Source organism: Streptomyces sp. NPDC053493 (assembly GCF_044544825.1).
GTDB lineage: Bacteria > Actinomycetota > Actinomycetes > Streptomycetales > Streptomycetaceae > Streptomyces.
On record NZ_JBITXS010000014.1, the window covers coordinates 1 to 111,468 of the forward strand.

The 111,468-nt window shown below is 73.5% G+C and carries 98 protein-coding genes and 2 pseudogenes (1 of these 100 only partly in view); 25 read left to right on the forward strand and 75 right to left on the reverse strand.

From position 1 onward, the window contains the following. Window positions 1-182 precede the first annotated feature (182 nt). From ACIGO8_RS29915 to ACIGO8_RS29940, 6 genes and pseudogenes are all read right to left on the reverse strand, one after another. Window positions 183-407, reverse strand: a pseudogene (locus ACIGO8_RS29915) (galactose-1-epimerase); the annotation flags it as partial. Between the two features lie 55 nt (window positions 408-462). Then, window positions 463-675 (reverse strand): annotated as a pseudogene (locus ACIGO8_RS29920) (galactose-1-epimerase); the annotation flags it as partial. Between the two features lie 100 nt (window positions 676-775). Further along, window positions 776-1,783, reverse strand: a complete 1,008-nt coding sequence (gene yjfF, locus ACIGO8_RS29925) for a galactofuranose ABC transporter, permease protein YjfF (RefSeq protein ID WP_399737156.1) — start codon at window positions 1,781-1,783, stop codon at window positions 776-778. Continuing rightward, a complete protein-coding gene (locus tag ACIGO8_RS29930) occupies window positions 1,780-2,904 on the reverse strand; it encodes an ABC transporter permease (RefSeq protein WP_399737158.1) in 1,125 nt (374 codons plus the stop codon). Before ACIGO8_RS29930 ends, yjfF begins: the two co-directional genes overlap by 4 nt. Then, window positions 2,901-4,463, reverse strand: coding sequence for a sugar ABC transporter ATP-binding protein (locus ACIGO8_RS29935; RefSeq protein WP_399737160.1), 1,563 nt, complete (start codon window positions 4,461-4,463; stop codon window positions 2,901-2,903). Before ACIGO8_RS29935 ends, ACIGO8_RS29930 begins: the two co-directional genes overlap by 4 nt. 67 nt (window positions 4,464-4,530) lie before the next feature. Next, window positions 4,531-5,532: an ABC transporter substrate-binding protein gene (locus ACIGO8_RS29940; RefSeq protein ID WP_399737162.1), complete on the reverse strand. Its 1,002-nt coding sequence runs from the start codon at window positions 5,530-5,532 to the stop codon at window positions 4,531-4,533. Between the two features lie 345 nt (window positions 5,533-5,877). Here ACIGO8_RS29940 and ACIGO8_RS29945 point away from each other — a divergent pair, with 345 nt between their 5' ends. After that, entirely contained in the window at window positions 5,878-6,843 is a 966-nt protein-coding gene (locus ACIGO8_RS29945) for a glycoside hydrolase family 6 protein (RefSeq protein WP_399737164.1), read from the forward strand. Between the two features lie 35 nt (window positions 6,844-6,878). Here ACIGO8_RS29945 and ACIGO8_RS29950 read toward each other — a convergent pair whose 3' ends face one another. The 4 genes from ACIGO8_RS29950 to ACIGO8_RS29965 form a co-directional block, all read right to left on the reverse strand. After that, on the reverse strand, window positions 6,879-7,400 hold the full coding sequence (locus ACIGO8_RS29950) for a universal stress protein (RefSeq protein WP_399737166.1): 522 nt from the start codon (window positions 7,398-7,400) through the stop codon (window positions 6,879-6,881). Window positions 7,401-7,404: 4 nt separating this feature from the next. Then, a complete protein-coding gene (locus tag ACIGO8_RS29955) occupies window positions 7,405-8,667 on the reverse strand; it encodes an SLC13 family permease (RefSeq protein ID WP_399737168.1) in 1,263 nt (420 codons plus the stop codon). A gap of 273 nt (window positions 8,668-8,940) precedes the next feature. Continuing rightward, complete coding sequence (locus ACIGO8_RS29960) at window positions 8,941-9,237, reverse strand: SHOCT domain-containing protein (protein ID WP_399737170.1); 297 nt, start codon at window positions 9,235-9,237, stop codon at window positions 8,941-8,943. Between the two features lie 52 nt (window positions 9,238-9,289). After that, window positions 9,290-9,736, reverse strand: a complete 447-nt coding sequence (locus tag ACIGO8_RS29965) for a DUF6325 family protein (RefSeq protein WP_399737172.1) — start codon at window positions 9,734-9,736, stop codon at window positions 9,290-9,292. 376 nt (window positions 9,737-10,112) lie between these two features. Here ACIGO8_RS29965 and ACIGO8_RS29970 point away from each other — a divergent pair, with 376 nt between their 5' ends. Further along, window positions 10,113-10,364 carry a DUF6400 family protein gene (locus tag ACIGO8_RS29970; RefSeq protein ID WP_399737174.1) on the forward strand — a complete coding sequence of 84 codons (252 nt, stop codon included), beginning with the start codon at window positions 10,113-10,115 and terminating at the stop codon, window positions 10,362-10,364. Then, window positions 10,348-10,581 carry a hypothetical protein gene (locus ACIGO8_RS29975; RefSeq protein WP_399737176.1) on the forward strand — a complete coding sequence of 78 codons (234 nt, stop codon included), beginning with the start codon at window positions 10,348-10,350 and terminating at the stop codon, window positions 10,579-10,581. The genes ACIGO8_RS29970 and ACIGO8_RS29975 overlap by 17 nt, the downstream gene beginning before the upstream one ends. Before the next feature lie 3 nt (window positions 10,582-10,584). Here the strand turns inward: ACIGO8_RS29975 and hypE are convergent, their stop codons facing one another. From hypE to ACIGO8_RS30050, 15 genes are all read right to left on the reverse strand, one after another. Next, window positions 10,585-11,676, reverse strand: a complete 1,092-nt coding sequence (gene hypE / locus ACIGO8_RS29980) for a hydrogenase expression/formation protein HypE (protein WP_399737178.1) — start codon at window positions 11,674-11,676, stop codon at window positions 10,585-10,587. Window positions 11,677-11,680: 4 nt separating this feature from the next. Continuing rightward, window positions 11,681-12,835 carry a hydrogenase formation protein HypD gene (gene hypD, locus ACIGO8_RS29985; protein ID WP_399737180.1) on the reverse strand — a complete coding sequence of 385 codons (1,155 nt, stop codon included), beginning with the start codon at window positions 12,833-12,835 and terminating at the stop codon, window positions 11,681-11,683. Then, window positions 12,832-13,152, reverse strand: a complete 321-nt coding sequence (locus ACIGO8_RS29990) for a HypC/HybG/HupF family hydrogenase formation chaperone (protein ID WP_399737182.1) — start codon at window positions 13,150-13,152, stop codon at window positions 12,832-12,834. Before ACIGO8_RS29990 ends, hypD begins: the two co-directional genes overlap by 4 nt. Before the next feature lie 13 nt (window positions 13,153-13,165). Beyond that, window positions 13,166-15,760 (reverse strand): carbamoyltransferase HypF, encoded by a 2,595-nt coding sequence (hypF, locus tag ACIGO8_RS29995; protein ID WP_399737184.1) that lies wholly within the window; start codon window positions 15,758-15,760, stop codon window positions 13,166-13,168. Continuing rightward, window positions 15,757-16,452 (reverse strand): hydrogenase nickel incorporation protein HypB, encoded by a 696-nt coding sequence (gene hypB, locus ACIGO8_RS30000; RefSeq protein WP_399737186.1) that lies wholly within the window; start codon window positions 16,450-16,452, stop codon window positions 15,757-15,759. The genes hypF and hypB overlap by 4 nt, the downstream gene beginning before the upstream one ends. A gap of 2 nt (window positions 16,453-16,454) precedes the next feature. After that, window positions 16,455-16,850 (reverse strand): hydrogenase maturation nickel metallochaperone HypA, encoded by a 396-nt coding sequence (locus tag ACIGO8_RS30005; protein WP_399737188.1) that lies wholly within the window; start codon window positions 16,848-16,850, stop codon window positions 16,455-16,457. A gap of 150 nt (window positions 16,851-17,000) precedes the next feature. Then, a complete protein-coding gene (locus tag ACIGO8_RS30010; protein WP_399737190.1) occupies window positions 17,001-17,141 on the reverse strand; it encodes a DUF6893 family small protein in 141 nt (46 codons plus the stop codon). Beyond that, the gene (locus ACIGO8_RS30015; protein WP_399737192.1) at window positions 17,138-17,668 is read right to left on the reverse strand and encodes a hydrogenase maturation protease; all 531 of its coding nucleotides are present in this window, start codon (window positions 17,666-17,668) and stop codon (window positions 17,138-17,140) included. The genes ACIGO8_RS30010 and ACIGO8_RS30015 overlap by 4 nt, the downstream gene beginning before the upstream one ends. After that, window positions 17,665-19,065, reverse strand: coding sequence for a hypothetical protein (locus tag ACIGO8_RS30020; RefSeq protein WP_399737194.1), 1,401 nt, complete (start codon window positions 19,063-19,065; stop codon window positions 17,665-17,667). The genes ACIGO8_RS30015 and ACIGO8_RS30020 overlap by 4 nt, the downstream gene beginning before the upstream one ends. Beyond that, window positions 19,062-19,700, reverse strand: a complete 639-nt coding sequence (locus ACIGO8_RS30025; protein WP_399737196.1) for a DUF6084 family protein — start codon at window positions 19,698-19,700, stop codon at window positions 19,062-19,064. Before ACIGO8_RS30025 ends, ACIGO8_RS30020 begins: the two co-directional genes overlap by 4 nt. Further along, window positions 19,697-20,356 (reverse strand): DUF5947 family protein, encoded by a 660-nt coding sequence (locus tag ACIGO8_RS30030; protein WP_399737198.1) that lies wholly within the window; start codon window positions 20,354-20,356, stop codon window positions 19,697-19,699. Before ACIGO8_RS30030 ends, ACIGO8_RS30025 begins: the two co-directional genes overlap by 4 nt. Continuing rightward, entirely contained in the window at window positions 20,353-20,910 is a 558-nt protein-coding gene (locus ACIGO8_RS30035; RefSeq protein ID WP_399737200.1) for a hypothetical protein, read from the reverse strand. Before ACIGO8_RS30035 ends, ACIGO8_RS30030 begins: the two co-directional genes overlap by 4 nt. Continuing rightward, the gene (locus ACIGO8_RS30040; RefSeq protein ID WP_399737202.1) at window positions 20,907-22,691 is read right to left on the reverse strand and encodes a nickel-dependent hydrogenase large subunit; all 1,785 of its coding nucleotides are present in this window, start codon (window positions 22,689-22,691) and stop codon (window positions 20,907-20,909) included. Before ACIGO8_RS30040 ends, ACIGO8_RS30035 begins: the two co-directional genes overlap by 4 nt. A gap of 89 nt (window positions 22,692-22,780) precedes the next feature. Further along, window positions 22,781-23,863: a hydrogenase expression protein HypE gene (locus ACIGO8_RS30045; protein ID WP_399737204.1), complete on the reverse strand. Its 1,083-nt coding sequence runs from the start codon at window positions 23,861-23,863 to the stop codon at window positions 22,781-22,783. A 34-nt stretch (window positions 23,864-23,897) separates the two neighbouring features. Next, complete coding sequence (locus ACIGO8_RS30050; protein ID WP_399737206.1) at window positions 23,898-25,619, reverse strand: hydrogenase maturation protein; 1,722 nt, start codon at window positions 25,617-25,619, stop codon at window positions 23,898-23,900. A gap of 274 nt (window positions 25,620-25,893) precedes the next feature. Here ACIGO8_RS30050 and ACIGO8_RS30055 point away from each other — a divergent pair, with 274 nt between their 5' ends. Continuing rightward, window positions 25,894-26,277, forward strand: coding sequence for a hypothetical protein (locus ACIGO8_RS30055; RefSeq protein ID WP_399737208.1), 384 nt, complete (start codon window positions 25,894-25,896; stop codon window positions 26,275-26,277). A 124-nt stretch (window positions 26,278-26,401) separates the two neighbouring features. On the opposite strand, the gene ACIGO8_RS30060 is transcribed toward ACIGO8_RS30055, so the two are convergent. From ACIGO8_RS30060 to ACIGO8_RS30075, 4 genes are all read right to left on the reverse strand, one after another. Then, the gene (locus ACIGO8_RS30060; RefSeq protein WP_399737210.1) at window positions 26,402-27,307 is read right to left on the reverse strand and encodes a carbohydrate ABC transporter permease; all 906 of its coding nucleotides are present in this window, start codon (window positions 27,305-27,307) and stop codon (window positions 26,402-26,404) included. Beyond that, the gene (locus ACIGO8_RS30065) at window positions 27,307-28,218 is read right to left on the reverse strand and encodes a carbohydrate ABC transporter permease (protein ID WP_399737212.1); all 912 of its coding nucleotides are present in this window, start codon (window positions 28,216-28,218) and stop codon (window positions 27,307-27,309) included. The genes ACIGO8_RS30060 and ACIGO8_RS30065 overlap by 1 nt, the downstream gene beginning before the upstream one ends. A gap of 36 nt (window positions 28,219-28,254) precedes the next feature. After that, window positions 28,255-29,517 carry an extracellular solute-binding protein gene (locus tag ACIGO8_RS30070; RefSeq protein ID WP_399737214.1) on the reverse strand — a complete coding sequence of 421 codons (1,263 nt, stop codon included), beginning with the start codon at window positions 29,515-29,517 and terminating at the stop codon, window positions 28,255-28,257. 367 nt (window positions 29,518-29,884) lie between these two features. Continuing rightward, a complete protein-coding gene (locus tag ACIGO8_RS30075) occupies window positions 29,885-30,685 on the reverse strand; it encodes a DeoR/GlpR family DNA-binding transcription regulator (RefSeq protein WP_399737216.1) in 801 nt (266 codons plus the stop codon). 282 nt (window positions 30,686-30,967) lie between these two features. On the opposite strand from ACIGO8_RS30075, the gene ACIGO8_RS30080 reads away from it, so the two are divergent. Together ACIGO8_RS30080 and ACIGO8_RS30085 are read left to right on the forward strand one after the other, a co-directional pair. After that, entirely contained in the window at window positions 30,968-31,918 is a 951-nt protein-coding gene (locus ACIGO8_RS30080) for an SIS domain-containing protein (RefSeq protein WP_399737218.1), read from the forward strand. Window positions 31,919-31,988: 70 nt separating this feature from the next. Continuing rightward, on the forward strand, window positions 31,989-32,825 hold the full coding sequence (locus ACIGO8_RS30085) for a ketose-bisphosphate aldolase (RefSeq protein ID WP_399737220.1): 837 nt from the start codon (window positions 31,989-31,991) through the stop codon (window positions 32,823-32,825). Window positions 32,826-32,896: 71 nt separating this feature from the next. Here the strand turns inward: ACIGO8_RS30085 and ACIGO8_RS30090 are convergent, their stop codons facing one another. The 6 genes from ACIGO8_RS30090 to ACIGO8_RS30115 all read right to left on the reverse strand — a co-directional run bounded on the left by ACIGO8_RS30090 (window position 32,897) and on the right by ACIGO8_RS30115 (window position 39,901). Then, a complete protein-coding gene (locus ACIGO8_RS30090) occupies window positions 32,897-33,793 on the reverse strand; it encodes an AraC family transcriptional regulator N-terminal domain-containing protein (protein WP_399737222.1) in 897 nt (298 codons plus the stop codon). Between the two features lie 77 nt (window positions 33,794-33,870). Continuing rightward, a complete protein-coding gene (locus ACIGO8_RS30095; RefSeq protein WP_399737437.1) occupies window positions 33,871-34,410 on the reverse strand; it encodes a YbhB/YbcL family Raf kinase inhibitor-like protein in 540 nt (179 codons plus the stop codon). Window positions 34,411-34,613: 203 nt separating this feature from the next. Then, complete coding sequence (locus ACIGO8_RS30100) at window positions 34,614-36,398, reverse strand: FAD-dependent oxidoreductase (RefSeq protein WP_399737224.1); 1,785 nt, start codon at window positions 36,396-36,398, stop codon at window positions 34,614-34,616. Between the two features lie 177 nt (window positions 36,399-36,575). Beyond that, on the reverse strand, window positions 36,576-38,000 hold the full coding sequence (locus tag ACIGO8_RS30105; RefSeq protein WP_399737226.1) for a tetratricopeptide repeat protein: 1,425 nt from the start codon (window positions 37,998-38,000) through the stop codon (window positions 36,576-36,578). Between the two features lie 153 nt (window positions 38,001-38,153). Continuing rightward, window positions 38,154-38,648 carry a GyrI-like domain-containing protein gene (locus ACIGO8_RS30110; RefSeq protein ID WP_399737228.1) on the reverse strand — a complete coding sequence of 165 codons (495 nt, stop codon included), beginning with the start codon at window positions 38,646-38,648 and terminating at the stop codon, window positions 38,154-38,156. 53 nt (window positions 38,649-38,701) lie between these two features. Further along, a complete protein-coding gene (locus tag ACIGO8_RS30115) occupies window positions 38,702-39,901 on the reverse strand; it encodes a low temperature requirement protein A (RefSeq protein ID WP_399737230.1) in 1,200 nt (399 codons plus the stop codon). Between the two features lie 252 nt (window positions 39,902-40,153). On the opposite strand from ACIGO8_RS30115, the gene puuE reads away from it, so the two are divergent. Continuing rightward, window positions 40,154-41,071: an allantoinase PuuE gene (gene puuE, locus ACIGO8_RS30120; RefSeq protein WP_399737232.1), complete on the forward strand. Its 918-nt coding sequence runs from the start codon at window positions 40,154-40,156 to the stop codon at window positions 41,069-41,071. A 76-nt stretch (window positions 41,072-41,147) separates the two neighbouring features. Here puuE and ACIGO8_RS30125 read toward each other — a convergent pair whose 3' ends face one another. Continuing rightward, window positions 41,148-42,749: a M4 family metallopeptidase gene (locus ACIGO8_RS30125; RefSeq protein WP_399737234.1), complete on the reverse strand. Its 1,602-nt coding sequence runs from the start codon at window positions 42,747-42,749 to the stop codon at window positions 41,148-41,150. A 147-nt stretch (window positions 42,750-42,896) separates the two neighbouring features. Continuing rightward, complete coding sequence (locus ACIGO8_RS30130; protein WP_399737236.1) at window positions 42,897-43,877, reverse strand: LysR family transcriptional regulator; 981 nt, start codon at window positions 43,875-43,877, stop codon at window positions 42,897-42,899. A gap of 552 nt (window positions 43,878-44,429) precedes the next feature. On the opposite strand from ACIGO8_RS30130, the gene ACIGO8_RS30135 reads away from it, so the two are divergent. Beyond that, on the forward strand, window positions 44,430-47,750 hold the full coding sequence (locus ACIGO8_RS30135) for a S8 family peptidase (RefSeq protein ID WP_399737237.1): 3,321 nt from the start codon (window positions 44,430-44,432) through the stop codon (window positions 47,748-47,750). A 158-nt stretch (window positions 47,751-47,908) separates the two neighbouring features. On the opposite strand, the gene ACIGO8_RS30140 is transcribed toward ACIGO8_RS30135, so the two are convergent. From ACIGO8_RS30140 to ACIGO8_RS30150, 3 genes are all read right to left on the reverse strand, one after another. Further along, window positions 47,909-49,099: a cytochrome P450 gene (locus tag ACIGO8_RS30140; protein ID WP_399737239.1), complete on the reverse strand. Its 1,191-nt coding sequence runs from the start codon at window positions 49,097-49,099 to the stop codon at window positions 47,909-47,911. A gap of 197 nt (window positions 49,100-49,296) precedes the next feature. Beyond that, a complete protein-coding gene (locus ACIGO8_RS30145) occupies window positions 49,297-50,235 on the reverse strand; it encodes a nucleoside hydrolase (protein ID WP_399737241.1) in 939 nt (312 codons plus the stop codon). A 119-nt stretch (window positions 50,236-50,354) separates the two neighbouring features. Continuing rightward, window positions 50,355-51,971, reverse strand: a complete 1,617-nt coding sequence (locus ACIGO8_RS30150; RefSeq protein WP_399737243.1) for an FAD-binding oxidoreductase — start codon at window positions 51,969-51,971, stop codon at window positions 50,355-50,357. Window positions 51,972-52,036: 65 nt separating this feature from the next. Between ACIGO8_RS30150 and ACIGO8_RS30155 the strand changes: the two genes are divergently transcribed. Continuing rightward, window positions 52,037-52,756: a TetR/AcrR family transcriptional regulator gene (locus ACIGO8_RS30155; RefSeq protein ID WP_399737245.1), complete on the forward strand. Its 720-nt coding sequence runs from the start codon at window positions 52,037-52,039 to the stop codon at window positions 52,754-52,756. On the opposite strand, the gene ACIGO8_RS30160 is transcribed toward ACIGO8_RS30155, so the two are convergent. Next, window positions 52,740-53,621, reverse strand: a complete 882-nt coding sequence (locus tag ACIGO8_RS30160) for a diacylglycerol/lipid kinase family protein (protein ID WP_399737247.1) — start codon at window positions 53,619-53,621, stop codon at window positions 52,740-52,742. The genes ACIGO8_RS30155 and ACIGO8_RS30160 overlap by 17 nt on opposite strands. A 32-nt stretch (window positions 53,622-53,653) precedes the next feature. Further along, window positions 53,654-55,249: an FAD-binding oxidoreductase gene (locus ACIGO8_RS30165; RefSeq protein WP_399737249.1), complete on the reverse strand. Its 1,596-nt coding sequence runs from the start codon at window positions 55,247-55,249 to the stop codon at window positions 53,654-53,656. Window positions 55,250-55,323: 74 nt separating this feature from the next. On the opposite strand from ACIGO8_RS30165, the gene ACIGO8_RS30170 reads away from it, so the two are divergent. Genes ACIGO8_RS30170 through ACIGO8_RS30180 form a run of 3 tightly spaced genes read left to right on the forward strand, consistent with a single transcriptional unit; the run spans window position 55,324 to window position 58,344 of the window. Continuing rightward, window positions 55,324-55,923 (forward strand): TetR/AcrR family transcriptional regulator, encoded by a 600-nt coding sequence (locus ACIGO8_RS30170; protein ID WP_399737251.1) that lies wholly within the window; start codon window positions 55,324-55,326, stop codon window positions 55,921-55,923. After that, complete coding sequence (locus ACIGO8_RS30175; RefSeq protein WP_399737253.1) at window positions 55,920-57,500, forward strand: glycerol-3-phosphate dehydrogenase/oxidase; 1,581 nt, start codon at window positions 55,920-55,922, stop codon at window positions 57,498-57,500. The genes ACIGO8_RS30170 and ACIGO8_RS30175 overlap by 4 nt, the downstream gene beginning before the upstream one ends. 43 nt (window positions 57,501-57,543) lie before the next feature. Further along, window positions 57,544-58,344 (forward strand): TIGR01458 family HAD-type hydrolase, encoded by an 801-nt coding sequence (locus ACIGO8_RS30180; protein WP_399737255.1) that lies wholly within the window; start codon window positions 57,544-57,546, stop codon window positions 58,342-58,344. On the opposite strand, the gene ACIGO8_RS30185 is transcribed toward ACIGO8_RS30180, so the two are convergent. From ACIGO8_RS30185 to ACIGO8_RS30195, 3 genes are all read right to left on the reverse strand, one after another. After that, entirely contained in the window at window positions 58,335-58,787 is a 453-nt protein-coding gene (locus ACIGO8_RS30185; RefSeq protein WP_399737257.1) for a YbhB/YbcL family Raf kinase inhibitor-like protein, read from the reverse strand. The two genes, ACIGO8_RS30180 and ACIGO8_RS30185, sit on opposite strands and share 10 nt — an antisense overlap. Before the next feature lie 7 nt (window positions 58,788-58,794). Further along, entirely contained in the window at window positions 58,795-59,466 is a 672-nt protein-coding gene (locus ACIGO8_RS30190; protein WP_399737259.1) for a class F sortase, read from the reverse strand. Window positions 59,467-59,596: 130 nt separating this feature from the next. Beyond that, window positions 59,597-60,136 (reverse strand): sortase, encoded by a 540-nt coding sequence (locus tag ACIGO8_RS30195; RefSeq protein ID WP_399737261.1) that lies wholly within the window; start codon window positions 60,134-60,136, stop codon window positions 59,597-59,599. 267 nt (window positions 60,137-60,403) lie between these two features. On the opposite strand from ACIGO8_RS30195, the gene ACIGO8_RS30200 reads away from it, so the two are divergent. Further along, window positions 60,404-61,474 (forward strand): nitrous oxide reductase family maturation protein NosD, encoded by a 1,071-nt coding sequence (locus ACIGO8_RS30200; RefSeq protein WP_399737263.1) that lies wholly within the window; start codon window positions 60,404-60,406, stop codon window positions 61,472-61,474. 154 nt (window positions 61,475-61,628) lie between these two features. Continuing rightward, a complete protein-coding gene (locus ACIGO8_RS30205) occupies window positions 61,629-62,660 on the forward strand; it encodes a methyltransferase (protein ID WP_399737265.1) in 1,032 nt (343 codons plus the stop codon). 84 nt (window positions 62,661-62,744) lie between these two features. Here ACIGO8_RS30205 and ACIGO8_RS30210 read toward each other — a convergent pair whose 3' ends face one another. The 7 genes from ACIGO8_RS30210 to ACIGO8_RS30240 all read right to left on the reverse strand — a co-directional run bounded on the left by ACIGO8_RS30210 (window position 62,745) and on the right by ACIGO8_RS30240 (window position 68,058). Further along, window positions 62,745-63,077, reverse strand: coding sequence for a TcmI family type II polyketide cyclase (locus ACIGO8_RS30210; protein ID WP_399737267.1), 333 nt, complete (start codon window positions 63,075-63,077; stop codon window positions 62,745-62,747). 25 nt (window positions 63,078-63,102) lie between these two features. Then, window positions 63,103-63,582 (reverse strand): SRPBCC family protein, encoded by a 480-nt coding sequence (locus tag ACIGO8_RS30215; RefSeq protein WP_399737269.1) that lies wholly within the window; start codon window positions 63,580-63,582, stop codon window positions 63,103-63,105. Between the two features lies 1 nt (window position 63,583). Beyond that, window positions 63,584-63,844 (reverse strand): acyl carrier protein, encoded by a 261-nt coding sequence (locus ACIGO8_RS30220; RefSeq protein WP_399737271.1) that lies wholly within the window; start codon window positions 63,842-63,844, stop codon window positions 63,584-63,586. 26 nt (window positions 63,845-63,870) lie between these two features. Further along, a complete protein-coding gene (locus tag ACIGO8_RS30225; protein ID WP_399737273.1) occupies window positions 63,871-65,121 on the reverse strand; it encodes a ketosynthase chain-length factor in 1,251 nt (416 codons plus the stop codon). Further along, window positions 65,118-66,386: a beta-ketoacyl-[acyl-carrier-protein] synthase family protein gene (locus ACIGO8_RS30230; RefSeq protein ID WP_399737275.1), complete on the reverse strand. Its 1,269-nt coding sequence runs from the start codon at window positions 66,384-66,386 to the stop codon at window positions 65,118-65,120. The genes ACIGO8_RS30225 and ACIGO8_RS30230 overlap by 4 nt, the downstream gene beginning before the upstream one ends. Continuing rightward, window positions 66,383-66,853, reverse strand: a complete 471-nt coding sequence (locus tag ACIGO8_RS30235) for a cupin domain-containing protein (RefSeq protein ID WP_399737277.1) — start codon at window positions 66,851-66,853, stop codon at window positions 66,383-66,385. Before ACIGO8_RS30235 ends, ACIGO8_RS30230 begins: the two co-directional genes overlap by 4 nt. 80 nt (window positions 66,854-66,933) lie before the next feature. Further along, a complete protein-coding gene (locus tag ACIGO8_RS30240; RefSeq protein WP_399737279.1) occupies window positions 66,934-68,058 on the reverse strand; it encodes a SchA/CurD-like domain-containing protein in 1,125 nt (374 codons plus the stop codon). Window positions 68,059-68,293: 235 nt separating this feature from the next. Between ACIGO8_RS30240 and ACIGO8_RS30245 the strand changes: the two genes are divergently transcribed. Beyond that, window positions 68,294-69,952, forward strand: coding sequence for an FAD-dependent oxidoreductase (locus ACIGO8_RS30245; protein ID WP_399737281.1), 1,659 nt, complete (start codon window positions 68,294-68,296; stop codon window positions 69,950-69,952). Window positions 69,953-70,038: 86 nt separating this feature from the next. On the opposite strand, the gene ACIGO8_RS30250 is transcribed toward ACIGO8_RS30245, so the two are convergent. Then, window positions 70,039-71,433, reverse strand: a complete 1,395-nt coding sequence (locus ACIGO8_RS30250; RefSeq protein WP_399737283.1) for a uracil-xanthine permease family protein — start codon at window positions 71,431-71,433, stop codon at window positions 70,039-70,041. After that, window positions 71,430-72,554 carry an aryl-sulfate sulfotransferase gene (locus tag ACIGO8_RS30255; RefSeq protein ID WP_399737285.1) on the reverse strand — a complete coding sequence of 375 codons (1,125 nt, stop codon included), beginning with the start codon at window positions 72,552-72,554 and terminating at the stop codon, window positions 71,430-71,432. The genes ACIGO8_RS30250 and ACIGO8_RS30255 overlap by 4 nt, the downstream gene beginning before the upstream one ends. A 189-nt stretch (window positions 72,555-72,743) precedes the next feature. Here ACIGO8_RS30255 and ACIGO8_RS30260 point away from each other — a divergent pair, with 189 nt between their 5' ends. Continuing rightward, the gene (locus tag ACIGO8_RS30260) at window positions 72,744-73,298 is read left to right on the forward strand and encodes a helix-turn-helix domain-containing protein (protein WP_399737287.1); all 555 of its coding nucleotides are present in this window, start codon (window positions 72,744-72,746) and stop codon (window positions 73,296-73,298) included. A gap of 150 nt (window positions 73,299-73,448) precedes the next feature. Beyond that, a complete protein-coding gene (locus ACIGO8_RS30265; protein ID WP_399737289.1) occupies window positions 73,449-74,945 on the forward strand; it encodes a right-handed parallel beta-helix repeat-containing protein in 1,497 nt (498 codons plus the stop codon). A gap of 16 nt (window positions 74,946-74,961) precedes the next feature. Here the strand turns inward: ACIGO8_RS30265 and ACIGO8_RS30270 are convergent, their stop codons facing one another. From ACIGO8_RS30270 to ACIGO8_RS30345, 16 genes are all read right to left on the reverse strand, one after another. Further along, the gene (locus tag ACIGO8_RS30270) at window positions 74,962-75,801 is read right to left on the reverse strand and encodes an AraC family transcriptional regulator (RefSeq protein ID WP_399737291.1); all 840 of its coding nucleotides are present in this window, start codon (window positions 75,799-75,801) and stop codon (window positions 74,962-74,964) included. After that, window positions 75,798-76,661 (reverse strand): alpha/beta fold hydrolase, encoded by an 864-nt coding sequence (locus ACIGO8_RS30275; protein WP_399737293.1) that lies wholly within the window; start codon window positions 76,659-76,661, stop codon window positions 75,798-75,800. Before ACIGO8_RS30275 ends, ACIGO8_RS30270 begins: the two co-directional genes overlap by 4 nt. 109 nt (window positions 76,662-76,770) lie before the next feature. Further along, the gene (locus tag ACIGO8_RS30280; RefSeq protein ID WP_399737295.1) at window positions 76,771-78,012 is read right to left on the reverse strand and encodes a PucR family transcriptional regulator; all 1,242 of its coding nucleotides are present in this window, start codon (window positions 78,010-78,012) and stop codon (window positions 76,771-76,773) included. Window positions 78,013-78,164: 152 nt separating this feature from the next. After that, window positions 78,165-81,032, reverse strand: a complete 2,868-nt coding sequence (locus ACIGO8_RS30285; protein WP_399737297.1) for an AAA family ATPase — start codon at window positions 81,030-81,032, stop codon at window positions 78,165-78,167. Window positions 81,033-81,073: 41 nt separating this feature from the next. Beyond that, window positions 81,074-81,910 carry an alpha/beta fold hydrolase gene (locus ACIGO8_RS30290; RefSeq protein WP_399737299.1) on the reverse strand — a complete coding sequence of 279 codons (837 nt, stop codon included), beginning with the start codon at window positions 81,908-81,910 and terminating at the stop codon, window positions 81,074-81,076. 167 nt (window positions 81,911-82,077) lie between these two features. After that, window positions 82,078-84,858, reverse strand: a complete 2,781-nt coding sequence (locus ACIGO8_RS30295) for an AAA family ATPase (RefSeq protein ID WP_399737301.1) — start codon at window positions 84,856-84,858, stop codon at window positions 82,078-82,080. After that, entirely contained in the window at window positions 84,855-85,712 is an 858-nt protein-coding gene (locus ACIGO8_RS30300) for a carbohydrate ABC transporter permease (protein WP_399737303.1), read from the reverse strand. The genes ACIGO8_RS30295 and ACIGO8_RS30300 overlap by 4 nt, the downstream gene beginning before the upstream one ends. After that, window positions 85,709-86,674: a carbohydrate ABC transporter permease gene (locus ACIGO8_RS30305; RefSeq protein WP_399737305.1), complete on the reverse strand. Its 966-nt coding sequence runs from the start codon at window positions 86,672-86,674 to the stop codon at window positions 85,709-85,711. The genes ACIGO8_RS30300 and ACIGO8_RS30305 overlap by 4 nt, the downstream gene beginning before the upstream one ends. Further along, entirely contained in the window at window positions 86,674-88,002 is a 1,329-nt protein-coding gene (locus ACIGO8_RS30310) for an ABC transporter substrate-binding protein (RefSeq protein ID WP_399737307.1), read from the reverse strand. The genes ACIGO8_RS30305 and ACIGO8_RS30310 overlap by 1 nt, the downstream gene beginning before the upstream one ends. 247 nt (window positions 88,003-88,249) lie before the next feature. Then, window positions 88,250-88,564, reverse strand: coding sequence for a GNAT family N-acetyltransferase (locus tag ACIGO8_RS30315; protein ID WP_399737309.1), 315 nt, complete (start codon window positions 88,562-88,564; stop codon window positions 88,250-88,252). 109 nt (window positions 88,565-88,673) lie between these two features. Further along, window positions 88,674-89,315, reverse strand: a complete 642-nt coding sequence (locus ACIGO8_RS30320) for a GPR1/FUN34/YaaH family transporter (protein ID WP_399737311.1) — start codon at window positions 89,313-89,315, stop codon at window positions 88,674-88,676. A 97-nt stretch (window positions 89,316-89,412) separates the two neighbouring features. After that, window positions 89,413-91,299, reverse strand: coding sequence for an amidohydrolase (locus ACIGO8_RS30325; RefSeq protein WP_399737313.1), 1,887 nt, complete (start codon window positions 91,297-91,299; stop codon window positions 89,413-89,415). Then, entirely contained in the window at window positions 91,296-92,249 is a 954-nt protein-coding gene (locus ACIGO8_RS30330) for an alpha/beta hydrolase (protein WP_399737315.1), read from the reverse strand. The genes ACIGO8_RS30325 and ACIGO8_RS30330 overlap by 4 nt, the downstream gene beginning before the upstream one ends. 113 nt (window positions 92,250-92,362) lie before the next feature. Beyond that, complete coding sequence (locus ACIGO8_RS30335) at window positions 92,363-92,953, reverse strand: Dps family protein (protein WP_399737317.1); 591 nt, start codon at window positions 92,951-92,953, stop codon at window positions 92,363-92,365. An 85-nt stretch (window positions 92,954-93,038) separates the two neighbouring features. After that, window positions 93,039-93,593 (reverse strand): DoxX family membrane protein, encoded by a 555-nt coding sequence (locus tag ACIGO8_RS30340; protein WP_399737319.1) that lies wholly within the window; start codon window positions 93,591-93,593, stop codon window positions 93,039-93,041. A gap of 6 nt (window positions 93,594-93,599) precedes the next feature. Beyond that, complete coding sequence (locus ACIGO8_RS30345; protein ID WP_399737321.1) at window positions 93,600-94,262, reverse strand: hydrolase; 663 nt, start codon at window positions 94,260-94,262, stop codon at window positions 93,600-93,602. A 220-nt stretch (window positions 94,263-94,482) separates the two neighbouring features. On the opposite strand from ACIGO8_RS30345, the gene htpX reads away from it, so the two are divergent. The 4 genes from htpX to ACIGO8_RS30365 all read left to right on the forward strand — a co-directional run bounded on the left by htpX (window position 94,483) and on the right by ACIGO8_RS30365 (window position 100,756). Beyond that, the gene (htpX, locus tag ACIGO8_RS30350; RefSeq protein WP_399737323.1) at window positions 94,483-95,394 is read left to right on the forward strand and encodes a zinc metalloprotease HtpX; all 912 of its coding nucleotides are present in this window, start codon (window positions 94,483-94,485) and stop codon (window positions 95,392-95,394) included. 39 nt (window positions 95,395-95,433) lie between these two features. Continuing rightward, window positions 95,434-96,045 (forward strand): hypothetical protein, encoded by a 612-nt coding sequence (locus ACIGO8_RS30355; RefSeq protein WP_399737325.1) that lies wholly within the window; start codon window positions 95,434-95,436, stop codon window positions 96,043-96,045. 137 nt (window positions 96,046-96,182) lie between these two features. After that, window positions 96,183-98,306, forward strand: coding sequence for a SpoIIE family protein phosphatase (locus tag ACIGO8_RS30360; protein ID WP_399737327.1), 2,124 nt, complete (start codon window positions 96,183-96,185; stop codon window positions 98,304-98,306). After that, complete coding sequence (locus ACIGO8_RS30365) at window positions 98,303-100,756, forward strand: SpoIIE family protein phosphatase (RefSeq protein ID WP_399737329.1); 2,454 nt, start codon at window positions 98,303-98,305, stop codon at window positions 100,754-100,756. The genes ACIGO8_RS30360 and ACIGO8_RS30365 overlap by 4 nt, the downstream gene beginning before the upstream one ends. A 70-nt stretch (window positions 100,757-100,826) precedes the next feature. Here the strand turns inward: ACIGO8_RS30365 and ACIGO8_RS30370 are convergent, their stop codons facing one another. Beyond that, window positions 100,827-101,267 carry a MarR family winged helix-turn-helix transcriptional regulator gene (locus ACIGO8_RS30370; RefSeq protein WP_399737331.1) on the reverse strand — a complete coding sequence of 147 codons (441 nt, stop codon included), beginning with the start codon at window positions 101,265-101,267 and terminating at the stop codon, window positions 100,827-100,829. Between the two features lie 135 nt (window positions 101,268-101,402). Here ACIGO8_RS30370 and ACIGO8_RS30375 point away from each other — a divergent pair, with 135 nt between their 5' ends. Next, on the forward strand, window positions 101,403-102,950 hold the full coding sequence (locus ACIGO8_RS30375) for an MFS transporter (RefSeq protein WP_399737333.1): 1,548 nt from the start codon (window positions 101,403-101,405) through the stop codon (window positions 102,948-102,950). Window positions 102,951-103,045: 95 nt separating this feature from the next. On the opposite strand, the gene ACIGO8_RS30380 is transcribed toward ACIGO8_RS30375, so the two are convergent. The 3 genes from ACIGO8_RS30380 to ACIGO8_RS30390 all read right to left on the reverse strand — a co-directional run bounded on the left by ACIGO8_RS30380 (window position 103,046) and on the right by ACIGO8_RS30390 (window position 107,522). Then, window positions 103,046-104,443, reverse strand: coding sequence for an APC family permease (locus tag ACIGO8_RS30380; RefSeq protein ID WP_399737335.1), 1,398 nt, complete (start codon window positions 104,441-104,443; stop codon window positions 103,046-103,048). Window positions 104,444-104,771: 328 nt separating this feature from the next. After that, window positions 104,772-105,191 carry a molybdopterin-binding protein gene (locus ACIGO8_RS30385; protein ID WP_399737337.1) on the reverse strand — a complete coding sequence of 140 codons (420 nt, stop codon included), beginning with the start codon at window positions 105,189-105,191 and terminating at the stop codon, window positions 104,772-104,774. 165 nt (window positions 105,192-105,356) lie between these two features. Then, complete coding sequence (locus tag ACIGO8_RS30390) at window positions 105,357-107,522, reverse strand: SpoIIE family protein phosphatase (RefSeq protein ID WP_399737339.1); 2,166 nt, start codon at window positions 107,520-107,522, stop codon at window positions 105,357-105,359. A 200-nt stretch (window positions 107,523-107,722) separates the two neighbouring features. On the opposite strand from ACIGO8_RS30390, the gene ACIGO8_RS30395 reads away from it, so the two are divergent. Together ACIGO8_RS30395 and ACIGO8_RS30400 are read left to right on the forward strand one after the other, a co-directional pair. Then, window positions 107,723-108,130, forward strand: a complete 408-nt coding sequence (locus tag ACIGO8_RS30395; protein ID WP_399737341.1) for a YciI family protein — start codon at window positions 107,723-107,725, stop codon at window positions 108,128-108,130. Window positions 108,131-108,138: 8 nt separating this feature from the next. After that, window positions 108,139-109,281 (forward strand): RNA polymerase sigma factor, encoded by a 1,143-nt coding sequence (locus tag ACIGO8_RS30400; protein ID WP_399737439.1) that lies wholly within the window; start codon window positions 108,139-108,141, stop codon window positions 109,279-109,281. A 28-nt stretch (window positions 109,282-109,309) separates the two neighbouring features. Here the strand turns inward: ACIGO8_RS30400 and ACIGO8_RS30405 are convergent, their stop codons facing one another. Next, window positions 109,310-111,313, reverse strand: coding sequence for a heavy metal translocating P-type ATPase (locus tag ACIGO8_RS30405; RefSeq protein WP_399737343.1), 2,004 nt, complete (start codon window positions 111,311-111,313; stop codon window positions 109,310-109,312). 93 nt (window positions 111,314-111,406) lie between these two features. Here ACIGO8_RS30405 and ACIGO8_RS30410 point away from each other — a divergent pair, with 93 nt between their 5' ends. Further along, window positions 111,407-111,468 carry the 5' portion of an ArsR/SmtB family transcription factor gene (locus tag ACIGO8_RS30410; RefSeq protein ID WP_399737345.1) on the forward strand. 331 nt of this gene lie beyond the right edge of the window, so the window shows 62 of its 393 coding nt (coding positions 1-62); it begins with the start codon at window positions 111,407-111,409; its stop codon lies beyond the right edge, outside the window.

Consider the following 111,468-nt stretch of genomic DNA (forward strand, 5'->3'; position numbering starts at 1 on the left):
CCTCGGGCGTGGTGCCGCGCGCGGGGTAGTTTTCGTCGCGGCGAAACACGGCCGGGCGCGCCCCCCCCCCCCCCGGCCCGCCCCCCCCGCCCCCCCCCCCCCCCCCCCCGCCCCCCACGGCCGTGTCGACGTGTTCGTCCGCGGTCAGCGTTGGGTTCCGCGGTCAGCGTTGGGTTCCGCGGTCAGCCTCGGGTGCGGAACCGCAGGACCGTCCTCGACCGGTACTCCTCGCCGGGGCGCAGCACCACGGACGGATCGCCGGGGCGGTTCGGGGAGTCGGGGAAGTGCTGGGTCTCCAGCGCGATGCCGGCGCCCGCCCGGTAGGGCGTACCGCTCTTGCCGAGGACCGTTCCGTCGAACTGGCCCGCGGTGTAGACCTGGAGGCCGGGCTCCGTGGTCAGCACCTCGGGCGATGCGGTTGGCGTAGCGGCCCACGGTGGCGCCGAAGTAGCGGGCGGCGGTGGCCGGCCGAGCCGGGTCGCGGGGAGCGAGGACGACGTCGGCCGGGGTGCCGTGCCGGTCCGGCGCCCGCAGCGCGTGGAGCCGGGCGCCGCGGGTGTCCACCTCCGCCGTGAGGCCGTCGGGAAAGCCGAAGGTCCATCGTTGCCCGGAGTCCGTGCCGGGGCGGCGGACGGGTGGGCCTCCGGTGAAGGGAGAGCGGGAGGACGGGGTCATGGGAGTTCCTTGTCCGGGGTGGGGTACGGCCCGGAAAGGGGGCAGGGAGTCCCTGCCCCCTTTCCGGGCGCGTTCGTTCGCGGGCGGTCGCACCGGGAGGTCATCCCGCCGGGCGGGCTCCGCCGAAGAGCCGCTGGAGGAGGATGAAGACCAGCAGCAGGCCGCCGATGACGATGCGCGTCCACCACGAGCTGAGCGTGCCCTGGAAGCTGATGACGGTCTGGATCAGTCCGAGGACCGCCACGCCCAGCGCGGTGCCCAGGACGAAACCGGAGCCTCCGGTGAGCAGGGTCCCTCCGATGACGGCGGCCGCGATGGCGTCGAGTTCCATGCCGACGGCGTGCAGGGCGTAGCCCGACAGCATGTAGAAGGTCAGCAGCAGACCGCCGAGGGCGGAGCACAGACCGCTCACGGCGTACACCGCGATCTTGGTGCGTCCTACGGGCAGGCCCATGAGACGGGCCGAGGTCTCGCTGCCGCCCAGGGCGTAGACGGTCCGGCCGAAGCGGGTGTGGTGCAGGACGACGAAGGCGAGCGCGAGCACGACGACGGCGATGACGACGGCGGGTGAGACGAACAGGCCCCCGGGCAGGAGCACCCGCGTCTGGGCGATCCGCGTGGTCACCGGGTCGGTGAGGGAGATGGACTCGGTGCTGATCGTGTAGCAGAGGCCGCGGGCGAGGAACATGCCCGCGAGGGTGACGATGAAGGGCTGGATCTCGAAGGTGTGGATCACCCAGCCCATCAGGGCTCCGCCGCCGGCGCCGACGAGCAGGACCACGGGCACCGCGAGGGCGAGCGGCAGGCCGTTCTGTTCGACGAGCCAGGCCGTCAGCATGGCGGAGAGGGCCACCACGGAGCCGACGGACAGGTCGATTCCGCCGGTGAGGATGACGAAGGTCATGCCAATGGCGACGACGAGCAGGAAGCCGTTGTCGATCAGGACGTTGAGCAGGACCTGGGCGGAGAAGAAGCCTTCGTAGTTCAGGGAGCCGACCGAGAACATCGCGACCAGCAGGGTGGCCGTCACGATGAGCGGGAGGCGGGTGGCGTGCCGTACCGAGAACCGCTGGAGCGGCCGGGTGAGGGAGCTGAGGGTGGTGCTCACGGGTGGACCTCCTGCCGGCGGGCCGTCACGTCGGCGGCGGCGGGGGCCGGCACCGGTGCGACCGGTCCGCGCCTGCCGCGCTTGCGGGAGAGCCGTGCGCGGAACGCGGGCGACTGGACGAGACAGACGACGATGACGACCAGGGCCTTGAAGACGAGGGTGGTCTCCGGCGGTACGCCGAGGGTGTAGATCGTGGTCGAGAGGGTCTGGATGATCAGGGCGCCGAGGACCGTGCCGCCGAGGGAGAAGCGGCCGCCGGTGAGGGCGGTGCCGCCGACGACGACGGCGAGGATCGCGTCGAGTTCGATCCAGAGGCCCGCGTTGTTGCCGTCGGCGCTGGACACGTTGGAGCTGATCATCAGGCCGGCCACCGCGGCGCACAGGGCGCTGACGACGTACACGGTGACGAGGAGTCCGGACGCCCGGATGCCGACGAGACGGCTCGCCACCGGGTTGCCGCCCACCGATTCGATGAGCATGCCGAGGGCGGTCCGCCGGGTGACGAAGGAGGTCAGGGCGACGAGCGTGGCGGCGAGCAGGACGGCGAAGGGGAGGGTGAGCCAGTAGCCGCCGCCGATCATCTTGTAGGCGGGGCTGGACACGCTGATGATCTGACCGTCGGTGATGAGCTGGGCCACGCCCCGCCCGGCGACCATGAGCACCAGCGTGGCGACGATGGGCTGGACGCCGAGACGGGCGACGAGGAAGCCGTTGAGCAGGCCGATCGCGGCGGCGACGCCGAGCGCGATCACGATCGCGGTGAACACGGTGGAGAGGCTGCCGGGATCGGCCGCCGAGGTGATGTGCTCGCACGCGAGGGCTCCGGCGATGGCGACCGTCGAGCCGACCGAGAGGTCGATGCCCCGGGTCGCGATGACCAGCGTCATGCCGAGCGAGACGAGGATCAGCGGGGCGCCGAACTGGAGGATGTCGACGAGGCTGCCGTACAGGTGCCCGTTCTGGACGCGGACGGCGAGGAAGTCGTGGGTGAGCGCGACGTTTCCGAGCAGCAGGGCGGCGAGGACAGCGGCGGGCCAGAACAGAGGGTGTCCGGTGAGCCGCCGGGTGCCGGGCGCCCGGGCCGGACGCGTACCGGCGCCGGTGTCGTCAGGTGGGGTCATGAGGTGGCTCCGGTGGCAATGGTGCCCAGGATGCGGTCGGGCGTCAGGGTCGTGTCGTTGGGGAGGGTGGCGACGAGGCGGTGGTCGCGCAGGACGCCGACCCGGTGGCTCAGCCGCAGGACTTCCTCCAGCTCGGCGGAGATGTAGAGGACCGCCGTGCCCTCCGCGGCGAGCCGGGTCACCAGGCGCTGGATCTCCGTCTTCGCGCCGATGTCGATGCCCCGGGTGGGTTCGTCCAGGATGAGCAGCTCGGGATCGGTGAGCAGCCACCGGGCGAGGAGCACCTTCTGCTGGTTGCCGCCGCTGAGGTTGCGGACCTGGGCCTCGGGCGCGGCCGGGCGGATGTCGAGGACCTCGATCCACCGGGCGGCGATCTCGTCCTGCCGGGTCCGTGAGAGGGGTTTGGTCCAGCCGCGTGCGGCCTGGAGGGCGAGCACGATGTTCTCGCGGACCGTGAGTTCGCCGATGAGGCCCTCGGCCTTGCGGTTCTCCGAGCAGAAGGCGATCTTGCGGGCGATCGCGGCGCGCGGTGAGCGCAGGGCGGCGCGCTCGCCGTCGATCCGGAGCTCTCCCGCGTCGGCGTGGTCGGCGCCGAAGAGCAGCCGGGCCGCCTCGGTGCGTCCGGAGCCGAGGAGTCCGGCGAGGCCGACGACCTCGCCGCGGTGGATGTCGAGGTCGTACGGCTGGACGGCGCCGGTCCTGGCGAGCCCGCGGGCGCTGAGGAACGGGGTGTCCGTCCGGTCGCCGGTGGTGGCGGTGCCGGTCTGGGAGGTCTCGGCGAGCTCGTCCAGGGCGCGGAGTTCGCTGCCGATCATGCGGTGGACGAGGGTGACGGGTGTCAGCTCGTCGATCCGGTACTCGCCCTCGAGGCGTCCGTTGCGCAGGACGGTCACCCGGTCGCACAGGTCGAAGACCTGGTCGAGGAAGTGGGTGACGAAGACGACCGCGACGCCCCGGTCGCGCAGCCGGCGCACCAGGGCGAACAGCTGGGCGACTTCGTCCCGGTCGAGGCTGGAGGTGGGCTCGTCGAGGACGAGGACCTTCGCCTGGACGTCCACGGCCCGTACGATCGCCACGAGTTGCTGGACGGCGAGGGAGTGCGCGCTCAGTGGCAGGCGGACGTCGAGGTCGAGTTCCAGCTCGGTGACGAGCCGTGCCGCGCACCGGTGGAGGGCCGACCAGTGGACGAGTCCCAGGCGCCGGGGTTCACGGCCGATGAGGATGTTCTCGGCGACGGAGAGGTTGGGGCACAGGTTCACCTCCTGGTAGACCGTGCTGATCCCGGCGTGCTGGGCTTCCAGCGGTTCGGCGAACCGCTGGGGGCTGCCGTCGACGAGGACCGCTCCGGCGTCGGGCGGATGGACCCCGGTGAGCACCTTGATGAGGGTCGACTTGCCGGCGCCGTTCTCCCCCATCAGCGCGTGGACCTCGCCCGGGAAGAGCCGCAGGTCGACGCCGTCGAGGGCGACGACGCCGGGGAAGGTCTTGCGGATGCCGTGGGCCTCGAGCACCGGCCGGTCGGTGCGTGGGGGTGTGCGGGGGCTGGGTGGGGCTGCCATCCGCCCTCCTCTCCTTGAGGATCCGGGGCGGCGTGCGGGCCGCCGCCGGTCCGGTGCGGGCGGTAGGTCAGTACTGGCGGCCGGGCAGGGCGGCCGCGGCCTGGTCCTGGGTGAAGACGCCCTCCTTGACCTCGACCCGCCGCGGGACGCTCTCTCCCGCCGCGACCTTCCTGGCGAGTTCCATGAGCTGGTCTCCGAGGAGCGGGTTGCACTCGACCACCACGTTGATCTTCTTCTCCCGCATGGCGACGAAGGCGTCCTTGATGCCGTCGACGGAGATCACCTTGATGTCGGTGCCCGGCTTCTTGCCCGCCTCCTCGATGGCCTGGATGGCGCCGAGGGCCATGTCGTCGTTGTGGGCGTACAGGACGTCGATGTCCTCGTGGGACTTGAGGAAGGCCTGCATGACCTCCTTGCCCTTGGCCCGGGTGAAGTCCCCGGTCTGGGAGGCGACGACCTTGAACTTGGGATCGCCCTTGATGACGTCGGCGAAGCCGGCCTTGCGGTCGTTGGCGGGTGCGGAGCCGGTGGTGCCCTGGAGTTCGACGACGTTGACCGGCGCGGAGGTGCCCGCGTACTCCTTCACGAGCCACTTGCCGGCCTCCTGCCCCTCCTTGACGAAGTCGGAGCCGAGGAAGGTCTGATAGAGGGAGGTGTCCTGCGAGTCGACGGCGCGATCGGTGAGGATCACCGGGATGCCGGCGTTCTTGGCCTCCTTCAGGACGGTGTCCCAGCCGGACTCCACCACCGGCGAGAAGGCGATGACGTCCACCTTCTGCTGGATGAAGGTCCGGATCGCCTTGATCTGGTTCTCCTGCTTCTGCTGCGCGTCGGAGAACTTCAGCGTGATGCCGGCCTTCTCGGCCGCCTCGCGTACGGACGTGGTGTTGGCCGTGCGCCAGCCGCTCTCGGCTCCTACCTGGGCGAACCCGAGCACCAGCTTGCCGCCGGAGGAGCCCTTGGCGGCGCCGCCGGCGGCACCGGTGGTCGCGGGCTCGGTGGTGCAGGCGGTCAGCACACTGCCGGCCAGGGCGGCGGCGGCGATGACGCGGAGGGTTCTGTGGGCCATGGCGTGGTTCCTCTCGGGACATGCGTCGTACCAGGCGGAGCTCTGAAGGAGACGGGCCGGGTCAAGGCGTGGCTGCGCAGGGGCGGTCGAGGCCGGGCGAGGCAGGACGAGGTGTCGGCCCCGGCGATCGGCCGGCTGACGAATGCGACACATTGTGAGCGCTAACAGAGTTGTAACTCAAGGGTCTGTACGGCTGTTACGCGTTCTTGATGCGCGGGAGCGGGTCGATGAGGGAGTATCGACTCCGAAGTTGTGAGCGTTAACACCCATGGGGCGCGTCCGGAGGTGCCGTACCACCGCCTCCCGCGGTGCGGCGCGTCCCCCGTCAGGAATCGAGGTACCTTCATGCGCCGCCGTATCCGCGCCCTCGCGGCAGCCCTCCTCGCGCTCCCCTCGGCACTCGCCGTCGCGCCGCCCGCCCACGCGGCCGATCCGACCACCATGACCAGCGGGTTCTACGTGGACCCGAACTCGAGCGCGAGGCAATGGGTCGCCGCCCACCCGGGTGACGGCCGGGCGGCCGCCATCAGCGCGTCCCTCGCCAACACGCCCATGGCCCGCTGGTTCGGCTCCTGGAGCGGCACCATCGGCACCGCCACGGGCGCGTACGTCGGGGCTGCGGACCGCGGGGACAAACTGCCCGTCCTGGTCGCCTACAACATCTACCACCGCGACCACTGCGGCGGGCAGTCCGGAGGCGGCGCCTCCTCCCCGTCCGCCTACGCGAGCTGGATCGCCCAGTTCGCCGGCGGGATCGCCGGCCGCCCGGCCGTCGTCGTCCTCGAACCGGACTCCCTCGCGGACTACAGCTGCATGAGCGAGGCCCAGGTCCGCGAGCGTCAGGGCATGATCAGCGGCGCCCTCGCCGAGTTCAACCGTCAGGCCCCTCACACCTGGGTCTACCTCGACGCCGGCAACCCCGGCTGGGTGAGCGCGGCCACGATGGCCCAGCACCTCCACGAAGCCGGGCTCCCCCAGGCGCACGGCTTCTCCCTCAACATCTCGAACTACCACACCACAGCCCAGAACACCGCCTACGGCAACGCCGTCAACAGGGAACTGGCCGCCCGCTACGGCTACACCAAGCCGTTCGTCGTCGACACCAGCCGCAACGGCAACGGCTCCGACGGCGAGTGGTGCAACGCCGCGGGCCGCCGCATCGGCACGCCAACTCAGCTGGGTGGCGGCGCGGAGATGCTGCTGTGGATCAAGGCTCCGGGCGAGTCCGACGGCGACTGCGGCGTCGGGACCGGTTCCACGGCCGGTCAGTTCCTCCCGGAGGTCGCCTACAAGATGATCTACGGCTACTGAGATCCGAGGCCTGTGGCCGGTGTCCACGTCGTCCGTCAGACGGCGTGACCCGGAGGAGGGGGCGGCAGGGTGGGCAGGCCCGGGGGCGGTTCGGGCCACACGAGCAGCACCGGGCAGGGGGCGTGGTCGACGACGAAGCGTGCGGCGGGCCCGAGGCTGTGCGGTCCGAGGTGGGTGCGGTCGCCGTCCCGGGCCAGGATCAGCAGCTCGCCGCCCTCGGCCGCGGCGACGACCTCGCGCTCGACGCGGCCGGTGCGTTCGACGCGCGCGCACGGGCGGTCCAGGCGGTCGGCGGCGTCCTGGAGCAGCTGCCGCGCGGAGGTGGCGGCGAGGTGTTCCAGACGCGTGCCGGGATCCCTCCCCCAGCCCTCGGCCGGGCGCTGCCCCGTGGGGTGGCCGCGGCCGAGGAGCCCGGCGAAGGCGCCGTGCGCGGCGCCCGGGACGTCGGCGGGAGTGACGTGCAGGAGGACGATCTCGGCGTCCGCCGGGGTGTGCGCGCGGGCGGCGTCCACGCAGGCGCGCCACGTCCCCTCGACGATCCAGACGACCACGGCCATGGCTTCAGCCTCCTCCGACGACGGTCAGCGAGAGCCACAGTGCCAGCACGGCGGCGGCCAGGCTCGTGGGTACCGCGTACACGCCGAGCCGGGTGAACTCCTTCAGCTCCACCTCGCCGTCGTGGGCGTGGACGATACGCCGCCACAGCAGGGTGGCCAGCGAGCCGGCGTAGGTGAGGTTGGGGCCGATGTTCACCCCGAGCAGCACGGCGAGGACGGCGCCGGGCCCCGACGGGGCGGCCAGTGGCAGGAGCACCAGGACGGCGGGCAGGTTGTTGATGACGTTCGCGAGGACGGCGGCCAGTCCGGCGAGGGCGAGAAGGTCCGGCAGGCCGGTGCCGTCGGGGATCAGGTGCCCGAGGGCGTCGTCGAGGCCGTTGTCCACCACCGCCAGGACCACGATCCCGAGGGCCAGGACGAAGGCGAGGAAGGGCACGGAGGCGGCGCGGACCAGCGCCCGGGGAGTGGTGCGGCGGCGGACGAGGGCCCGTACGGCGAGGGCGAGTGCCCCTGCCAGGGCGGCCCACGCCGGGTCGACGCCGACCACCGAGGTCAGCACGAAGCCCGCGAGCGTGCATCCCACGGTCACCAGGGCGAACAGCGGCAGCGGTGGCGGCTCGACGACGGCGGGGGCCGACGCTCCCGCGTCCAGGTCGGTGGCGAAGAAGCGCCGGAAGACCAGGTACTCGACAGCAATCGCGGCGGCCCACGGCAAGGCCATCAGGGCGGCGAACCGAGTGAAGCTGAGCCCGCTGGCCGCGAAGGCCAGGAGGTTGGTGAGGTTGGAGACCGGCAGCAGCAGGGAGGCCGTGTTGGACAGGTGGGTGCAGGCGTACACGTGCGGTTTGGGACGGGCGCCGATCCGGGCCGCGGTGGCGAACACCACCGGTGTCAGGAGCACGACCGTGGCGTCCAGACTGAGCACGGCGGTGATCGCCGACGCGGCCAGGAACACCTGGGCGAGCAGCCGGCGCGGCCGGCCCGCCGCCGTACGCGCCATCCACGCCCCGCAGGCCTGGAACAGCCCTTCCTCGTCGCAGAGCTGAGCCAGCACCAGGACGGCCGCCAGGAAGCCGATCACCGGCCCGAGCCGCTCGGCCTCGGCGAGGGCGTCGTCGAGGGAGACGGCCCCGGTGGCGATCACCAGGGCGGCGGCCGGGACGGCCACGACCGCCTCCGGCCACCCGAAGGGCCGGATGACCGCACAAGCCAGCACGAGGACGAGCAGGGTCGCGGACAGGGCCTCCGCGAGCTGGGCGTTCGGCATCGGGTCCTTCCATCGCGGCGGTCGACCGCCTGCACACCGTTGCGCCGCACGCTACCCGCACGGGCGTGGCGTCCCGTGGACCGGCCGGATGTCGACGTCGCGCCACCGCGCCGGTCCGGGGCACGTTCCGGCTCATCGGCCGGCAGCTGCGGGAGGTCGGCGTCGAACCGCCCTCGGGAAGGGAATCGCGGCCGTTCTAGAGGGAGACCCGGGTTCTTCCAGGGACAGGAAGAGGCGCCCGGGCGGGGCTCTCGCCCGCCGGGCGCCGCTCGTTCAGGTGCCGAGGATGCGGCTCTTCTGGGTCTGGAACTCGGCTTCCGAAAGCACCCCTTGCTCCTTGAGCTGGGCGAGTTCCTTCAGCTGGGCGATCTTGGCGTCCATCGAGTCACCGGCCGGCGGTTCGGGCGCCGGCGGCTGAGGTGCCGGTGGCTGGGCGTACGCCGGGGCGGCGCGCTCGTAGTCCTGCTGCGCCCATCGGCCGGCCTGCCGGCGCGACACACGGTTGGACACGGCGGTCGCGGTGCCGGAGATGACCGCGGTGCGCGCGACACCGCGAAGGAGACCAGGCATGGCGGAGTCCTTGTCGTCGAGACGTTGTCGGGACGTCGTCGGGAGAGGCGGATCAGGTCCCGGCCTCGAGGGCGTCGAGGCTCGCCAGGAGGTCCTGGACCGGGATCCTTCCGTTGGCCACCATGCGCGCTCCGCTGCGGCGCAGGGCGGCCGCCAGCGGCGCGGCCCAGAGGTTCTCGTAGATGAGGACGCCCGCGGAGTTGCCCGGCTCGAGGACGGAGGCGGCCTCCTGGAGGTCGTCCTCGCCGAGCAGGCCGGAGGAGGCGCCTTCGAAGACGGCCAGGTCCAGCGTCCCGTCGCCGTCCATGTCGGCGACCTTCACCGCCCGGACCGAGCCGTCCTCGTCCTTGCGGACGAAGGACAGGTCCAGGACGCGGATCACGCGCCGCTCGACGAGGTCGAGCAGCAGGGGCAGCGCTTCTCCGGTCATGCGATTGCCCGGGAACTCCAGGACCAGGTAGTCCACAGGGCCCATCTCGGAAAGTTCGTCGTCGCTCATACCGACTCCTCGCTGGCGGCCGCCGGTCTCCGGCCGTACGGCGGTGGTCCCCGGCCGCGCTCGTCGCGCCTTCCATTCCAGCACCGCGCGACCCCGCACGCACCTTCGTCAGGGTTCGCCGGGCGCGGCCCGGCAGGCCGGCGGTGACGGCGCTGGGCAACGGGTGAGATGCGCCACAGCGGCCCGCGGCGAGGACGCCCGCCGAGGCCTCTCCCGGCCCGTCCCGTCGCGGCGCCGCCCCGGTCCCGCGCCTTCGCCGGCCCCCCGCGCGGGGCGCCCGGGAGGTGATTTCCGCCCTTCCGTACCCGGTGCCCGTTCTGGTAGACGTGGCGGACTCCGTTCGATTTCCGTCGAAAGCACCAGCGAAGGCACTCCCATGAACCCGGCCTCCGATTCCGACCACGTCAGCTTCAGCATCGACCTCACCCTCGAGGAGGCCCGCCGGCGGGCCGAGGTCGTGGCGGCGCTGGGGCCCGACTGGGATCCGGTGGCCGTGCTGCGCGAGGAGCAGGCCGCGCACGACCTGCTCTACTCGGGTCTGGACGAGGAGCAGCTGAGGATCCACGCCATGCTGGTGGCGGCGGGTGTGCTGCCGGGACGGGAGCCGGGCCGTGCGGCTTCCTCTTGATCCCCACGCCGACCGGGCCCGCCGGGCCTGGGTCGCCTGCCCGGGCTGCGACGACGCCCGCGGCTGCGGGCCCTGCGCGCAGCGCCGCAACTGTCCGGAGCACTGGCGCCATCTCATCGCCAACCAGGGGCCGAAGGTCCATCTGCAGTGTCCGAACTGCACCCACACCTGGACCCTCGACACCGCACGGGACCGTCGCGGCGGCGGCCGCGGCTGACGCTCAGCAGATGCGCGGCAGCTGCTCCCCGAGCGGCATGTCCACCACGCGCGTGCCGCCGAGGCCGGTACGGGCGACCACCATGCCCGGATGCGCCTCGACGGCCTCCCCGATCACGGCCGCCTCGGCGCCCAGCGGGTGCGCGCGCATCGCGGCGAGCACCTCCTCGGCCCGCGCACGCGGCACGAAGGCCACCAGCTTGCCCTCGTTCGCGACGTACATCGGGTCGAGACCGAGCACGGCGCAGGCGTTGGCCACGGGAGCGGGAACGGGTACGGCCCGCTCCTGGACGACGACGCCGGCGCCCGACGCGGCCGCGATCTCGTTGAGCGAGGCCGCGAGGCCGCCTCGCGTGGGGTCGCGCAGCACGTGCAGGTCCGGCGTGACCTCGAGCATGGCCTCGACCAGGCCGCCGAGCGGGGCGCAGTCGCTCTCGATCTCGACGCCGAACTCCAGCCCCTCGCGTACGCTCATGATCGCCACGCCGTGGACCCCGACGGCGCCGCTGACGATCACCACGTCACCGGGTACGACGCGCTGGGGCCGCAGGTCGACGCCGGGCGGGATCAGGCCGATGCCGGAGGTGTTGACGTAGACGCCGTCGCCGTGGCCGGCCTCCACCACCTTGGTGTCTCCGGTCGCCACCTGGACGCCCGCCGCGCGGGCCGCCGCGCCGAGCGCGTTCGCCACCCGGGCCACGACGTCGGTCTCCACCCCTTCCTCCAGGATGAAGCCGCAGGAGAGGTAGGCGGCGCGGGCGCCGCTCATGGCGAGGTCGTTGACCGTGCCGTTGACGGCCAGGTCGCCGATGCTCCCGCCGGGGAAGAACAGCGGGCGCACGACGAAGGAGTCGGTGGAGAAGGCCAGGCGCGCGCCGCCGAGTTCGACGGTCGCGGCGTCGGTGGTGACCGAGAGCGCTGAGCTGCCGAAGGCGGGCGCGAAGACGTGCTCGACCAGTTCGGCGGAGAGCGCGCCGCCTCCGCCGTGGCCCATCACCACCCGCGGCTGCTCGCGCAGCGGCGCGGGACACGTCCAGGCGAGCATGTCGGGCGCCTCGGCCCGGGCCGCCGCCTCGGCCTCGGCGGTGTCGCGCATGAGTTCAGACAACGGAACTGCCTTCCAGAGCAGGGGAGCCGACCGCGGGAGACGTCGCCGACGGAGCCGCGAGATCGAGCCGTCGGTAGAGGTAGTAGGCGGCGCACGCGCCCTCGCTGGAGACCATGGTGGCGCCGAGCGGGGAGCGCGGTGTGCACGTCGTGCCGAAGGCCTCGCACTCGTGCGGCTTCAGCAGGCCCTGGAGCACCTCGCCGCTGCGGCACTCGGCCGGCTCGCGGGTGTCGATGCCCTCGACGGAGAACCGGTGCTCGGCGTCGTGTTCGCGGTAGCGCTCCGAGAGCCGCCAGCCGCTGTCCGGGATGACGCCGATCCCGCGCCACGCGCGGTCGGTCACCTCGAAGACGTCGTCCAGCATCGCCCGGGCGGCCGGGTTGCCCTCGGGCAGCACGGCGCGCGGATAGGCGTTCTCGACGGTGTGCTCGCCGCGCTCCAGTTGGAGCACCGTCCGCCGTACGCCTTCGAGGATGTCCAGCGGTTCGAAGCCGGTGACGACGATCGGGACGCGGTGGCGTGCGGCGAGTTCGGGGTACTCCGCCGTGCCCATCACGCTGCACACGTGCCCCGCGGCGAGGAAGCCCTGGACGCGGCAGCCGGGCGAGCGCATGATCGCCTCGATCGCGGGAGGGACGCGGACGTGGGAGACGAGCAGGCTGAAGTTGCGGATGCCGAGCTTGCGCGCCTGGTGGACCGTCATCGCGTTGGGTGGCGCGGTGGTCTCGAAGCCGATGCCGAAGAAGACCACTTCGCGGTCCGGGTTCTGCTCGGCGATGCGCAGCGCGTCGAGCGGCGAGTAGACGACCCGGACGTCACCGCCCTGGCCGCGGACCTGGAACAGGTCGCGGCCCGTGCCGGGGACCCGGAGCATGTCGCCGAAGGAGCAGAAGATCACGCCGGGTCGGGAGGCGATCTCCAGCGCCTTGTCGATCACCTCCAACGGCGTCACGCACACGGGACAGCCCGGCCCGTGGATCAACTCGATCTCGGGCGGCAGGAGTTGGTCGATCCCGTGCCGGATGATGGTGTGGGTCTGGCCGCCGCAGACCTCCATCAGCGCCCAGGGCCGGGTCACCGTCGCCCGGATCTCGTCGAGCAGCCGCCGGGCCAGGGCGGGGTCCTGGAACTCGTCGATGTACTTCACGCCCGTGCCTCTCCGGCCACGCCCTGATGCGCCGGCCGCTCGTGTCCGTTCGCTTCGGCGGCCGACTCCCACGGGTCGCCGAACTCCTCCTGGAGCATGCCGAGGTTCTCGAACAGCTCCAGCGTCCGCCTGGCCGACTCCTCGTCCAGTCGCTGCAGGGCGAAGCCGACGTGGACGATGGCGTACTCACCGGGTTTCAGGTCCGGCAGGTACTCCAGGCACACCTCCTTGACCACGCCGCCGAAGTCGACCGTGGCCATCCGGGTGCCGTCCCGGTCCTCGACGTCCAGCACTCTTCCTGGTACCGCCAGGCACATGGGTGTCTCTCCTTCACTGTCGCTCTCGTCGTGGTGTGCCGGCGCCGGCGCCTTCGGTGATCCGGGCGGCCACGACGAGCTGGCCGAGGGCCAGGCCGCCGTCGTTCGGCGGGATCAGGCGGTGGCGCAGCACGGTGAAGCCGTCCTGCCGCAGCCCTTCGGCGCAGGCCGAGGAGAGCACCGTGTTGGCGAAGACTCCTCCGCTCAGGGCGACGGTCCGCACGCCGGTCGCGTCGCGGGCGGCGGCGCAGACCGTCCGCACCAGCCGTGTCACGGCGTGGTGGAACCGGGCCGCGACGACGTCCGCGGGCGTCCCGTCGAGCACGTCGGCGGCCGCGGCCCTGAGCAGGGGCGCGGGGTCGGCGGTGAGCGGGGCGCCGGCCCGGCGCGGGCCGAGCCGGAAGGCGTAGCGTGCGTCCTCGGCCACGGCGGGTGCGCGCAGGGCCGCGGCCTCCAGCTCGATCGCCGCCTGCGCCTCGTATCCGGCGTGGTGGCAGATGCCCGCGAGGGAGGAGACGGCGTCGAAGAGGCGTCCCATGCTGGAGGTGGGCACGCAGTTCAGCTGCCGCGCCAACTGCTTTTCCAGGACGGCCAGTTCGCCGGGGGCGCAGGCGGCCGTGCAGGGCAGCGCCGGGTCGGCGGCGAGGCCCGCGGCCCGCAGGTGGGACAGGGCCATGCGGTAGGGCCGTCGTACGGCGGCGTCGCCGCCCGGCAGGGGTACGTAGGCGAGGTGCGCGAACCGTTCGAGGCCGGCGTAGTCCGCGAGCAGGAACTCGCCGCCCCACACGGCGCCGTCGAGTCCGTGACCGGTGCCGTCGAAGGCGACGCCGATCACCGGGTCCGTGCCGTCGAGGCCGTTCTCGGCCATCGCCGCGGCGACGTGCGCGTGGTGGTGCTGTACGGGGACGACGGGCCGCCCGGCGGAACGGTCGCGGGCCCAGCGGGTGGACCGGTAGGCCGGGTGGCGGTCCGCGGCGAGCAGAGCGGGCGTCACGCCCGTGACGGACTCGAGCTGCCGCTCGGCGGAGGTGAGGGCGAGCTGGGTGGCGAGGTCGTCCATGTCTCCGATGTGGGCGGAGAGCCACGCCTGGCGTCCGGCACCGAGGCAGAAGGTGTTCTTCAGGTCTCCTCCGACCGCGAGCGCGGGCGCGACGTCGACGGGCAGCGCGACCGGCAGCGGTGCGTAGCCCCGCGAGCGGCGGAGCGTCAGCTGCTCGCCGTCGCAGACGCGGACGACCGAGTCGTCGCAGGGCACGTGGATCGGCCGGTCGTGCAGCAGCCAGGCGTCGGCCAGGCCGGCGAGCCGGGTGAGCGCCTCGGTGTCGTCCGTGACGATGGGCTCGCCCGAGCGGTTGCCGCTGGTCATCACCAGCAGCCGGGGGCCTTCCCGGTCCTCTGCTCCGAGGCCGAGGAGGAGGTGGTGCACGGGCGTGTACGGGAGCATGAAGCCGAGGTCGGGGCTGCCGGGCGCCACGGCCGGCGCCGGGACGGGCGCCTGGGGCGGTGCGGTGTCGTCGCGGCGGCGCAGCAGGACGACGGGCCTGACCCGGCCGGTGAGGAGTTCCCGCTCGAGCGGGCCGAGGTGGGCGAGGCGTTCGACGTCGGCGAGATCCGCCGCCATCAGGGCGAACGGTTTGTCACCGCGCGCCTTGCGGCGGCGCAGTTCGGCCACGGCATCGGGATCGGTCGCGTCGCAGGCCAGGTGATAGCCGCCGAGGCCTTTGACGGCGAGGATCGCACCGGCCGCGAGCATCCGGCGCGCGGCGGCGATCGGGTCGTCGGCGGAGCCGCGGGCCGGGCCGGCGCTTCGGCCGGTGCCGGAGCCAGGAGCGGGGCCGGCGTTTCGGTCGGCGCCGGAGCCGGTGGTGAGCCAGGCGTTTGGGGCGGCGGTGCCGGAGCCACGAGCGAGGCCGACGTCTCGGTCGGTGTCGGAGCCGGTCGTGGCGTCGCCGAGGCGGTCGGGTGCGTCCGGGGAGGTGACCAGGCGCAGTCGGGGGCCGCAGCGGGGGCAGGCGACGGGCTGTGCGTGGAAGCGCCGGTCGGCGGGGTCCGCGTACTCGCGTGCGCAGTCCGGACACATCGGGAAGCCGGCCATGGTGGTGTGGACGCGGTCGTACGGCAGGCCCGTGACGATCGTGAACCGCGGGCCGCAGTGGGTGCAGGTGATGAAGGGGTGGCGATACCGCCGGTCGGCGGGGTCCGCGAGCTCGGCGAGGCAGTCGTCGCAGGTCGCGGTGTCGGGTGGGACGAGGGTGCGGATGGCGCCGCCCTGAGGAGAGGGCACGATGGTGAATCCGCTGCCGCCGCTCGCGGCCACCTCGGTCGCCTCGACGGACTCCACCCGGGCCAGGGGCGGGGCGTCGGGCGCGAGGCGGGTGCAGAAGGCGGCGACGTCCTCCGGCGCGCCCTCGACCTCGGCGACGACGCCGTCCGCCGTGTTGGTGACGTGGCCGGACAGGCGCAGCCCGGTGGCGAGGGCGTAGACGAAGGGGCGGAAGCCCACGCCCTGCACCACTCCGCGGACGACCACGCGGCTGCGTGCGCGTACGGACGAGGCGGGGACCGGGGCGGGGACCGGGGCCGGGGCTGCGGGCCGCGCCGTGGTCACGCGCCGGCCCGGGCCATCACCGGGCTGTGGACGCGGTTCCCCTCGGCCGCCGCGAGAGCCCGGTCGAGGAGCGCTCCGGCGCCCCGGCCGTCGCGTACCGAGCTGAGGACGACCTCGACACCGGGGTTGACCTGCTCCACGTGGGCGCGGAAGGCCGTCTCGTCGAACTCGGCGGCCTCGGCCATGTCGGTCTTGGTGACGATCACCAGCTGGGCGAGGCCGAAGGCGGTGGGGTACTTGAGCGGCTTGTCCTCTCCCTCGGTGACCGAGGCGAGCACGACCCGGAGCGACTCGCCGAGGTCGTAGCCGGCGGGGCAGACGAGGTTGCCGACGTTCTCGACGAACAGCAGCCGGGTGGACTCGGGCAGCCAGTCGTGCAGGTGCCGGGCGACCATGTCGGCCTCCAGGTGGCACAGGCCGTCGGTGAGCACCTGCTTGACGGGTGCGCCGGAGCGGGCCAGGCGGCGGGCGTCGTTCTCGGTCGCCAGGTCGGCGGTGAGCGCGGCGGCGGCGACGCCCCGTTCGCCGGCGAGGCGCAGTTCACGCTCCAGCAGGGCGGTCTTGCCGCTGCCGGGGCTGGAGAGCAGATTGACCACGGTGGTGCCGCGGGCGGTCAGTTCGGTCCGCAGGATCTGTGCCGCGGCCTCGTTCTTGGCGAGGACGGCGCGCTGGAGATCGACTGCTCGGCACATGCTCAGCTCTCCTCGGTGATCGGTGGGCGGTGTTCCGCGCGCGGCTCCCCCGGGTCGGCCCAGCGGACCTGACGGATCCGGAGTTCACGGCCGGAGACGAGTGCGTCGGCGGCGGCGCCGCAGCCGGGGCAGAGCAGGTGCGGCGGCATGCCGACGGCCCAGACCTCGGCGCACGGTTCGCAGCGGGCGCTGCCCGGGACGGTACGGGTGATCAGTTCGGCGCCCTCGACGACGGTCCCGGCGCAGGCGAGTTCGAAGCAGAAGGCGAGGGCGTCCGGGACGACGCCCGCGAGTTCGCCCACGTCCAGCTCGACGCTGCTGACGCCGGCCGCCCCGCGGGACCTCGCCGCGGTCTCGACCTGGTCGACGACGGCGACCGCGAGGGACATCTCGTGCATCGGTCTCCGTCCTGGGCGCGGGGCGAGTCGGGGGCGTCTCGGGCGCCATTAGAGGACGGCGGGCGGCGGTGGCGCGCCCGGCACGCCGGGACCGGGCGGCGGAGTCGTCCGTTCGACGCAGCCTCCGCCGTCACCGGTCCCGCGGGCGGGTCACATCCTGCTGATGCGCAGATAGCGGCGGAGGTCGGGAAGGACTCCGACGGCGACGGCCACGACCGCGAGGGCGGCGGTGACGGCGGCTGCGGCGCCGAGGACGTTTCTGGGCATGGCGTTCTCCGTTTCGGTCTTCATACGACGGCTTCCTGGTGGACCAGTTCGGTCACCATGCGCACCGCCTCGGGCACGGCCGCGGCGACCTGCGGGCTGAGCCCGATGCCTTCGTCGAGGCAGGCCGGTTCGCAGCCGACGACGAGGATCCGCCGTGGCGGCGCCGCGCCCGTTCCGGCGCAGAGGGTGTCGAGCAGGGCGAGGACGGCGTCGGGCGTCATCCGGTGGCCGTCGAGCGGTGCGGGTCCGGCGTCGTGGCTTCGGTCGCCGGGCGCGGAGGCGTCGATCAGGTAGAGCGTCCCCGGCTCGCCGCCGCGGGCGGTGACGTCGACGAGGACGAGGGTGTCCCAGCCGTCGAGGAGTTCGTAGGCGAGGTGGACGCCCCGGACGCCGACGTCGGCCAGCTCGACGCGGGCCGGGAGTTCCTCGCGGGCGAGCCGCCGCAGGGTCTCCACGCCGAAGCCGTCGTCGCCGAGGAAGATGTTGCCGACCCCGGCCACGAGGGTGCGGGCCGTGCCCGGCTCCCGGGTCGCGGACGCGGGGCCGTTCACGCGTCCTCCAGGGGCTGGACCTCGTCGGGCTGGAAGTAGAGGAACCGGCCCTGTTCGCGGCGGATGTCGGCGCCCGGGTCGTCCTCCACGGTCACCGCGACGTGGACGCCGCCGTCGACGTCGTGGAGGACCGCCTCGACCAGCGCGGCGCGCCCGTCGAGGAACAGGTCCTGGGCGTCCGTGCGGCGCAGCCGTGGGCGCAGGACGACCCTGCTGCCGGCGCGGACCGGGTGTCCGTCGACGAGGACGTGGTCGGTGTCCGGGTCGACGGTGGTGTCGCCGCCCGGGTCCCACCAGGGCGTTTGCGGTTCGAGGACGTCCGAGGAGCCGGGCGCCGGCGGTCCGGTGAGGTCCTTCAGGCCGCGTACCGCTCCGTGCAGTCGTTCGAGGACCTCGGGCGGCATGGTGTCGGCGAGTTCGATGACCGCGGCCGCGCGGGCGTCGGTGCCTCTGGCCTCTCGTTTCTCCTCGTCGGTGAGGGCGGCCGTGCGCAGCGCGAGGATCTCGTCGATCTCGGTGGCGTCGTAGAGGGCGCCGGGGCTCTCGGGCGCGATGGCCGGGTGGTCCTCCAGGATGATCGGCGAGGAGAGCATCAGGTCGTCGTGGCCTGGTTCGCCGGCCAGGACGGGCCAGGTGTGCAGGTTGCGGCAGGCGGCGACGGCGCCCTTGGCCCATTCCGGCGGGTCGGTCATCGACAGGAACGAGCCGCCGTCGAGGCGGAGCAGGGTGTGGGTGGCGACGAGGGAGTGGGGCAGTGCCGCGTGGCGGTCGGTGTCCGGGCCGGCGGTCCAGGCACTGGTGTTCTCCACGGTGACCGAGAGGCGCTCGACGCGGTAGGGGCCGTCGAGTTCGGCCGCCGAGATCCGCAGCGTGCCGCTGATCTCCTCGCGGCGGCGCACGAGACGGCCGAGGACGCGTCCGTCGGTGTCGGTGACGTCCTCCGCCTCCTCGGCGGCGGGGCGGGTGAAGGGCAGGACGGTGCCGTCGCCGCGCAGGTCGGCCACGGGTACGACGAGGGTGACGCGCTCCTCGACGCCCTCGTCCCAGGGCACCAGGACCCGGTCGGGCAGGCGCAGTTCGCCGGTCGGGGCGAAGCGGCCGTCCGCGCCCCGTTCCTCCACGGTGCGGCGCTGGGCGCGCAGGAAGCGGACCTCCACGGCGAGTTCGGCGCCGGCCCTGGGCTCCATGAGGCATTCGGTGAGCTGGAAGTCGTGCTCCTCCGCGGCCGCGCTCCAGGACGGCGGCACCAGGACGCCGAACTGCCAGCGGAGCCGGTTCTTGGCGGCGGACGCACGGTACGGGTAGAGGACGTAGCCCTCGAAGAGGACGGCGTCGGCGACGTGCCGGGCGACGGCGAAGCGGGCCTCGGTGCCCGGGCTGAAGGCGACGGTGGTCATCGTGTCCTCTCCCCCGCCGCTTCGAGCAGGGACTCGACGGTGGCCTCCCAGGACGGGAGGGCCCGCCGGGAGCGGTAGGCGAGAAGGGCGTCCATCGCGTCGCCCGGGAGCCGGATCCATCCGCAGCCCGGGAAGTGCTGGTCGATCATCTCGCGCCACACCTTGACGGGCATGCGGTGGGAGACCTCCCTGTCCCAGGGAACGGGTTCGACGTGGAAGCCGCCGGCGCCGGTGAAGGCGGTGCCGGAGAAGAGCAGGAGCAGCGGGACCTCGCCGTCGGCCAGCGCCCGGAGGTAGCGGGACGCGGCGATGTCGGTGTCGTAGGTGCAGGGCACGACGAGGTCGGTCTCGGTCTCGCCGGTGAAGCCGGGCACCATGACGGAGGCGTGGGCGAACTGGACCGGGTGGAGGGTGCTGCCCCATCGGGAGCGTTCGCCGAACAGGTCGGCCAGGGCCGCGGCCTCTTCGTCGTCGTAGCCGCGCCGGGCGGGTTCGATCCGGATCTGGCAGCGCAGGGCCATGGCGTGGACCCGGGTGCCCGCGGTGGCGGTGATCCGCAGCCGGAAGACCAGCGTGGGTCCGGCCGCGTAGGCGTCGGCCCGGACGTCGACGCAGGCGAAGGAGAACTCGGTCACGGCCTGCTCCCCTGCGGTGCGCGGGCCAGGCCGCGGACGTGGGCGAAGACGGCGTCGAGGTCCGCGCGCGCCTCGGCGCCTCCGTCGAAGCCCTGCCAGTGCAGTCGCATGCGGCCCACCAGTTCGTAGCAGAGGTCGACCGGCACGAGGAAGCACTCGGTGCGGCCCTCGTGGCGGCGCAGCAGCAGGGCCTCGACGTCGGGTTCGAGGTCGGCGGCGAGCCGGGTGGCGTCGAGGAGGGACCGCCAGGCCGCGTCGTCCGCTTCGCTCTCGGTGGCGCCGGCGGGGCTCGGGTAGAGCGCCACCGGCCGGCCGAGGGCGGAGTTGTGGAAGAAGAACGCGACCGCGACCGGGATGCGCAGCGCCTCCCAGGTCCGGTCGTCGATCCGGTGTTCCGGGTCGCCGAGGAAGCGGCCGGGGACCGCGCGGAAGCGCCCGGGGGACGCGGCGGAGCGGTCCATGAGCTGCGCGCAGGGACCGCAGGCGCAGACCAGGGCCCGCTTGTCGGTGTCGACGAGGTGCGGGTGCCGTTCCTCGGCCGCCAGCGGGGCGCCGCACAGTTCGCAGCGCTCCTCGCGGGGCGGGCGGGGCGTGGTGAACCGGCGCAGGCCGGTGGGCGCCGGTTGCCGGACGGCGCCGCTCGGCGGCCCGTTCACCGGGCGGCCGGGGAACGGCCGTCCGCGCCGGCGAGCGAGGGACGGCGGCCGATCTGGAGCAGTGCCGGTTCGCTGGGGGCGGCGCTCTCCAGCTCCACGCCGGTCACCTCGGGCGCGAAGCAGGCGAGGGTGTCCACGGCCGTCTGCCGGAGGGACTCCTGGGTGCCGGAGCAGCCGCAGCCGGAGGAGCCGGTGACCCGCAGCCTGAGGACGCCGGTGTCCGGGTCGAATCCGGCGTTCTCCACGGGCTGCGGCAGGGCGGCCAGGGCGCGCTCGATCCGGGTCGGCGCGTCCTCGGGGTGCAGTCCGTGCAGGGTGAGGAGGCTCGCGACGAGTTCGTCGGCGAGCAGCGGGGCCAGCGGGTCGGCGGGCGGGCGGGCGGCGGGGCGGCCGAGGAGCTCGACGACGCGGGCGATGCCGCCGCCGTAGAACTCCATGAGGACGCGGACGAGTTCCTCCGCGGCGGCGCGGGTCTCGGCGTCGCCGTTCTCGGCCAGCCGGTCCAGGACCTCCTCGACCCGTCGGCCCGCCTGTTCGGCGGTGGTCGTGCTCATCCGGCCAGTCCGCTCAGGCCGGTGGGCACGTGCATCTGCTTCACGGTCCTGCCGTTGCCGGTGTACATGTGGACGCCGCACGGCAGGCACGGGTCGAAGCTGCGCACGGCGCGCATGATGTCGATGCCCTTGAAGTTCTCGGGCGGGTTCTCCTCGAAGATCGGGGTGTTCTGGACGGCGTCCTCGTACGGGCCGGGCGTGCCGAAGGTGTCCCGCGTGGAGGCGTTCCACGGCGTGGGCGGATAGGGGTGGTAGTTGGCGATCTTGCCGTCCCTGATGACCATGTGGTGCGAGAGGACGCCGCGTACGGCCTCGGTGAAGCCGACTCCGATGGACTCGTCCGGCACGTCGAACTTCTCCCAGGTCTGGGTGCGTCCGGCGCGGACCTCCTCCAGGCCCTTCTCGGCGCAGTGCAGGGCGACGGCGGCCGCGTACGCCTGGAAGTAGGTCCGGGCGCGGTTGCGTTCCAGGGCGTTGCTCCACCGCGGGATCTTCCACTCGAAGGTGGTCTCCGGCTTGGTCATGGTGCGGGGCAGGTTGATGACGACGCTGTGGCCGGTGGCCTTGATGTAGCCGATGTCGACGAGCCCGGACAGCGCGGTGGACCACAGGCGGGCGATGGGGCCGCCGCCGGTGTCCAGGGCGAGGTGGTCCTTGCCGTCGAACCAGCGCGGGGACATGACCCAGCTGTACTTGTCGTCGAAGTTCCGCTTCTGCGGGGCCGGGATGGTGTGCTGGTTCCACGGGTGGCGCGGGTCGACCGGGTTGCCCAGCGGGTCGTGGGTGACGAACTGCTCCTGGCCCTGCCAGTCCTCGTAGTAGGAGCTGCCGAGCAGGATGCGGATGCCCAGGTTGATCTGGGTGAGGTCGTTGGTGACCAGCTTGCCGTCGACGACGACGCCGGGCGTGACGAACATCCGCCGGCCCCAGTCGGTCATGTTGGCGTAGGTGAAGTCGCAGTACTCGGGGTCGTTGAGCGCGCCCCAGCAGCCGAGCAGCACGCGGCGGCGGCCGACCTCCTCGTAGCCGGGCAGCGCCTCGTAGAAGAAGTCGAAGAGGTCGTCGTGGAGCGGGACGACGCGCTTCATGAACTCCACGTAGCGCATGAGGCGGCTCATGTAGTCGGTGAACAGCTGCACGGAGGCGATCGTGCCGACGCCGCCCGGGTAGAGGGTGGAGGGATGGACGTGCCGCCCCTCCATGAGACAGAACATCTCCCGGGTGTAGCGGCTGACCTGGAGGGCCTCGCGGTAGAACTCGCCCTCGAGCGGGTTGAGGGAGCGCATGATGTCCGCGATGGTGCGGTAGCCGTGCTCGGCGGCGTGCGGCGCCTCGGTGCGCTCGGCCAGCTCCAGGACGCCGGGGTTGGTCTCGCGGACCATCTTCTCGCAGTAGTCGACCCCGACCAGGTTCTCCTGGAAGATGTTGTGGTCGAACATGTACTCGGCGGACTCGCCGAGGTTGATGATCCACTCGCCGAGGTGCGGGGGCTTCACGCCGTACGCCATGTTCTGCGCGTACACCGAGCAGGTGGCGTGGTTGTCACCGCAGATGCCGCAGATGCGGCTGGTGATGAAGTGCGCGTCGCGCGGGTCCTTGCCGCGCATGAAGACGCTGTAGCCACGGAAGACGGAGGACGTGCTGTAGCACTCCGCGACCCGCTTCTGCTTGAAATCGATCTTCGTGTGGATGCCGAGGCTGCCCACGATCCGGGTGATGGGATCCCACGCCATCTCCACAAGCCCGGAGCCGTCACCCGTCGTCTTCGCCGGAGATGCCATGGTCGCTGTGGTGCCCTTCGTCAAACTCTTCGACTGCGCGAACAGTGGGTTGGATGGTGGTCCTGCGGTGGTGGCCCGACGCCGTCACGTCACCAGGGCGGCCGGTAGCCGGTGGTGATCCGCTCGCCGGTGTGCCGCCACTTCGGCTCCTTGTCCACGGTCCTGGCCGTGATGGTCCGCAGGCGGCGGATGACGGAGCCGTACACGCCGCTGGCGGTGCTGGAGACCTTGCCGCCGGGAGGTTCGTCCATGAACGGCATGAACTTGTCCGGGAATCCGGGCATCGTGCACGCGATGCAGATGCCGCCGACGTTCGGACAGCCGCCGATGCCGTTCATCCAGCCGCGCTTGGGGACGTTGCACTTGACGACGGGGCCCCAGCAGCCGAGCTTGACCAGGCACTTGGGCGAGTCGTACGTCGAGGCGAACTGGCCCTGCTCGTAGTAGCCGGCCCGGTCGCAGCCCTCGTGCACGGTGGCCCCGAACAGCCAGTTCGGGCGGAGCTTGTCGTCCAGCGGGATCATGGGCGCGGAGCCGGCCGCCTGGTAGAGCAGGTAGGTCAGCGTCTCCGCGAAGTTGTCCGGCTGGATGGGGCAGCCGGGCACGCACACGATCGGGATGCCCGCGTGGGACTTCCAGTCCCAGCCGAGATAGTCGGGCACGCCCATCGCGCCGGTCGGGTTGCCGGCCATGGCGTGGATGCCGCCGTACGTGGCGCAGGTGCCGATCGCGACCACGGCGAGGGCCTTGGGCGCCAGCCGGTCGATCCATTCGCTGGTGGTGATGGGCTGGCCGGTCTCCGGGTCGTCGCCGAAGCCGCACCAGTAGCCCTCCTGCTTGATGGCCTCGTTCGGGATGGATCCCTCGACGACCAGCACGAACGGGTCGATCTCGCCCCGCTCCCCCTTGAAGAACCATTCGATGAACGTGTCGGCGCCGCCGACCGGACCGCACTCGAAGTCGATCAGCGGCCAGTGGACGGCGATCCTGGGCAGCCCCGGGAGTCCCGCGAGGGCGATCTCCTCGATGCTGGGCTGCATGGCGGCGGTCAGGGCCACCGAGTCGCCGTCGCAGCTCAGGCCCGCGTTGATCCAGAGGATGTGGATCGGCTTCTCTTCCGTGCCGGGTGCGGCGCCCTGGTCCTCGGCCGGGGCCGCCTCTACTGCGCTCATGAGTCGCCTCCTGAGGAGGGATGGGGCGAAGGCCTCATGTCAGGCCTGGGTCTTGGACAACAGTCGGCCGATCCGCCCGGGTCCGCACCCGGGCCGTGCCGGGCGGGTGGCCGGGGAGTTCCTTCCGGACGAAGGCCCGGCGCAGGGCGTGGTAGCTCGCGGCGGGATCGTCGAAGATCGCCCGCATGCGGGAGAGCTCCTGTTCACGGTGGGCGGCGAGGGGCGCGACGGCCTCCCGGCGCTCGTGTTCCGCCTTCTTCGCCGCGATCCGTGACGGCAGACCGCCACGGGACGCGAGGTGGAGGGCCAAGCGGGTGATCTCGGCGCCGAACTCGCCGGGTCCGCAGTCGACCACCCGGTCGACCAGACCCATGTCGAGCGAGGCCGCCGCGGACACCGGCCGGGCCTCCTCGGTCAGGCGCGCGGCCAGGGCCTCGCCCACCTTGCCGGGCAGGGTGCGGGTCCAGTACTCCGAGCCGTACAGGCCCATGAGCCGGTAGTGCGGGTTGAGCACCGAGCCCGCCCGGCACCAGACCTCGTCGGCGGCGAGCGCGAGCATCACCCCGCCGGCGGCGGCGTTGCCGCCGACCGCGCTCACCACGATCCGGTCGGTCGTGGTGAGGACCGCCTCGACCAGGTCGTTCATCGCGTTGATGTTGGCCCAGGACTCGGCGGCCGGGTCGGCGGAGGCCTCGATGACGTTCAGGTGGATGCCGTTGGAGAAGAAGTCGCGCTGCCCGCCGAGCACCAGGACGGAGGTGGGGCGCCGGCGCGCGGCCTCGTACGCGTCCAGCAGACGGCGGCACTGCCCGGTGCTCATCGCCCCGCCGGGGAACGCGAAGGACAGGACGCCGACCGGTCCCTGCTCGCGGTACGTGATGTCGCTCCAGGTGCGCCGGCCCGGCGCGGGCTCGGCGGGCGCCGGCACTTCGGGGAGGTCCGCCGCACGGCCCCCGAGGGCCAGCGTGGCGGGCAGTTTGCAGGCCCGCGGCCTGCCGGGGCCGGTGCGGGCGCGCAGCTCGGGGATCCACACCGCGCCGTCCACGGTGGCTCGGCAGACGGCTCCCGCCCGGGTGGCGATCAGGTCGCCGGGCCGGCCGCGCAGGGTGTCCTCCGGGTGGCCGCCGTGCAGGAACCACTCGGCGCCGAGCAGCCGGTCCGGGACGCCGGGCTGCGAGTCGGCCGCCCGCAGGGTGCGCAGCACGGTCTCGGTGGTGTCCTCGTCCCACGAGATCCGGCGCTCCTCCTGGCGCAGGGCGGGACGGGCGCGGATCCGGCCGGTCTGCGGACGTGGCGCCGCTCCGGCAGCGACCTTCTCGACGGCCCGGAGCACGGCGGCGACGGCGGCGTCGGACAGCTCGTTGCGGTACAGGTCGCTCTTGCCGACCTTCGGGACGGGGAAGGCCGCGGACGCCCAGACGTCGCCGGCGTCCATCTCCTCGTCGGCCTGGAGGACCGTGACGCCCCACTCCTCGACGCCGTCGAGGATCGCGTGGTCCAGCGAGGACGGGCCTCGGTCGCCCACCGGCCCCGGATGCACGATCAGGCACCGGTGCGCGGTCCACACGTCGCGGGGCACGACGGCCTTCAGCAGGGGCGCCACGACCAGGTCGGGCGCGTGGCGCGTCACGGCCTCGCGCACGGCGTCGCCGTCGGGGGTGACCTCCACGGGCACGGTGTGCCCGCGGTCGCGCAGCTCGACGAGGACGCGCTGGGTGAGACTGTTGAAGCTGCTGGCGACGAGCAGGATGCGCATGGGCGGCCTTTCCGGGTCTCGGCGGACGGTGCGGCCCCGTGCACCGCGGTCCGTCGACCGCCTGCGATCATCGGGCAGCCGGAGCCGGGCGGCGGGATGGCGGCGCCCGTGCCTCACCCGTTCGAAGTGCGCCCGTCCGACCGATTGGCGGGCTGACGGCCTGGGCGCGACCTCGTCCCGGGAGACGTGCCCCGCGTCCCGTGGGAAAATGGAGGCTCCAGGTATGCGTGCGCATCCGGACGCATACGCCTCGCACGGACAGGCAGGTCGGCTCATGGCCGAGAATCCGAAGTCCTCCAGGCGCTCGCGCGGCGAGCCGAGCCGCGACGGCATGGCCGGGCAGCACGGCTGGTCACCCGATGTGGACGAGACGCGACAGCAGGACAATCCGAGCGCCGCGCGTTCCTTCCACGCCGAGAAGCACGCGCCTCCGCCCGGCAAGGGCCGCAAGCCCGCCGCGGAGGAGGAGCGCGAGGTGCCCGGCGACACCGTCCACAGCGACACGACCAGCGGCGAGAAGCGCGGCCGTTCCTCGGACAAGGGCATGCGCGACACCGGCCGCAGGGGCCGGTCCGGGCGTCCCAGCGGAACGAAGGACGACTCGGCCTTCACCGGCGTGGACGCGGACGACGACGCCTCCGGTCCGCGCCCGGGCTGACGTCCGTCGCGCGGGAGCGCGGTGGCGGAGGCACGGAGGCACGGCGGGCACGGACGACCGCCGCACCTGCCCCGGTTCGGGCAGGTGCGGCGGCTTTCGGTCGTTCGAGTGCTGCGAGACGGACCTACTTGACCGATCCCGCGGTCAGTCCGGAGACGACCTTGCGCTCGATGAGCGCGAAGAGGACGACCACCGGCACGATGGCGACGACCGAACCGGCGAAGAGGTAGTTCCACTGGACGGTGTAGTTGCCGATGAAGCTGTTGATGCCGACCGTCAGGGGCTGGCTCTCCGGTTCGGTGGAGAGGGTGAGGCCCATGACGAACTCGTTCCACGCGGCGATGAAGGTGAAGATCATCGCGGTCACAACGCCGGGCATCGCGAGCGGCAGGGTGATGCGCAGGAGCGCCCCTGCGCGGCCGAGTCCGTCGATCATGGCCGCTTCCTCGAGGGCCTCCGGGATGGCGGAGAAGTAGGCGGTGAGGATCCAGATCGCGAAGGCCAGGTTGAAGGCCGCGTTGCAGAGGATCAGGGTCCACACGGAGTTGAGCATGTCCAGCTGGTAGAACTCGCGGTAGAGGCCGACCAGCAGGGACGTCGGCTGGAGCATCTGGGTGACGAGCACCAGCAGCAGGAAGAGCCTGCGCCCGCGGAACCGCATGCGCGCGGTGTAGTACGCGGCGGGGACGGCGACCAGCAGGACGAGCAGGGTGGATCCGCCGGCCACCAGCAGCGTGACGCGCAGGTTGTCGCCGAGCCGGGACTCGCGCCACACGTCGACGAAGTTCGCCCACTCGAACGTGCTCGGGAGGTAGGTGGCGTCCCGCAGTTCGTTCGCCGGCCGCAGGGCGGTGACGACCATCTCCGCGTACGGCAGCAGGAACAGCGCGGCCAGCAGCCAGGCGACCGCCGCGATCAGCAGGGTGCGCGGGCCCGGTGTCCGGGAGCGCCGGACGCGGGAGGGCCGGCTGGTGGCGGGCGCTCCGGTCGGGGCCCGGGCGGGGCGGGGGGCAAGGGTCTGCTGGGCCATCAGTTCTCCTCCTGGTTCCAGCGGGCGGCCTTGAGGAAGAGCGCGACCATGGCCACGACGAGGACGAAGTTGGCGACGGACATCGCCGCGGACTGGCCGATGTCGGAGTTCTTGAGCTGGTACATGAACACGGTGGTGGTGGCGGTGTCGCTGTCGGGGCCGCCGCGGGTCATGCTCCAGATGACGGGGAACGAGTTGAAGACGTTGATCAGGTTGATGACCATGCCGACGAGCAGGGCGGGGCGCAGCAGCGGCAGGGTGATGCGCAGGTACGTCTGCCAGGTGGTGGTGCCGTCGACCCTGGCGGCCTCGTAGATCTCGGCGGGGATGGTCTGGAGGCCGGCGAGCAGGGTGTAGGTGGTGAAGGGCAGCGAGACGAAGACGGCGACGAACATCATCCAGGGCCAGGCGGTGGACGGGTCGCCGAGCCAGTCCTCGGGGCCGTCGACGAGGCCGAGGTCCGTCATCAGGGTGTTGAGCACGCCGGCGGTCTGGTCGAGCATCCACTTGAAGCCGATGGCGGTCATGACCACGGAGGCGGCCCAGGGCGCGATCAGTGCCCACCGGGTGAGGCGGCGGCCGGGGAACCGCTGGTTGAACAGCTGCGCCAGGGCCAGGGAGACGACCATGGTGGCGGTGACCACGACGAGCGTCCACACCACGGTGGAGAGGACCACCGAGGGCAGTGAGGGCTCGTCGAGCATCTGGGCGTACTTGTCGAAGCCGGCCGAACCGCGGACGAAGCCGCTGCTGCTGATCTTCAGGAAGGACGTGCGGACCATCTCGTAGACGGGCCAGAGGACGACCAGGACGATGAGCAGGACGGCGGGGCCGATCCAGGGCAGCGGGCCGAGGCGGGCCAGGCCGCCCCGGCCCTTGCGGGCGGGGCGGGCGGCGGGTGAACGGGACACGACGGGGCCTTCCGTGACGTGGCGTGGGGCGGGTGCCTACTGGTCCGCCACCGCGGCCTCGGCCTTCTTCTGCAGCTCGCCCAGCACCTTCGCCGGGTCGTCGACGGCCGTGCCGCCGCTCTTCTTGATCTCGGCGGAGACGGCGTCCCAGGTGGTGTCGCCCAGCGGGTAGAAGACCGCGTGGGGCAGCAGGGCGAAGAACGGCTCCAGGTCCTTGTGCCGGCCGTTGGTCGTCATCTCCTGGAGGGTGTCCTCGGTGACGGGCATCAGGTTGTACGTCTCGTCGAACTTCAGCGTGTTCTCCTTGGAGTACGCGAAGTCGAGGAACGCGCGGACCTCCTCCTTGTGGCCGCCGTCCTTGAAGGCCATCGTCCAGTCGGCGACGCCGAGGGTGGACCTCAGTGCGCCGGTCCTGCCGGGGATGGGCGCGACGCCGTAGTCGACCTTGCCGTCCTTGGACATCTGGATGAGGGACGGGTGACCGTTGAGCATGGCGGTCTTGCCGGCGGCGAAGTCGGCGAACGCGGTCTTGCGGTCGGTGGTGGCGGGGTTGGCGTAGGTCAGGCCCGGCTCGACGAGGTTCGATTTGAGCCAGGAGAACGCCTCGACGTTGGCCTTGCCGTCGAGCGTGTAGGCGCCGTTCGGGTTCGTGTAGCCGCCGCCGTTGCCGAGCTCCCAGATGAGCGACTCGCCCTGGGCCTCCTCCGGGCCGAGCGGCAGCGCGTACGGCGTGACGCCGGGGACCTTGGCCTTGATCTTCTCCGCGGCCGCCTTGAGCTCGTCCCAGCTCTTGGGGGCCTCGGTGATGCCGGCCTTGGCGAAGACCTGCTTGTTGTAGAAGAAGGCGCGGGCAGAGGAGACGAACGGGATGCCGTACTGCGTGCCGTCCACCTCGCCGGCCTGGGCGAAGCTGTCGATGAGATTGGCCCGGGTCCGCTCCGACAGGACCTCGTCCGCGCGGTACAGCAGGTCGTCGGCGACCTTGTCGGCGTAGCCGCCGGTCTGGAGGACGTCGGGCACGTTGCCGCTCTGGATCATCGTCTTGACCTGGGAGTCGATGTCGTTCCAGTTGATCACCTGGACGTCGACCTTGATCTTCGGGTGGGCGGCGGTGAACCGCTGGGCGACGTCCTTCCAGTAGAGCGTCGAGCTGTTCGACGCCTTGTCGCCGTAGTCGGCGGCGACGAGCTTGAGCGTCACCTCGCCGTTCGCCGAGCCGCCGTCTCCCTGGCCACCGCCGCACGCCGTGAGCGTGAGCACACCGATGGTGCAGGCCGCCACGAACAACCGCTTGTTCATCGTCAGTACCGCCTTTGTGTGTGCCGGCTGGCGAGGCGCGTGCAGCCGGTCGAACCAGGAACGGCGAGGACGCTCGGAGCATGCATCAACCTGGATGGTGTGCCAGGTTTTCGCTCAGTAACGAGCATCTGCCGTGGCCAAAGTAAACACGATGAGCAGCCGCCGCACCAAGGGCTACGAGCGGAAAGATGCCGCAGCCGGTGCCGCACGGCCGCGTTTCACCAGGTCGGAGCGTGCCCTCCGGGCGCCTGCGGCCGTCCTGGCGCCGCGGACGACGAAACCGCCCCCGTGCGCGGTGACGCGGCACGAGGGCGGCTGGACTGCTCGGTGGATCCGCCCACCGAGGGCGGAGCGGGGTGCGGAGGGCTCAGACGGTGACCACCTCGATGCCCGCCTCGGCGAGCTTGGCGGCGATGTCCGGCGCGATCCCGGAGTCGGTGACGACGACGTCGATCTGGTCCAGGCCGCAGATCCGCGCGAAGGCGCGCTTGCCCATCTTGGTGGAGTCCGTCACCAGGATCACCTTGCGGGCGCGCTCGGCGAACAGCCGGCTGATGCCCGCCTCGTCCTCGTGATGGGTCATCACGCCCAGCTGGGGATCGATGCCGTCGACACCCAGCACGGCGACGTCGAGCACCACCTCGTTCAGCACCCCGACGGTCAGCGGGCCCACCAGCTCGTAGGTCTGGGGCCTGGCCACACCGCCGGTGGCCACGATCTTGAACTGCGGCCGGACCGCCAGCTCACCGGCGATGTTCAGGGCGTTGGTGACGACGGTGTACATCGGCCCGGACTGGCTCTCGCCCGGCTCGGCGGGCCCGCCGCCCGCCCGCAGCGCGAGCGCCCGCGCGACCTCGGTCGTGGTCGTGCCGCCGTTGAGACCGACGACGTCGCCCACCACCAGGAGATCCGCCACGGCGGCGGCGATCCGCTGCTTCTCGGAGGCGCGGCGCGAGGACTTGTACCGGAGCGGAAGCTCGTACGAGACGCCGTGGGCGATCGCGCCGCCGCGGGTGCGCACGAGCAGGCGCTGCTGGGCGAGTTCGTCGAGGTCCCTGCGGATGGTGGCGGGAGAAACCGCCACGGCGGCGGCCGCCTCCTCGACGTCCAGCTTGCCCTCGACGGCCAGCAACTCGAGCAGCTTGCTCCACCGCTCCTGCTTGGACATGCGCCACACCCTTCCCTGACCCCTGAGGCAACCCGGCCGAGGCAACCCGGCGCCCGCCGGTCGCGTGCGCGAAGTTGATCGTAGCGCGAGGACATCGAGCAGGACGCGCGAGCGGTGATCGGCCCACGTGAGGCGCGCGCAACGCCTTCCTCAACGGACACATCATGCTCAGACATGCTTGGAATCAGAGAGTTTCAAGCAGCTATTGACAGCAATTACGCATGTGACGGAGCATTGGTCTAGTCAAGCAGTCCCCGCGCCCCTACGAGCCCAAGGAATCGCGTGACCACCTACGAGACCTCCCGTACCTCCGTCGAGATCGCGTCCCAGCCGGGCACGTGGAAGCGCGCGGCCGAGTCGGTCGCCCTCTTCACCGAGGTCCTCCCCCGACGAGGGGAACGCGTCGCGGTCGTCGGCTGCGGCACGTCCTGGTTCATGGCCCTGGCCTACGCGGAGCTGCGCGAGAAGGGCGGCCACGGCGAGACCGACGCGTTCGCCGCCTCCGAGTTCCCGCACGGCCGGGCCTACGACCGCGTCCTCGCCCTCACGCGCTCCGGCACGACCACCGAGGTCGTCGACCTGCTGACCGAGCTCAAGGGCACCGTTCCCACCGGTGCCGTCACCGCCGATCCGAACACCCCGGTCATGTCGGCCGCCGACGCGGTCGCCGTACTCGACTTCGCGGACGAGCAGTCCGTCGTCCAGACCCGCTTCGCCACCACGGTCCTGGCCCTGCTGCGCGCGCACCTCGAAGCCGAGAACGCCCTGCCGGCGGGCGTGCGTTCCGTGGAGCGGGCGGTCCTGGACGCCGAACGCGCCCTCGCCGAGCCGCTGGAGCCGTCCGTCCGCGAGGCCGAGCAGTTCACCTTCCTCGGCACCGGATGGACCTACGGCCTGGCCCTGGAGGCCGGTCTGAAGATGCGTGAGGCCGCGGGCGCCTGGACGGAGGCGTATCCGGCGATGGAGTACCGCCACGGCCCCATCAGCATCACCGGCCCCGGCCGCGTCGCCTGGCTCTTCGGCCCCGCGCCGCGCGGCCTGGCCGACGACGTCGCCCGGGTCGGCGGTCTGTACGCGGCCGCGTCCGGCGACGGGGACGACGCCCTCGACCCGCTCGCCGACCTCGTACGGGCCCAGCGCCTCGCCGTCCACCTCGCCGAGGCCCGCGGCTTCGACCCGGACCGGCCCCGCAATCTCACCCGCTCCGTCATCCTCGGGGACACCCACGCCTGACACCTCCGTGCCCACGACGCCGCGGACGCCACCGCACCCGCCCCGCCTCACCGCCTGACGGAGAACACCCATGCCTCTCACCCCCACCGAAGCCGTCGTCGGGCCCGCCCGCGCCGCCGGCACCGGTGTCGGAGCCTTCAACGTCGTTCAGATCGAGCACGCCGAGGCCATCGTCACCGGAGCCGAGCGCGCCGGACTGCCGGTCATCCTGCAGATCAGCGAGAACACCGCCCGCTACCACGGCTCCCTCGCCCCGACCGCACTCGCCTCCCTCGCCCTGGCCCGGGCGGCCACGGTCCCGGTGGCGGTCCACCTCGACCACGCCGAGTCCGCGGAACTCGTCACCGAGGCCGTGGAACTCGGCTTCACCTCGGTCATGTTCGACGCGTCGAAGCTGCCGTACGACGCAAACGTCTCGGCCACCCGCGAGGTGACCGACCTGTGCCACCGGGCCGGTGTCCTGGTCGAGGCGGAGCTGGGCGAGGTCGGCGGCAAGGACGGTGCCCACGCGCCGGGCGTCCGTACGGATCCCGACGAGGCCCGCGCGTTCGTCGCGGCCACCGCGGTCGACGCCCTGGCCGTGGCCGTGGGCAGTTCACACGCCATGCTCACCCGGGACGCCGCGCTCGACTTCGACCTCATCGCCCGGCTGAGGGCCGCGCTGGACGTGCCGCTGGTGCTCCACGGCTCCTCCGGTGTCGACGACGCCGGCCTCGCCAAGGCGGTCGCCGCCGGGATGACGAAGGTCAACATCTCCACCCACCTCAACAAGCTCTTCACCACGACCGTCCGCGAGCGGCTGGACGCCTCCCCCGACCTGGCCGACCCGCGGAAGTACCTCGGCCCGGCGCGGGACGCGGTGGCGGCGGAAGTGGCTCGGCTGCTGGGTGTGCTGGCCGGCCGCTGACGGCACGGCCCGGGGCCCGGTCGCGGAGGCGACCGGGCCCCGGGCCGTCCCATGGGCGGCGAGACTTCCCGCTACGACGCGGCGGCGGCCACGGGAGCGGTGCGCTCGCGCAGGCGGGCCGCGTCGACGCTCGGCGGCACGCCGAACTGGCGCTTGTACTCCCGGCTGAACTGCGACGGGCTGTCGTAGCCCACCCGGGAGCCGACGCCGGTCACGTCGTGCGGGCGGCCGGCCAGCAGCAGGCGCGCCGCCTGCAGCCGGATCTGCTTCTGGAACTGGATCGGGCTCATCGCCGTCACCGACTGGAAGTTCCGGTGGAAGGCGGAGACGCTCATCCCGGAGGACCGCGCCAGGTCCTCGACCCGGAAGGCCTCCGCGTAGTGGTCGCGGATCCAGTCGACCGCCCGGGTGACGTGGGTCAGGCTGCTGTCCGCGAGGCCGAGTTGCCGCACCGCCTCGCCCTGCTCGCCCGTCATCAGCCGCCACAGGATCTCACGCTTGATCAAGGGGACCATGACGCGGCGGTCGCGCGGACGGTCCAGCAGGCGCAGCAGGCGGACGATCGCGTCGATCAGCTCCGCCGGGGCGTCGCTGACCGTGATCGCGGTCCTGGGCGACCCGGTCGACCGCGGCAGGTCGCCCGGTGCCGCGCGCAGCATCAACTCCGCGATGACGGCGGGCTCCAGCGTCATCCCGAAACCGAGCTCCGGCCCGCCCGGCGCGACGCGTCCGGTCACCGGCAGATCGGCCGAGGTGACCAGGTACTGGCCGACGCCGTACGCGTAGACCCGGTTGCCGAGGGCGAGCCGCTTGGCGCCCTGGGCGATGACCGCGAGCATCACGCCGGACATCGCGTACTCCGGCTCGGCGTCCGGGTCGGCGCGGCAGATCCGGACGCCGTCGAGGGCCGTGGTCTGGTCGGGTCGTGCGTGCCGCTCCAGCAGCGCGCGAAGCTCGTCGAGGGACATGCTCCCATCCCATCATGCGGTCGGCATCGGCCTCCCGCCGGAGGACTCCCGTCGGAGGGAGGATCGTGCAAGGTGCCTTACGCCCCGGTCTCCTCGTAGCCGGCGATCAGATGGCCCCGGGCCAGGGTGTGGAACCGCAGATGGAATCCGACGAGCGCGGGCGCCGCGTCGGCGTCCGGCCCGAGCCGCTCCCGGTCGACGGCGTACACCGTGAACACGTAGCGGTGCGGGCCGTCGCCCGCCGGCGGCGCGGCGCCGCCGAAGTCCCGGCTGCCGTAGTCGTTCCGGGCCTGTACGGCGCCGGCCGGCAGTCCTTCGAAGGTTCCGGTCCCGGCCCCGGCCGGCAGCTCGGTGACGTCGGCCGGGATGTCGAAGACCGTCCAGTGCCAGAACCCGCTGCCGGTCGGCGCGTCCGGGTCGTAACAGGTCACGGCGTAGCCACGGGTGCCCTCGGGTCCCGGCGACCAGCTCAGCTGCGGTGAGGAGTTGCCCTTCGCGTACACGTGCGCGTCCGGCAGGATCCCGCCGTCCGTCAGGTCCTGGCTGCGGACCGACAGCGCGGGCACCGGCGGGTGGAAAGCGTGCGGCAGCGGACGGCGGGGCGTCGGGTCGCTCATGGCGGACTCCTTCTCCTTGCTCTCGACGAGATCGCCCGGGAGGGGCGCGGTCCTCATCCGAACACGGAGCGACCGGTGAAGGGCCGGCGGTGGGAGGATCGTGCAAGAAGGTGCGATCTTTGTGAACCGCCTCCGCTCCGGCCGGCCCCCCGCCCGCCGCGGTCCGCCCCGCCCGCCGCGGTCCGCCCCCGCCCGTCGCGGCCTCAGCCGACGTCGAGCGCGTTGGGCAGTCCGAGTCGGTGGCGCAGCCGGTCCTGGCGCTTGAGGCCGTCCAGCTCCGGGGCCCGGAAGAGCGGCTGGACCGTGCAGCGCGCGGCAGGCGAGCCGGTTCGGTCGAGCAGGGCGTTGACGGCCTGGCGGGCGGAGGCGTTGGCGCCCTCCATCGTGGCCAGGTCGATGTCGACGGCCACGTAGTCGCCGGCCAGGAAGAGGTTGGGGATCCTGGTGGCGGCCCGCGGCCGGTTGTGGAACGTGCCGACCGGGTGGACGAGGAGCTGGTCCTCGTTGGTCGGGTCGGGCGTGCCGAGGCCGTCGACGCCCGGGTCGAGGAACCAGGAGTGCAGCGCGCCGTCCTTCAGGACCGTACGGCCGGTGTCGTTGAACGCGGCCTTGAGCTGCGCCCACACCTCCCGGGCGACCTCCGTGCGCGTGCACTGCTTGGCGGTCTTGCCGTAGAGGATGCCGGGCCGGTCCCACTCGGAGATGTCGACCGAGAGGCAGTCGACGACGGTTCCGTCGCCGTAGTCGGCCGCGAAGTCGCGGGACGGCCAGTGGCGCGCCTGCTGGATCGCCGTCAGGGACCAGGGCGAGTCGATGCAGTTGGCGTGCCCGGCGAGCAGCGGCGCGTGCTCGGTCAGATAGAACTGGATGCCCGTCATCCAGTCGGTCTCCAGCTGGTCGCAGCGCGCCAGTTGCGGGTCCGCCGCCCGCAGCGCCGCGCCCCAGGTGCGCCGGGCGTGCTCCACCGGGATCGCGGAGACGTAGTGGTCGGCGGTCACCGCGCGGCGCACGCCCTGCGGGTCCTCGACGAGGGCCGCCGCGATCCGCCCGGAGGCGGCGTCGTAGGCCAGCTCGCGCAGGGTCCAGCCGATCCGGAACTCCACGCCGAGACCGGTCAGATGGGCCGCCCAGGGATCGATCCAGGCCTCGTTGGTGGGCAGGTTGAGGATCCGGTCGAGCGGTCCGTCGGCGCCGCGGCCCAGGGCGTTGAAGACGAAGGCCTCCAGGAGAGTGGCGACCGTACGGGTGCTGGCCTCCTCGGCCTTCGTCGCCACGATGTTGCGGGTGAGTCCCACGGCCAGGATGCGCTGGTAGTCGTAGCTCATCCGCTCGGCCCGCAGGAACTCCCACCAGGGCGTCCGCTCCCAGGTGTCGTCGCGCCGTTCGGCGCAGCTGGTGAGGAAGACGAGGAAGCGGTTGACGAAGTACGCGGCCTCGTGGAGCGGGATGGAGCGGGCGGTGTCCAGGAGGGCGGTCAGGGCGCGGCCTATCTCGTCGAGGGTGAGCTCGGCCGCCCGGTGGCCCGGCCAGGGAAGCGGGATGCGCAGGTCCTCGCGGCCGGTGCGGGCGAAGGACATCTCCGCCGGGGCGACGAGGTTGTCCCAGACGCCGTGGGGGTTCCCGGGGAAGGGGATGCGCCGCATCGTGTCGGGCAGGTTGTGGTAGATGCCGGGGATGAAGCGGAAGCCGTGCTCGGCGGGGAGCGGGCGGCGGTTGCCGCGCGCGCTGCCCGGTACGTCCATGGAGCGGGCCTTGCCGCCCAGCGCGCGGCGCTCGTAGACGGTGACGCGGAAGCCGCGCTCGGCCAGTTCGTGGGCGGCGGTCAGGCCGGCGACGCCACCGCCGAGCACGGCCACGGACGGCGGCGCGGACGGCTCGGCGGCGACGGCGGGTACGGCGCCGAGGGTGAGTTCCCCGACGGCGGCGGCTCCGGTCGCGGCGGCCGCGCCCGCCACGAAGGTGCGTCGTGAGGTGCCCGTACGGTCCATGCCCCAACCCCTTTACCGGCGGTAACCCGACATCCGACGCAGGAGCATAGGGCCGTCCCCCGAGTCCCGGAAGGTGCGTGCGGCCTCCGTTCGCGCATGGCGCGATCCCGACGCCGCACGGCGAGAGCGCCGCCCCGCCGGCTCGCCGGCCCCGGTCCGCCGCTGTGCCCGGCTCGTCTAGCGGCGGTCGGGCACGAGGTCTCCGCTCCGGCTCAGGCGGCTCGCCCGGTCGCGGGCGACGGCGGCCCGGGCGGCGTCACCCAGCGATTCCGCCAGGCGAGCCCTGCTCAGCCAGTTGTACGGGCTGTCCGGACGCAGCGCGGTCCGCTCGCTGATCAGCACGCGCGCCGCGTCGTGCCGCCCGGCCCTCAGGGCCGCTTCGAGGAGGGTCTTCTGGAGCGCGTCGCGCTGGGCGTGACTGCCGCCGAACTCGTGGAGGCGCCGGCGCAGCGGCCACAGCAGCTCCATGACGGTGTCGTGGTCCCCGGTGGCGTGGGCGACCAGCGCCTCGCACACCGGCAGGCCCACGTCCGCGGTCATCGCGTGGTTGGTGACGGCGCGCGCGTCCGCTTCCGCCAGCCAGCGCCGGCGGTCGTCGATCAGTCGCCGGGCCTGCGCCACCCGGCCGGCGCCGACGTAGGACATGACCGCGTGCACGTCGTTGAAGGCGTAGAACGGAGGATCGGCCCGCGCGGCCCAGGCGTCCGCGAGCGCCTCCCAGCGGCGGCTCTGATCGGATCCGGCCAGGTGGAACCGCCACAACATGGCCGCCGCGTCGAGGAGTTCCATCGCCAGGCCCCGGGACTCCTCGTGGTGCAGGGTCGCGTCGTAGACGCCGAGCGCGGTGTCGGTGCGGCCCGCCTCCAGGGCGAAGAGCGCGTAGTGCCACCAGTTGTGGACCGTCAGGAAGGTGCCGGACGACCAGTCGTCGGCGCGCCCGTCGAGGAAGGCGATGCCGTCGGCGAAGCGGCCCTCCATCTCGTAGGTGTGCGCGACGGCGTGAATGGCCCACACGTCGTGGCGGTGGCGCTCGACCGCGGCCGATCCGGCGTCCCGGGCCTGCGCGTAGTGCCCGCACTCCTCCAGGCCGAAGGCGTACATGCCGAGGAGCGGGCCCCGGTGCGGATCGTCCTCCTCCCAGGCGGACAGGGCGCCGCCGATCCTGTCGCGCAGGCGCAGCGCGTCGCCGGTGAGGAAGTCGAGCTGGTGACCCACGAAGAGCGCGAGGGCGTCGCGCGGGCAGGCCACGCTCAGCTCCTCCAGGAGCGCGGCCGCGCGCCGCAGGTCGCCCGCGAGCAGCCTCTCGGCCGCCGCCGTGTGCAGGCGCTCCCGCATCGGAAGCCCGGCCGTGTCGAGGCCGGCGGCGAACGTCTCGAACCGCTGCCGCGCGGCCGCGGCGTCGGCCGGCTCCGTGCCCAGCACACCCAGATAGGCCGCGAAGGCGTGCGCGACCGGTGCGGCGGGAGCGGCCTCGAGGAGGTCGCCGACCGCCCCGGCCACTTCGGGCCGGAAGAAGAGCAGACCCTCCACCGCGCGGTCCAGGTGCGCGGCCGCCTCTGATGTGCCGTTGTACAAGTCGTGACCGTACCGGTCGGTCGCCAACGCTGATCACCTCGTCACGAGAGCCCTGTCGTCGGATCGGCGTCCGCCACGGCGGACGCCGCCTCCCATGGAGCCAGTTACGGGCGCCGTGGCACAGTCCCTGAACAGGTGATCCCTCCGGACGCGCGTGCCCGGGGCCGCGCCCGGCCCTGGTCAGTCGACCACGGGCCAGTACAGCTCGGTGCGCAGCTCACGCGGGTCCATGTCCGCCGACGGCTTGGTGACGTACGCCTCCCACCGGTCCTCGCCGGCGGTCAGCCGGTGCTCCCGCATCCAGGAGCGCAGGCGTTCCCAGGAGCCTTCGAGTCCGTCGAAGGAACCGACGTGGGTCAGCCGTGCGGCCCGGCCCGCCGGCAGCGAGCCGGCGACCACCCCGGCCTCCGGTCGCACCGGCCGGTCCGTGACGAACCCGACCTCCAGGTCCAGCGTCTCGCCGGACGGGCCGTGATAGCGCCCGAAGGCCGGGCCGAGGACCTCGATCCGCTGCGCCCCGAGCGTCCTGGCGAGGGCGCCGAACGACGCGTCGAAGAAGTCCCGCAGGCCGTCGGCCGGGACGTCGCCGCGGACCACCGCCGTCGTCCGCCGTTCCATCACGACGATCAAGGGCTCCGACACGCCCGCGCCGCCGTCTCGTTCACGACTGTTCATGCCGCTCCTCTCCCCGTCCCGTGCCGCTGTGAACCTCCCCGCCGCACCGCGTGTCACACGGAGCCGGCGGCCTCGCGGCGGGCGCGGACGGCCGCCGCGTACAGCAGGTGGGCGAGGGCCTCGGCGGCGAGGAGGAGGACCACCAGCCACGGCGGCAGGACGTCGGCGGCGAGGACGACCAGGAGCGGGATCGCGATGCCCGGCACGGCCCAGACGGCCACCCGTCGCGGTGAAAGGCCGAATCTCAGCGCGATCAGGGCATGTGCCGTATGGTAGACGGCCAGCCCGCCGGCGAGGGCCCAGACCGCGCCGCGCGCCAGGTGGTCGTGGCCGGACTCCTCCACGGCCGTGGCCAGTCCGGCGGCCATGGAGATGACGCCGGCGGTGACGAAGAAGTGCAGGAATCCGGCCACGTCACGGGCGAGGAAGTAGGCCTGGTCGGTGCCGGCGGCGCCGATGACCCGCTCCGCCGAGGTCGAGGCGAAGTCGAAGTAGGACCACCACAGGGCGGCGAGCAGGACGAATCCGAGCAGCGCCACGACGCCGGCCCGGGCGGTCCAGGTGTGGTCCGTGGAGGTGACGAGGGCCAGCACCGACTCGCCGAGGACGATGATGACGAAGAGTCCGACCCGTTCGACCAGGTGGCCGGTGTGGACCCGGCCCGGGATGCCCCGCCCGCGCGAGGTCAGCAGCAGGACCATCTCCGCGAGCAGCAGGGCCGCCCAGGCGCCGTAGCGCCAGGGAGCGGGGACCGCCGCCGAGCCGGCCCAGAGCAGTCCGGACACCAGACAGTAGGTCAGCGGCCGCCAGCGGGGCAGCGTGCGCGGCGCGGGGAAGCGGGTGGCGGGCCACCACAGGGCGAGCAGGACGAGGCGGGTGCCCGCGTAGCCGAGGGCGTAGGCGGGGCCGCGGTCGCCGTCGGCCTCGGGCACGGCGGCGGCCATCACGGCGAGGCACAGCATCGCGGTCAGCATGGCGAGGCGCCGGCGCGCGCTGTCGTCCTGGAAGAGGTTGGCGGAGACCGTGAGGTTCGCCCACATCCACCAGGGCGGGAAGTAGAGGCCGAGGAACACGGCGAACTCGCGCCCGCCGGGATCGCCGTGGAGGCCGTGCGACAGCTGGGCGACGACGGCGACGAAGACCAGGTCGAAGAAGAGTTCCAGCCATCCGGCGTGCCGGGGCTCAAGGCCCGTCGAGGACGCGGGCGTGGGCGAGGGCGAGGGCGACGGGGCCGGGGTGCGGGGAGTGCTCATCGGACCATCCGAGTGGGGATTTCGACAGCGGCTCGAATCTGAGGGCATCAGATCACGAATCGGGCGTCTCGCCGCCGAGGCGCCCACCACGGCGCCGGCTCGTCTCGCCGCCGAGGCGCCCACCAAGGCGTCGGCGCCGAGGCCCGCGTCGGCGCCGGGGCCCGCGTCGGCGCCTGCGAGCCCGGCCCCGGAGGCCGGCGGTGTCGCCGCGCCTCGGCCGTACGGCGGGCGGCGGGCGGTAGGGTCGCGCCCGTGTCCGAGCAGCAGCGCGACCTCGTCGGGTACGGCGCCGAGCCGCCGCGTGCCGCCTGGCCCGGCGGCGCCCGCGTCGCCGTCAGTCTCGTCCTCAACTACGAGGAGGGCGGCGAGCGCAACGTCCTCGACGGCGACCCGGCCTCGGAGAGCTATCTGCACGAGATCGTCGGTGCGCCGCCGGTGACCGGCGGGCGCGACCGGAACGTCGAGTCGATGTTCGCGTACGGCGCGCGGGCCGGGTTCTGGCGGATCCGCCGCACGCTCCTCGCGCACGGCGCGCCCGTCACCGTCCACGCCGTCGGGCAGGCCCTGGAGCGCAATCCCGAGGCCGCGCGGGCCATGGGCGCGGCCGGCTGGGAGGTGGCCGGGCACGGCTGGCGCTGGATCGACTACCGCGACGTGCCCGAGGACGTCGAGCGCGCCGACATCGCGCGGACCGCCGCGACGATCGAGCGGCTCGTCGGGCGCCGCCCCGTCGGCTGGTACACCGGCCGGACCAGCTCCGCGACCCGGCGGCTGGTCGCGGAGGAGGGCGGTTTCCTCTACGACTCCGACGACTACGCGGACGACTTGCCCTACTACGTCGAGGCGGCGGGCCAGCCGCACCTCGTGCTGCCGTACAGCCTCGACGCGAACGACTTCAAGTTCCTGATCGTGCACGGCTTCACGACGGCGGACGACATGCTCGGCTATCTCGTCGACACCTTCGACGCCCTGCACGCGGAGGGCGCCGACCGCCCGCGGATGATGAGCGTCGGGATGCACGGCCGGATCATCGGCAGGCCCGGCCGCATCAGGGCGCTCGACGGCTTCCTGCGCCATGTCGCCCGACGCGGCGGGGCGTGGGTCGCCACCCGTGAGCGGATCGCCCGGCACTGGCTGGCCGCGCACCCTCCGCCGGGCCCGGGGGCCTGATCCGCCGAACGCCCGGCCCGGGGCGCGAAGGCCCCGGACCGGGCGGTGTGTCGGGCGCGTCGGATGCGTCGGTGCGTCAGGCGACGTTGACCGCGCTCCAGGCGGCGGCGACGGTGGCGTACTCCGGGCTGGTGGCGCCGTACAGGTCCTTCGCCGCGTTCAGGGTCGCGGTACGGGCGCCCCGGTAGTCCGTGGTGGAGGTCATGTAGACGGTCAGCGCCCGGTACCAGATGGCGGCGGCCTTCTGGTTGCCGATGCCGGTCACGGTGGAGCCGTTGGAGGTCGGGCTGTTGTAGCTGACGCCGTTGATCGTCTTGGCGCCGCTGCCCTCGCTGGCGAGGTAGAACCAGTGGTTGCCGACACCCGAGGAGTTGTGCACGTCGAGCCGGGCGACGGACTTCGACCAGTAGTCGGCGGAACGGCCGTCCAGGGAGGGCTTGTCCATGCGGCGCAGCCACGGCGGGGTGGACTGGTCGCTGAAGAGGTAGTCGGGCTTGTCGACGGTGCTGTTGGCGTACCACTCGACCATGGTGCCGAAGATGTCGCTGGTGGCCTCGTTCAGGCCGCCGGACTCGCCGCTGTAACGCAGGTTGGCGGTGGCCGAGGTGACGCCGTGGGTCATCTCGTGGCCCATGGTGTCGAGGTCGACCTGCTCGGGGTCGACGGTGCCGTTGCCGTCGCCGGTCATCATGCAGAAGCAGGCGTCCGACCACTGGGCGTTGTCCCAGTTGGTGCCGACGTGGACGAAGACGGTGGCGCCGCGGCCGTCGTTCTTGATGCCGTTCCGGCCGAAGGTGCTCTTGTAGTAGTCGTACGTCTTCGCGGTGTTCGCGTGCGCGTCGACGGCGGCGGTGGCGCGGTCGGTGGAGAACTTCCGGCCGTCGCCCCAGATGTTGTCGGCGTCGGTGAACAGGGTGCCCGAGGAGCTGTTCAGGGACGAGGACGAGACGTTGTGGGCGTCCTTGGTGACGTGCTTGCGGGTCGGGTCGATCAGGGCGAAGGTGCCGTCGGCCTGCAGGGTGGTGTCGAGGGTGATGTCGCCGGTGTACTCGGAGTGGCCGGTACCGGTGGCCTCGTGCTCGGCGTCGTAGTTCTCGATCGCGGCGCCGGTGGTGGCGTCGGTGACGAAGACCTCGCCGTGCGGCTGGCCCTTGTCGCCGAGGCCCTGCACGGTGGTGCGCCAGGCCAGGCGGGGCGTCCCGTCGGCGGCCCACACGATCAGCTCGGGAGTGGACCTGCCGCCGCGCACGAGTCCCTGCGCGCGCTTGAGGGCGCCGGCCGCGGTGCCCTTGGCGTCGACCGCGGGAGTCACGGACGTGGGCGCCACCTTGTGGGCCTTGGCGTGGGTGGAGCCCTTGAGGGCGCCGTCGGCCTTCTGGTGGACGACGAAGTCGCCGCCGACGACGGGCAGGCCCCGGTAGGTGCGGTCGAAGCGGACGTGCTGGGTGCCGTCGGCGTCGATCACGACGTCCTTGACCTGGAGCGCCTGACCGGCCCCGAAGCCGAAGGTGTCGGCGTGCCGGGTCACGTTGGCCTCGGCCTGGGATATCGCCTTGTCGCGGACGGAGGCGGCGTGCTGCGTCGTGTGGGGCTGCGACCAGGCCGGTACGGCCAGCGCGCCGGTGGTGAGGACACCGGCGGCGACCATCGTGGAGAGGGCAAGAAGGGGACGGGACATGACGCGGTGTTTCCTTCGCTCGTCGTGGGGGTGACGACGTCCTCGGACGTTGACGCGAAGTGTTCACCAGGTGACATGTTCCTGACGTGATCCCAGGTGGGATACAACCGTGGAGCTATAGGGGGCGGGCAGCCGGGACCCGACGGGTCATCCGTCGGCGCCGAGGGCGAACTCGGCTCCGCCGTTCTCCCACCAGGCCAGATACCGCGGCCGCTGGCGCACCAGCGCCAGATAGGCGGCCAGCAGCCGTTCGGCCGCCGCGTCGGCGAGCTCGGGCGGAACGGACGCCGTGTTCCAGGCCAGCTGCAGCCGCCGGTGGAACGGCACGTCCACGAGCGGCCGCTGCACGGTGCCCTGGGCGGGGACGTCGGCGGTGGGCCACACGCCGCAGACGGCGCGCCCGCCGGCGACCAGGATGCGGGCCACGGACAGGTCCGAGGTCACATGGGCGATGCGCGGGGTGAATCCCGCCGACTGGCAGGTGAGGTGGAGGTAGGCGTGCACCCCGCTCTCGTCGGCCTCGGGCATGACCCATTCCTCGCCGCTCAGTTCGTGCAGGGCGACCGTCTCCTGCCGGGCCAGCGGGTGGTCCTCGGCGAGGAGGACGAAGACCGGCTCGCGCAGCAGCGTGCGGGTCGCCACCGATTCGCCGACCGGGAGGGGAAAGCCCGGGAACTCACCGAAGACCGCTATGTCGCACTTCGACTGGCTCAGCGCTCTCATCAGGGTGTGGACGGAGCGGCGGGCGTCGATGGTGAGCCGGCGCTCCGGGACGAGTTCGAAGAGGACGGAGATCAGCTGGGACACCAGAGGACCGGCGGTCCCGCCCGCCCGCAGCGGCGCGGCGGTCTCCCGCTCGGCCTCGGCGGCCGAGCGCGCGTGCTCGCGCAGCCGGTCGAAGCCGACCACGAGGTCACGGGCGCACCGCAGCACGTACTGACCGTTCTCGTTCGGTTTCACGCCCTCGGCGCTGCGGGTGAAGAGCGGGCCGCCCAACGCGTGCTCGATCCGCTTCAGCTGGGCGCTGGTGGCCGGCTGGGAGAGCTGGAGCCGCGCGGCGGCCTTGCGGATGCTGCCGGCCTCGGCGACGGTGAGCAGGACGCGGAGGTGGCGGAACTCGAGGTGCATGAACCTTCCCCGCTCAGGGCGGAGGGCCTCGTGCACCCCCCGTGACCAGCAGTATCAGTCGCCCGAGGGCGTGGTGACCAAGAGTCCGACGGGCCCGTCGGAGCGGCAACCACGGGACGGCAAAATCTGGGCGTGCCGGGTGCGCGTCCGGGGTGCGGATACCGGCCAATCGGAGGATTACGCTCCGGGCGCCCGTCCGCTCCTTCCGCGAAAGGCGCGCGAGGCCTGCCCGGGAGCGGGATGCGGAAGGGCCGCGTCGGGCCCTCGTCGCGGAAGGATCGAACGGGTGTCACGGAGCCGTCACACATCGGTCGTCGCCCTGTCGCACGCCACGGCCCCGCGATGGCTTGAACCCAAGCGGTTCAACCCTCCTCCCGCGCACCGCGATTGATCGCTCCTTTCGCTCCTCACATACTGCGCTGACCGGTGGCGGGCGCCTCTGCGCCGCCGACCGGAATCGACCCTTTCGACCTCATTTCCCAAGCTCCTGGGGGAGACTTGCGCGCACATGTGAAGAGAGCACGCGCCTTCACCGTCGCAGCGGCCACGTCGATGGCCCTGACAGCAGGCATGACCGGCCCGGCGACGGCGAGCGCCGCCGGCGCGACGGCCACGCCCGGCACCACCGCACGCGTCGACGGCACCCGGCGGATCCCGCTCGTCACGGGCGACCGCGTGGTGGTGGACGGCCGGGGCCGGATGGTGGGCTTCGAGTCCGCCGCGGGCCGTGAGCACATACCCGTGGAAGTGCGGCGCACCGGAGATCGCACGCTCGTGGTGCCCGCCGACGCCCAGCGCCTCGTCGCCACGGGCAGACTGGACCAGAGGCTCTTCGACCTCGGCGTGCTCACCGACCCGCGGCTGCGCAGGAGCCACGGCACCGGGCTAAAGCTGATCGTGCGGTACGGCGCGGGCGCCGCCGCCGCCCGGGCCGAGGTGCGGGCGGCCGGCGACACCCGGGTGCGGCGCACGTTCCCGACCATCGACGCCGACGCCGTCCGTACGTCACAGAACGACGTGGCACGGGTGTGGGAGGCGCTGACCGAGCGGCAGGACGGCGGCCTGCGCGCCGCCGCGTCCGGCATCGACTCGGTGTGGCTGGACGGGGTGCGCGCGGCGAGCCTGGACCGCAGCGTCCGGCAGATCGGCGCCGACAAGGCGTGGGAGTCCGGCTACGACGGCACGGGCGTGCGGATCGCCGTCCTCGACACCGGAGTCGACAAGACCCACGACGACCTGAGGACCCGGGTCGTGGGCGAGAAGAACTTCTCCGCCTCTCCCGACGCGGTGGACCGCGTCGGGCACGGCACGCACGTCGCGTCGATCGCCGTCGGCACCGGCGCCCGGTCCGGCGGCCGGTACAAGGGCGTCGCGCCCGGCGCCGAGGTGATCAGCGGCAAGGTCCTCGACGACGAGGGATACGGGGACGACTCCGCCGTCATCGCGGGCATGGAATGGGCCGCCGCCGAAGGCGCGGACGTGGTCAACCTCAGCCTCGGCAGCGCCGACAGCCCCGGCGTCGACCCGCTGGAGGCCACGGTCGACCGGCTGTCGTCCGAGAAGGGCATCCTGTTCGCCGTCGCGGCGGGCAACGAGGGCGAGTCGGGAGCCTCGACGATCGGTTCACCGGGCAGTGCCGACGCCGCGCTGACCGTCGGCGCCGTGGACCACGACGACAGGCCGGCGCCGTTCTCCAGCACCGGCCCGCGCCTCGGCGACGGCGCCGTCAAGCCGGACGTGACCGCGCCGGGCGTCGCCGTCACCGCGGCCGCCGCGCCGGGCAGCGCCCTCGACACGCGCGCCGGCGTCCCGCACCCGGCTCCGGGCTATCTGCAGCTCGACGGCACGTCCATGGCGACCCCGCACGTCGCGGGCGCGGCCGCGATCCTCAAGCAGCGGCACCCGGACTGGAGGTCCGCCGAACTCAAGGGCGCGCTGATCGGGTCCGCCCAGGGCGGCGACCACTCCGCCTTCCAGCAGGGCTCCGGCCGGATCCAGGTCGACAGGGCGCTGGCCCAGAGCGTGGTCGCCGAGCCCGTGTCGCTGAACTTCGGCACGGCGCTGTGGCCCCACGCCGACGACCGGCCGCTCACCAGGACGGTCGCCTACCGCAACCTCGGGGCCGAGGACGTCACCCTCGACCTGTCGGTCACCGCCCTGGACCCGTCGGGCAAGCCGGCACCGGCCGGGTTCTTCGCGCTCGGCGCCTCGAAGGTGACCGTGCCCGCCGGCGGCACGGCACAGGTCGGCCTCGTCGCCGACACCCGGATCGGCGACGCCGACGGCGCCTACTCGGGCTACGTCACCGCCACCGGCGCGGGCCAGGTCGTGCGGACGGCCGCGGTGGCCGTACGGGAGGCCGAGTCGTACGACGTCACGATCCGGGCCGTCGACCGGGACGGCACCGACGCCGAGAACTTCTCCAGCAGCCTGACGGGCGTCGCCGGACCCGCGGCCGGCTTCCAGGCCCGTGTCGACAACGAGCCGGGCAGCCACACCCTCCGGGTGCCGAAGGGCTCGTACACGTTCAACACGGCCGTCTACCAGGACCCGTCCGACTACGCCCGGGGCACCGACTGGATCGCCCAGCCGCGGCTGGAGGTGACCGCCGACACCACGGTCACCGCCGACGCGCGCACCGCCCGGCCGGTGGATCTCACCGTGCCCGGCCTCGACCGGGCGGACTACGCCGGCACGTACTACGAACGCGCCACGGACATCGGCCGTGTCGGCAACGGCTGGGTGCTCAGGGGCTTCACCGGCTTCCGCACCGCCCACCTGGGCCCGGCCGTCACCGACGGCTCCCTCCTGCAGACCTGGGACGCGCACTTCCTCAAGGACGCCACCAGCCAGTACTCGGTGGCCTTCGGCGGCCGGGCGAGCACGCTCGCGACCGGCTACACCCGGCACGTGAGGGCGGACGAGCTGGCCACGCTCAAGGTCGGTCTCGGCGCCTCCGCCCCCGGCAAGACCGCGCTCGCCTCCCCCTACGCCCATCTGCCGGGCGCGCCGGAGGGCAACGGCTTCTCCGCGCCGCAGGCGGCGCCGGGCACCCGCACCTTCCATGTCTCCACCGCGGACGGCGTCACCTGGCTCACCCGGTTCAACCAGCTGGGCGCGCCCGACGAGTCGGGTTGGCCGCCCTTCGAGGGCGCCTACGAGATGACCCGCCCGAAGCGCTACGAGGCGGGCCGGACGTACCGCGAGACGTTCAACACCGCTGTCTTCGGCCCGCTCCTGGGCGAAGGCGCGGGTGTCTTCCGCACCGCTCCCGACCCGGTCACGGGCGAGCAGCGGCTCGTCGGCTCCCTGCCGCTCTTCGCCGACGGCGAAGGGCACACCGGGGCGGGCCGCGCCACCTCGGCGACGACGACGCTCTTCCGCGACGGCGTCAAGGTCGGCGAGAACCACGACCCGCTGAGCGGCGCGCAGTCCTTCGCGGTCACCGCCGAGGACGCGGAGTACCGGCTGACGACCTCCGTCGAACGTCCGGCGGACGTCGCCGCCGCGTCCACCCGGATCGAGGCCGGCTTCACCTTCCGTTCGGCGCGGGTCGCGGCCACGACGGCGCTGCCGGTGTCCACGGTCCGCTTCGCGGCGCCCGTCGACCTCGCCTCGCGCGCCCCGGAGCGCACCGCGGTCCAGGTCCCGGTGACCGTGCAGGGTTCGGCGGCGGGACGCAACCTCAAGTCGCTGACCGTTTCGGTGAGTTACGACGACGGGAAGACGTGGCGGCCGGTGCCGGTGCGGAACGGCGCCGTGTCCGTGGCGAGCCCGGCGAAGGGCAGCGGCATCTCCCTCTCCGCCGTGGTCACGGACCGGCAGGGCAACACCTCGACGCTGACGGTCCACAACGCGTGGCACGGCAGGTGACCACCGACCCGGTGATCCGGCCCTTCGACCCGGCCGTCTGACCCGGTCTCCTGGCCCGGTCCTCCGGCCCCGTCCGAGCGTCCGGTCCGACCGGCCGGCCCGGCCCGGCGTGCCACCCGTGGTGGTGGCGCCGGGCCGGCTGCGGTGCCGGCCCGCGCTCACGCGTCCCAGGTGACCGGCAGGCTCTTCACTCCGTAGATGTCCGCGGTCTCCGGGCGCAGGGCGACGTCCTCGGCGGGCACGGCCAGGCGCAGCGTCGGGAAGCGCCTGAACAGCGCGGCGAGCGCCACCCGCATCTCGACGCGGGCGAGTTGCGCCCCGAGGCACAGGTGGATGCCGTGGCCGAAGGCGAGGTGCCCGGCCGGTTTCCGGTGCAGGTCGAGCGCGTGGGGATCGGCGAAGCGCTCCGGGTCGCGGTTGGCGGTGTGGTAGGACAGGACGACCGTGGTGCCGGCCTCGATGGTGTGGCCGCCCACCTCGACGTCCTCAAGCGCCGTCCTCATGAACGACTTGGCGACGCTGAGATACCGCAGCAGTTCCTCCACGGCCTGGTCGACGAGCGTGGGATCGGCGCGCAGCGCGTCGAGCTGCCCGGGGTTCCGCAGCAGCGCGAAGACGCCGAGGGACAGCATGTTCGCGGTGGTGTCGAACCCGGCCGCGAGCAGGATCAGGCTGACGCCCTTCAGTTCCTCGTCGGTCAGATCGCTGTCGGTGAGTTCGCTCAGGACGTCGTCGGTGGGGTGCGCGCGCTTGGCGGCCACCAGTCGCTCGAGGTACTCCTGGGTCGCCGTGTAGGCGGCCATCAGGTCCTCGTCGCTCGTCTCGCCGTTCATGAACGTGTCGATCTGCTCCTGGAAGGAGTCCCGGTCCTCGTACGGCACGCCCAGCAGCTCGCAGATGACCATGGTCGGGATCGGCTTGGCGAACGCGGTCACCAGGTCGGCCGACGGTCCGGCCGCCTCCATGGCGTCGAGACGGTCGGCGGTGATCTGCTCGATCCGCTCGGTGAGCAGCCGCATCCGCCGGGCGGTGAACCTGCCGACGAGCGGCTTGCGGTAGCGCCCGTGCTGCGGCTCGTCCATGAGGAGGAACTCGCCGGGCGGCGCCGGCGGGAGCTCGAAGTCGACCACGTTCAGGAGTTCCTTGCGGGAGCTGAACCGCGGGTCGGCCAGGACGGACCGGACGAGGTCGTATCCGGTGATCATCCAGCCGGGTTTGCCGCCGGGATGGGTGTAGCGGCTGATGGGGCCGTGCTCGCGGGCCTCGATCAGCTCCGCCGGCGGGTCGAAGGGGCAGCCGGGCCGGCGCTCCGCCGGGAGGGTGCCGACGGTGTGGAGGGACTCGCTCATGACCATTCCTCGTCTCGTGACATCAGGTGTTTGACGAGACGGAAAGCTACGTTGCGTTCACGGTTCGGTCAATCACAGAAACCACGTTTTCGCAGGCAGGCGGCCACAAATTGATGCAATGACGCTCACGATGAACGCAACGACACGTTGCAATGAGCTTCCGCTGATGCAATGCCTCCGGACGCGCGGCGGGGCCGTCAGCCGCCGAGGGTGCGGACGGCGTCCACGATCAGCTGCCAGAAGCCGTCCGCGTCGACCTGCATGCCGACGTCCGTCTCGGCCGGCAGGCCGGTGACGCCGTGCAGGTCCACCACCGTCGCGCCGCGCGTGTACGTGCCGTTCAGCTCCACGGTCACCGCCGCGCGCGCCAGGCGGAACAGCGACGGGTCGATCAGGTGGGCGACGGTGAGCGGGTCGTGGAGCGGTGGCGCGTCGAAGCCGTAGACCTCGCGGTAGGTGGACGCGAAGTAGGTGAGCAGGTCGACGCAGAGCCCGCTCAGCGGGGTGCCGAGCGCGGCGATCCGGGCGACGACGTCGGGCGTGGCCCGCACCTGGTGGGTGACGTTGAGGCCGAACATCGTCACCGGCAGCCCGCTGCGGAGGACGATGTCCGCGGCTTCCGGGTCGCACAGGACGTTGAACTCGGCCGCGGGTGTGGTGTTGCCGCGCCCGGTGGAGCCGCCCATGAGCACGATCCGCTCGATGCGCGCGGCGAGTTCGGGGTGGGCGAGCAGGAGGGCCGCGATGTTGGTGAGCGGTCCGGTCGGGACGAGCGTCACGGGCGTGGGATGCGCGAGAAGGGTGTCCCGCAGGAGGGCGAGGGCGCCGCGCGGGTCCTGCGGGACGTCCGGTTCGCCCGCGAATCCGGGCCCGTCGAGGCCGGAGTCGCCGTGGATGTTCTCGGCGATCCGGCGCGGTCCGTGCAGCGGCCGGTCCCGGCCCGCCGCGATCGGTACGCCCCGGATGCCGGCCACGGAACACACCCGGCGGGCGTTCAGCGTGGTCTTCTCCACCGTCTGGTTGCCCGCGACCGTGGTGATCGCGAGCAGCTGGACGGAGGGGTGCGCGGCGGCCAGCAGGATGTTGAAGGCGTCGTCGTGACCGGGGTCGCAGTCGAGGATCACAGGGACCGGCATGTCCCCACGGTGCCACACCGGCGTGCCGGGGACCGCTCGGCGTCTCCGGCCGCGTCGCCGCGGGTCACGGCGCTTCGGGTCGCGACGCTTCGGGTCCGCCGCGACCGGTCGCGGCGCCTTCAGTCGATGAGGACTCCCGGGTTGAGGACGTGGTGCGGGTCGAGGGCGTGTTTGGCGGCGCGGAGCGCGAGGGCGAAGGGCTCGGGCCGCTGGCGGTCGTAGGCGGGGCGGTGGTCGCGGCCGACCGCGTGGTGGTGGGTGACGGTGGCGCGGTGGCGGTGCAGGACGTCGGTCGCGGCGGCCTTGATGTCGTCCCAGACACGGACCTCGTCGCCGGGGCGGCCCGCGACGGCCACGGTGAAGTACGGGGCGGCGCCGTCGGGATAGACGTGGGTGAGGCGGCAGTTGACGGTGGCCTGGTGCCCGGTGGCCTTCAGGGCGGCGGCGCCGACCTCGGTGCGTACGGCGTCGATCAGGGCGGGGATCCGGTCCCAGGTGGCGGCGGTCTCGAAGGTCTCGACGACCGCGCCCATGCGGGCCAGGCCGTCGCGCAGGTAGGGCATGCGGAGGAACGCCGAGCGCCAGGCGCTGACGGCCCGGTCGGCTTCCGCCTCGGTGCCGGCCGGGCGGTCGGCCGTCGGTGCGGGGCCGCGGCCGCCGTGGGCGCGGGCCAGCTCCAGGGCGGCCCGGAGGCGGTCGTCGACGGGGGCGGTGGCGGATTCGAAGCCCAGGACGAGGACGGACGAGCCGTCGTGCGCGGCACCGGAGAGCAGGGCCTCGCCGGGGTCGAGCAGACGGCAGTTGGCCGGGGCGAGGTCGGCCTGGGCAACGGCCCGCACCGCGTCCAGCGCGCGGTGGAAGTCGGCGAAGGCCACGGATGCCGAGGCCTTGTGCCGGGGACGTTCCTGGAGCCGCATCCATGCCTCGGTGATGACGCCGAGCGTTCCTTCGGAGCCGAGGAAGAGCCGGTCGGGTGAGGGTCCGGCACCGGAGGCGGGCAGCCGCCACGAGGTGCCGAGGCCGGCGGGAGTGACGACGCGCAGGGACTGCACGAAGTCGTCGATGTGGGTGCGGACGGTGGCGTAGTGGCCGCCGGCCCGGGTGGCGAGCCAGCCGCCGAGGGTGGAGAACTCGAAGCTCTGCGGGAAGTGGCGCAGCGTCAGGCCGTGCGGGCGCAGCTGTCCTTCCAGTACGGGGCCGAGGGCGCCGGCCTGGATGAGGGCGGCGCGGCCGGTGGTGTCGATCTCCAGGACCCGGTCCATCGCGGTCAGGTCGAGGCTGAGCACGGCGCGGTGGGCGTCGCCGCGGTACTCCACTCCGCCGACGACGGAGGAGCCGCCGCCGAAGGGAACGACGGCGACGGCGTGTTCGCCGGCCCAGTGGAGCAGGTCGGCGACGTCCTGGTCGGCGGCCGGGCGGGCGACGAGGTCGGGGATGCGGCCGGGCCGGCCGCGCAGGGCGCGGATGACGTCGCGGTAGGCCTTGCCCATGGCGTGGGCGGCGCGGGCCGCCGGGTCGTCGGTGACCAGGTGCGCCAGGGAGGCCGGAGGCGTCACGCCGGGGCTGCCGATGGGCAGGTCGGCGATGCGGGGCAGCGGTAGCGGGCGGGCGAGCGTGCCCGGGAGGAGGGCGCCCAGTTCGACGCAGGCGGCGTCGTCGGGGTGGGCGTCGGCGTAGCCCCAGCCCCACCAGGAGCGGGCGCGGGAGGTGCGGGGGTCGGTCGCGGTGGCGGGCATGCGGGTGCTCCCAGCGGTCCATGAATTTACCCAACGGTAAATTACCCTAGGGTAAGATCCGGGGCATGACAACGCCTCCCGCCAGGACCGGATCCAAGGCCCGATCCAGAGCCGGATCCGGAGCCGGCACCACGACCGGATCGAGGGCCGGCACCAAGGGCGTGCCGAGGGCCGAGCGCGAACGGCAGGTCCTCGCCGCCGCCACCGAGGAGTTCGGGCGGCACGGCTACGAGGCCACCACCATGGCCGCGGTCGCCGCCCGGGTCGGTGTCACCAAGCCGCTGCTGCACCAGTACTTCGGCGGCAAGCAGGACCTCTACCTCGCCTGTCTGGAACCCGTCGGCGAGCGGCTCCTTCAGGCCGTGCGGTCCGCGATGGCCGCGGACCGCGCCGGCGCGCCGGCCACGCCGCTGCGGGTCCTGGACGCCCTCTTCCACGCCTTGGAGGGGCAGCGCGAGGCCTGGTTCGTCCTCTACGACCCGACGCTGCCGCCGGACAGCGACGCCGCCCGGCGGGCGGCGCACTACCGCGGCGCCGTCGACGAGCTCGCCGCGACCGGGACCGCCGACCTCCTGCACGCGACCGGATCCGACGACCCGCTCGACGCCGACGCCCTGATGTTCGCGTGGCGCGGTCTGTGCACCGCACTGGTCCGCTGGTGGATCGGCCGTCCCGACCAGTCGCCCGAGGCCATGACCCGGCGCTGCGCGCGGATCCTCGCCACCGCGCGCGCCCTCGGGAGCGCCGGCGGCGAGGAGGACGGAACGCTCAGGCCAGGACGTTGAGCGCGGCGGGCCGCACCCTCAACGTCACGGGCAGGGTCGCGTCGACCTCGCCGTCCGCGCCGTACGGCAGCGGCCGGTCGGCCTCGATGCGGATCTCCTTGCCGCGCAGGATCTCGACCTCGGGACGGCGCACGTGCGCGCCCGTCTTCAGCTCGTTCATCATGGCGAAGAAGAGGCGTTTGGGCGCCTTGTTGATGACGACGACGTCGAGCATGCCGTCGTCCACGCGCGCGCCCGGTGCGATCTTCCGCCCGAAGCCGTAGAAGCCGGAGTTCGCCGCGACGACCGTGTAGCCGGTGCGCTCGTGCCGCACGCCGTCGATCGTGAGGCGGTACGCGGCCGGCTTCCAGGCGAGGACCGCCCGCAGGCCGCCCGCGTAGTACGAGGCCGCGCCCCGCAGCAGCCGGCTGGCGTTGGCGTGGCGGTTGGCCACCGCGTCCACGCCCGCGTACACGCTTCCGAGGACGCAGATCCGGGCGTGGACGGCGGACTCCACCTCGATGGTGTCGACGGCGCGCGGCTCGCCGTGGAGCAGCGTCTCGGCGAGCCCCGCGGCGTCGGTGGGCAGGCCGAGGGCGCGGGCGAAGTCGTTGCCGCGGCCCGCCGGGACGAGACCGAGGACCGTGTCGGTGCCGCTGAGCGCGCCGCCGACGCAGCCGGCCATGCCGTCGCCGCCGACGGCGAGCACGACGTGGCCGCGCGCCCCGGCGTCCTGGGCGAGCTCGCGCGCGTGGTCCAGGCTGCGGCTGTAGACGGTGTCGAGCCGTGCGCCCGCCTCCCGGAGCAGCCGGGCCAGCGGGAGCAGGCCCGCCGCGCCGCTGGAGCCCCCGGCGGTGGGGTTGACGACGGCGGTGAACTGTCGCATGGATGGGCCTCCGGGCCGCAGGAGTAGGGGGTTCAGCGGACGGGGACGAGGACTCCGGGACTGAGCACGCCGGACGGGTCGACCTCGGCCTTGACGGCCTGGAGCATACGGATGCCGAGCGGGCCGATCTCGCGGGCGTACCAGTCGCGGTGGTCGGTGCCGACGCCGTGGTGGTGGCTGATGGTGCCGCCCGCCGCCAGGATCGCGTCGTTGGCCGCCCGCTTCACCGGCGCCCAGTGCGCGACGGCGTCCTCGCCCTGCGCGGAGACGACGGTGAAGTAGAGGGAGGCGCCGTTCTCGTAGGTGTGCGAGATGTGGCACATGACGAGCGGCGGCGTGCCGGCCTCGGTGAGGGTGTTCGTCAGCGCGTCGCGCACCGCGGTGTAGAGGCCCGGGATCGCGGACCAGAAGGCGGCCGTCTCCAGCGTCTCGGCGAACGCGCCGGCGTCGAGCAGCGCGTCGCGCAGGTAGGGCGCGTCGTAGCGGCCGTGTGCCCACTTCTCGCCGGGCTCCTCGCCGATGAACTCGCCGTCGCAGGCGAGCAGCACCTCGCGGGCGGCGGCACGCCGGGCCGCGGTGTCCTCCTCGGTGCCCTCGTAGCCGACGACGGCCATGCAGCCGGGGTTCTGCGGGAGTTCGGCGCTGCCGATGGCGTCCGGCTGGGCGAGGCCGACGAAGGTCTCGGACTCGTCCGACAGGCGCAGCACGGTGGGCCGCGGGCCGTCCTGGGCGAGCCGGCGCAGGGCCGCCGTGCCGGCCTCGAAGGAGGCGAAGCGCCAGCCCTCGTAGATGCGCTTCGCGGGCAGCGGGCGGATCCGCACGGTCACCGCGGTGATCACGCCGAGGGCGCCCTCGGAGCCGAGGATCAGCTGGCGCAGGTCGGGTCCGGCCGCCGAGCGCGGGGCGCGGCCGGTCTCCAGGGTGCCCTCGGGCGTGGCGACGGTCAGGCCGAGGACCATCTCGTCGAAGCGGCCGTATCCGGCCGAGGCCTGGCCGCTGGAGCGGGCCGCGGCGAAGCCGCCGACGGAGGCCCACTCGAAGGACTGCGGGAAGTGTCCGAGGGTCCAGCCCTGCTCGTTGAGCAGCGCCTCGCAGCGCGGGCCGCGCAGTCCCGGCTGGAGCGTGGCGGTGCGGGAGACCTCGTCGACGGCGAGCAGCCGGTCGAGCCGGCGCAGGTCGAGTGCCACGAACGGCCGCTCGGTGGCGGGCGCGAGGCCGCCGACGACGGAGGTGCCGCCGCCGAAGGGCACGACGGCGACGCCGTGTTCGGCGCAGGCCCGCAGCACGGCGAGGACCTCGTCGTGGTCGCCCGGGAGGACGACGGCGGCGGGGATGTCGTCGACCTCGCCGGCGCGGATGCGCAGGAGGTCGGGAGTCGACTTGCCGCGGGTGTGCCGGATGCGGCTCTCGGCGTCGTCACGCAGGCCGTCGGGCGCGGCGACGGCGGCGCGCAGCGCGCCGCGGGCCTTGTCGGTCAGGGCCGGGCCGGGCACCTCGACGTCCGCGAGGGCGGAGGGGCCGCTCTCGCGCGGGGTGACGCCGAGCAGGTCCCGCAGCAGGCCGGTCACCGAGTCGGGAAGGGGCGCCGCCTTGGCCGGGTCGCCCCAGCCGCTCCACAACATGTCCACTTCGAAAGGGTTCCTCACGGTCTGTTTCACGGACGGCGCTGCCACTCGGCCCGCGCTGCATTACACTGTGACAGATGACGCCCATTCGTCACAACCATGCGGACGCAGATCCCGTGCTCGACGCCGCACGCGACTGCGTGCTCGCCGTCGGCGTGCGCCGGACCACCCTCACCGACGTCGCCCGGCGCGCGGGCGTGTCCCGGATGACGCTCTACCGGCGCTGGCCCGACGTGCGCAGCCTGGTCGGCGACCTGATGACCCGTGAGTGGATCGCCGTCGCCGCCGGCGCCATGCCGCCCGCCCAGGAGGACCGGCCCGAACGGGACCGGATCGTCGAGGGCCTGGTGGCGGGAGCCGCGGCGTTCCGGGCCCACCCGCTCTTCCACAAGATCCTCGACGTCGATCCCGAGCTGCTGCTGCCCTACGTCCTCGACCGGCGCGGCGCCAGCCAGGACGCCCTGCTCGGACTCCTCCACACGGCGCTGGAGGACGGCCACGAGGACGGCTCCGTACGGCGCGTCAGGCCCGAGCTGCAGGCCCGGTCCCTGCTGCTGGTCGTGCAGTCCTTCACGCTCTCGCTGCGCACCATGACCGAAGAGACCGATCCCGAACTGAGCGAAGCCGCCTTCCTGGACGAGCTGCGCACCCTGCTGGAGAGGACCCTCACCCCGTGAACCCCACGAGCAGCCCCGCGAACGGCCCCGCCCTGCCCGGTTCCTCGCTCGACGCCCGGCGGCGCCGCGGCGAGCTGGACCGGCTCGCCGACGGCGACGTCGTCGACGTGCTCGTCATCGGCCTCGGTGCCACCGGAGCCGGAGCCGCGCTCGACGCGGCCACCCGCGGGCTCACCGTCGCCGCGATCGACGCCCACGACCTCGCCTTCGGCACCTCGCGCTGGAGCTCCAAGCTGGTCCACGGCGGACTGCGCTACCTGGCGTCCGGTCAGCTCGACGTCGCCCACGAGAGCGCCGTCGAACGCGGCATCCTCATGGAGCGCACCGCTCCCCACCTGGTGCGCGCCCAGCCCTTCGTCCTGCCGCTGACCCCGCTCGTCAGCCGCGGCCAGGCCGCCCTCGCCCGCGCCGGTTTCCTCGCCGGCGACCTGCTGCGCGTCGGCGCCCGCACTTCGCGCGGCACGCTGCCGCGACCGCGCACGCTGTCCGCCGTCGAGACCCGCCACCTCGCCCCGGCCCTGCGGCCCACCGGACTGCGCGGCGGACTGCTCTCCTGGGACGGCCGGCTCAGCGACGACGCCCGCCTGGTGACGGCGATCGCCCGTACCGCCGCCGCCCACGGCGCCCGGGTCCTCACCCGCACGCGGGCCCTCGCCCTGCACGCCGACGGCGCCGACGTCCGCGACGAGACCACCGGCGAAAGCCTGCGCATCCACGCGCGGGCCGTCGTCAACGCGACCGGTGTCTGGGCGGGCGGCCTCGTGGACGACGTACGCCTGCGGCCCTCGCGCGGTACCCATCTCGTCCTGCGCTCCGAGGACCTCGGCCGCCTCTCGGCGGGCCTGCACATCCCGATCCCCGGCGAGACGAACCGCTTCGTGCTCGTCCTGCCGCAGGGCGACGGGCGCGTGTACGTCGGCCTCACCGACGAACCCGTCGACGGCGAGGTGCCGGACGTGCCGGAGGTTCCCGAGACCGACATCGGCTTCCTGCTCGACGTGCTCGGCTCCGCGCTGGACGTCACCCTCCACCGCGCCGACGTGGTCGGGGCCTTCGCCGGCCTGCGGCCCCTGCTCGAGACCCGGGACGCGGCGGGCCGCACCGCCGACATCTCGCGCAAGCACGCGGTGCTGACCTCTCCCGAGGGTGTCGTCACCGTCGTCGGCGGCAAGCTCACCACGTACCGCCGCATGGCCGAGGACGCCGTCGACGCCGCCGTGGCGGCCCGCGGCCTGACCGCCGGCCCGTGCCGCACCGCCTCCGTCCCGCTCGTCGGCGCGGCCGCGCCGCGGACCCTCGCCGGGCTCGACGTCCCCTCCCGCCTCGTGCACCGTTACGGCTCCGAGGCACCGGCCGTCCACGCGCTCGGCCTCGAGGACCCCGCGCTCGCCGAGCCCGTCGTCCCCGGCCACCCGGTCACCGGCGCCGAACTGCTGTGGGCCGTCCGCCACGAGGGAGCCCTCGACGTCTCCGACCTCCTCGACCGCCGCACCCGCGTCGGTCTGGTCCCGGAGGACCGCGCCGTGGCCGAAGCAGCGGCCCGCGACGCCCTCGCCCGTACGGCCCAGGTGGGGTGACGGCGGGGCGACCCGCGGCCGCCCGGCGGCTAGCGTCGCTTTCATGGAGCGAATCCGAGCGGTCCTGGTCGACATCGACGGCGTCCTCACCGTCTCCTGGAAGGCCCTGCCGGGCGCGGTCCCGGCCCTGGAGCGGCTGCGCGACGCGGGTCTCCGCGTCGCGCTGGTCACCAACAACACCTCCCGCACCCGGGCCGTCATCGCCGAACGCCTGGCCGGCCTCGGCTTCCCGGTGGCCGCCGAGGACGTCCTGACCGCTCCGGCGGCCACGGCGGCGTATCTGCGGGAGCACTGTCCCGGCGCGCGCTGCCTGCTGCTCAACAGCGGCGACGTACGCGACGACCTGCCGGGCGTCACCCTCGTCGAGGAGGGCGACGCCGACGTCGTCGTGCTGGGCGGCGCGGGACCCGAGTTCGGCTACGAGGCCCTCAACCGGGTCTTCCGGCAACTGAACCGCGGCGCCCGGCTGGTGTCCATGCACCGCAATCTCTACTGGCGCACCGAGGAAGGCCTCGACCTGGACACCGGGGCGTTCCTCGAAGGGCTCGAGAAGGCCGCCCGCACCGAGGCCGAGGTGACGGGCAAGCCCGCGCCCGCGTTCTTCGCGAGCGCCCTCGCCCATCTCGACGCCGACGCGTCGGAGGCGCTGATGATCGGCGACGACATCGAGTCCGACGTCCTGGCCGCGCAGCGGGCCGGGATCACCGGCGTCCTGGTGCGGACGGGCAAGTACCTTCCCGAGACGCACCGCGCCGCCTCCGGCACGCCGGACCACGTCCTCGACTCCTTCGCCGACCTGCCCGGCCTGCTCGCGTCCGGCGACGCCGGGCCGGCTCAGCGCTGATAGGTCCCGACCAGGGTGGCGGAGGCCAGTTCCCTGCCCTCCAGGGCGCGGTGCACGTCGTCGGCGCCCGGGTGGCCGTGCAGCGGCAGCGGCTCGGACAGGGCGTAGAGGCGGAAGAAGTAGCGGTGCGGCCCGTGTCCGGGCGGCGGCATCGGTCCGCTCCAGCCGACCCGCCCGAAGCCGTTCGGCCACGGCAGACCGCCGGGCGGTTTCTGGTCCTCCGCCACACCCGTGACGCCGGGATCGATGCCCGTGACCAGCCAGTGCACGAAGGTCGCTCCCGGCGCGTCCGGGTCCTCGCACAGCAGCACCAGCTCGGTGGCCTCGGCGGGCACTCCCGACCAGGCCAGCGGTGGTGAGACGTTCTCGCCCTCCCCGCTGTGCCGGCGGGGGATCACCGTGTGGTCGGCGAAGGCGCTGCTGGTCAGTTCCATTGCGCTCATGCGGGCGCTACCTCGTTCCGGTCAGGGTCGCGAACACGACGGTGTTGGCCCGGTAGCCGGTGCTCCTGGACCAGTCGCCGCCGCAGGTGATCAGGCGCAGTTCCGGGCGGTCGGAGTCGCCGTAGACCTTGTCGTCGGGGAAACGGTCCTTCGCGTGGAGCTCGACCGCGTCGACCGTGAAGAGGGCGGTGCGGCCGTCCTCGCGCAGGACCGCGATGGCGGCGCCCGGGCGGAGGGCGGCGAGGCGGTGGAAGACGGCCGGGCCGAGCGTGGTGTCCACGTGTCCCGCCACGACGGCCGTGCCCGGCGCGCCGGGCGAGGTGCCGTCGGCGTACCAGCCGGCCACGGTCGGGGCGTCGGCGGGCGGGGCGTGCAGGACTCCGTCGCCGTCCAGCTCCAGGGGCGTCAGCGGGGCGTCGACGCCGATGGCGGGGATGCCGATCCGCACCGGGTCCGAGGCGGGCAGCGGCCGGGGCTCGGGGCGGTGCGGACGGGCGCGGACGGCGGCCGGAGCGGCGGCCGGCGGGGCCAGGGCGGCGGTGGGCCGCGGCGGGCCGTCCTCGCCCGCCGCGTGGGCGAGCAGCAGCGTGCCGGCGAGCGCCGTCCAGACGAGCAGCTGGACCGACGGCACCCGCCGCGGCGGTGCTCCGGTGGTCCTCGGCCGGAAGACGTTCCTCATGCCCGTCGCGTCCCCGCCCGGCGCCGGACCTCCCGTCGTGTCCCCACCCGGTGCGTCCCTGTCCGGCGCGTCCCCGCCCGGCGCCGGACCTCCCGGCGCTCCGCGCGGAGCCGGGCCGGGAGGCAGGCCGTCATGCCGAGGGCGGCGCGTCCGTGGCGCGCCGGCGCAGCCGGATCACCCCGCCGGCGACCGCACCGGCGAGCAGCAGCCCGCCGAGGGCGAGCTGGGCGTCCCGTCCGTCGGTACCGTCCGCGCCGCCCGCGGCGGCCCAGCCGAAGCCGGCGTCGACGCCGCCGTGCGGGCGCCCGGAGATCTGGTAGGTGACGGTCTGTTTGGTCCGGGGCGGGCACTTGAGGGTCACGGTGTCCGTGCCGGAGACGGCGTCGTCGGGCACCTGGAACTCACCCACCAGAACGCCCTTGCGGTCGCCCGGCAGCAGGTGGAACGGGCCGCCCGCCTCCGACTCGCCCTTGCCGTACGTCTCCTCGCCGCAGGCGGAGGTGCTGACGGTGACGGTGGAGCCGGGAGCCGCCTTCCCCGGGTTGATCCGGACGTCGCCGGCGGCCGCGCCGGCGGCGGGCTCCGCGGCGACGGCCACGGCGGTGGGAGCGGACAGGACGAGGGCGCCCAGGATCAGGGCGAGACGTGGACCGGTTCGTGCGAGGCGCATTCTTGCTTCTCCTTCGGCGGAGCCTCCTGGCCGGCGGGGCCGCGCGGCGCCTGTGCTGTGCTCCGTGCACGAGGGAAACCCCGCGCCGTGATCACCGCAACGGGAGCAGCACGCGCGGGTGTCCCCCGGTCGGGCGCTTGATCGTCCTCGCCGTGATCATCGCCGCAGGTCACGGCGGACCGGCCGGGACGAACGGCGGGAAAGGGCCCGGCGGGCGAACGGGCTAGTGCGGTGGCCGGGCCGAACTCACGCTCCTAGCTTCGCCGTATGACCAAACGACAGATCGCCCTCCTGGCATGCACCGCGGCTCTCGCGGCGTCGGGCGTGGGCGCCGCCGCACCGACGGCGGACGGCCGGGCCGTGCACGTGCACCGTGTCGGGCCCGGTGAATCCATCCAGAAGGCCGTGGACGCCGCCGCGCCGGGAGACATCGTCCTCCTCTCCCCCGGCACCTACCGGGAGAGCGTCCTCGTCACCACACCGCGACTGACGCTGCGCGGCTCCGGCGCCCGCCCCACCGTGATCGTTCCCGGTGCGGCCGACGCCGGCAACGCGTGCGCGAAGGCCGGGCACGGCATCTGCGTCATCGGGACGAAGGACCGTCCCGTCGACGGAGTCACGGTGCGCTCGCTGACGGTCCGGGGCTTCGCCAAGTCCGGCCTGTGGGCGTCGTGGACGGACCGGCTGCGGGTCCGGCGGGTGACGTCCGAGAAGAACGGCACCTGGGGCATCGCCGAGCAGAGGTCGGTGCGCGGCGAGCTCAGCCACAACATCGCCCGGGACAACGGCGACGCCGGGCTGTTCCTGGCCAACACGGTCGACGAGGAGGGCGGCGCCACCGACGCCGGAGGCACGCTGGTCGCCCACAACCGGCTGTCCGGCAACCGGATCGGCGTCACGGTCCGGCGGCTGCGGAACCTGACCGTCGAGCGCAACGAGGCGACCGGCAACTGCGCCGCGGTGTTCGTGGTGGGCGACGAGTCCGCGCCGCGCGCCGGGGCGATGACGGTGCGCCGCAACCACATCCACGCCAACAACAAGTCGTGCCCGAAGACGCCCCGGCTGCCCGCCCTGCAGGGCTCCGGGATCGTCCTCACCGGCACCGAGGACACGCTCGTCGCGGACAACCGGGTCGTGGACAACGTGGGCGCGTCCCCGCTGTCCGGCGGCATCGTGCTGTTCAAGAGCTTCGTGGGCGCCGTCAACGAGCGGAACGAGATCCGCGACAACGTCGTGCTGCGCAACGGCACGGCGGACCTGGCCAACCGGGACACCGGCAAGGGCAACACCTTCCGCGGCAACACCTGCAAGGTCTCCGAGCCCGCCGGCATGTGCTGACCGGCTCCCCACGGCGCCCGGCCCCTCCCGGCAACCGGCTCCCCCACGGCGGCCGGACCCTCCCGGCGGCCGGCTCCGCACGGCGGCCGCGTCCTCGGCACGGACCGGCCACCGCTCCCTCTCCACGGCACGACAGCAAAGGCAAGGCGAACACATGACCACTGTGGATCCCGCTCCCCCGCCGCCCATGCGGCTGAGGGAGCTCGTTTTCGGGGCGGCGTGCGCCGCCGCCGTACGCGCCGCCGCCCGTCTGGGTGTGGCGGACGCGCTGGGCGACACGCCCATGACCGCGGAGGCGCTCGCGGCCGAGGTGAAGACCGAGCCGCGCACCCTGCGCCGGCTGCTGCGCGCCCTGTCCTGCCAGGGCGTCTTCACGGAGCGCCCCGACGGCACCTTCGCGCACACCGACATGTCCCGGCTGCTGCGCGAGGACGACCCGCACAGCCTGCGCTACATCGCGCTGTGGTGCACGGAGCCGTGGACGTGGGACGTCTGGCCCAGGCTCGACGAGGCGGTGCGCTCCGGCCGCAACGTCTTCCAGGACGTGTACGACCGGGAGTTCTTCACCTACCTCAACGAGGAGGCGCCCGAGTCGGCGCACGTGTTCAACCGGGCCATGACGACGTCGAGCCGGCAGTCCGCGCAGGACGTCGCCGAGCTGCTCGACCTGACCGGTGTGTCCTCGGTCGCCGACATCGGCGGCGGCCAGGGACACGTGCTGGCGAGTCTGCTGGAGAAGCACCCGGCCCTGCACGGCACACTGCTCGACCTGCCCGGAGTGGTGGGCAACGCCGATCCGCGGCTGCGCGAGGGCGGCGCGCTGGCCTCCCGGGCCCGTGTGGTGGCCGGTGACTGCCGGGAGGACATCCCCGTCCGGGCGGATGTGTACATCATCAAGAACATCCTGGAGTGGGACGACGACAGCACCCGCAGGACGCTGGCCAACGTCCGCCGGGCGGCGCTCCCCGGCGCCCGGGTCGTGGTGATCGAGAACCTCGTGGACGACACGCCGTCGATGCGGTTCACCACGGCCATGGACCTGCTGCTGCTCCTCAACGTGGGCGGTGCGAAGCACACCCGGCAGAGCATGGTCGACCGGCTGACGGACGCGGGTCTGGTCATCGGAGAGATCCGGCCGGTCAACGCGTATCTGCACGCCTTCGAGTGCACCGTGCCGCCCGCCTGAGCCGGGCACACGGCGAGAACCCGAGGCCGCCCGCTCCGCGTCTGTCGCGGGGCGGGCGGCCTCGGGTCTCTCCGCCGGGCTCGCTCAGGTGCGGGCACCGGCCTCCCAGCGGTAGAAGCAGTGCGCCATGGCGTCCTTGGGGCTGCGCCAGGTGGCCGGGTCGTACGCGCTGACGTACGCCGACAGCTTCTCGCTGGTGCTGCGGAACTCCGGGTGCCCGGTCAGCTTGGCGATGGCGGGCGCCGGGTCCTGCTCGGCCTCGATGAGGTGCAGATAGACCTCGCCGAACTGGAAGAGGCTGCGCCGGGTCACGCCGACCAGGTGCGGGAGTTCACCGCGGTCTGACTCGGCGAACACGTCGGCGATCGCCGGCGCCGAACCGGGCGCCATGCGGGCGACGATCAGGGCGTGGTGCATCGGGTGTCCCTTCCTGAGGGTGCGGTCAGGCGGGCAGGACCGGTGCGCGGCTCGGTTCGCCGGCGGCCTGCACGATGCGGTCCCTGATCAGTGCCATCTGGACGCGGGAGTTGCGGTTGATGTTGTCCGTCATCCACTCGTCGTCGACCGGGGCGTCGGGCTTCATCGCGAAGTCCTGCACCCAGCGCATCTGGACGCCGCCGGGCAGTTCCGTGTACTCCCAGCGGATGTTCATGTGCGCGAACGGGCCGGTCTCGACGCGGCGGGCGCGCACGGTCCGGTTCGCGCGGTCCACGGTGCGCTCCGAGACCCAGCTCCACACCTTCCCGTTCTCGTCCGGGTGCATGGTGAGGCGGAAGGTGGTGGTGTCGCCCTCGCGGGAGAGCACCTCGACGGAGGCGTACTCGCTGAAGAGCCGGGGCCAGTTCTCGATGTCGTTGGTGATGTCCCACACGAGGTCGAGCGGGGCGTCGATGGTGATGCTGTTGTCGGTGTGTCCGGTCACGTCAGACTCCGGTCTTCAGGGTGGTGTTGACGAGGCCGACGAACTCGGCCGGCGTCTTGCAGCGCTCGGCGTCGGTGGGCAGCGACAGGCTGTAGCGGTTCTCCAGCTCGCCGACGATGCCGAGCAGGCCGAGCGAGTCGACGCCGAGGGTGGCGAACGGGGCGTCCGGCGCCTGCTCGAGCTGGCGCGGGTCGACCGTGACGCCGGCCGACTGCTTCATCAGCGTGGCCAGTTCCTCGAAGGTCAGTTCCTTGGTGATCATGTGTGTCTCTCCTTTCCCGCCCGGTGCTACCGGGCGGAGTCGCCACCGCGGCGCAGCACCAGCGCCGCGTTGGATCCCATGAGTCCCCGGCTGAGGACCAGGGCCGTGCGCAGCTCGGCGGGGCGAGCGCGGGACGTCACCAGGTCGAGGTCGCAGGTGATGTCGAACACGTGGGGTGTCGGGGGCACGAGGCCGTGTTCCATGGCGAGCACCGCGGCGGCCGTGTCGAGCACGGGAGCGCCGCAGTAGGCGCGCCCGATGCCGGTCTTGGGCGCCGTCACGGGGACGCGGGTGGCGTGCGCTCCCAGTGCGTCGGCGAGCGCGAGCGCCTCGGCCCGGTCGGCCTCCGGTACGCCCAGGGCGTCGGCGAACACGACGTCGATCTCCTCGGGCGCGCAGCCGGCCTCGTCGAGGGCGACCCGGATCGCGCGGGCGAGTCCCTCCCGGGACTCCTTCCAGCGCGAGGCGCCGGTGAACGTGGCGCCGTGGCCGGCGACGTAGGCCCGGATCGTGGCGCCCCGGTCGCGGGCCCGGGTCTCGTCCTCGACGACGAGCATGGCGCCGCCCTCGGCGGGCACGAAGCCGCGGGCGCCCGCCGTGAAGGGCCGGTAGGCGCGGTCGGGTTCCTCGACGGTGCTCAGTTCGCGGTAGCCGAGCTGGCACACCATCGAGTACGGGGCGAGCGGCGCCTCGGCGGCTCCGACGACCACGGCGCCGGTTCCGCGCCGTACGGCCCGGGCCGCGTGGGCGAGGGCGTCGAGGCCGCCGGCCTCGTCGCTCGCGACGACCCCGCACGGCCCCTTGAAGCCGTGCCGGATGGAGATCTGGCCGGTGCTCGCCGCGTAGAACCAGGCGATGGACTGGTAGGGGCCGACGAACTTGGAGCCCTGTCCCCACAGTTTCTGCAGCTCGCGCTGGCCGAACTCGCCGCCGCCGGAACCGGCGGCGGTGACGACGCCGATGGAGAAGGGCTCGTCGGGGTCCGCCGCCTCGCGGCCGAGGCCGGCGTCGTCGAGGGCGAGCCGGGCGGCCGCCATGGCGTAGTGGGTGAACCGGTCGGTCTGGACGAGGAAGCGCTCCTCGATGAGGGCCGAGGCGTCGAAGCCCTCGACCTGGCCGGCGACCTTCAGGGGCAGGTGCTCGCATCCCTCGCGGGTGATCCTGCCGAGGAACCCGAGGCCTTCCCGTACGGACTTCCAGTACGCGTCGGCGTCCAGTCCGTTCGGGGCGATCACCCCGATCCCGGTGAGGGCCGCCGGCCCTGGCTTGGTGCTCATCGTGTCCTCCCGCCCGGCCCTGTCATGAGCACCGCCGACTGGAAGCCGCCGAATCCGCTGCCCACGGAGAGCACGTTCCTCAGCTTTCGCGGGCGGGCGGTGCGCGGCACGTAATCCAGGTCGCACTCGGGGTCGGGGATCTCGTAGTTGGCCGTCGGAGGCACCACCTGGTGCTTGAGGGCGAGCACGCAGGCGGCGACCTCTATCGCGCCGATCGCGCCGAGCGAGTGACCCACCATGGATTTGATGGAGCTCATGGGCGTGTCGTAGGCGTGGGCGCCGAGGGAGCGCTTCACGGCGGCGGTCTCGTGCCGGTCGTTCTGGCGGGTGCCGGAGCCGTGCGCGTTGACGTAGTCGATCTTCGTGGGGTCGAGCCTGGCCTGGGCGAGCGCGGTGTCGATCGCCCGGGACATCTCGAGTCCCTCCGTGGTCAGACCGGTCATGTGGTAGGCGTTGCCGTAGGTGGCGTAGCCGCTGATCTCGCAGTAGACGTGCGCGCCGCGGGCGCGGGCGTGCTCGTACTCCTCCAGGACGAGGACCGCCGCGCCCTCTCCCATGACGAAGCCGTTGCGGCGGTTGTCGAAGGGCTTGGAGGCGTGCTCGGCGTCGTCGTTGTCGGGCGAGGTCGCCTTGATGGCGTCGAAGCAGGCCATCGTGATCGGCGATATCGGCGAGTCGGAGGCGCCGGCGATGCAGACGTCCGCGCGGCCCTCCTCGATGGTGTGGAAGGCGTAGCCGACCGCGTCGAGTCCGGAGGTGCAGCCGGTGGAGACGGTCTGGACGGGCCCGCGGGCCCCGAACCGCTCGGCCACGACCGCGGCCAGCGTGCTCGGCTGGAAGGCGGTGTGCAGCTGCGGTCCGGCCGCGTGGTGGTCCACGTCCCAGCGCTGTCCGGCCGCGCTGACCAGGACGTAGTCGTGTTCCAGGCGGGTGGTGCCGCCGACCGCGCTGCCGAGGGAGACCGCGACGCGCCAGGGGTCCTCCGTGGCGGTGTCGAGGCCTGAGTCGCGTACGGCTTCTCCGGCGGCGACGACGGCGAACTGGACGTACCGGTCGGCGTGCTCGCTCAGCTCCGGGTCCAGGCCGTGCGCGGCCGGGTCGAAGTCGCACTCGGCGGCTATCCGTGAGCGCAGTCCGGCGGGATCGAACAGGGTGATGCCACGGGTCGCGGTACGGCCGTTGGCGAGCAGGTCCCAGAACGCCGCCGCTCCCGTGCCGCCGGGCGCGACCACCCCGATTCCGGTGACCGCCACGCGCCGGGTCACTCGATGGCCCCGCTGCGCTCGGCGACCTGTCCGGGGTCTCCCACGGTCAGGTGCGGCCCGGTGGCGGCGAGCTCGCCGTTCTCGGTGGCCTCCGTGTCGACGTGGCCGAGGCTCGGCCGCGGCGCGAGCGGGCCGAGGTGGAAGACCATCCGGGCCTCCACCTCGCCGACGTTGCGGAAGCGGTGGCGCATGTCGATCGGGATCAGGAGGCCCTGGTCGGGCTGGAGCGCGTACGTGTCGCCGTCCAGGTCCACCTCGAGGGCGCCCTGGATGACGTACACGAACTCCTCGGAGTACGGGTGGTAGTGCTCACCGATGCGCTCGCCGGGCTGAATGATGGCCAGGCCCATGAAGCCGCTGGTGGAGCCCACGGTGGCCGGTGTGAGCATGGCCCGCAGGTCACCTCCACGCCTGCGGTTGGGCTCCGTGTCGCTCAGGTTCACGATGCGGGGACGCTGCTGGAGCATGGTTGATACCTCCGAGTGGGGCAGGTGCGTGCGGGGTGACGGCCGCGGCCGGACGCGACGGTCCGGGCCGCGGCCGTGCGTCAGGAGTCCGCAGAGCTGCGGTCGGTGACGGGCAGCATGTCGGCGTGCGACAGGAGCCGGTTGATGTTGCGTTCGGTCTCCAGGGAGCCCTCGACGCCGATGGCGGCGCCGTCGAGGAGGCGCTCCAGCTCCGCGGCCTTTCCGGGGCCCTTGAGGCCGAGCGAGGCGACGGGGTCCAGGTCGAGCTCGGTCGTGATGTCGACGAGGCGCACCACGATGTCGTCCCGCTGGAAGACGGTGCTTCCGTGGACGGGGCTGTCGGGGTCCTCGGCGGCGGCCTGGTCCTGGTGGGCGAGCAGCCGGGCCAGGTCCATGCCGCGGCCTTCCTTGGCCGGGTAGTACAGCGCGTGCCGCCGCAGGCCGGCCGGGGCCGGCCGGTCGGACACCACGTGGTGGACGGCCGGGAGCGCGGCCCGGGTGAAGAACACGCGCGCCGACTCGGGGTCGGTGAGGTCGCGGTCCTGCTCCAGGTACGGGTTGATGGCCTCCTCGACCGCCCGCACCTCGGGCTGGCGCGCGACATGGCGCAGCGCCGCCAGGAGGTCGCCCTCCACCTCCACGCAGCGCACGACGCGGTTGCCGTGCATGAAGAGCGAGGTGCGGCGCAGCCGGGTGTTCTCGTCGACCTTGGCGGAGGGCGACTCGTATCCGGCGAGCAGCTCCGCGACCTTCGACTCGGAGCCCGGCTTGACGGTGAAGGTCAGGGCGTGGCGCGCCACGCCGTCGCCCACCCGGGCCGCCTCCTGCGTGCCCCTGGAGGTCCGGTCCGCCGAGAGCGGCTGCCGTGCCCCGGTCTCGCGCAGGATGCTGTAGCGCATCGACCGGGTGTCCCGGACGCAGCTGTGCATCGGCTTGACGGTTTCGACGTGCTCCTCGCTGTTGACCCAGGCGAGGAACGGCGGGGCGCTCTCCCACTCGCTGGTGATGAGCCACTGGGAGGGGTTCTCGATGGACTGGCAGAGCTGGTCACTGATGTGACCGGGGACGGAGGCGACCTGCTTCCGCATGAGTTCGTACGCCTCCAGGAACTGCTCCTGGGCGCCTTCGTACAGATCGAGCAGCAGGATCACCCGCAGCCTGGAGCCGTCGAAGGCCGACTGCGACACTCGTCCCGAGGGGGTCATCCGACGCACCTCATCTCTTCTTCCGGGAGGGTCGGGAGGGACCCGCCGTGCCCGAAAGGCCGGGGGTCGTCATGTGCCGATAGTTGGCAGCCGGGCCGATCCGCGCGACTTCCACGGGGCGGATGAGTGAACCGCGCGTCATACGGGTGCCCCGAACGCGCGAATCGGTCCGGGCCGGGCATGAATCTGCTTCCCAATCCCTGACTCGCGTCGTGGGTGACGCTGGAGGCGATCAATGAACCGATTCGAAGAGGCCGGCGAGGTCGGTCACCGCACGCCCGTCCTCATCGTCGGCGGCTCTCTGGTGGGTCTGTCCACCTCGCTGTTCCTGGGGCGGCTCGGCGTGCCGCACACCCTCGTCGAGCGCCACGCGGGCACCTCGATCCATCCGCGCGGCCGCGGGAACAACGTCCGCACGATGGAGCTGTTCCGGGGCGCCGGGGTGGAGCGGCGCATCGAGGAGGCCGCGTCGGTCCTGGGCCGCAACAACGGCATCCTGCAGACCCCGAGCCTGGTGGGCGACGTCGGGGAGTGGCTGTTCCGGGAGATCGACCCGGGTGGCGGCGTCGCCCGGTTCAGTCCCGCGGGCTGGTGCCTGTGCAGCCAGAACGACCTGGAGCCGGTGCTCCTGGCGGAGGCCCGCGAGCTGGGCGGGGACCTGCGCTACTCGACGGAGCTGATGTCGTTCGAACAGGACGCCGACGGAGTGACCGCGCGGGTCAAGAGCCGCGAGACCGGTGAGCACACCACCATCCGCGCGGACTACCTCGTCGCCGCGGACGGTCCGCGCAGCCCCGTGCGCGAGACGCTCGGCATCGGCCAGAACGGGCCGGGCGACCTGTTCCACAACGTCAGCATCACCTTCGTCTCGCGCGACCTCGCGGACGTGGTCGGCGACCGCCGCTTCATCGTCTGCTACCTGACGAACCCGGAGGCGGACGGGGCGCTGCTGCCGGTGGACAACCGGGAGCGGTGGGTGTTCCACGCGCCCTGGCATCCCGAACGGGGCGAGACGCTGGAGGAGTTCACCGACGAGCGCTGCCGGGAGCACATCCGCAGGGCCGTCGGGGTGCCCGATCTGCACGTGGAGATCACGGGCCGCGCTCCGTGGCACGCCGCCGAGCGGATCGCCGAACGGTACGTGGACGGGCGGGTGTTCCTCGCCGGCGACTCGGCCCACGAGATGCCGCCCACCGGTGCCTTCGGCTCCAACACCGGTATCCAGGACGCGCACAACCTCGCCTGGAAGCTGGCCGCCGTCCTGGGCGGCTGGGCGGGCCGCGGCCTGCTCGAGTCGTACGACACCGAGCGCCGGCCGGTCGCGGAGGCGACGAGCGCCCGTGCCTCGTCGCGCTCGGTCGAGCACAGCCACCCGGGTTACGCTCCGGCGCCCGGCGCCGGCGGGCCCCCCGGCGGACGCGGCGGCATCCTCAACGTGGCGCTCGGCTACCGCTACCCGCACGGAGCGGTCCAGGGCGCCGACCCGGCCCAGCCGGTGGTGCCGGACAGGCTGAGCCTGGTGGGCGAGCCCGGCAGCCGGGCGCCCCACATGTGGCTGAACCGCGCCGGCACCCGGGTATCCACGCTCGACCTGTACGAGCGGCACCTCGTCCTGCTGAGCTCGGCCGGCACGACCGGCAGCTGGCACCACGCGGCCGCGCACGTCGCGGAGCGCCTCGGGGTGCCCGTCGACTCGTACCGCATCGGCGAGGGCGCGCACGCGGAGCTCACGCCGCTGGGCGACACGGACTGGGCGGAGCTCCACGGCGTCAGCTCCGACGGCGCGGTGCTCGTGCGGCCCGACGGATTCGTCGCCTGGCGCTCCGCGGGGCCGTCGGACGACCCGGAGACGGCGCTGCGGACGGTGCTGACGGCCGTCCTGGGCCTGGACTGACCGCCCTCGCCTGCGCCCGTGACGACGGCACCAGGGCCGCCCGCTCCTTCGTGAGCGGGCGGCCCTGGTGCGCGGGCGGGGATCGGTCAGCGGTCGTCCGGCGCGTTGCGCGGGCCGTCGGCGCGGGCCGGGCCGAACCGGCCGAGCAGCGCGGTGAGGAGGACGGCGGTGAGGGTGCCGGCGACGACTCCGCTGCCCAGGATCGTGCGGGCCCAGCCGGGGAATCCCGCGTACAGCTCCGGGCTGAGCAGCGGCAGCAGGCCCACCGTGAGCGCGAGCGCGGCGGTGAGGCTGCCCGTACCCGTGCCGGACAGGTCGGCCCGGCGGAGCATCTCGACGCCCATGACGGCGATCACGGCGTAGACGACGAGGGCGGATCCGCCCACGACGGCTTCGGGTATGCCGGCGATCGCCCGGGAGACGGGCGTGGCCAGGCCGAGGACGACGAGCAGCACGCCGGCCCCGGCGGTCACATGGCGGCTGCGGACTCCGGTCAGCCGGCCGATGCCGATGTTCTCGGCGCTGGTGACCATGAGGGAGGTGCCGAACAGGGCGCCGGCGAGCGAGACGAGGGCGTCGGCGCGGGCGACGCGCGGGACGTCCCGCTCGGGAGCCGGTGTCCGCCCGACGGTCTCGCTGTTGAGGACGGTCTGTCCGGTGATCTCGGCGAGCGTGGTGAGGCTGAACACCAGGAGCGGGAGGGCGGCCACGAGGTCGAAGCGCGGGGCTCCGAAGGGCAGCAGGCCCGGCAGTGCGAAGCCGTCGCCGGCCGCGGGAGTGAAGGTCCCGAGGCCGGTGACCGCCGCGGCGGCCGTTCCCACCGCCATGCCGATGAGGACGGAGGTCTGGCGCCAGACGCCGCGCAGGAGTACGTACGCGGTGACGGTCGCCGCGACCGTGAGAGCGGCGAGGAGCACCGCGCGCGGCTCGCCGGTGCCGTCCGGGCCGGTGACGAGCCGGGCGGCGACCCGGATCATCGCGATGCCGATGAGCAGCACGGTCACGCCCATGACCAGGGGCGGGAAGAGGCGGACGACCCGGGCGTAGAGCGGCAGCACCGCGAGCAGCAGCGCCGCCGCGAGCAGCACGGCACCGGAGGCGGTCGCCGGTCCGTGTTCCTGGGCGATCTGGAGGAACAGGGCCGTGGCGGCGCCGCCGGGCAGCATGACGAAGGGCAGCCGGCCGCCGATCCGCCACACGCCGAGGGACTGGAGCAGGGCGCCCGCGCCGCACAGCACCAGGACGGCGCTGAGGAGGGACGCGGTGGCGGCGGGCGTCATGCGCAGGGTGCCGGAGACGAGGAAGACGGTGGAGACCGGGGCGGCGATCATCGCCAGGACGTGCTGGGCCGCCAGCGGTGCGAGGCGGCGCACCGGCACGCGCGCGTCGACGGCCTCGGGCTCGCGGGCCTCGGGCTCGCGGACCTCGGACTGGTGCGCTTCGGGCTCGCGGGCCTCGGCGGGTCGTCTGGTGGTGGTCATGAGCGCGTCTCCAGCCAGGGGATGTCGGCCGCGGCGTAACGGTAGGCGCGGAAGACGGCGTTGGGCTCGGACGGGAAGAGGCCGCGCACCTCGCTCTCGCCGTAGCCGGCGAAGTGCGGGACGACGTACTCCCAGCACAGGTAGCCGTCCTTCGTCACCTCGAAGAGCCGGCCGGACGGCGAGTCGGTGACCAGCGTGTTGCCGTTCGGCAGGCGCTGCGCGGAGCCCATGAAAGGCGCGAAGAAGAACTCGCGGGCCGGGTCGTGGTACTCCCACACGATGTCGCCGCCGGCCCGGTCGATCTCGATGACGCGGGAGTAGGGCACGTCGTTGCCGGGCCGGAAGACGCCGTTGTCGAAGACGAGCAGCCGGCCGTCGTCCAGTTCGGTGGGCGCGTGCTGCTGGCTGACGGTGCCGGGACGGCTGCGCCAGAGGATCTCGCCGGTGTCGCGGCTGATGACGACGACGGCCGAGACGCTGCGCAGGCTGGCGAGGATGTTGCCGTCGCGCAGCGGCGTGACGCTGTTGATCAGCGGCCAGTGCTCGCGGGCGTAGGCCTCGTGCAGCGGGAACGCCTCGCGGTCGAGGTGGTCGGCCGCGCGCCAGGACCACAGGAGTTCGCCGTCCGGGCCGACCTCCTTGATGGTGTCGGCCCAGACGAGGCCGTCCGCGGCCTCGGAGCCGGGCACTCCGCCGCGTACGGCCGCGGCCTCGGCGCCGGCGAGCGGCTCCAGCGCGGTGTAGAGGATGCGTCCGTCGTCGAGGTGGTGGGCGTCGTGGTGCTGGAGCGGGTCCCGGTGCTCGCTCAGGACGGTCCCGTCGGGCGCCGCCTTGAGCATGACGCCGCCGCGGTACTTGTGCCACATCGGGAAGAGGGCCTTCTCGCCGGGGAGTACGCCGTTGTAGGCGAGGGTGCCGTCGGGGAGCAGGCGGGCGTGCCGGCCGGGGCGGTAGGGCAGGTCCCAGCGGTGGACGGTGCGGCCGTGGAGGTCGACGAGATAGACCTCGCCGGTTCCGGTGAGCGGCGCGTAGAGGGTGTGGCCGTCGTACGCGGCCGACTCGTCCAGGGCGATGAGGCCGGTGGGACGTCGGCGGCGTGAGTTCTGGTCGATCTGCGGCACGTCGGAGCTCCTCGCTTCAAACTTTCTTTGATGAGAACAACCGACTTTGACGGTAGAGCCGTTGTGTGACGGGAGTGTGTCAGCAGTACGAAACCGTCCGCGGGTTCGCGCCGCGCGCCGCGTAAGGTGCCTTCAGGCGCCGCCTACCAGGGAGTACGGCGTCATCGGGGCGGGAAGGACGGACGATCCATGGATGGCGCGAACACACCGCGGGTGGGCGCCGCCGTACGGCGCCGGCGACGGGCGCTCGACCTGACGCTCGCCGAGGTGGCCGGGCGCAGCGGGCTCTCCTCCCCGTTCCTCAGCCAGATCGAGAACGACCGGGCGCGGCCCAGCATGCGGTCGCTGCAGCGGATCGCGGACGCGCTCGGCACCACGGCCGTCCAGCTGCTCGCGGCCTCCGACGAGTCCCGCACCGTCGACGTGGTGCGGGCCGGCGACGACAGCGGCCTCGACCAGGAGGCGCGCGTCCGGCCGGTGGTGCGTGGCCGGCACCAGCTGCACGCCCTGGAGTTCGTCGGCGAGCACGAGGCGGACCGCGAGTTCCGGCACCGCAACGACGAGCTGATGTACGTGGCGGACGGCTCGGTGGAGGTGGAGGCGGACGGCCGGGTCCACCGCCTGGGCCGCGGCGACACCCTCCTCCTCTCCGGCGGCGTCCGCCACCGCTGGCGCACCACGGAACGGGGCTCGCGGATCCTGGTGGTCGCGATCGGCGAGCACGTGGAGGTGCTGGAGTCCTGACGGCGGCACGAGCGCGTTTTCCGGACGTACGCGAGTCGACCAATCGCCCGCCTTCTGATCGAAATTCGATCAATCGACAGAAGTGCATTGACTCGCTCACCGCCCGGTCCTAGCTTCTGGCGGCACCGACCCCCAGAAAGGTGTTGCGTCATGACCATCGGGCTCCTCCGAAGGTGGCGTTCACTGAGCGGCGCGCTCCTCGCCGTATCCGTCGCCGTCCCGTTTACCGGCACGCCCGCCTCGGCCTCGGGCAACACCACCTACGTGGACTGCTCGCGCGCCACCGCCGGCGACGGGAGCCAGGCCGCGCCGTTCCACAGCATCGCCCAGGCCAACGGCCGGACGTACGCCGCCGGTGACACGCTCGCCTTCGCGTCCGGCACCACCTGCACCGGCTCCCTCGCGCCCCGGGGCAGCGGTACGGCCGCGGCGCCCATCACCCTCACCAGCTACGGCACCGGCTCCCTGCCCGTGATCGACGGCGGCGGCGCGGCGGACGTGGTCTCCCTGACCAACCAGGACCACTGGCGGATCACCAACCTCCGGCTCACCAATCCCGCCGCCTCCCTCGCCCGCCGCACCGGCCTCCGGATCTCCGCCACGGACGGCACGGCGCACCGCGGCTTCGACATCGGCTCTCTCGTGGTGGACCGCGTGGCCGGCCAGACGAACAAGAACAGCCCGACCACCGAGGACTACGTCCAGTCCGCCGGCATCGTCACGGGTGCGAGCGGAACCGGCTCGACGCTCCACGACGTCCACGTCCACCACAACCGGATCAGCGACACGGGCGGCGGCGGCCTCAAGATCCGGGTCGGCGCCCTGGCGGCCAAGGGCTCCGGCGTGCTCGTCGAGCACAACATCGTCAAGGACGTCGGCGGCGACGGCGTCATCGTCAGCTACGCCGAGGCGCCCATGATCCAGTACAACAACGCCTCCGGCGTCGGCAACGGCGTCTACCCCTTCTCCGGCGGCAACTTCGCCGGCATCTGGGTGCTCGGCGACCACGACCCGACGATCCAGAAGAACGCCGTGTACGGCATCACGCGGATGTCCGTGGCCGACAGCCAGGCCTTCGACTGCGACTGGGGCAACACCGGCACCTGCACAGTGCAGTACAACTTCAGCCGCGACAACATCGGCGGCTTCTTCCTCGACTGCGACGGCTGCGGCACCATCGGCGCCGCCCGGCAGGTCGTCCGCTACAACATCTCCGAGAACGACTGCCGCATGAGCAGCGTGAGCGCCGGCCGTTCGGCGCTGCACCTGTACAACAACGTCTTCTACTGCACGGACAGGAAGCTGAGCATCACGCTCCCGGACGAGAGCGTGGTCGAGAACAACATCTGGGTGGGCACCACCGACTCCCGGCTGCCCACGGCCTCGGGCATCTCCTGGCTGTGGAACGTCTTCCAGGGCGTCCCGAGGCCGACTGCCAACGGCATCGTGGGCGACCCGCACTTCGTGAACCCGGGCACCGGCGGCGACACCCTTGCCTCGGTCGACGGCTACAAGCTGCGCGCCACGTCGCCGGCCCTGAACAACGGCTCCGTGATCAGCGGCAACGGCGGCCGCGACTACTGGGCGAACCCGGTCTCCACCACCGCCAAGCCGCACCGCGGCGCCTACAACGGCCCCGGTCTGTAGCACACTTGCCGGCCGCTCACCGTCCGCGCGCGTCGGCGGGCGCCGGGGCGAAGGCCGCCGTGGCCAGCGCCTGCCAGGCGCTCGGCGACATCCCGTACGCGCCGCGGAAGGTACGGCTGAAGTGCGAGGGGCTGCTGAAGCCCCAGCGGTGCGCCACCGCGGCCACGGTGAGCCGGTGGGAGCGGCCGAGCTCGATCCGGCAGGACTCGAGCCGGCGCCGGCGCACCCACTGGCTGACCGTGGTGCCGTCGTTCTGGAAGAGCTTGTGCAGGTAGCGGACGGAGATGTGGTGGGCGCGGGCGATCGACTCCGGTGACAGGTCCGGGTCCCTCAGCCGCCCTTCGATGAAGGCACGGATGCGGGACAGCATCTCCGTGGCGCCGCCCGGCGCCTCGGCGCCCTCCTCGGCGACGCCGGACTCGAGGAGCTCCACGACCAGCACCGACAGCAGGTGCACCGCCGTCCGGGCGGGCCGGTCGCCGATGGTGGACCGGCGGAACTCGGCCTTGGCGGCGAGCACGGAGAGGAAGTCGGACACCAGCGCTCCGAGGCCCTCGTCGCCGGGCACGACCGCGCCCACCACCTGCTCCAGTTCCCGCTGCGTGACGCCGAGATAGCAGCGGGGTATCCGGAGGAACATCATCCTTCCGTCCTCGCCGAAGCGCAGCGGATCGGGCCCGGCCGGGTCGCAGAAGACCAGGTCGCCCGGCCGCAGCGGGCTTCTGACGCCGTCGCGGACGCCGGCGACCGAGCCGCTGACGTGCATGCCGAGGTGGACGCAGTCTCCGTCGCCCGGCCCGGGCGTCGAGGAGCGGACCTGGACGAGCCGGTCGTGCGCCGTCGTGGCGGCGGTCATCGCGACTCCGGGGCGCCGGCGCGGAGTTCCTCGGCGAGGAACTCCTCCACCACCGCGTTGAAGGCCGCCGGGTTCTCCAGGAACGGGAAGTGCGAGTTCGCCACGTCGGCGGGGAAGACGTGGAGCCGGGCGCCCGGGATCCGCGCGGCGACGAAGCGCTGCGAGTCGGGGTGCACATGGCTTCCCTCGCAGCCGATCACCAGGGTCGGGACGTCGATCCTGGGCAGGACGTCGCGCCAGTCCTGGGCGCAGTGGTCGAACAGCAGGGGGACGCCGGCGTGGGCGGGCGTGGAGGCGATCTCCTCGGTGACGAAGGCGAGGACAGCCGGGTCGGGCTCGCCGGAGAACATCCCGCGCACGAAACCGGCGCGCACCGCGTCGCCGCCGGGTGCGGCGAGCGCGGCGCCGAGGGCGAGCAGCTCGGCGACGTCGAAGATGGCCCCGGCGTCACGCTGTTCGCGCTCGGTGGTCCAGGGAACGGCGGCGACGGCGGCGGGCTGGTCGACGGCGACGAGGCGCCGGATGCGCCCGGTGCCGTACTGGTCGACGAAGCTCCACCACACCGAGACGCCCATCGACCAGCCCAGCGCGTCGAAGCGGTCGAGCCCGAGGTGGTCGACGAGTTCGAGTACGTCGCGGGCGAGGCGGGCGACGCGGTAGCCGTGCCGCGGTTTGCCCGACACACCGTGGCCGCGCAGGTCGTGGGTGACGACGCGGCGGCCGGGCGACAGTTCCGCGACCTGGTGGCGGAACATCGCCTGTGTCTGGCTCCAGCCGTGCAGCATGACCAGCGGCACGCCCTCGCCGCCGGTGTCCCGGTAGGCGATGCGTGTCCCGTCGGTCGTCGTCATTTCCTTCATGGACCTCTTCCCTGTTCACGGGCGGGCCGTCGTGGCCGCCCCGTCCCGGCCATCCTCGAACGCGGCGCCTCGCCGCCACCACCGCGTGCTGTAGGAATCGGGCGGGAGATCATCCTCGGTTTGTCGCGGTGAGGAGTTCCTCGATCCGCAGGCCCAGCTGAAGGGTGAGCCGGTGGGAGCCGTCGTCCAGGTCGAGGCCGGTGATCTCCTGGATCTGGCGCAGGCGGTAGTAGAGCGAGGTGCGGTGCAGCCGCAGCGCGTCCGCGGTCCTCGGGATCGAGCCGGCGTGTTCGAGGAAGCAGCGCAGGGTGTCGCGCAGCCGGTCGCCGCCGTGCGCCTCGCCGAGGGTGCGCAGCGGCTTGGGGACGAGCGAGGTGTTCAGCGCGTGCTCGGGGAGCTGGAGGAGCACGGCGAGCTCGCCGAGCAGGTCCCAGTCCCCCACGCCGTGCAGGGACGGCAGCCGCCGCGCGGCGCGGGCCGCCACGAGCGACTGCTCGTACGAGGTCCAGGCGTCGTGCAGGCCCTCGTAGCGCCCGCCGACGCCGATCATGGGCGCCGCCGACGGGTCGAGGAACGTGTGGAGTTCGTCGAGGACGCGCGCGCACTGGGCGGCCACCTCGTCGGGGCCGGGCGGCCGCTCGCGCAGCTGGAGCAGGATCGCCCGCTCCTGGTAGATCGCGACCAGGCCCTGGGCCGTGCGCGTCTGCCGCAGGCCTTCGAGCGCGGCCCACAGGGCGGTCTCGGCCTGCCGCACGGGCTCCGTGCCCCGGCTCAGCTGGACGGAGGTGACCAGGACGTGGTCCGCCTCGCCGAGCAGTCCGAGTTCGGTGGCCCGCCTCCGCGCGGCGGTGCGGGTGGCGACATGGGCGTCGACGAGTTCCAGCACCAGCGTCCGCTCGTCGGCCTTGCGGGTGTCGGCGCCGAGCTGTTCCACGTACATCTGGGCGGACATCGCCTCGGCTGCCCGGGCGACGGCCTCGGTCTCCCACGCCGCCAGCTCCTTGTCCGGCACGACGACCATGAGCAGGCCGAGGAGGTGTCCGCGCTCGCGCAGCGGCACGACGTAGCGGGGCAGCAGTCCGAGGTCGTCGCGGCCCTCGACGAATCCGGGCCTCGACCAGCGGGCGACGCCCTGGGCGAGGACGTGGCGGACGGCGGCGTTGTCGGCGCGGCCTTGGAGCAGGGTGCCGATGCGGACCGGGTCCTCGTCGCCGAAGTGGCGGCTCGTGCAGACCAGACGGACCAGCGGGTCGTCGACCGCGACGGACCGGCCCAGCTTCTCCGCGAGTTCGTCGACGAGGGCCTGCAGTTCCTCGCTGCCCGGGCGGGCTCGCCAGGGTCTGACGGTCATGGCGTCGTTCCTCTCTCGACCGGCGGTGACCCGCGGATCGCTTCTCCCGTCCGCGGCTCTTGATCATTCTGAGGACGCGGCGGGGCCCGCACATCGCACGAATCGTGCATCGGCACGGAAGCGAGGCAGGAGAGGCAGGGGATATGAAGCGATCACGCTCCGTGGTCACGGGTCTCGGCCGAGCGGCTCTCCACCAGGCGGGTCAGCTCCGCGCGCGAGGTGAGGTCGAGCTTGGTGAAGGCGCGGCGCAGGTGCGAACTCACCGTGTGGGGCGAGAGCGAGAGCCGCTCGGCCACCTGCTGGTTCGTCAGACCCTGGGCGACCAGCCGGACCACCCTGACCTCGGCCGCCGTCAGTTCGGGCCACTCCCCGGCCCGTCCGGCCGTCGCGGGCCGCCGGCGGACGCCCGCGGCCCGCAGGCGCCGGCGCACCCGCGCGACGTCCCGCTCGGCGCCGGCGCGCGTGTAGAGGGCGAGGGCGCGCTCCAGGTACGGCACCGCCTCGGCCCTGCGGGTGGCGGCGATCTTGCGGCCGGCGTCCTCCAGGGCGGACGCCCGGGCGATCGGCCGGGCGCCGTCCTCGTACAGCCGCACCGCGCGCAGCAGGTGGCCGAGGTCGTTGTCGAGCAGTCCGCGGGCGTGCGCGGCGGCTGCGGCGAGGACCGGCAGGCCGGGGTTGAGCGCGGCCCGCCGCTCGGCCAGGCCGACCGCGAGCGCGGCCCGTTCGGGTGCGCCGGCCCGCAGCGCCATGCGGGCCAGAACGGGCGTGTCGGCGGGGTCGACGGGGCTGACGAGGACGAGCCGCTCCTCGGCGAGCGCGGCGGTCACCTCGTCGAGCGCGGCCAGGGCCCGGTCGGGCCGGCCCTCGAAGTCGGCGGTGAGCGCCAGGATCCAGGAGCCGACGGTACGGACGAGGAGCGCGTCGTCCTCGCGCATGCGCCGGGCCCGCGCCGCACAACGCCGGGCGGTGTCCTGGTCGTTGGTGTGAAGGGCGACGCGCGTCATCGCGTACACCACGGTGATGTCGGCGAAGGTGCCGGTGACGGGCTCGTCCGTCGTCGCCCGGGCGGCGTCCGCGTCGGCGCGGGCGTCGGCCAGCCGTCCGGCGTCGAGGAGCGCCCGGGCGCGGTTCATGAGCCACAGGCGGGTGGCGGCCGGGCGGCCCTGTTCGCGGGTGTGGCGGACACCGGCCTCGGCGACGGCGAGGGCCTCGGCGGAGCGGCCGGCGGCGTTCAGCAGGAAGCCCTGCCACAGGGCTTCGGGCACCCACACGGAGTGGGCGATGCCCAGACCGGCCGCCAGGGCCGAGGCGCGGTCGGCCCGGTGGAACGCCTCGCCCCAGTCGTGCCGGGAGAAGCGGACGGCGGAGTCGGCCACCGTCACGGTGGCCTCGGCGCAGCGGTCGCCGGCCACCGCTGCGGCCTCCATGGCCTCGACGAGGGCCCGCTCGGCCGCTCCGGTCTCGCCCGACATCGTCAGACCGAGGCACAGCAGCGCGAGCAGCCGGGCCCGCAGGACGGCCGGGAGGCCGGGCAGGTCCGCGCCGGCGCGGGCCTGCCGGACGGCCTCGCCGACGTCGTGCTGGGCGGCCAGGCGGCCCAGTTGCAGGCGCAGGTGCGCTGCGTCCTCGGGTCCCGCGCCACCGGCCGCGAGGGCGGCGGCGCCCAGGCTGCGAGCCCGCGCGGCCTGCCCCGTCTGCCAGAGCAGCGGGATCGTCTCGGCGACGAGGCGGGGCCGTTCGGGAGCGTCCGGCGCCGTGCGGGCGAGTGCTCCGAGGGCGAGTTCGACGGCGTGTCCGGGAGCGGTGTCCGCGAGGTCCGCCGCGGCGGTACGCAGCCGGTCGGCGTCCGTGCGGTGCCCGGGCCCGGCGGCGCCGGCCGGTGGTGCGGAGGGCCGGTCCGGGAGGGCGGCGGCCGCGGCCGGGAGCAGTGCGTCCGCCTGCCGGCGCAGGGTGCGGCGCACGGAGAGCGGGAGGCCGGCTTCCACCGCCTCGCGGACCAGTGCGTGGCGGAACTCCAGGCGGTCGCCGCGTTCGGTGAGCAGACCGGCGTCGAGGGACTCGCGGACGGCGGTGATCAGGGCCGCCGGTGATCGGCCGAGGAGTGCGGCCAGGAGGCCGACGGTGACCGGGCGCCCCACGGCGGCCGTGGTCTCCGTGAGTTCGCGGGCCGGGTCGGACAGCAGGCCGAGGCGGCGGCATATGGACGGCAGTTGGCGGACGGAGGCGGCGCCGGCCGCCAGCTGGGCCGTGCCGTGGACGACGGTCACCGCCGCCTCGTCGCGCAGCGCGTCGAGCAGTTCGACGAGCAGCAGGGGCACGCCCTCGGCGCGGCGGGCGAGGCGGCGCACGTCCGGGTCGGGAACGGCGCCGAGGACGTCCTCGGCGATCAGTTCGACGGCCTGGTCCCTGAGCGGTGCCAGCGTCAGCTCGTGGGCGCCGGCCTGGCGGATCCTGTCGAGCGTGGTGCGCACGGCCGGGGGCACGCTCCCGCCGCACACCGCCACCAGCCACAGGACCGGGTGGGCGGAGAGTCCGGCGGCGACGGTGTGCAGGGTGAGGAGCGTGAGGTCGTCGCACCACTGGAGGTCGTCGAGGACGACGAGCAGCGGGCGGCCGCGGGCCGCCTCCCGCAGCCGGTCCCCGAGCTCCTGGAGCAGCCAGAACCGCTGGCCGGGCCGGGTGGCGAGGTCGCGGAGCCGGGCGGCCTCGGACAGCGGTTCGGGGCCGGAGAGCAGTCCTTCCAGGAGCGGGCCGAGCGGCACGAACTGCTCGTCCGGGTCCGCTCCTCCGTGGAACACCCGTGTCCCGCGCCGCCTCGCGGACGCCGAGGCCTCCGCGAGGATCCTCGACCTGCCGATGCCGGCGGGTCCCTCGACCCGGACGATGCCGCCCTCGCCGCGGTCGAGCGCGTCGAGCCGCGCCTCGAGGAACGCCAGTTCCGCCTCTCGGCCGCGGACCGGTGTGCGGGGGCCGGGGCGAGCGGCTCGGCCGGCGTCGTCCTCGATGTCCGCGTGCTGCATGGCGGTTCAGTATGCGGGACCGCCGGGCGCGGCGTCGAACGTCACTTCGCCAGGAAGGCGAGCAGCGCGGTGTTGACCTCCTCCGCGTGGGTCCACAGCAGGCCGTGCGGAGCGCCCTCGATCTCGACGTATTCGGCCGACGGCAGGGCCCGGTGGAAGGGGCGGGCCGTGCCCTCGGCCGGCAGGATGCGGTCGGCCGTGCCGTGCAGGATCAGGGCGGGCACGTCGACGGCCGGGATGTCGGCGCGGAAGTCGGTGTACCAGGTGGACGGCGCGGCGGACGCGGCGAAGAAGCCGCCGGCGGCCGCGGTGTTCCAGCTGTTGCGGACCGCCTCCTCGCTGATGCGGCTGCCCAGGGTCTCGTCGAGGTTGAAGAAGTCGTTGAAGAAGGCGGTGTAGTAGGCGTAGCGGTCGGCCTTGACGGCGGCGACCACGCCGTCGAAGAACTCCTTCGGCGCGACGCCGTCCGGGTTGTCGTCGCTCTTGAGCAGGCAGGGCTCCAGGGAGGCGAGGAAGGCGACCTTGGCGACGCGGGCGGAGCCGTACCGGGACACGTAGCGGGCGACCTCGCCCGTGCCCATGGAGAAGCCGACGAGGACGGCGTCGTTCAGGTCGAGGGTCTCGAGGACGGTGTGCAGGTCGGCGGCGAAGGTGTCGTAGTCGTAGCCGGTCGTCGGCTGGGAGGACCGGCCGAAGCCGCGGCGGTCGTAGGTGATGACGCGGTATCCGGCGTCGAGGAGCGCGGCGCTCTGGCGCTCCCAGGAGTGGCCGTCGAGCGGGTAGCCGTGGATGAGGACGACGGGCTGCCCGCTGCCGTGGTCCTCGTAGTAGAGGTCGACGGCGGTGGTGTTCTCCTGGCCCACGGTGATGTACCGCATGGTGCGCTTCCTCGTTTCGGTGTGCTGGCCCGCGCGTCGGCGCGGGCGGACGGAACGCCGTCACGCTAGGTCCGGGGAGGTGCCGGCTGTTGTCCGGCCGCGCACCGCTCCTTGACCGTGGGCGCAGAACGCCCCGTCAGGGCTCGTCAGAGTTCCCACAGGCCCGGTCAGGGCTCGTCGGGCGCGTCCTCGGCGAGGACGATCCGGGTCAGGTGGACGCGCGAGTTGACCGCGAGCTTGCGGAAGACGGACGCCAGATGGGTGTTGACCGTGTGCGGGGAGACGACGAGGGCCGCGGCGGCCGAGCGGTTGGTGTGGCCGGCGGCGACCAGCCGGGCGACCTTGCGTTCGGAGGCCGTGAGCGCGGCCCAGCCCTGGCCGGGCCGCGGGCGGCTCGCGATGCGCGGGCCGGGGCGGGCCGTCGCCGGTCCGGCCGGGCGCGCCCGCTCCAGGTCCGCCCGCAGCCGGTCGGCCTCGTGGCCGGCGCCGGCCCGCGCGTACGCCTCGTGGGCCCGCCTCAGGACCGGCACGGCGGCGGCGGAGCCCACGGCGAGCAGGGCGCGTCCGAGGTCGGCGCGGGCCGCGGCGAGGTGGAGCGGGCGGGGTCCGGCGCGGAAGATCTCCACGGAGCGCTCCAGGAGCGCCGTGTCGGCGCTCACCAGGGCGGCGGCGTGGGCGGCGACGCCCTGTGCGGTGGGGACGCCGGGATTGCGGGCGGCGTGCCGGGCGGCCTGCGTCGCGAGGTCCTCGGCCAGGGCGGTGTCACCGGCGTTCACGGCGATCCGCACGGCGTCGGCGAAGCGGCTGCGCAGGATCCGCCAGCGGGCGAAGGGATGGTCGCGCTGGACGGCCCGGATCCGTCCGGCCGCGGCCGCGTGGTCGCCGTCGGCCTCGGCGACGAGGGCCTCCAGGTACCGGAGCGCGGCGTGGTTTCCGGTGTTGGGCCGGTCGGCGACGGCCGCGCGGACGGCGTCGAGGTGCTGTCCGGCGGCTTCGCGGTCGCCGCGCAGCAGCGCCAGCGCCCCGCGGTGGACCCGGATGTTGACCAGGTTGCCGGGTACGCCGATGTCCGCTTCCAGGCGTCCGGCGGTGACGAGGTCGGCCTCGGCGTCGTCGAGCCGGCCGAGGCCGAGGTTCAGGCTGCCCTGCGCCCACATCAGCATGGCGGGCCGCGGCGGTGCGTCGCCGGCCGACCTCAGCAGCAGCCGGGCGGAGTCGAAGTCGTCCCCGTGGACGCGGGCGACGACCTCCTCGGGCAGGAAGGCCGCGTCGAAGGCGTTCAGCGCGGTGTGGTGGCCGACGGCCGCAGCGCACTCGCCCGCGTTCAGGGCGATCTCTCCGAGGCCCCACAGCGAGGCGACGCGGGCCTCCCGGTCGCCCGCGCGTTCCGCCTCGGCGAGCGCCCGTTCGCCGGTCCTGCGCGCCTCCTCCAGGTCGCGGCCGCGGGACTGGGCGAGCGCCTGCCGTGCGGTGAGCCGGGCGCGGACCGCCGGGTCGGTGACGACGGCGAGCGCCGCGGTCGAACGGCGCGCCAGCTCGTGCACGTCGTCGAGGTGCCACAGCGCGTCGCCGAGTACGGACTGGAGGCGGGCGAAGACGTCCAGGGACGGCTGTCGGGCGAGCAGCGTGTCGCCGGTCTCGCGGGCACGGGTGTAACGGCCGGCGCGGGTGAGCGCGGTGACGGCGCGTTCGCCGACGCCGAACGCGGCGGGATCGTGCCGCGGCACGAGTTCCAGGGCGCGCACGGCCAGGTCGGCGGCGAGGTCGGGCAGGACGGGCAGGAGGTCGGTGGCGGCGGCGTCGAGCAGCCGTACCGCTTCCCGGTCGCCGGGTTCGGCGCTCTTGAGCAGGTGCGGGACCGCGTCGGCGCGGGTGCGGCCGGCCGCGACGAGCCGGGCGGCCGCCTCACGGTGCAGTGCCCGGCGCGCCGAGGGCGCGAGGTCGGCGTAGACGGCCTGGCGCAGCAGGTCGTGGCGGAACAGGAGGCGTTCGCCGTCGTCGGTGAGGAGTCCGGCGGCGAGGGCCTCGTCCAGCGAGCCGATGAGAGCGGTGGCGGGCCGTCCGCACAGGGCCGCGGCGTCGGCGAGCCGGAAGGCGCCTCCGAGGACCGAGCCGACCCGCAGGAAGTCGAGGGTTTCCGGACGGAGCGCGGCGAGCCTGCCGCGGACGCCGAGGACCAGCCGCTCCGGCGGCCGCTCCGCCGCCGGGCCCGGCCCGGGCGTGCCCGACGCGGCAAGGCCCGCGAGCAGTTCGGCCGCGAGAAAGGGGTTGCCGCCCGAGCCGGTCAGGAGGTCCGCGACCTCGTCCGGTACGGCGCCGCCGACCGCGTCGCGGGCCAGTTCGGCCAGGGCCGTGGCGGACAGCGGCCGCAGCGGCAGCCTGACGGGGCGCGGTCCGTCGCCGCGCAGGTCCGGGTCCTCGCGGCCGGCGAGCAGCCACAGGACCGGGGAGCCGGCCAGCCGGGCCGGCAGGACGTTCAGCGCGAACCGGCTCAGCGGGTCGGCCCACTGGACGTCGTCGACGGCGATGAGCACGGGCGCGCCGGCCGAGCGCTCCTCGATCAGCTGGGCCAGCCGTTCGACGAGCCAGATGCGCTGGTCGTGGTGGTCGGCGAGGTGGGCGAAGTCCGCGGCGGACAGCAGCGGCGGGTCGCCGTGCAGGAGGCCGGAGGCCAGGGAGGCGAGCGGGGCCAGCTCGTGCAGTTCCTCGGCCCGTCCGCGGCTGACGGTGAAGCCGTGGGCGCGGGCGAAGCCGGCGGTCTCCTCGACGAGGACGCTCTTGCCGATGCCCGGCTCTCCGACGAGCACGGCCGTGGCGCCGCCGTCACCGTCGCGTACGGCGGCGACCAGGGACCGCAGTCGGCGCAGCTCGGCTTCCCGGCCGCGCAGCCCGGGCCGGCTCAGGCCGGCTCGCCGCGCGCCGGGCGAGGTCGCGTCCTTGGCCGTCATCCCTTCACCGATCCGGCGAGCAGGCCGCGGGCGAAGTGCCGTCGGAGGCAGAAGAAGACGAGCAGCGGGACGAAGGCCGACACGAACGCTCCGGCGGTGAGCCGCTGCCATTCGTTGCCGCGGGTGCCCGCCATGCCGGCCAGCCGGACCGTCACCGGCGCCGTCTCGGCCGTCCCGCCGGCGAGCACCAGGGCCACGAGCAGGTCGTTCCACACCCAGACGAACTGGATGACCGCGAAGGTGGCCAGCGCCGGTACGGCGAGCGGCAGCACGATCCGCAGCAGCACGGTGCCGTGCGAGGCGCCGTCGACCCGGGCGGCGTCGATCAGGTCCCGGGGCAGCGCGGCCAGGTGGTTGTGCAGGAGGAACACCGCGAACGGCAGGGCGAAGGCCGTGTGGGCGAACCAGACCTGGCCGAAGCCGCCCGGCCCGGCGACGGCGAACAGCCGCAGCAGCGGGACGAGCGCCATCTGGAGCGGCACGACCTGGAGGGCGAAGACGCCGACGACGAGCGCGTCACGGCCCCTGAAGTCCGTCCAGGCCAGGGCGTACGCGGCGAAGAACGCCAGGACCAGCGGGAACAGGACGGACGGGACGGTGATGACGAGCGAGTTGACGAGGTGGTCGGCGAGCCGTCCCGACGCGTTGCCGTCGCCGAGGAGCACCTCGCCGTAGTTGTCGAGGGTCAGGTGCGGCGCCCCGAACACGGTCCACCATCCGGTCGACTTGATGTCGTTCTCCGGGCGGAAGGAGGAGAGGAGGAGCCCGAGCGTGGGCGTCGTCCACAGCACCGCGATCACCACGGCGGCCGCCGAGAAGGCCCGGGAGGAGAGCCGTTCCCGCACCCTGCTCATCGCGCCCTCCGCTGCGCCCGGACCTGGAGGGCGACGACCGGGCCGGCCAGGGCGAAGAGGAGCACGGCGAGGGCGGCGCCGCGTCCGGTGTGCCCGTAGCGGAAGGCCTGGTCGTACATCTCGTGGGCGAGGACCCCGGTGTCGAAGCGGCCGGCGGTCATGGTCCTGACGATGTCGAAGGCCTTGAAGGTGCCGGTCACCTCGGCGAGCAGCACGACGAGCAGGGTGGGCCGGACGAGCGGGACGGTGACGCGCCAGAAGATCTGCCGGGGCGAGGCGCCGTCCAGCCGGGCCGCCTCGGTGAGCTCGGCGGGCACGGCGTCGATCGCGCCGCTGAGCAGGACGGCGGCGAAGCCGGCCTGGGTCCACACCGCCGTCACCACGAGGAACAGGACGTTCCAGGGGGACTCGACGAGCCACTGCCTCGGTTCGCCGCCGAGGGCCACGACGAGCTGGTTGAGCAGCCCGATCTGGTCCGCGTCCGCGGGCCGGTAGGCGTAGACGAACTTCCAGACCAGGCCGGCGCCGACGAAGGAGATGACCATCGGCAGCAGGACGAGGGACAGGGCGAGGGTCTTGAAGCGCGACCGTGCGACGGCGGCCGCGTAGAGCAGCCCGACGGCGGTGACGAGCGACGGCACGAGGACCGCCCAGGTCAGGGTGTTGCGCAGTGCGGTCAGCGACCCGAGGTCGGTGAACATCCACACGTAGTTGTCGAGTCCGGCCCACGCCGCGTCCTCGCCGTCGGTGAAGGACAGCAGCAGGGTGCGCAGGGCGGGCAGCACGACGCCGGCGGTGAGCAGCAGCAGGGCCGGGGCCAGCAGCAGGATCGGGGCGCCGCGCCCGCGGACCGGGCTCCGGTGCAGCATGAGGAGGATCAGCCCGGTCACCGCCGCGAACGCGGCGAGGCCCTGGAGCAGGTACAGCAGTCGAGGCTGCTGTGCGAGGAGGTCGAACGGCATCAGGAGCTCGGCCAGGACCGTTCGATCGAGGCGGCCACCTGCCGGGTGTCCTTGCCCGTGATCCAGTCGACGGAGCCCTTCCAGAAGCTGCCGGTGCCGACGCTCGCGGGCATCAGGTCGGACCCGTCGAAGCGGAACCGGGTGCGGGGATCCTGAAGCAGCTGGACCGAGAGCCGGTCGACGGGGCTCGCGGCGTCGTCCGGGTCGACGCCCTTGTGCGCCGAGACGAACGGTCCCTTCCGCATGCGGGTCTTCGCGAAGTCCGCGCTCGCCAGGTACTCCTGGAAGGCCCGGACCTCGGGCCGGTCGGAGAACGCGGCGGCGAACACGCCGCCGCCGAGCACCGGCCGGCCGGTGCGGTCCTGTCCCGGCAGGAGGAAGGCGAAGACGTCCTTGTCCGGTCCGATCTCGGTGCCTTCCGGCCACTGTTCGGCGTAGAAGGAGGCCTGACGGTGCATCGCGCAGTCGCCGGAGAGGACCGGCGCGCCGGCCTCCTGGTAGGAGATCGAGGCCATCGACCGGGCCGGGCCGAAGCCGCCGTTGGCGTACCGGTCGTTCTTGAGGAGGGAGCCGACGGTGTCCATGGCCCGGATCACCCGCGGGTCGTCGAACGGGATCTCGTGGGCGACCCACCGGTCGTAGACCTCCGGTCCCTGCTGGCGCAGCAGGACGTCCTCGATCCAGTCCGTGAGCGGCCAGCCGGTCGCCTCGCCGGACTCGACGCCCGCGCACCAGGGCTTGACGCCGCTCGCCGCGACCTTCTCGGTGACGTCCATCAGCTCGGCCCAGGTGCGGGGCACGGTGAGTCCGCGGTCCCGGAAGAACGCCGGCGAGTACCAGACGAAGGACTTCACGTTGGCGACCAGCGGGGTGCCGTAGAGGGTGCCGTCGACGGTCGCGTAGTTGTTCCAGTCCTGCGACCAGCCCTGCTCGGCCAGGGCGGTGAGCCCGGCGCTCGCGGGCTTGAGCCGGCCGGCGCGGGCGAAGCGGGCCAGGAGCCCGGGCTGCGGGAAGAACGCCACGTCGGGTGCCTTGCCGCCCTCGACCCGGATCTGGATCTGGGCCTCGAACTCGCCGTCTCCCTCGTAGCGGACGTCGATGCCCGTGCAGGCGGCGAAGTCGGCCCAGGTCTCCTCGAACAGGTCGGCTTCCCGGTCCCGGTTCGACGCGTAGACGGTGACCGCGGTGCCGTCGTGCCGTCCGTACCGCGCGTAGGGGCCGCAGTCCGCGGCCTGGTGGGACCGCGCGCCGCCGTGCGGGGCGCCGCAGGCGGTGACCGTGACGGCGAGGGTGATGACGGCGAGCGCGAGCCTCGCGCCGAACCTCATGGGTGTGCTTCCTCCGATCGCCCGCCGAAGGATCTTCGGCGGGGATCCGAAAGCTACCAGCGCTCGAACAATTTCAACCAATCGTTCGAGGTCAGAGGCCCTGGGAGGGCGCCTCGGGCGCGGGTCGGGCAGTGGCGCGGACCGCCTCCAGGATCAGCGCGGCGACCTCCTTCGGCCGGGCGAGCATGACCAGGTGCGAGGAGTCGACCTCGACCGTATCGGGGTCGAGGGTCCGGATCGTGGTCCGTCACAGACCGAAGCGCGCGCGGCGGGCCTCGGGGACCAGGTCGGCGTAGTCGGGGTGCTTGCCGATCCAGCCACGGATGAACGGGCAGTACGGCAGGACGGCCAGGCCGCGGGCCCGGGCGTCGTCGAGGGCGCCGCGGGCGAGCAGTCCGCCGAGGCCGCGGCCGGCGAACCGGGCGTCGGTCTCGGTGTGGATGAAGGCGATCTCGCCCTCGGAGAGGAAGTACTCGGCGAAGCCGGCGGTCTCGCCGCCGTCGTCCCCGGCGAGGATCTCGTAGCGGGACCTCTCGGGCCGGTCCTTCACCTGCGGTTCCATGGCTGCTCCAGTGGGGTCGTGGGAGTCGTACGGATGGACGGGTGTACGGGTCTACGGGCTGTACGGGTGTGGGGCCGGGGCCGTAGGGGTGGGGCGGCGCGGCGGGTGGTCAGAGGGTGCGGCGCACACCCGCCTGGCGTTCCAGGTTGCGGAGCTGGACCGTGAGGTCGCCCTCGACGGCGGTGTGCGCGGGGCCGCTGCGGCCGATGGGCAGCACCTCCTCGCTGCGCATGTCCTCCAGCATCAGCGCGAAGGCGGCGTAGAGGGCGACGAGCGCCACCAGCAGGCCGAGGACGCCGGAGGCGCGGGTGAGCCATTCGGCGCCGGTGAGGCCCGACAGGCCGGTGGCCGCCCAGCGGGGCAGGGAGACCACCAGGACCAGCCACAGCGCCCGCTTCGGGCGGGTCACGGCGGCCATCAGCGCCCCGAAGCAGAGGAAGGCGAGGTTGAAGACGCCGAGGACGCGCAGGCCGTCGGCCGCGCCGGTGAACATGACGAGGGCGTAGGCCAGCCAGCTGCCGGCGAAGACGCCCATGAGCGTCGCCGCGATCACGTCCCGGGCGCCGAAGGCGAGGACGCTCACCAGGAACTGCAGCGCGAAGGCCGGCAGCACGCACAGCGCGACGGCGCCGCGGGCCTCGGGGCCGAGGAGGCCGAGCTGAAGACATCCGGTCATCACGGAGGCGATCGCCACCGTGAAGAAGCCCAGCGGCATGGGTGAGGCGATGGGGCGCAGGTTGATCCGGGTCATCGACCGGAGGTCCGGTTCGAAGCGTCGTTCCGGGGGTGGAGCGTCTGTACTCATCGGCGAGGTCTCTCGTTCGGGTCGTGCGGTGTGCGCACGGTGTTCAGTGCTCGAAGCACGGGTCGAGGAAGGACGGCGACGGCGTCCGGGCGGCGCCGCGGGCGACGCGCCACGTGCGGTGCTGCTCCGACTCGGCGACGGCGTCGGCCACCTGCGCGGCCTGGCGGGCACCGCTCTGGTAGCCGCCGAAGCGGGCGACGGGGCTCCACTCGGGGCTGACCGGCGGCACGGCCTCCTCGAGTCCCTCGTACTCGGCGTCGGCGTGGACGACACGGCCGCCGACGACGGTGAGGACGGACTCGATGTCCGGGATGACGTCCTCGGGCACGGTGAGGAAGTCGTCGGACAGGATCGCGAGGTCGCCGTACCAGCCCTCCCGCAGGCTTCCCTTGACGTCCTGTTCGCCGGTGAGCCGGGCTCCGCCGCGCGTGTAGAGGCCGAGGGCCGTCTCCCGGTCGACGCCGCTGCCGGCCGGCCGGAGCGCGGTCCCGCCGACGGTGCGTCCGGTCACCAGCCAGTGCAGCGCGACCCACGGGTTGTACGAGGAGACGCGGGTGGCGTCGGTGCCGGCGGCGACGGTCAGGCCGCGGTCGAGCATGGCCCGGACCGGCGGGGCGTGGGCGGCGGCCTCGGCTCCGTAGCGGTCGCGGAAGGCGGTGCCCTGGAAGGACATGCGGTTCTGGACGGACAGGGCGCCGCCGAGGGCCGCGATCCGGTCGAGGCTGTCGGCCGAGACGGTCTCGGCGTGGTCGAAGAGCCAGCGGCTGTCGCCGGGGAAGAGTCCCTCCGCGGCGAGCTTCTCGAAGACGGCGAGGTCGCGGCGGATCGTCTCGTCGTACGTGGCGTGCAGCCGGAAGCCCCAGCCGTGTTCCCTCAGCAGCCTTACGGCCTGCTCGAATTCCGCCTCGTAGCCCTCGGCGAGGTCGGGGCGGGGTTCGGAGAAGTTCTCGAAGTCGGCGGCGGCCCAGGTGAGGTTCTCGCCCGCGCCGTTGAGCCGGAGCCACTCGTCCCCGTCGCCCGGCCGGACCATCTCGGTCCAGCGCCGGAGGTCGGCGAGTTCCTGGCCGGCCGTCTGCGGGAAGAGGTGGTAGGCGATCCGCAGGGTCAGCTCTCCGGACCGGGCGAGGTCGACGACGGTGGCGTAGTTGTCGGGGAAGTTCTGGAAGCCGCCGGCGGCGTCGACGGCCGAGGTCAGCCCGAAACGGTTGAGTTCGCGCAGGAAGTGCCGGGTGGAGGTCCGCCTGTCGGCCTCGTCGAGGGCGGGCGCCTTGGCGAGGGTCGAGTAGAGGACGAGGGCACTCGGCGCGGCGAGGAGGACGCCGGTCGGTTCGCCGTCCCGGCCGCGCACGATCTGTCCGCCGCGCGGGTCAGGTGTGTCGCGGGTGAAACCTGCGGCCCGTACCGCGGCCCGGTTCATGAGGGCGGACTGGTACAGGTGCAGGACGAAGACGGGGGTGTCGGGCGCGGCGGCGTTCAGCTCGGCGACGGTCGGCATCCTGCGCTCGGCGAACTGCTCGGCGGTCCAGCCGCCGACGACCCGGATCCACTGGCCCCTGGGCGTGCGGCCGGCCTGCTCGCGCAGCATGGCGAGCGCGTGGCGCAGGCTGCGCACGCCGTCCCAGCGCAGTTCGAGGACGTAGTTCAGGCCGCCCCTGATGACGTGCAGGTGCGAGTCGTTGAGGCCCGGGATCACGCGGCGGCCGAGGGCGTCGACGACGGTGGTGCCCGGCCCGACGAGGTGGGCGAGGTCGTGGTCGTCGCCGAGGGCCGCGACCCGGCCGTCGCGCAGGGCGACGCCGCGGGCCTCGGGACGGGCGGGGTCGCCGGTGAAGACCTTGGCGTTGCGGACGACGAGGTCGGCGTGCGCGGGTTCGCGGCGCGGGGCGGGCAGCAGGCCGGCCACGGGCATGCCGGTCGACGGCCCGGTCATGCGAGGGCCTGGCGCAGCGTGTCGGTGGCGAGACCGATGGCGAGTTCCGCGGCCCGCGTGCCGCGCAGTGCGTCGAGCATGACGAAGTCGTGGATGGTGCCGGTGACGCGCAGGGCGGTGACGGGGACTCCGGCGGCACGGAGCTTGGCCGCGTACGCCTCGCCCTCGTCGCGCAGGACGTCGGCCTCGGCGGTGATCACCAGGGCGGGCGGCAGTCCGGTGAGCTGCTCGAGGCCGGCGCGCAGCGGGGAGGCGGTGATCTGGGCGCGCTCGGCCTCCTCGGTCGTGTACTGGTCCCAGAACCACTTCATGGCGTCGCGGCGCAGGAAGTAGCCCTCGGCGAAGGCGTGGTACGACTCGGTGTCGAAGCGCGCGTCGGTGACCGGGTAGAAGAGGACCTGGTGGGTGAGGCGCAGGTCGCCGCGCTGCTTGGCCATGAGGGTGAGGGCGGCGGCCATGTTGCCGCCGACGGAGTCGCCCGCGACGGCGATCCGGGTGCCGTCGAGGTCCTGGTGGTGTCCCTCGGAGGCGATCCACCGGGCGACGCCGTAGTTCTGCTCGACGGCGACGGGATAGCGGGCCTCGGGCGACAGGTCGTATTCGGGGAAGACGACGGCGGCGCCGGTGCCGACGGCGAGTTCGCGTACCAGCCGGTCGTGGGTGTGGGCGTTGCCGAAGACCCAGCCGGCGCCGTGCAGGTAGAGGACGACGGGCAGGGTGCCGGTGGCGCCACGCGGGCGGACGATCCGGGTGCGGACGTCGCCGGCCGGGCCGGCGGGCACGGTGATCCACTCCTCTTCGACGGCGGGCCGCGGGACGTCTTCGCCGCTCTGGACGCCGTCGACGGCCTTGCGGCCGTCCGCCACGGGGAGCTGGTAGAGGTACGGCGGCTGGGCGGTGGCGTCGGCGAAGGCCTGGGCGGCGGGTTCGAGGGTCGGCCGGTCCGGCATGAGGGTCTCCTTCGGAGGCTGTGCGGGGTGGGTGGTTGCGCGGCGGGGCGGGCGGGCATGGCCGGGTGCGTCAGGCGTGGGTGGCGGGGCCAGCGGGCGTGGCCGGCCGTGCGTCAGGCGTGGACCAGCGGGGTGTCCACGAGGTGCTCGGCGAGGAACCACACCTGTGCCTCGCCGGTGCGGATGACCTCGGAGACGAGCAGGTCGGTGCTGCCCTCGTCGCCCTCGGCCGAGATCCGCGCGGCGGCGTCGCGCGCGTCGATCAGGATCCGCTCGTGCGCGTCGAGGAGCCGGGACAGCATGACGGGGACCGGCTCGACGCCGTCCGGCGGCCGGGGAACGCTCGTCAGCTCGGCGACGTGCCGCGGGTCTCCGACGGCGACGCCGCCGAGGCTCTGGACCCGCTCGGCGAGCGCGTCCACGACGGCCAGTTGGGCCTCCGCGTGCTTGTCGAGCATGAGGTGCAGCGAGTAGAAGGTCGCCCCGCGCATCAGCCAGTGGTGCTTCTTGTAGAGGGAGTAGAGGATCTGGGTGTCGGCGAGCACGCGGTTGAGCCGCTGGCAGGCGTACATCCGGGTGTCGTGGCCGAGGCCGATCGGCAGCTGCTTGAGCGTGCCGAACGCCTGGGTCTCGGCGCCCTGCTGGTGCAGCAGCGGCTGCCCGCCGCCGTGCGGGGAGGCGGTGGTGGTCGTGGTGGTGTCCATCGATGTCTCCTGGGAGGAAGGTGGGTGGACCCGGCCGCCCGGGCGGGGGGCGTGGGGCGGCCGGGCCCGGTCCGGTGGCTCGCGCTCAGCGCCCGCCGGCGGCGGGCGGCGCGGGCTGCGGCGCGGAGGCCGGGGCGGGATCCGGCGCCGGGGCCGGGTCGGGGCGGTGCAGGACGAGCCGGGTGAGCAGACCGCTGCCGAGGCCGGCGACGAGCGCGACGGCGGCCCACCACAGCGGGTACGGCGTGAGGCCGAGGGCCGCGTCGAGGGACCAGGCGCCGGGTCCGGTGGCGGCGAGCGCGGCGGCGGTGCCGATGAGGACGAGCGGGTACTCGTAACCGTCGTTCTGCACCCACAGGCCGTGGCGCCATTTGACGGTGAGCGCGACCGTCATCACGCCGACGGTGCCGGTCGCGGCGAGCGGGGTCAGCAGTCCGGCCGCGAGCAGCAGGCCCGAGCCGATCTGACCGCCGCCGGCCGCCAGCGCGGTCAGCGCGCCGCCGCGGAAGCCGTCGGCGCGGAACTCCGCCGTGCCGCCGTCGAGTCCCCTGCCGCCGAGGTGCCGGCTGACTTTCTGCACGCCGTGGCCGGCGACGAGCAGTCCCACCAGCAGACGCAGGATCAGAATGCCGGTGTCCACGGGAGGTCAGCCGGCCGCGTGCGCGCCGATGACGCTCTGCGCGTACACCACGCCGAGGCCGTAGGCGCCCGCGTGGGCCTTGACGATCTCCATGACGGCGCCGTACGTCTCCTGGCGCGCCCAGTCGCGCTGCAGCTCCAGGAGCACCTGCACCCAGGTGACCGGCACCGCGCCGGCGGCCACCATCCGCTGCAGCGCGTGCTCGTGGGCGGCCGGGCTGACGCCGCCGGAGGCGTCGGAGACGACGTACACCTCGTATCCCTGCTCCAGCGCGGAGAGCGCGGGCAGCACGAGGCAGACCTCGGTCCACAGGCCGGACAGGACGATCTTCTTCCGTCCGGTGGCCTTGACGGCGGCGACGAGCGCCTCGTCCTCCCAGGCGTTCATGGTCGTGCGGTCGATGATCTCGTGCTTCGGGAAGACCTCGGCGAGCTGCGGCAGCAGCGGCCCGGAGAACGACTCGGCGGCGACGGTGGTCAGGACGGCCGGGACGTCGAAGGCACGGGCCGCCTTGGCGAGGCCGACGGTGCTGTTGATGATCGCGGCGCGGTCGCCGCTGCCGGTGCCGAAGAACATCTGGGGCTGGTGGTCCACGAAGAGCATGACCGCGTTGTCGGGCGTGAGGAGGTCCGCGCTCGGGGCGGCCTGTACCTGGGTGGCGTCGAACATGAGGGGTCCTTCCGGAGCGTTCGGGAGCGTGGCCGCCGCCTGCGCGGCCGGCCAGGACCCGAACGTACGGCCGGTGCGCGGGGCCGACTTTGCGCCGCGTGCCCAGGAGTTGGCACGACAGCGCACTCCTCGCCGCAGGGCGCACACTGGCAGGAGGAGGCACGGACGGTTCAGGCGTCAACGAACCGGACGGGCCGTGGAGCCGGAAGAGGGTGCCGGGATGGCCGGAAGTCGGTCGCGGTCGCGCTACGCCCCTGACCGGGGACTCTCCGCCCGCATGGCGACGACGATGTTCCTGATCGGGCTGCTGTACGTGGTCTTCGTCGGCGTCCTGACGGTGCTGCTGCGCGGGTCCTGGCCCGTCGTCCTGCTGGTGGCGGGCGCGCTGTTCGTCGGGCAGTTCTGGTTCAGCGACAAGGTCGCCGCGCTGGGCATGGGCGCGCGGGACGTCACCCGGGAGGAGGCTCCGGGGCTGCACGGCACGGTGGACAGGATCTGCGCCCTCGCCGACATGCCGAAGCCGCGGGTGGCGATCGCGGACAGCGACGTGCCCAACGCCTTCGCCACCGGCCGCGGCGAGAAGACCGCCTTGGTCTGTGTCACGACCGGGCTGCTGCGCCGCCTGGAGCCGGACGAGCTGGAGGGCGTCCTCGCCCACGAGATGTCACACGTGGCGCACCGGGACGTCGCGGTGATGACGGTCGCCTCGTTCCTCGGCGTCCTCGCCGGGATGATGACCCGGGTGGCGCTCTACAGCGGTGTCGGCCGGAGCCGGGACAGCAACGCCGCCGCGGCCGTGATCCTGGTTCCCGTGGTCAGCGGCGCCGTCTACGTGCTCAGCTTCCTGCTGACCCGGGTGCTCTCGCGCTATCGCGAGCTGGCCGCCGACCGGGCCGCGGCGCTGCTCACCGGCCGGCCCTCGGCCCTGGCCTCGGCGCTGACCAAGGTCAGCGGCGAGATGGCGCGGATCCCGACGCGGGACCTGCGGAAGGCGGAGCCGTACAACGCGTTCTGGTTCGCGCCGGCCTTCTCCTCGAAGGAGAGCCTGAGCCGGCTGCTGTCCACCCACCCCACCCTGGAACAGCGGCTCGACCAGCTGGCCCGGATCTCGGCCGGGCTCGGCGGCGCCTGAGGAGAAGCAGCACCACGCGGACGGAGGCTGACGACGGCCATGGGACTCCTGGACACCCTGCTCGGGCGCAGCAGGCCGGTACGGCCCGACCTCGACCGGCTCTTCGCGCTGCCCGCCGCCGCGCTGACCCTTCAGGCGGGCACCGGCCACGTCCCGACGGGCGCCGGCTCGGTCTGCTTCGCGGGCGTGGAGGGCGGCGCCTTCACCCGGCTCAAGGAGGAGGTACGGGAGCTGCTCGACGTGGACGAGGGCGCGGGAGCCGCTCCCGTGGCGTTCACCCGGGACGCGTACGGCTACACCTGGCTCTCCGCGCGCCGCCCGGCCGACGACCTCGTGGCCCTGGTCAACGACCTCCACGCCGTGAACACCCTGCTCCAGGAGGCCGGATTCGGTCCTCAGCTGCTGTGCTCACTGACCGCGTTCCGGGCCGGCCCGGCGGACGAGGACCACCGTGGCCACGACCTGGCGCTCGTCTACCTCTACAAGCGCGGCACCTTCTACCCGTTCGCGCCGCGCTCGGACGGCGCGGAGTCCCGCGACAACGCCCTGGAACTCCAGGTCAGAGCCCTGCTCGCGGGCGATCTCGCGATGGAGCCGGACCTGGAGCGCTGGTTCCCGGTCTGGGGCGCGCCCGGCCTCGGACCCGCCTGACGTCTCCCCGCCTCGAGCCCTTCTGCTCCCGCCCGCCCAGGCAGCTCCCGGCCACGCCGCGCCGTCGCGATCGCGCGATGCGTGAGGCACCAGGATGATGGAGGGGACCCATGGGACGGAGGAGGGATGCGGTCTGGATGAGCACGGCGGATCTTCCGGCCGACCCGGATGCGGCGAGCGCCGAGTTCGCCATGGAACCCGGCGGGCTGCTCGACGTTCTCGGAGTGGCCGCCGTCGTCCTGGACGCGCAGGGGCGGATCGTGCTGTGGAGCCCGCAGGCGGAGACGGTCCTCGGATACCCGGCGGCCGAGGCGCTCGGCCGGCCGGCCGTCACCCTGCTGGTCGAGGAGCGTCACCAGGACCTGGTGCTGTCCCTGTTCGACCGGGTGATCTCGGGGAACACGCCGTGGGCCGGTGTCTTCCCGGTGCGCCACAAGGACGGCCGTACGGTCCCGGTCGAGTTCCGCAACACCCGTCTGGAGGACGACCACGGGCGGCTCTACGCGCTCGGTCTGGCCGCCGACCGGGCGACCGTGCGCCGGGTGGAGCAGGATCTCGCGCTGTCCTCGCGGCTGGTCGCCCACTCCCCCGTGGGCCTGGCCGTGCTGGACCTCGACCTCAGGTTCGTCCTGGTCAATCCGGCCCTCGAGCGGATCGACGGCCGGCCGGCCGCCGCTCATCTGGGGCGCACGTTCGGCGAGGCCGTGCCGTCGCCGGACGCCGAGGCGGTGGAGGCGGCGTTCCGGGAGGTCCTGGAGACCGGCGTGCCGGTGCCGGACAGGAGCGTGCGGGGGCCCGTCGGCGCCGACGGCGAGGAGCCGGTGTGGTCGATGGCGCTGTACCGCCTGGAGACGCGGGGCCGGCGGGTGGTCGGGGTCGCCGCGTCGGTCGTGGACGTCACGGACCAGCACCGGGCGGCGCGGGCGGCCGCCCGGGCCAAGCGCCGCCTGGCGGTGATCGCGCACGCGTCCGAGAAGGTCGGCACCACGCTGGACCTGGACCTGACGGCGCACGAACTGGCGGATCTGGTGGTGCCGGAGTTCGCCGACATCGCGGCCGTGGACGTGCTGGAGGACATCCTGAGCGGCCCGCACCGGGGCGGGACGGCGACGCAGTCCTCGGGGCCGGCGGTGTTCCGCGCGCTCGCGGTGGAGGCCGCGTATCCGACGCCGGCGCGGCAGGCCGCCGACCCGGTCGGCACCCCGGCGCGTTACGGCGCCGAGCGGCTGGTCACCCGCTGTGCGCGCACCGGCCGGCCGGTGCTGGTCGAGCACGTCACGGACGGCGACATGGCCCGGATCGCCCGGGACCCGCCCGCCGCGGCGCTGCTGCGGCAGGCGGGCGTCCACTCGTACCTCGCCGTGCCGCTGCGGGCCCGGGGCGTGGTGCTCGGGGTGCTCGACCTCAAGCGGACGCGCAACTCGCTGCCGTTCGACCGCGACGACGTCCTGCTGGCCGGGGAACTGGCCGCCCGGGCGGCGGTCGCCATCGACAACGCGCGCTGGTACCGGCAGCAGAGCCAGGCGGCGCTCGCGTTGCAGCGCCATCTGCTGCCGCACGGTCCGGCGCTGCTGAACGGCCTGGAGGCGGCCTACCGCTATCAGCCGGCCTCCGCTGCGGTCGAGGTCGGCGGGGACTGGTTCGACGCGATCCCGCTGGCGGACGGCAAGACCGCGCTGGTGGTGGGAGACGTGATGGGCAGCGGCATCAACGCCGCGGCGACGATGGGCCAGGTGCGCACCGCGGCGCGGACGCTCGCCGGGCTCGGTCTCGCGCCGTCCGTGGTGCTCACGCACCTGGACCGGACGGTCGCCGACCTGGGCGAGGCCATGGCCACCTGTGTGTACGCGGTGTACGACCCGCGGCGCAGGAGCTGCCGGATCGCCAACGCGGGGCATCCGCCACCCGTGCACGTCCCGGCGGACGGCCCGGCCCGGCTGGTCGACCTTCCCACCGGCGCGCCGCTGGGAGTGGGCGGCGTGCCCTTCGAGACCAGGGAGATCCCGTTCGCGGCGGGTGACGAGCTGGTGCTGTACACCGACGGTCTGGTCGAGACCCGTGACCAGGACATCGATGTGCGCCTCGCGGCCCTCACCGGGCTGCTCGACGGCCCGTCGCGGCCCCTGGAGGAGACCTGTGACCTGCTGCTCGGCGCCTTGCGGGGCCCCGACGACCATGACGACGTCGCCCTCCTGATCGCCCGGTCCCGGCCGGGGCCGGGGGGCGGCGGAGCGGACGGCGCGGAGGAGGTGACGCCGTGAACGGTCTCCCGGACCCGGGTGCCGGCATCCTGCCCTACGCCGAGTACAGCGCCGGGGCCCTGGTCGACGGCCGTGGGCGGATCGCCGGCTGGACGCCGGAGGCCCAGGCGCTGCTGGGGCGGCCGGCCGCCGACGTCGTCGGCGTTCCGGCGCGTGCGCTGCTCGCGGACCCGGCGGTGTGGCCGGCGCTGGCGCAGGCGTACGCGGGCGGGGTCCGGGGCGGCGAGACGGTGCTGCGCTCGGCGCGGGGCGAGGAACTGCCGGTGGTCTTCCAGACCTTCGACCTCGCGGGCGACGGCGCGGCGGCCGGCGGTCCGGGGCCCGCGGTGGGCGGCGGGGCGGGCTGTTTCGTGCTGGCGGCCCCGGCGTCGCTGGTCACCGGCTGGCACCAGGACCGGGCCTTCGTGCGGGAGCTGTTCCTGCAGGACGGGGTGGGGCTCGCGGTCTTCGACCCGGCGCTGCGGCTGCTGCGGACCAACACCCATCTCCTGCCGTACACCGGTGTGCCGTCCGATCTGAGCGGGCGGCGGCTGGGCGACTTCCTGTGGGCCCAGGACGCGGCCGCGGTCGAGGAGAAGCTGCACCGGGTCCTCGCGACGGGCCGGCCGCTGATCCAGGCGGAGGAGCTGCTGCGGACCCTCGACGACCCGGCCGGCGGTGTGATCATCGCGATCTCGGCGTTCCGTCTGCAGGCGCCCGACGGGCGGGTCCTCGGGCTGACCGCGCTCTTCACGGACGTGACCGAGCTGCGCCGCTCGGGCGCGCGGCTGGCGCTGCTGCACGGGGCCACGGCCCGGGTCGGCGGGACCTTGTCGGTCGCGGAGATCGGCCGGGAGCTGGCGGACGCCCTGGTGCCGGGGCTCGGCGAGCTCGCGCTGGTGGAGATCGCGGACGCGGTGCCCCAGGGCGAGGAACCGGTGCCCGACCGCGACGGGCGGCTGCCGTTGCGGCGTACCGCCGTGGCGGGCGAGCCCGCGACCGAGGCGGCCGAGGGTGCCGGGGCCGGCGGCGCCGGCGAGGCACCGGACGTGGTCCTGGTGGCGTTGGACGAGGGCGGGGCCGAGGCCGGGGCCGGGGCGGCGGACGGGGTGGTGGTCGGCGGGCATCCGGTGAGCATGACGGCGCCGCTGCGCGCACGGGGCGTGCCGCTGGGCCGGGTGTCGGTGGGCCGGGGCGCCGAGCACGGCCCGTACGAGACGGCCGACCGGGACCTACTGCGTGAGATCGCCGACCGGGCGGCCCTCGCGCTGGACAACGCCCGCCGCTTCACCCGCGAGCACCGCGCGGCCGTGGGTCTCCAGCGGAGCATGCTGCCGCCCACCCAGACCGAGACGGTGGCGGCGGCCACGGCCGGCGTCTATCTGCCGGCCGACACCAAGACGGGGGTCGGCGGGGACTGGTTCGACGTGATCCCGCTGTCCTCCGGGCGGGTCGCCCTGGTCGTCGGGGACGTGGTCGGCCACGGTCTCGCGGCCACGGCCACCATGGGCCGGCTGCGCACGGCCGTCCGGACGCTGGCGGACCTCGACCTCGAACCGGACGAGCTGCTCGCGCACCTCGACGACCTGGTCACCCAGCTCCTCGCGGAGCCGGAGGAGACGGCCGGCGAGGACACCGAGGGCGATCCGGACGACGCCTGGCGCATCCGCCATCCCTCCTCGCCCGCCGGCGCGACCTGCGCGTACGCCGTCTACGACCCGGTCTCGCGGCGGTGCACGGTGGCGTCCGCCGGCCACCCGCCGCCCGCGCTCGCGGAGCCGGACGGCAGCGTGTCCTTTCTGCAGGTCGACCCGGGTCCTCCGCTGGGCGTGGGCGGTCTGCCCTTCGAGGCGACGGAGGTCGAGCTGGCCCCGGGCAGCGTCCTCGCGCTCTACACCGACGGGCTGATCGAGCGGCTCGACGGCGACCTCGACGCGGGCATGGCCGATCTGGCCGGTTGTCTGTCCCGGCCCGGCGCCCTCGACCTGCCGCTGCGCCTGCTCGGCCGGGAGATCGTCGCGGGCCGGCCGGCCGACGGGCTCGACGACGACGTCACGCTGCTGCTCGCCCGTACCCGGGCCGTGGCCTTCGAGGACACGGCCTCGTGGCGGGTGGAGGCGGATCCGGCGGCGGTCGGCCCGGTGCGCGAGGCCGCCGCGGCGCGGCTGCGGGAGTGGGGCCTGGAGGAGCTGGTGTTCACCACGGAGCTGGTGCTGAGCGAACTGGTCACCAACGCCATCCGGTACGCGGGAGGGCCGGTCGACGTGCGGCTGATCCGCGCCGGGCGGCTGATCTGCGAGGTCTCGGACCCGAGCGCCACCCATCCCCGGATGCGGCGGGCGCGGCTGACGGACGAGGGCGGCCGGGGACTGTTCCTGGTGGCGCAGCTGACCACCCGCTGGGGCAGCCGCTACAGCCGCAGCGGCAAGACGATCTGGGGCGAGCAGGAGATCCCGCCGGCGCGGGGCTGACGGGCTCTGCCCGCGGCCCGGCCGGCGGACGTGCCGGGCCGGGCCGCAGGCGGAGCCGGTCGGGGCCTGGTCAGCCGCTCTTCTCCATGCCCGGGCGCAGGCGCTGCAGGAGGGCGTAGAGGGTGCCGCTCTCGGCCGGGGTGAGGGTGTCGAGGGCGCCGTGGGTGGTCTGCATCTCCTCGCGGACGCGCCGGACGGTCTCGCGGCCCTCGTCCGTCACGACCACGTTCTTGACGCGCCGGTCGGCCGGGTCGGGCTCGCGGCGCACGAGTCCGCGCGCCTCCAGACGGTCCACGATGCCGGTCACGTTGGACGCGTCGCAGACGAGGAGGGTGGCCAGGGCGCGCATCGGCAGCGGGCCGTCGAGCTGGGCCAGGAGCTTGGCCTGGGTGGGAGTCAGTCCCTGGTGGGTCGCGGCGGCCGCGAAGTCGCGCCACTGGGCCGTGCCGATGGCGGCGAGCAGCTCCAGGAGCTGCGGCTTGGTGGGGTTCGCCTGGGTGGTCGGGCTCATGCCTGGAGCGTACTCAAGGTGTTTCACATTATCAATTATTTACTTGACCAGCTTAAGTATCTCCGCCTACTGTCGGCGAGGTACTTGATGACGTCAAACATCTAGGCCCTGAAGCACTGAGAAGGTCCTGCCCCCATGAGCAACGCCACCCCGCCCGTCAACGGACAGCGCCGTGAGACGGTCATCGTCTTCGCGCTGAGCCTCGCCGCCATGGTCGTGTCGATGATGCAGACCCTGCCGGTCCCGATCCTCGGCCTCATCCGCACCGACCTCGGCACCTCCGCCGCGAACGTCAGCTGGGTGACCACGGCCACGCTGCTGTCCGCCGCCGTCTTCACGCCGCTGCTCGGCCGCTTCGGAGACCAGCACGGCAAGAAGCCCACCCTGGTGGCCGTCCTCGGCGTGATGGTCGCCGGCTCGGTCGTCGCGGCCCTCGCGAGCTCACTGCCGCTGCTCATCGTCGGCCGCGTCCTCCAGGGCGCCGCCACCGCGATCTTCCCGCTCGCCCTGTCCGTGCTGCGCGAGGAGGTGCGCCCGCAGAAGCTGCCCGGCGCCATGTCGCTGGTCAGCGGCACCCTCGCCTTCGGCAGCGGCCTCGCGCTCGTCGCGACCGGTCTGCTCACCTCCGGTTCCGGCGCGGACTACCGCAACGCCTTCTGGATGGCGACCGGCTTCGCCGCCCTCGCCCTGCTCGCCGTGGTGTTCCTGGTCCCGGCCACCCGCCACAAGACCGGCGGCCGCACCGACTTCCTCGGCGCGCTGACCCTCGGCATCACGCTGCTGCTGCTCCTGCTGCCCGTCTCCCAGGGCCACGAGTGGGGCTGGACCTCCGCCCGCACGCTCGGGTCCTTCGCCGGCGCCGCCGTCATGACCGTCGTCTGGGTCCTCACCGAGCTCAAGGTCCGCGAGCCGCTCGTCGACATGCGCATGTTCGTGCACCGGCCCGTCCTCATGGCCAACCTGGCCGGCGTGCTCGTCGGCTTCGGCATGTTCGCCAACTTCCTCGGCGTCTCCTACCTCGCCCAGATGCCCGAGGCCCTCACCGGCTACGGCTTCGGGGCGTCCATCCTGCGCGCCTCGGTGGAGTTCCTGCTGCCCGGCGCCATCGTGTCGCTGCTCGCCTCGCCCGTCGGCGGCCAGCTCGTCCGCCATCGCGGCCCGCGTACGGCACTGGCCCTCGCCGCCGGTCTGGGCGCCCTGGGCTTCGCCTGGCTCGCCCTGGACCACGCGCACACCGCCTCGGTGATCGGCGCCGGTGTCGTCGTCGGCGCGGCCGTCAGCTTCGGCTACGCGGCCATGCCCGCCGTGATCATGGCGAGCGTGCCGCACCACCAGAGCGGCATCGCCAACGGCATCAACTCCATCTCCCGCTCCACCGGCAGCGCGATCGGCAGCGCCGTCGTGACCACGATCCTGGCCTCGCAGACCATCGAGCACCTCCCGGCCGGCGTGCCGGCGCTGCCCGCGGAGTCCGGCTTCACCCTCACCTTCTGGGTCGGCGCGGTGGCCTTCGCCCTGGTGGCGGTCATCGCCCGGTTCGGCCTGCGGGCGCGCCGGGAGGCTCCCGCCGGACAGGCTCCCGCCGCGCCGGTGGTCGCCACGCCCGACGTCACCACGCCCGACGTCACCACGCCCGACGTCACCACGTCCGACGTCACCAAGGCCGCCGAGCCCGCGGTCTGAGCCGCCGCGGCGGCGCCCGAGGCACACGCGGAAGGCCGGGGCGGCGGGAGCCGCCCCGGCCTTCCGGGGTGATCACGTGGCGTTCGCGGGCGGAATCAGGCCTGCTCGTCCTCGGGGATGCTGACCAGCCAGCGGGTGTCGCGGCGCGGCCGCAGGTACAGCGCCCAGTAGAGGGTGGCCACGGCGGTGATGCCGCCGGTCCACAGCAGGTACTCGGTGTCCTGCATGTACAGCACGTAGGCCAGGACGCCGATCAGCAGCAGCGGCACCGCCGGCCACAGCGGCATCCGCCAGGCGGCGACCTCGCGGTGCGCGCCCCGGCGGCTGAACAGCGCCGCGACCGCGACCAGCAGGTACATGCCGGTGACGGAGACGCCGGTGACGCCGTAGAGGGTGTCGAGGTTGACGAAGCACAGGGCCGCGCCGGGCACGCCCACGACGAGGGTGGCCACCCACGGGGAGCCGAAGCGGCCGAGGCGGGACAGGGCGTTGTTGACCGGCTCCGGCCAGGCCTTGTCGCGGGCGGAGGCGAACAGCACGCGGGAGTTCTGGATGACCATGACGATGCCGGCGTTGATGATGGCCAGCGCGACGCAGAGGCTGATGAAGGTGCCGACGGCGGAGTTGGACCAGGCGGTGATCATGCCGCTGATGTCACCGCCGGCCAGCGTCTCGAGGTCACCGGAGCCGAGCGTGATGGCGACGACGGGCACCAGGATGACGGCGGTGGAGATGGCCAGGGTGGCGAGCACGGTGCGGGCCACGGTGCGGCGCGGGTTCTCCAGCTCCTCGGAGAGGTAGACGGCCGTCGAGAAGCCCTGGGTGACGAAGAGGGCGATGGCGAGTCCGGAGACGACCATGGCGCCGGTGACGAGCGAGTGCCCGCCGCCCTCGCCCACGACCTGGCCGTGCACCAGCGCGCCGGCGCCGCGCTCGGAGTGGGCGAAGCCGAGGATCGCGACGATGCCCGCGGCGACCACCTCGAGCACGAGGAAGATGCCGGTGATCCAGGCGTTGGCGCGCAGGTCGAGCAGGCCCGCGAGGGTGGCGAGGAGCATCACGCCGGCGCCCGCGACGGGGGCCGGGATGTGCACCAGCGGTGCGAGGTAGTCGGCGGTTCCCATGGCGATCACGGGTGGCACGATCATCACGACCAGCAGGGACAGCACGAACACCAGCCAGCCGGCCAGGCGGCCCGACAGGGTGGAGACGATGGCGTACTCGCCGCCCGCGCTCGGGATCAGGGTGCCGAGCTCGGAGTAGCAGAACGCCACGCCGATACAGAGCAGCGAGCCGATCGCGATGGTCAGGGCGGCGTAGGTGCCGACTCCCTCGAAGAGGTCCGGGACGACCACGAAGAGGGTCGAGGCGGGCGTCACGCACGACAGCGTCAGCAGCGTGCCGCCCACGACACCGATGGAACGCTTGAGTTTCTGCGGCACGGGTTCCGTCTGCGGTGCCAGGGCGTGCGGTGCGCTGAGGGTGTCGGTCATCAGGCGGTTCCGATCGGTACGAGAGGTGTTTCCGAGCGGGAGCGGTATCGCCTCCGAGGCGGCTGGTGATCAGGTGGTCCGTGGCTCCCGGGCTGAATGGAAGCCCGGGCGGAACCGCAGGTCAATGCCTCGTCCGGTGCGGAATCCGTTGTTCCGACACGCCGTGACGGGGCCGGGGGACGTCAAGAACGCGTCAAGACGGCCGAAACGCTCCGTGCGGGAACCGCAGCGGGTCCGGCAGGACTTTTCCCGCGCTTTACCCCAGGTCCGCTCCGTGGCCGGCGCCGCGCCACCGGACCGGCCGGTGGCACGGCGTCACGGCGGGCGGTCAGGCGGAGGCGAGGGAGATCTCGGTCGCCTTGATCAGCGCGACGACGGACGTGCCGGCCGCCAGGCCGAGGTCCTCGACGGCGTCCTTGGTGATCGCGGCGGTCAGCTCGCCGCCCTCGACGGAGACCTTCACCGAGCCCATGGCGCCACCGGTCGACACCTCGGTGACCGAGCCCGCGAGCTGGTTGCGGATGGAGATGCCGTCGACCGGGCCCGTCGCGAGGGCGACCTCGGTGGACTTCACCAGCGCCTTCACCGCGGAGCCGGCGGCCAGGCCGAGGTCGGTGACGGCGTCGGCGGTGATCGCGGCGGTGATGTCCTGCCCGCCGGACAGGCGCACCTTCACGGACGCCATGGCCTCGCCGGAGGTCACGTCGGTGACGGTGCCGGGCAGCTGGTTACGAATGGACAGGGTCATGGAGAACACGCCTCACAAAGCCGGGGACGAGCAGTCGTCACTTCTGTGACCTGCATGATCACGACGCTAGCCGCGCGGCGCGCGGCGCTCCCGACACGCGTCGCATCCACCAGCCGAACGGCCGTCATCACCTCGCGCCTTCGGCGACTCCGCCACACGGCCGGCTCAGGGCTCGCGGCGTACGAGGAGGAGGGCGACGTCGTCGATGCGGTGGGCGACCTGTTCGGCGTGGCCGGTCAGACTCCTGGCGACCTCGTCCAGATCCGCGGACCGGGACCGGGCGAGGCGGTCGGCGAGGTTCGCCATGGCGGTGCCGATGTCGAGGCCGGGCGCCTCCACCAGGCCGTCCGTGTAGAGGGCCAGGACGGAGCCGGGTGCGAAGGGCAGCTCGGTCGTCCCGTACTCCGCCTCCGGCGTGATCCCGAGGAGCAGCCCGGGCGTGATGTCGAGGACGTCCGTGCGGCCGTCGGGCCGGCGCAGCAGCGGCGGCGGGTGTCCCGCGGTCGCGAGCCGGAGGCGGCCCTGGGCGAGGTCGAGCTCGGCGATCAGACAGCTGGTGAAGCGGTCCGGGTCGAGCTCGGTCAGGAGCCGGTTGGTGCGGGCGAGGATGTCGCCGGGTGACGCGCCCGCCGTCGCGTGGGCGTGCACGGCCGTCCGTACCTGGCCCATGAGCGCCGCGGCGGTGGTGTTGTGGCCCTGCACGTCGCCGATGACGGCGATGACGGTGGCGGGCGTGGCCGGGATGAGGTCGTAGAAGTCGCCGCCGATGTCCATGCCGTGGCCCGCCGGAAGGTAGCGGGCGGCCACCGACACGCCCGGGACCGGCGGCAGGCGGTGCGGCAGCAGCCGGTTCTGGAGGCTGTGGGCGAGGGAGTGCTTGGCGTCGTAGAGCCGCGCGCGGGCGAGTGCCTGGGCGATCAGGCCGGCCAGCGAGGTCAGCAGGGCCCGCTCGGCCGAGGGGAAGGGCCGCGGCCGGTCGTACGAGAGGATGATCGAGCCCACGGGGCGGCCGGAGGCGATCAGCGGCAGGAAGGCCCAGGCGTTGCGGTTCTCGTAGCGCGGCGCGGTCGGGTGGGCGCGGCGGAGGTCCTCGTAGGTCGGGAAGAAGACGGGCAGGCCGGTCTCGAGCACCTGGACGTCGGCGACCTCGGCGGTCAGCGGCTTGCGGTCGAAGCGTTCGATGAACTCGCGGCCGTATCCGCGGTGGCCGATGACCCGCAGCCGGCCCTCGTCGACGGTCATCAGGACGAAGCCCTGGGGCCCGAGGGCGGGCACGATCTGGTCGGCGGCGAGTTCGACGACCTCGTGGACGCCGGCCGCCTCGGTCAGGGACGCCGCCAGGTGCATCAGCTGGTACACGGCGGAGGCTCCGACTGCCTCGACCGGCGTCGGCGGCACCGTGACGGTCCGCGGGCCGTTCTCCGCGGCCGCCTCCTCCTCGCCGGGGCCCTCGAGCCGGGTGATGTGGACGCTGATGCCGGTGGTGTCCGGGTACAGCGTGAACAGCAGCCGGGTGGCCGGGCCGCGGGTGAGGACGAGCGACGTCGGGCGGCGGGCCACCACCGCCTCGCGGTAGCGGTCCTCGAAGGCCGGGTCGTTCAGCCACAGCAGCACCTCCCAGGGCCGCCTGCCCATCAGGGCGGCGGCGCCGGCGCTCAGCAGCTCGGCCGCGGCGCTGTTGAGGAAGGTGATGCGCCCGTCCAGGTCCAGGGCGCAGCAGCCGACCGGCAGCCGCTCCGCGAAGCCGACCGCCGCCGCGCCGAGCGCCGGGTCCGTCGCGGAGGGACGGGTCGGGCTCACGACGCGGGGCTCGGCGGGATGGGGCGGCGGCGGGTCCTGGTCGGCCGCCCGGCGCAGCAGTCGTGCGGCGCGCCGCGAGCAGTCGTCGAGCGCCGCGCGCTCGCGCGCGTCGAGCTGGGGCGGATGCCACACCGGCCACAGCAGGACGATGCCGCCCCACACCGTGGTGTCCTGGGCGGCGGTGTCGTCGGCGATGGGCAGGGCCGCGAGCATGAACTCGTACGGCAGGACGATGCCGAGCCGCGGATAGCGGTGGGCGATGTCCTCCCGGCCCTCCAGCCACACCGTCCGGCGGTCGCGGATGGCGTCGGCCACCGGGATGGGAGCGTCGGCCGGGATACGGACCCAGGGCCCGGCGATCTCCCGGGACACGCCGGACACCAGGACCAGGCGCAGCATGCGGTCGCCGGGAATCAGCAGGTAGACGAGACCGATGGAGGCCCCGGTGGCTCCCATGACGTCGGCGAGGACGGCGTCCATCTGCCCGCTGCCGAAGACGTCCTCGGTGTCCGCATCCGTGGACCCTGCCATGTACCGGACCTTACGTCGCCGTGCCCGGGCCCGCTCGACGGCCCGGCCCGGACGGAGCAGGGGCCGCCCGGGCCTCCTGTCACGGGGCGCGGAAAAAGTTCCGGAGGAAATCCTGGCGGGGATGTCGAGAATCCGTGGCCCGCTCCGTCCCAGGGGTGAACGCGGCCACAATGGGTCGCGACGCACCGAGGAGAGACACGATGGCCAAGTACCTGCTTCTCAAGCACTACCGCGGCGCTCCGGCTCCGGTGAACAACGTGCCCATGGACCGGTGGACGCCCGAGGAGATCTCGGCGCACATGCGGTACATGCACGACTTCGCGGCCCGGCTGGAGAAGACCGGCGAGTTCGTCGACGGTCAGGCGCTCGCTCCGGAGGGGACCTGGGTCCGCTACGACGGCGAGGGGCGCCCGCCGGTCACCGACGGGCCGTTCGCCGAGACCAAGGACCTCATCGCCGGCTGGATGGTGATCGACGTCGACAGCCACGAGCGCGCCGTCGAGCTGGCCGGTGAGCTGTCGGCGGCCCCGGGCGCGGGCGGGAGGCCGATCCACGAGTGGCTGGAGCTGCGCCCGTTCCTGAGCGCGGCGCCCACCGTCACGGAGTGACCGCTTCGATGGACGAGGCACTGCTGCGCAGCCTCACACCGGGCGTCCTCACCGTCCTCGTCCGTCGCGGAGCAGACTTCGCGGCGGCCGAGGACGCGGTGCAGGACGCGCTGGTCGAGGCGGTCCGCGGGTGGCCGGCCGACCCACCGCGGGACCCGAAGGGCTGGCTGGTCACGGTGGCCTGGCGCAAGTTCCTGGACGCGACCCGGGCGGACGCCTCCCGCCGCCGGCGGGAGGAGCTCGTCGACGAGGAGCCGGCGCCCGGGCCCGCGCCCGCGGTGGACGACACGCTGCACCTCTACTTCCTGTGCGCCCATCCGTCGCTGACGCCGTCGTCCGCGGTCGCGCTCACGCTGCGCGCCGTGGGCGGCCTCACCACCCGGCAGATCGCGCAGGCCTACCTGGTGCCCGAGGCGACCATGGCGCAGCGGATCAGCCGGGCCAAGCGCACCGTCTCCGGTGTGCGTCTCGACCGGCCGGGCGACGTCGCCACCGTGCTGCGCGTCCTCTATCTCGTCTTCAACGAGGGCTATTCCGGTGACGTGGACCTCGCCGCCGAGGCCATCCGGCTCACCCGGCAGCTCGCGGCCCGGATCGACCACCCCGAGGTGGCCGGGCTGCTCGCCCTGATGCTGCTCCACCACGCCCGGCGCGCCTCCCGGACGGCGCCGGACGGGAGTCTGGTGCCGCTCGCCGAACAGGACCGCGGCGCGTGGGACACGGCGTCGATCGCCGAGGGCGTCGGCATCCTTCAGGCGGCCCTGGCCCGCGACCGGCTGGGCGAGTTCCAGGCCCAGGCCGCCGTCGCGGCGCTGCACGCCGACGCGCCCACCGCCGAGGAGACCGACTGGGTGCAGATCGTCGAGTGGTACGACGAGCTGCTGCGGCTGACCGACAGCCCGGTGGTCCGGCTCAACCGCGCCGTGGCCGTGGGCGAGGCCGACGGCCCGCGCGCCGGCCTGGCGGCGCTCGCGGCCCTCGACGCCTCGCTGCCCCGCCACACCGCGGCGGCGGCGTATCTCCACGAGCGCGACGGGGACCTGGCGACGGCGGCGCGGCTGTACGCCGAGGCCGCCCACAAGGCACCCAACCTCGCCGAACGCGACTACCTGACCCGCCGGGCGGCCCGCCTCCACACCCACGGACGATGACCGGCGGCGGCGAGCGGTAGGACGGAGGCTAGGCCCCGGCGTCGCCGGCGGGTCGGGCGGTGGGGTCCGTGCCGGGCCAGGCGGCTTCGCGCAGGAGACGCAGGCCGTTGAGCGCGACGACGACGGTCGAGCCCTCGTGTCCGGCTACTCCGAGCGGGAGCGGCAGGGTGCCGACGAGGTCCCAGGCGACCAGGGCGGTGATGAACGTTCCGGCGATCGCGAGGTTCTGGACGACGAGACGGCGTGCGCGGCGCGCGAGGGCGACGGCGGCGGGGACGGCGGCCAGTTCGTCGCGTACGACGACGGCGTCGGCGGTCTCCAGGGCGAGGTCGGAGCCGGCCTCGCCCATGGCGATCCCGGCGTGGGCGGCGGCGAGGGCCGGCGCGTCGTTGACGCCGTCGCCGACGACGAGGACCCGGCGGCCCTCGGCCTCCCAGGCGCGGACGGCGGCCGCCTTGTGCTCGGGCAGCAGTCCGGCCCGTACCTCGGTGATGCCGGTCTCGGCGGCCAGGTGTCGTGCCGCGCGCTCGTTGTCGCCGGTCAGCAGCACCGGGCCGCGGCCGGTCAGCCGGGCGAGCGCGGCGACGGTCGCCCGCGCGTCGGGCCGCGGCCGGTCGGCGATGCCGAGCACGCCGACGGGCGTGCCGTCGCGCCGTACGACGACGGCGGTCCGCCCGGCGTCCTCCAGCGCGGCGACCACGTCGTCGTGGGCGTCGGCGGCCGGGAGGCGGGACGGGGCTCCGACCTGGACGGTGCGGCCGTCGACGGTGGCGGAGACGCCCAGGCCCGGGAGCGACACGAAGTCCTGCGCGGCCGGCCACACCAGTCGCCGTTCGCGGGCGGCGTCGACGACGGCGCGGGCGAGCGGGTGTTCGCTGGGGTGTTCGGCGGCGGCCGCGAGCCCGAGGAGGGCGTCGGGGCCGAGGCCGCTGCCGGGCGCGGGCAGGACGTCGGTGACGCGCGGAGTGCCTTCGGTCAGGGTGCCGGTCTTGTCGAGGGCCACGAGGTCGGTCCGGCCGAGGCGTTCCATGACGACGGCGGACTTGACGAGCACGCCGTGCCGCCCTGCGTTGGCGATCGCGGACAGCAGGGGCGGCATGGTGGAGAGGACGACCGCGCACGGCGAGGCGACGATCATGAACGTCATGGCGCGGGTCAGGGCCGTCGCGAGGTCGTCGCCGAGCGCGAGCGGGACGGCGAAGACGGCGAGGGTGGCGACGACCATCCCGACGGAGTAGCGCTGCTCGATCCTCTCGACGAACAGCTGGGTGGGCGCCTTGGTCCGGGACGCCTCCTCGACCATCCTCACGATCCGCGCGATCACCGAGTCGGACGGGTCGCGTCCGACGCGTACGCGCAGGGCGCCGGTGCCGTTGACGGTGCCGGCGTACACCTCGTCCCCGGGGCGCTTGGCCACCGGCAGCGGTTCGCCGGTGATCGTGGCCTGGTCGACGTCGCTCGTCCCGGCGAGGACGAGGCCGTCGGCTCCGATGCGCTCCCCGGGCCGTACGAGGATCGTGTCGCCGACCTCCAGCCGGGCGGCTTCGACGGTCTCCTCGACTTCGTCGCCCTGCTCGGTCCCGGCGCCGGCGAGGCGGGTCGCGGTGGCGGGAGCGAGATCGAGCAGGCCGCGCACGGAGTCCGCGGTCCGCGCGGTCGCGAGCGCTTCCAGGGCGCCGGAGGCGGCGAAGATGACGATCAGCAGCGCGCCGTCGAGGAACTGCCCGATCGCGGCGGCGCCGAGGGCCGCGACCACCATCAGCAGGTCGACGTCGAGCGTCCTGTCCCCGAGGGCCTTCAGCCCCTGCAGGCCGGGCTCCCAGCCGCCGGTGACGTACGTGGCGGCGAACAACGGTCCCCACAGCCAGGCCGGAGCGCCGAGCAGGTGGAGCGGCAGGGCGAGGAGGAACAGCAGCAGCGCCGCCAGGGCCCAGCGGGCCTCCGGCAGGGCGAGGACCCGCGTGCGGCGCCGCGTCGGCGCGGAGCGCGGCCCGGCGGCCGGGGAGGGCCGCCGATCCAGCACAGAAGACATGACAAAGGGACCCTTCACTGGCGGACGGGGCAACACGGCCACCATACAGGAACATATGAACAGGTCTTCAGATGTCATCAGTATGATGGTTCCATGGGCCACGGAACCGCCACCACGGGCAAAGCCACCACGCGCGAGCGCCTCGACGCCGTCGG

Excerpts from the sequence above, each read along its gene's own strand:
- ACIGO8_RS29930 (WP_399737158.1), bottom strand. The coding sequence starts at position 2,904 with ATGACCCCACCTGACGACACCGGCGCCGGTACGCGTCCGGCCCGGGCG.
- ACIGO8_RS29935 (WP_399737160.1), bottom strand. The coding sequence starts at position 4,463 with ATGGCAGCCCCACCCAGCCCCCGCACACCCCCACGCACCGACCGGCCG.
- ACIGO8_RS29940 (WP_399737162.1), bottom strand. The coding sequence starts at position 5,532 with ATGGCCCACAGAACCCTCCGCGTCATCGCCGCCGCCGCCCTGGCCGGC.
- ACIGO8_RS29945 (WP_399737164.1), top strand. The coding sequence starts at position 5,878 with ATGCGCCGCCGTATCCGCGCCCTCGCGGCAGCCCTCCTCGCGCTCCCC.
- ACIGO8_RS29950 (WP_399737166.1), bottom strand. The coding sequence starts at position 7,400 with ATGGCCGTGGTCGTCTGGATCGTCGAGGGGACGTGGCGCGCCTGCGTG.
- ACIGO8_RS29955 (WP_399737168.1), bottom strand. The coding sequence starts at position 8,667 with ATGCCGAACGCCCAGCTCGCGGAGGCCCTGTCCGCGACCCTGCTCGTC.
- ACIGO8_RS29960 (WP_399737170.1), bottom strand. The coding sequence starts at position 9,237 with ATGCCTGGTCTCCTTCGCGGTGTCGCGCGCACCGCGGTCATCTCCGGC.
- ACIGO8_RS29965 (WP_399737172.1), bottom strand. The coding sequence starts at position 9,736 with ATGAGCGACGACGAACTTTCCGAGATGGGCCCTGTGGACTACCTGGTC.
- ACIGO8_RS29970 (WP_399737174.1), top strand. The coding sequence starts at position 10,113 with ATGAACCCGGCCTCCGATTCCGACCACGTCAGCTTCAGCATCGACCTC.
- hypE (WP_399737178.1), bottom strand. The coding sequence starts at position 11,676 with ATGCGCGACACCGCCGAGGCCGAGGCGGCGGCCCGGGCCGAGGCGCCC.
- ACIGO8_RS29990 (WP_399737182.1), bottom strand. The coding sequence starts at position 13,152 with ATGTGCCTGGCGGTACCAGGAAGAGTGCTGGACGTCGAGGACCGGGAC.
- hypB (WP_399737186.1), bottom strand. The coding sequence starts at position 16,452 with ATGTGCCGAGCAGTCGATCTCCAGCGCGCCGTCCTCGCCAAGAACGAG.
- ACIGO8_RS30005 (WP_399737188.1), bottom strand. The coding sequence starts at position 16,850 with ATGCACGAGATGTCCCTCGCGGTCGCCGTCGTCGACCAGGTCGAGACC.
- ACIGO8_RS30010 (WP_399737190.1), bottom strand. The coding sequence starts at position 17,141 with ATGAAGACCGAAACGGAGAACGCCATGCCCAGAAACGTCCTCGGCGCC.
- ACIGO8_RS30020 (WP_399737194.1), bottom strand. The coding sequence starts at position 19,065 with ATGACCACCGTCGCCTTCAGCCCGGGCACCGAGGCCCGCTTCGCCGTC.
- ACIGO8_RS30035 (WP_399737200.1), bottom strand. The coding sequence starts at position 20,910 with ATGAGCACGACCACCGCCGAACAGGCGGGCCGACGGGTCGAGGAGGTC.
- ACIGO8_RS30040 (WP_399737202.1), bottom strand. The coding sequence starts at position 22,691 with ATGGCATCTCCGGCGAAGACGACGGGTGACGGCTCCGGGCTTGTGGAG.
- ACIGO8_RS30045 (WP_399737204.1), bottom strand. The coding sequence starts at position 23,863 with ATGAGCGCAGTAGAGGCGGCCCCGGCCGAGGACCAGGGCGCCGCACCC.
- ACIGO8_RS30050 (WP_399737206.1), bottom strand. The coding sequence starts at position 25,619 with ATGCGCATCCTGCTCGTCGCCAGCAGCTTCAACAGTCTCACCCAGCGC.
- ACIGO8_RS30055 (WP_399737208.1), top strand. The coding sequence starts at position 25,894 with ATGGCCGAGAATCCGAAGTCCTCCAGGCGCTCGCGCGGCGAGCCGAGC.
- ACIGO8_RS30060 (WP_399737210.1), bottom strand. The coding sequence starts at position 27,307 with ATGGCCCAGCAGACCCTTGCCCCCCGCCCCGCCCGGGCCCCGACCGGA.
- ACIGO8_RS30070 (WP_399737214.1), bottom strand. The coding sequence starts at position 29,517 with ATGAACAAGCGGTTGTTCGTGGCGGCCTGCACCATCGGTGTGCTCACG.
- ACIGO8_RS30075 (WP_399737216.1), bottom strand. The coding sequence starts at position 30,685 with ATGTCCAAGCAGGAGCGGTGGAGCAAGCTGCTCGAGTTGCTGGCCGTC.
- ACIGO8_RS30085 (WP_399737220.1), top strand. The coding sequence starts at position 31,989 with ATGCCTCTCACCCCCACCGAAGCCGTCGTCGGGCCCGCCCGCGCCGCC.
- ACIGO8_RS30090 (WP_399737222.1), bottom strand. The coding sequence starts at position 33,793 with ATGTCCCTCGACGAGCTTCGCGCGCTGCTGGAGCGGCACGCACGACCC.
- ACIGO8_RS30095 (WP_399737437.1), bottom strand. The coding sequence starts at position 34,410 with ATGAGCGACCCGACGCCCCGCCGTCCGCTGCCGCACGCTTTCCACCCG.
- ACIGO8_RS30100 (WP_399737224.1), bottom strand. The coding sequence starts at position 36,398 with ATGGACCGTACGGGCACCTCACGACGCACCTTCGTGGCGGGCGCGGCC.
- ACIGO8_RS30110 (WP_399737228.1), bottom strand. The coding sequence starts at position 38,648 with ATGAACAGTCGTGAACGAGACGGCGGCGCGGGCGTGTCGGAGCCCTTG.
- ACIGO8_RS30115 (WP_399737230.1), bottom strand. The coding sequence starts at position 39,901 with ATGAGCACTCCCCGCACCCCGGCCCCGTCGCCCTCGCCCTCGCCCACG.
- ACIGO8_RS30125 (WP_399737234.1), bottom strand. The coding sequence starts at position 42,749 with ATGTCCCGTCCCCTTCTTGCCCTCTCCACGATGGTCGCCGCCGGTGTC.
- ACIGO8_RS30130 (WP_399737236.1), bottom strand. The coding sequence starts at position 43,877 with ATGCACCTCGAGTTCCGCCACCTCCGCGTCCTGCTCACCGTCGCCGAG.
- ACIGO8_RS30135 (WP_399737237.1), top strand. The coding sequence starts at position 44,430 with ATGGCCCTGACAGCAGGCATGACCGGCCCGGCGACGGCGAGCGCCGCC.
- ACIGO8_RS30140 (WP_399737239.1), bottom strand. The coding sequence starts at position 49,099 with ATGAGCGAGTCCCTCCACACCGTCGGCACCCTCCCGGCGGAGCGCCGG.
- ACIGO8_RS30145 (WP_399737241.1), bottom strand. The coding sequence starts at position 50,235 with ATGCCGGTCCCTGTGATCCTCGACTGCGACCCCGGTCACGACGACGCC.
- ACIGO8_RS30150 (WP_399737243.1), bottom strand. The coding sequence starts at position 51,971 with ATGCCCGCCACCGCGACCGACCCCCGCACCTCCCGCGCCCGCTCCTGG.
- ACIGO8_RS30155 (WP_399737245.1), top strand. The coding sequence starts at position 52,037 with ATGACAACGCCTCCCGCCAGGACCGGATCCAAGGCCCGATCCAGAGCC.
- ACIGO8_RS30160 (WP_399737247.1), bottom strand. The coding sequence starts at position 53,621 with ATGCGACAGTTCACCGCCGTCGTCAACCCCACCGCCGGGGGCTCCAGC.
- ACIGO8_RS30170 (WP_399737251.1), top strand. The coding sequence starts at position 55,324 with ATGACGCCCATTCGTCACAACCATGCGGACGCAGATCCCGTGCTCGAC.
- ACIGO8_RS30180 (WP_399737255.1), top strand. The coding sequence starts at position 57,544 with ATGGAGCGAATCCGAGCGGTCCTGGTCGACATCGACGGCGTCCTCACC.
- ACIGO8_RS30185 (WP_399737257.1), bottom strand. The coding sequence starts at position 58,787 with ATGAGCGCAATGGAACTGACCAGCAGCGCCTTCGCCGACCACACGGTG.
- ACIGO8_RS30190 (WP_399737259.1), bottom strand. The coding sequence starts at position 59,466 with ATGAGGAACGTCTTCCGGCCGAGGACCACCGGAGCACCGCCGCGGCGG.
- ACIGO8_RS30195 (WP_399737261.1), bottom strand. The coding sequence starts at position 60,136 with ATGCGCCTCGCACGAACCGGTCCACGTCTCGCCCTGATCCTGGGCGCC.
- ACIGO8_RS30200 (WP_399737263.1), top strand. The coding sequence starts at position 60,404 with ATGACCAAACGACAGATCGCCCTCCTGGCATGCACCGCGGCTCTCGCG.
- ACIGO8_RS30205 (WP_399737265.1), top strand. The coding sequence starts at position 61,629 with ATGACCACTGTGGATCCCGCTCCCCCGCCGCCCATGCGGCTGAGGGAG.
- ACIGO8_RS30210 (WP_399737267.1), bottom strand. The coding sequence starts at position 63,077 with ATGCACCACGCCCTGATCGTCGCCCGCATGGCGCCCGGTTCGGCGCCG.
- ACIGO8_RS30220 (WP_399737271.1), bottom strand. The coding sequence starts at position 63,844 with ATGATCACCAAGGAACTGACCTTCGAGGAACTGGCCACGCTGATGAAG.
- ACIGO8_RS30225 (WP_399737273.1), bottom strand. The coding sequence starts at position 65,121 with ATGAGCACCAAGCCAGGGCCGGCGGCCCTCACCGGGATCGGGGTGATC.
- ACIGO8_RS30235 (WP_399737277.1), bottom strand. The coding sequence starts at position 66,853 with ATGCTCCAGCAGCGTCCCCGCATCGTGAACCTGAGCGACACGGAGCCC.
- ACIGO8_RS30240 (WP_399737279.1), bottom strand. The coding sequence starts at position 68,058 with ATGACCCCCTCGGGACGAGTGTCGCAGTCGGCCTTCGACGGCTCCAGG.
- ACIGO8_RS30245 (WP_399737281.1), top strand. The coding sequence starts at position 68,294 with ATGAACCGATTCGAAGAGGCCGGCGAGGTCGGTCACCGCACGCCCGTC.
- ACIGO8_RS30250 (WP_399737283.1), bottom strand. The coding sequence starts at position 71,433 with ATGACCACCACCAGACGACCCGCCGAGGCCCGCGAGCCCGAAGCGCAC.
- ACIGO8_RS30260 (WP_399737287.1), top strand. The coding sequence starts at position 72,744 with ATGGATGGCGCGAACACACCGCGGGTGGGCGCCGCCGTACGGCGCCGG.
- ACIGO8_RS30265 (WP_399737289.1), top strand. The coding sequence starts at position 73,449 with ATGACCATCGGGCTCCTCCGAAGGTGGCGTTCACTGAGCGGCGCGCTC.
- ACIGO8_RS30270 (WP_399737291.1), bottom strand. The coding sequence starts at position 75,801 with ATGACCGCCGCCACGACGGCGCACGACCGGCTCGTCCAGGTCCGCTCC.
- ACIGO8_RS30275 (WP_399737293.1), bottom strand. The coding sequence starts at position 76,661 with ATGAAGGAAATGACGACGACCGACGGGACACGCATCGCCTACCGGGAC.
- ACIGO8_RS30280 (WP_399737295.1), bottom strand. The coding sequence starts at position 78,012 with ATGACCGTCAGACCCTGGCGAGCCCGCCCGGGCAGCGAGGAACTGCAG.
- ACIGO8_RS30285 (WP_399737297.1), bottom strand. The coding sequence starts at position 81,032 with ATGCAGCACGCGGACATCGAGGACGACGCCGGCCGAGCCGCTCGCCCC.
- ACIGO8_RS30290 (WP_399737299.1), bottom strand. The coding sequence starts at position 81,910 with ATGCGGTACATCACCGTGGGCCAGGAGAACACCACCGCCGTCGACCTC.
- ACIGO8_RS30295 (WP_399737301.1), bottom strand. The coding sequence starts at position 84,858 with ATGACGGCCAAGGACGCGACCTCGCCCGGCGCGCGGCGAGCCGGCCTG.
- ACIGO8_RS30300 (WP_399737303.1), bottom strand. The coding sequence starts at position 85,712 with ATGAGCAGGGTGCGGGAACGGCTCTCCTCCCGGGCCTTCTCGGCGGCC.
- ACIGO8_RS30305 (WP_399737305.1), bottom strand. The coding sequence starts at position 86,674 with ATGCCGTTCGACCTCCTCGCACAGCAGCCTCGACTGCTGTACCTGCTC.
- ACIGO8_RS30310 (WP_399737307.1), bottom strand. The coding sequence starts at position 88,002 with ATGAGGTTCGGCGCGAGGCTCGCGCTCGCCGTCATCACCCTCGCCGTC.
- ACIGO8_RS30315 (WP_399737309.1), bottom strand. The coding sequence starts at position 88,564 with ATGGAACCGCAGGTGAAGGACCGGCCCGAGAGGTCCCGCTACGAGATC.
- ACIGO8_RS30320 (WP_399737311.1), bottom strand. The coding sequence starts at position 89,315 with ATGACCCGGATCAACCTGCGCCCCATCGCCTCACCCATGCCGCTGGGC.
- ACIGO8_RS30325 (WP_399737313.1), bottom strand. The coding sequence starts at position 91,299 with ATGACCGGGCCGTCGACCGGCATGCCCGTGGCCGGCCTGCTGCCCGCC.
- ACIGO8_RS30330 (WP_399737315.1), bottom strand. The coding sequence starts at position 92,249 with ATGCCGGACCGGCCGACCCTCGAACCCGCCGCCCAGGCCTTCGCCGAC.
- ACIGO8_RS30335 (WP_399737317.1), bottom strand. The coding sequence starts at position 92,953 with ATGGACACCACCACGACCACCACCGCCTCCCCGCACGGCGGCGGGCAG.
- ACIGO8_RS30345 (WP_399737321.1), bottom strand. The coding sequence starts at position 94,262 with ATGTTCGACGCCACCCAGGTACAGGCCGCCCCGAGCGCGGACCTCCTC.
- htpX (WP_399737323.1), top strand. The coding sequence starts at position 94,483 with ATGGCCGGAAGTCGGTCGCGGTCGCGCTACGCCCCTGACCGGGGACTC.
- ACIGO8_RS30355 (WP_399737325.1), top strand. The coding sequence starts at position 95,434 with ATGGGACTCCTGGACACCCTGCTCGGGCGCAGCAGGCCGGTACGGCCC.
- ACIGO8_RS30360 (WP_399737327.1), top strand. The coding sequence starts at position 96,183 with ATGAGCACGGCGGATCTTCCGGCCGACCCGGATGCGGCGAGCGCCGAG.
- ACIGO8_RS30370 (WP_399737331.1), bottom strand. The coding sequence starts at position 101,267 with ATGAGCCCGACCACCCAGGCGAACCCCACCAAGCCGCAGCTCCTGGAG.
- ACIGO8_RS30375 (WP_399737333.1), top strand. The coding sequence starts at position 101,403 with ATGAGCAACGCCACCCCGCCCGTCAACGGACAGCGCCGTGAGACGGTC.
- ACIGO8_RS30380 (WP_399737335.1), bottom strand. The coding sequence starts at position 104,443 with ATGACCGACACCCTCAGCGCACCGCACGCCCTGGCACCGCAGACGGAA.
- ACIGO8_RS30385 (WP_399737337.1), bottom strand. The coding sequence starts at position 105,191 with ATGACCCTGTCCATTCGTAACCAGCTGCCCGGCACCGTCACCGACGTG.
- ACIGO8_RS30390 (WP_399737339.1), bottom strand. The coding sequence starts at position 107,522 with ATGGCAGGGTCCACGGATGCGGACACCGAGGACGTCTTCGGCAGCGGG.
- ACIGO8_RS30395 (WP_399737341.1), top strand. The coding sequence starts at position 107,723 with ATGGCCAAGTACCTGCTTCTCAAGCACTACCGCGGCGCTCCGGCTCCG.
- ACIGO8_RS30400 (WP_399737439.1), top strand. The coding sequence starts at position 108,139 with ATGGACGAGGCACTGCTGCGCAGCCTCACACCGGGCGTCCTCACCGTC.
- ACIGO8_RS30405 (WP_399737343.1), bottom strand. The coding sequence starts at position 111,313 with ATGTCTTCTGTGCTGGATCGGCGGCCCTCCCCGGCCGCCGGGCCGCGC.